Source organism: Micromonospora sp. RHAY321, assembly GCF_023896955.1.
Classification (GTDB): Bacteria; Actinomycetota; Actinomycetes; order Mycobacteriales; family Micromonosporaceae; genus Micromonospora.
The window spans coordinates 168,546-281,651 of the sequence record NZ_JAMHIW010000008.1; the positions used below are offsets into that span (position 1 = coordinate 168,546).

The 113,106-nt window shown below is 72.3% G+C and carries 113 protein-coding genes, 1 pseudogene and 1 riboswitch (2 of these 115 running past the window's edge); of the genes and pseudogenes, 36 read left to right on the forward strand and 78 right to left on the reverse strand.

What is annotated here, in order from left to right:
- From M8C17_RS19175 to M8C17_RS19270, 20 genes are all read right to left on the reverse strand, one after another.
- Nucleotides 1-814 carry the start of a ThuA domain-containing protein gene (locus tag M8C17_RS19175; RefSeq protein ID WP_252417872.1) on the reverse strand. 1,301 nt of this gene lie to the left of the window's left edge, so 814 of the gene's 2,115 nt are visible here — the first part of the coding sequence; its start codon is at nt 812-814; its stop codon lies beyond the left edge, outside the window.
- A gap of 76 nt (nt 815-890) precedes the next feature.
- Nucleotides 891-3,764: a PQQ-dependent sugar dehydrogenase gene (locus M8C17_RS19180; RefSeq protein ID WP_252417873.1), complete on the reverse strand. Its 2,874-nt coding sequence runs from the start codon at nt 3,762-3,764 to the stop codon at nt 891-893.
- A 364-nt stretch (nt 3,765-4,128) separates the two neighbouring features.
- Nucleotides 4,129-5,196 (reverse strand): polyprenyl synthetase family protein, encoded by a 1,068-nt coding sequence (locus M8C17_RS19185; protein WP_252417874.1) that lies wholly within the window; start codon nt 5,194-5,196, stop codon nt 4,129-4,131.
- Entirely contained in the window at nt 5,193-6,614 is a 1,422-nt protein-coding gene (locus M8C17_RS19190; protein ID WP_252417875.1) for an alkaline phosphatase family protein, read from the reverse strand. Before M8C17_RS19190 ends, M8C17_RS19185 begins: the two co-directional genes overlap by 4 nt.
- Nucleotides 6,611-7,810 (reverse strand): metabolite traffic protein EboE, encoded by a 1,200-nt coding sequence (eboE, locus tag M8C17_RS19195; protein WP_252417876.1) that lies wholly within the window; start codon nt 7,808-7,810, stop codon nt 6,611-6,613. The genes M8C17_RS19190 and eboE overlap by 4 nt, the downstream gene beginning before the upstream one ends.
- Nucleotides 7,810-8,664 carry a TatD family hydrolase gene (locus M8C17_RS19200; RefSeq protein ID WP_252417877.1) on the reverse strand — a complete coding sequence of 285 codons (855 nt, stop codon included), beginning with the start codon at nt 8,662-8,664 and terminating at the stop codon, nt 7,810-7,812. The genes eboE and M8C17_RS19200 overlap by 1 nt, the downstream gene beginning before the upstream one ends.
- Nucleotides 8,664-9,302 (reverse strand): EboA domain-containing protein, encoded by a 639-nt coding sequence (locus M8C17_RS19205; protein ID WP_252417878.1) that lies wholly within the window; start codon nt 9,300-9,302, stop codon nt 8,664-8,666. Before M8C17_RS19205 ends, M8C17_RS19200 begins: the two co-directional genes overlap by 1 nt.
- Nucleotides 9,303-9,361: 59 nt before the next feature.
- Nucleotides 9,362-10,378 carry a sugar phosphate isomerase/epimerase gene (locus tag M8C17_RS19210; RefSeq protein WP_252417879.1) on the reverse strand — a complete coding sequence of 339 codons (1,017 nt, stop codon included), beginning with the start codon at nt 10,376-10,378 and terminating at the stop codon, nt 9,362-9,364.
- Entirely contained in the window at nt 10,375-11,310 is a 936-nt protein-coding gene (locus M8C17_RS19215) for an SCO3242 family prenyltransferase (RefSeq protein WP_252417880.1), read from the reverse strand. The genes M8C17_RS19210 and M8C17_RS19215 overlap by 4 nt, the downstream gene beginning before the upstream one ends.
- Nucleotides 11,294-12,460 carry an inositol-3-phosphate synthase gene (locus M8C17_RS19220; RefSeq protein ID WP_252417881.1) on the reverse strand — a complete coding sequence of 389 codons (1,167 nt, stop codon included), beginning with the start codon at nt 12,458-12,460 and terminating at the stop codon, nt 11,294-11,296. The genes M8C17_RS19215 and M8C17_RS19220 overlap by 17 nt, the downstream gene beginning before the upstream one ends.
- A gap of 622 nt (nt 12,461-13,082) precedes the next feature.
- The gene (locus M8C17_RS19225) at nt 13,083-14,276 is read right to left on the reverse strand and encodes a Gfo/Idh/MocA family protein (RefSeq protein ID WP_374558677.1); all 1,194 of its coding nucleotides are present in this window, start codon (nt 14,274-14,276) and stop codon (nt 13,083-13,085) included.
- A gap of 53 nt (nt 14,277-14,329) precedes the next feature.
- On the reverse strand, nt 14,330-15,382 hold the full coding sequence (locus M8C17_RS19230) for a substrate-binding domain-containing protein (protein ID WP_252417883.1): 1,053 nt from the start codon (nt 15,380-15,382) through the stop codon (nt 14,330-14,332).
- A 95-nt stretch (nt 15,383-15,477) separates the two neighbouring features.
- On the reverse strand, nt 15,478-16,605 hold the full coding sequence (locus M8C17_RS19235; protein WP_252417884.1) for an ABC transporter permease: 1,128 nt from the start codon (nt 16,603-16,605) through the stop codon (nt 15,478-15,480).
- Nucleotides 16,602-18,113: a sugar ABC transporter ATP-binding protein gene (locus tag M8C17_RS19240; RefSeq protein ID WP_252417979.1), complete on the reverse strand. Its 1,512-nt coding sequence runs from the start codon at nt 18,111-18,113 to the stop codon at nt 16,602-16,604. The genes M8C17_RS19235 and M8C17_RS19240 overlap by 4 nt, the downstream gene beginning before the upstream one ends.
- Before the next feature lie 175 nt (nt 18,114-18,288).
- The gene (locus tag M8C17_RS19245) at nt 18,289-19,467 is read right to left on the reverse strand and encodes an ROK family protein (RefSeq protein WP_252417885.1); all 1,179 of its coding nucleotides are present in this window, start codon (nt 19,465-19,467) and stop codon (nt 18,289-18,291) included.
- 261 nt (nt 19,468-19,728) lie between these two features.
- Complete coding sequence (locus tag M8C17_RS19250) at nt 19,729-20,754, reverse strand: YihY/virulence factor BrkB family protein (protein ID WP_252417886.1); 1,026 nt, start codon at nt 20,752-20,754, stop codon at nt 19,729-19,731.
- 62 nt (nt 20,755-20,816) lie between these two features.
- The gene (locus M8C17_RS19255; RefSeq protein WP_252417887.1) at nt 20,817-21,626 is read right to left on the reverse strand and encodes an ABC transporter permease; all 810 of its coding nucleotides are present in this window, start codon (nt 21,624-21,626) and stop codon (nt 20,817-20,819) included.
- 10 nt (nt 21,627-21,636) lie between these two features.
- Nucleotides 21,637-22,437 (reverse strand): ABC transporter permease, encoded by an 801-nt coding sequence (locus M8C17_RS19260; RefSeq protein ID WP_252417980.1) that lies wholly within the window; start codon nt 22,435-22,437, stop codon nt 21,637-21,639.
- A gap of 273 nt (nt 22,438-22,710) precedes the next feature.
- The gene (locus M8C17_RS19265) at nt 22,711-23,181 is read right to left on the reverse strand and encodes a hypothetical protein (RefSeq protein ID WP_252417888.1); all 471 of its coding nucleotides are present in this window, start codon (nt 23,179-23,181) and stop codon (nt 22,711-22,713) included.
- A 39-nt stretch (nt 23,182-23,220) separates the two neighbouring features.
- Nucleotides 23,221-24,153 carry an ABC transporter ATP-binding protein gene (locus M8C17_RS19270; RefSeq protein ID WP_252417889.1) on the reverse strand — a complete coding sequence of 311 codons (933 nt, stop codon included), beginning with the start codon at nt 24,151-24,153 and terminating at the stop codon, nt 23,221-23,223.
- 144 nt (nt 24,154-24,297) lie between these two features.
- On the opposite strand from M8C17_RS19270, the gene M8C17_RS19275 reads away from it, so the two are divergent.
- Complete coding sequence (locus tag M8C17_RS19275) at nt 24,298-26,589, forward strand: TRAP transporter fused permease subunit (protein WP_252417890.1); 2,292 nt, start codon at nt 24,298-24,300, stop codon at nt 26,587-26,589.
- Nucleotides 26,586-27,605: a TAXI family TRAP transporter solute-binding subunit gene (locus tag M8C17_RS19280; protein ID WP_252417891.1), complete on the forward strand. Its 1,020-nt coding sequence runs from the start codon at nt 26,586-26,588 to the stop codon at nt 27,603-27,605. Before M8C17_RS19275 ends, M8C17_RS19280 begins: the two co-directional genes overlap by 4 nt.
- Before the next feature lie 28 nt (nt 27,606-27,633).
- Here the strand turns inward: M8C17_RS19280 and M8C17_RS19285 are convergent, their stop codons facing one another.
- A complete protein-coding gene (locus tag M8C17_RS19285) occupies nt 27,634-28,170 on the reverse strand; it encodes a hypothetical protein (protein WP_252417892.1) in 537 nt (178 codons plus the stop codon).
- A pseudogene (gene dnaG, locus M8C17_RS19290) lies at nt 28,171-30,073 on the reverse strand (DNA primase).
- Between the two features lie 113 nt (nt 30,074-30,186).
- On the opposite strand from dnaG, the gene M8C17_RS19295 reads away from it, so the two are divergent.
- Nucleotides 30,187-31,398, forward strand: a complete 1,212-nt coding sequence (locus M8C17_RS19295; RefSeq protein ID WP_252417893.1) for a low temperature requirement protein A — start codon at nt 30,187-30,189, stop codon at nt 31,396-31,398.
- A 7-nt stretch (nt 31,399-31,405) separates the two neighbouring features.
- On the opposite strand, the gene M8C17_RS19300 is transcribed toward M8C17_RS19295, so the two are convergent.
- The 4 genes from M8C17_RS19300 to ppdK form a co-directional block, all read right to left on the reverse strand.
- Entirely contained in the window at nt 31,406-32,236 is an 831-nt protein-coding gene (locus M8C17_RS19300; protein WP_252417894.1) for a siderophore-interacting protein, read from the reverse strand.
- Between the two features lie 15 nt (nt 32,237-32,251).
- Entirely contained in the window at nt 32,252-33,520 is a 1,269-nt protein-coding gene (locus tag M8C17_RS19305) for a deoxyguanosinetriphosphate triphosphohydrolase (protein ID WP_252417895.1), read from the reverse strand.
- Nucleotides 33,521-33,575: 55 nt separating this feature from the next.
- Nucleotides 33,576-33,929, reverse strand: a complete 354-nt coding sequence (locus tag M8C17_RS19310) for a VOC family protein (protein ID WP_252417896.1) — start codon at nt 33,927-33,929, stop codon at nt 33,576-33,578.
- 203 nt (nt 33,930-34,132) lie between these two features.
- On the reverse strand, nt 34,133-36,841 hold the full coding sequence (gene ppdK / locus M8C17_RS19315; protein WP_252417897.1) for a pyruvate, phosphate dikinase: 2,709 nt from the start codon (nt 36,839-36,841) through the stop codon (nt 34,133-34,135).
- A gap of 312 nt (nt 36,842-37,153) precedes the next feature.
- Between ppdK and M8C17_RS19320 the strand changes: the two genes are divergently transcribed.
- Nucleotides 37,154-38,836 (forward strand): beta-N-acetylhexosaminidase, encoded by a 1,683-nt coding sequence (locus tag M8C17_RS19320; protein ID WP_308209492.1) that lies wholly within the window; start codon nt 37,154-37,156, stop codon nt 38,834-38,836.
- A gap of 324 nt (nt 38,837-39,160) precedes the next feature.
- Nucleotides 39,161-39,817, forward strand: coding sequence for a C39 family peptidase (locus tag M8C17_RS19325; RefSeq protein ID WP_252417898.1), 657 nt, complete (start codon nt 39,161-39,163; stop codon nt 39,815-39,817).
- A 202-nt stretch (nt 39,818-40,019) separates the two neighbouring features.
- On the opposite strand, the gene dusB is transcribed toward M8C17_RS19325, so the two are convergent.
- From dusB to M8C17_RS19345, 4 genes are all read right to left on the reverse strand, one after another.
- The gene (gene dusB / locus M8C17_RS19330; RefSeq protein WP_308209493.1) at nt 40,020-41,192 is read right to left on the reverse strand and encodes a tRNA dihydrouridine synthase DusB; all 1,173 of its coding nucleotides are present in this window, start codon (nt 41,190-41,192) and stop codon (nt 40,020-40,022) included.
- A 64-nt stretch (nt 41,193-41,256) separates the two neighbouring features.
- The gene (locus M8C17_RS19335) at nt 41,257-42,636 is read right to left on the reverse strand and encodes a glycine--tRNA ligase (RefSeq protein WP_252417899.1); all 1,380 of its coding nucleotides are present in this window, start codon (nt 42,634-42,636) and stop codon (nt 41,257-41,259) included.
- A gap of 113 nt (nt 42,637-42,749) precedes the next feature.
- On the reverse strand, nt 42,750-43,229 hold the full coding sequence (locus M8C17_RS19340; RefSeq protein WP_252417900.1) for a hypothetical protein: 480 nt from the start codon (nt 43,227-43,229) through the stop codon (nt 42,750-42,752).
- Nucleotides 43,230-43,253: 24 nt separating this feature from the next.
- Nucleotides 43,254-43,595 carry an antibiotic biosynthesis monooxygenase gene (locus M8C17_RS19345; RefSeq protein ID WP_252417901.1) on the reverse strand — a complete coding sequence of 114 codons (342 nt, stop codon included), beginning with the start codon at nt 43,593-43,595 and terminating at the stop codon, nt 43,254-43,256.
- Nucleotides 43,596-43,624: 29 nt separating this feature from the next.
- Here M8C17_RS19345 and M8C17_RS19350 point away from each other — a divergent pair, with 29 nt between their 5' ends.
- From M8C17_RS19350 to M8C17_RS19385, 8 genes are all read left to right on the forward strand, one after another.
- Nucleotides 43,625-43,882, forward strand: a complete 258-nt coding sequence (locus M8C17_RS19350; RefSeq protein WP_252417902.1) for a hypothetical protein — start codon at nt 43,625-43,627, stop codon at nt 43,880-43,882.
- Between the two features lie 54 nt (nt 43,883-43,936).
- A complete protein-coding gene (locus M8C17_RS19355) occupies nt 43,937-44,887 on the forward strand; it encodes a metal ABC transporter substrate-binding protein (RefSeq protein ID WP_252417903.1) in 951 nt (316 codons plus the stop codon).
- Nucleotides 44,884-45,645 carry a metal ABC transporter ATP-binding protein gene (locus M8C17_RS19360; protein ID WP_252417904.1) on the forward strand — a complete coding sequence of 254 codons (762 nt, stop codon included), beginning with the start codon at nt 44,884-44,886 and terminating at the stop codon, nt 45,643-45,645. The genes M8C17_RS19355 and M8C17_RS19360 overlap by 4 nt, the downstream gene beginning before the upstream one ends.
- 2 nt (nt 45,646-45,647) lie before the next feature.
- Entirely contained in the window at nt 45,648-46,514 is an 867-nt protein-coding gene (locus M8C17_RS19365; RefSeq protein ID WP_252417905.1) for a metal ABC transporter permease, read from the forward strand.
- Between the two features lie 43 nt (nt 46,515-46,557).
- Complete coding sequence (locus M8C17_RS19370) at nt 46,558-46,857, forward strand: metalloregulator ArsR/SmtB family transcription factor (RefSeq protein ID WP_252417906.1); 300 nt, start codon at nt 46,558-46,560, stop codon at nt 46,855-46,857.
- Nucleotides 46,854-47,252 carry a Fur family transcriptional regulator gene (locus M8C17_RS19375; RefSeq protein ID WP_252417907.1) on the forward strand — a complete coding sequence of 133 codons (399 nt, stop codon included), beginning with the start codon at nt 46,854-46,856 and terminating at the stop codon, nt 47,250-47,252. The genes M8C17_RS19370 and M8C17_RS19375 overlap by 4 nt, the downstream gene beginning before the upstream one ends.
- Nucleotides 47,253-47,357: 105 nt before the next feature.
- The gene (locus M8C17_RS19380) at nt 47,358-47,978 is read left to right on the forward strand and encodes a hypothetical protein (RefSeq protein WP_252417908.1); all 621 of its coding nucleotides are present in this window, start codon (nt 47,358-47,360) and stop codon (nt 47,976-47,978) included.
- Between the two features lie 10 nt (nt 47,979-47,988).
- Nucleotides 47,989-48,156, forward strand: coding sequence for a hypothetical protein (locus M8C17_RS19385; RefSeq protein WP_252417909.1), 168 nt, complete (start codon nt 47,989-47,991; stop codon nt 48,154-48,156).
- 33 nt (nt 48,157-48,189) lie between these two features.
- On the opposite strand, the gene M8C17_RS19390 is transcribed toward M8C17_RS19385, so the two are convergent.
- From M8C17_RS19390 to M8C17_RS19410, 5 genes are all read right to left on the reverse strand, one after another.
- The gene (locus M8C17_RS19390; protein WP_252417910.1) at nt 48,190-50,196 is read right to left on the reverse strand and encodes an acyl-CoA dehydrogenase family protein; all 2,007 of its coding nucleotides are present in this window, start codon (nt 50,194-50,196) and stop codon (nt 48,190-48,192) included.
- Nucleotides 50,197-50,315: 119 nt separating this feature from the next.
- Nucleotides 50,316-50,816, reverse strand: a complete 501-nt coding sequence (locus M8C17_RS19395) for a DUF6328 family protein (protein ID WP_252417911.1) — start codon at nt 50,814-50,816, stop codon at nt 50,316-50,318.
- 115 nt (nt 50,817-50,931) lie between these two features.
- On the reverse strand, nt 50,932-51,681 hold the full coding sequence (locus tag M8C17_RS19400) for a sugar isomerase domain-containing protein (protein WP_252417912.1): 750 nt from the start codon (nt 51,679-51,681) through the stop codon (nt 50,932-50,934).
- Nucleotides 51,678-52,484 (reverse strand): aminoglycoside N(3)-acetyltransferase, encoded by an 807-nt coding sequence (locus tag M8C17_RS19405; RefSeq protein ID WP_252417913.1) that lies wholly within the window; start codon nt 52,482-52,484, stop codon nt 51,678-51,680. Before M8C17_RS19405 ends, M8C17_RS19400 begins: the two co-directional genes overlap by 4 nt.
- Before the next feature lie 28 nt (nt 52,485-52,512).
- Entirely contained in the window at nt 52,513-53,343 is an 831-nt protein-coding gene (locus tag M8C17_RS19410) for an alpha/beta fold hydrolase (RefSeq protein WP_252417914.1), read from the reverse strand.
- A 105-nt stretch (nt 53,344-53,448) separates the two neighbouring features.
- Nucleotides 53,449-53,553, forward strand: a riboswitch (TPP riboswitch).
- 77 nt (nt 53,554-53,630) lie between these two features.
- Here M8C17_RS19410 and M8C17_RS19415 point away from each other — a divergent pair.
- The 3 genes from M8C17_RS19415 (at nt 53,631) to M8C17_RS19425 (ending at nt 56,594) form a co-directional block, all read left to right on the forward strand.
- A complete protein-coding gene (locus M8C17_RS19415) occupies nt 53,631-54,221 on the forward strand; it encodes an ECF transporter S component (RefSeq protein ID WP_252417915.1) in 591 nt (196 codons plus the stop codon).
- A gap of 137 nt (nt 54,222-54,358) precedes the next feature.
- Nucleotides 54,359-55,774, forward strand: a complete 1,416-nt coding sequence (locus tag M8C17_RS19420; protein ID WP_252417916.1) for an ABC transporter ATP-binding protein — start codon at nt 54,359-54,361, stop codon at nt 55,772-55,774.
- A gap of 19 nt (nt 55,775-55,793) precedes the next feature.
- On the forward strand, nt 55,794-56,594 hold the full coding sequence (locus tag M8C17_RS19425; protein ID WP_252417917.1) for an energy-coupling factor transporter transmembrane protein EcfT: 801 nt from the start codon (nt 55,794-55,796) through the stop codon (nt 56,592-56,594).
- A 182-nt stretch (nt 56,595-56,776) separates the two neighbouring features.
- Here the strand turns inward: M8C17_RS19425 and M8C17_RS19430 are convergent, their stop codons facing one another.
- Nucleotides 56,777-57,097, reverse strand: a complete 321-nt coding sequence (locus M8C17_RS19430) for a hypothetical protein (protein ID WP_252417989.1) — start codon at nt 57,095-57,097, stop codon at nt 56,777-56,779.
- Nucleotides 57,098-57,493: 396 nt separating this feature from the next.
- Between M8C17_RS19430 and M8C17_RS19435 the strand changes: the two genes are divergently transcribed.
- A complete protein-coding gene (locus M8C17_RS19435) occupies nt 57,494-57,790 on the forward strand; it encodes an MTH1187 family thiamine-binding protein (protein ID WP_252417918.1) in 297 nt (98 codons plus the stop codon).
- Between the two features lie 103 nt (nt 57,791-57,893).
- The gene (gene gndA / locus M8C17_RS19440; RefSeq protein WP_252417919.1) at nt 57,894-59,336 is read left to right on the forward strand and encodes an NADP-dependent phosphogluconate dehydrogenase; all 1,443 of its coding nucleotides are present in this window, start codon (nt 57,894-57,896) and stop codon (nt 59,334-59,336) included.
- Nucleotides 59,337-59,372: 36 nt separating this feature from the next.
- On the opposite strand, the gene M8C17_RS19445 is transcribed toward gndA, so the two are convergent.
- From M8C17_RS19445 to recO, 5 genes are all read right to left on the reverse strand, one after another.
- On the reverse strand, nt 59,373-60,134 hold the full coding sequence (locus tag M8C17_RS19445) for a pirin-like bicupin family protein (RefSeq protein WP_252417920.1): 762 nt from the start codon (nt 60,132-60,134) through the stop codon (nt 59,373-59,375).
- On the reverse strand, nt 60,131-60,331 hold the full coding sequence (locus M8C17_RS19450; RefSeq protein ID WP_252417921.1) for a thioredoxin reductase: 201 nt from the start codon (nt 60,329-60,331) through the stop codon (nt 60,131-60,133). Before M8C17_RS19450 ends, M8C17_RS19445 begins: the two co-directional genes overlap by 4 nt.
- Before the next feature lie 167 nt (nt 60,332-60,498).
- Entirely contained in the window at nt 60,499-60,684 is a 186-nt protein-coding gene (locus tag M8C17_RS19455; protein ID WP_252417922.1) for a hypothetical protein, read from the reverse strand.
- A gap of 68 nt (nt 60,685-60,752) precedes the next feature.
- Nucleotides 60,753-61,553, reverse strand: a complete 801-nt coding sequence (locus M8C17_RS19460) for an isoprenyl transferase (protein ID WP_252417982.1) — start codon at nt 61,551-61,553, stop codon at nt 60,753-60,755.
- Between the two features lie 8 nt (nt 61,554-61,561).
- Entirely contained in the window at nt 61,562-62,437 is an 876-nt protein-coding gene (gene recO, locus M8C17_RS19465) for a DNA repair protein RecO (protein WP_252417923.1), read from the reverse strand.
- 102 nt (nt 62,438-62,539) lie between these two features.
- Here recO and M8C17_RS19470 point away from each other — a divergent pair, with 102 nt between their 5' ends.
- Nucleotides 62,540-63,349 carry a DUF4097 family beta strand repeat-containing protein gene (locus tag M8C17_RS19470; RefSeq protein ID WP_252417924.1) on the forward strand — a complete coding sequence of 270 codons (810 nt, stop codon included), beginning with the start codon at nt 62,540-62,542 and terminating at the stop codon, nt 63,347-63,349.
- Here the strand turns inward: M8C17_RS19470 and M8C17_RS19475 are convergent.
- The 8 genes from M8C17_RS19475 to M8C17_RS19510 form a co-directional block, all read right to left on the reverse strand.
- Nucleotides 63,336-64,505, reverse strand: coding sequence for an acyltransferase (locus M8C17_RS19475; RefSeq protein ID WP_252417925.1), 1,170 nt, complete (start codon nt 64,503-64,505; stop codon nt 63,336-63,338). The genes M8C17_RS19470 and M8C17_RS19475 overlap by 14 nt on opposite strands.
- A gap of 189 nt (nt 64,506-64,694) precedes the next feature.
- Nucleotides 64,695-65,591 carry a GTPase Era gene (gene era / locus M8C17_RS19480; protein WP_252417983.1) on the reverse strand — a complete coding sequence of 299 codons (897 nt, stop codon included), beginning with the start codon at nt 65,589-65,591 and terminating at the stop codon, nt 64,695-64,697.
- 8 nt (nt 65,592-65,599) lie between these two features.
- Nucleotides 65,600-65,986, reverse strand: a complete 387-nt coding sequence (locus tag M8C17_RS19485) for a cytidine deaminase (protein ID WP_252417926.1) — start codon at nt 65,984-65,986, stop codon at nt 65,600-65,602.
- The gene (locus M8C17_RS19490) at nt 65,979-67,400 is read right to left on the reverse strand and encodes a hemolysin family protein (RefSeq protein ID WP_374558680.1); all 1,422 of its coding nucleotides are present in this window, start codon (nt 67,398-67,400) and stop codon (nt 65,979-65,981) included. The genes M8C17_RS19485 and M8C17_RS19490 overlap by 8 nt, the downstream gene beginning before the upstream one ends.
- Nucleotides 67,376-67,849 (reverse strand): rRNA maturation RNase YbeY, encoded by a 474-nt coding sequence (gene ybeY / locus M8C17_RS19495; protein ID WP_252417928.1) that lies wholly within the window; start codon nt 67,847-67,849, stop codon nt 67,376-67,378. Before ybeY ends, M8C17_RS19490 begins: the two co-directional genes overlap by 25 nt.
- Nucleotides 67,850-67,864: 15 nt before the next feature.
- Nucleotides 67,865-68,923, reverse strand: coding sequence for a PhoH family protein (locus M8C17_RS19500; protein ID WP_252417929.1), 1,059 nt, complete (start codon nt 68,921-68,923; stop codon nt 67,865-67,867).
- Between the two features lie 131 nt (nt 68,924-69,054).
- Nucleotides 69,055-70,452: a serine hydrolase gene (locus tag M8C17_RS19505; RefSeq protein WP_252417930.1), complete on the reverse strand. Its 1,398-nt coding sequence runs from the start codon at nt 70,450-70,452 to the stop codon at nt 69,055-69,057.
- A complete protein-coding gene (locus M8C17_RS19510; RefSeq protein ID WP_252417931.1) occupies nt 70,449-70,808 on the reverse strand; it encodes a histidine triad nucleotide-binding protein in 360 nt (119 codons plus the stop codon). The genes M8C17_RS19505 and M8C17_RS19510 overlap by 4 nt, the downstream gene beginning before the upstream one ends.
- Nucleotides 70,809-70,900: 92 nt before the next feature.
- On the opposite strand from M8C17_RS19510, the gene M8C17_RS19515 reads away from it, so the two are divergent.
- Entirely contained in the window at nt 70,901-71,662 is a 762-nt protein-coding gene (locus tag M8C17_RS19515; protein WP_252417932.1) for an SDR family NAD(P)-dependent oxidoreductase, read from the forward strand.
- Nucleotides 71,663-71,809: 147 nt separating this feature from the next.
- Here the strand turns inward: M8C17_RS19515 and M8C17_RS19520 are convergent, their stop codons facing one another.
- From M8C17_RS19520 to hrcA, 3 genes are all read right to left on the reverse strand, one after another.
- Nucleotides 71,810-72,544 (reverse strand): 16S rRNA (uracil(1498)-N(3))-methyltransferase, encoded by a 735-nt coding sequence (locus tag M8C17_RS19520; protein ID WP_252417933.1) that lies wholly within the window; start codon nt 72,542-72,544, stop codon nt 71,810-71,812.
- A gap of 23 nt (nt 72,545-72,567) precedes the next feature.
- On the reverse strand, nt 72,568-73,713 hold the full coding sequence (gene dnaJ, locus M8C17_RS19525) for a molecular chaperone DnaJ (protein ID WP_252417984.1): 1,146 nt from the start codon (nt 73,711-73,713) through the stop codon (nt 72,568-72,570).
- A gap of 73 nt (nt 73,714-73,786) precedes the next feature.
- On the reverse strand, nt 73,787-74,809 hold the full coding sequence (gene hrcA / locus M8C17_RS19530; protein WP_252417934.1) for a heat-inducible transcriptional repressor HrcA: 1,023 nt from the start codon (nt 74,807-74,809) through the stop codon (nt 73,787-73,789).
- A gap of 223 nt (nt 74,810-75,032) precedes the next feature.
- Here hrcA and M8C17_RS19535 point away from each other — a divergent pair, with 223 nt between their 5' ends.
- Nucleotides 75,033-75,674, forward strand: coding sequence for a DUF4870 domain-containing protein (locus M8C17_RS19535; RefSeq protein ID WP_252417935.1), 642 nt, complete (start codon nt 75,033-75,035; stop codon nt 75,672-75,674).
- A gap of 60 nt (nt 75,675-75,734) precedes the next feature.
- Here the strand turns inward: M8C17_RS19535 and hemW are convergent, their stop codons facing one another.
- On the reverse strand, nt 75,735-76,958 hold the full coding sequence (hemW, locus tag M8C17_RS19540) for a radical SAM family heme chaperone HemW (RefSeq protein ID WP_252417985.1): 1,224 nt from the start codon (nt 76,956-76,958) through the stop codon (nt 75,735-75,737).
- 19 nt (nt 76,959-76,977) lie between these two features.
- Between hemW and M8C17_RS19545 the strand changes: the two genes are divergently transcribed.
- A complete protein-coding gene (locus M8C17_RS19545) occupies nt 76,978-77,766 on the forward strand; it encodes an enoyl-CoA hydratase-related protein (protein ID WP_252417936.1) in 789 nt (262 codons plus the stop codon).
- A 79-nt stretch (nt 77,767-77,845) separates the two neighbouring features.
- On the opposite strand, the gene M8C17_RS19550 is transcribed toward M8C17_RS19545, so the two are convergent.
- Complete coding sequence (locus M8C17_RS19550) at nt 77,846-78,610, reverse strand: SDR family NAD(P)-dependent oxidoreductase (RefSeq protein ID WP_252417937.1); 765 nt, start codon at nt 78,608-78,610, stop codon at nt 77,846-77,848.
- Nucleotides 78,611-78,970: 360 nt separating this feature from the next.
- Here M8C17_RS19550 and M8C17_RS19555 point away from each other — a divergent pair, with 360 nt between their 5' ends.
- Both M8C17_RS19555 and M8C17_RS19560 read left to right on the forward strand, forming a co-directional pair.
- A complete protein-coding gene (locus M8C17_RS19555) occupies nt 78,971-79,825 on the forward strand; it encodes a hypothetical protein (RefSeq protein WP_374558663.1) in 855 nt (284 codons plus the stop codon).
- Between the two features lie 222 nt (nt 79,826-80,047).
- Nucleotides 80,048-80,950: a phytanoyl-CoA dioxygenase family protein gene (locus tag M8C17_RS19560; protein ID WP_252417939.1), complete on the forward strand. Its 903-nt coding sequence runs from the start codon at nt 80,048-80,050 to the stop codon at nt 80,948-80,950.
- 66 nt (nt 80,951-81,016) lie between these two features.
- Here the strand turns inward: M8C17_RS19560 and M8C17_RS19565 are convergent, their stop codons facing one another.
- From M8C17_RS19565 to M8C17_RS19600, 8 genes are all read right to left on the reverse strand, one after another.
- Nucleotides 81,017-81,658 (reverse strand): MOSC domain-containing protein, encoded by a 642-nt coding sequence (locus M8C17_RS19565; RefSeq protein WP_252417940.1) that lies wholly within the window; start codon nt 81,656-81,658, stop codon nt 81,017-81,019.
- 70 nt (nt 81,659-81,728) lie between these two features.
- Nucleotides 81,729-82,559, reverse strand: a complete 831-nt coding sequence (locus tag M8C17_RS19570) for a carbohydrate ABC transporter permease (protein ID WP_252417941.1) — start codon at nt 82,557-82,559, stop codon at nt 81,729-81,731.
- Nucleotides 82,556-83,542, reverse strand: a complete 987-nt coding sequence (locus M8C17_RS19575) for a carbohydrate ABC transporter permease (RefSeq protein WP_252417942.1) — start codon at nt 83,540-83,542, stop codon at nt 82,556-82,558. Before M8C17_RS19575 ends, M8C17_RS19570 begins: the two co-directional genes overlap by 4 nt.
- Nucleotides 83,539-84,825 (reverse strand): extracellular solute-binding protein, encoded by a 1,287-nt coding sequence (locus tag M8C17_RS19580; protein ID WP_252417943.1) that lies wholly within the window; start codon nt 84,823-84,825, stop codon nt 83,539-83,541. The genes M8C17_RS19575 and M8C17_RS19580 overlap by 4 nt, the downstream gene beginning before the upstream one ends.
- A 221-nt stretch (nt 84,826-85,046) precedes the next feature.
- The gene (locus tag M8C17_RS19585; protein ID WP_179780540.1) at nt 85,047-85,331 is read right to left on the reverse strand and encodes a GlsB/YeaQ/YmgE family stress response membrane protein; all 285 of its coding nucleotides are present in this window, start codon (nt 85,329-85,331) and stop codon (nt 85,047-85,049) included.
- 383 nt (nt 85,332-85,714) lie between these two features.
- Entirely contained in the window at nt 85,715-85,999 is a 285-nt protein-coding gene (locus tag M8C17_RS19590) for a GlsB/YeaQ/YmgE family stress response membrane protein (protein ID WP_074313648.1), read from the reverse strand.
- A 368-nt stretch (nt 86,000-86,367) separates the two neighbouring features.
- A complete protein-coding gene (gene lepA / locus M8C17_RS19595; RefSeq protein WP_252417944.1) occupies nt 86,368-88,245 on the reverse strand; it encodes a translation elongation factor 4 in 1,878 nt (625 codons plus the stop codon).
- 134 nt (nt 88,246-88,379) lie between these two features.
- Nucleotides 88,380-88,916, reverse strand: a complete 537-nt coding sequence (locus M8C17_RS19600) for a DUF4240 domain-containing protein (RefSeq protein WP_252417945.1) — start codon at nt 88,914-88,916, stop codon at nt 88,380-88,382.
- A gap of 61 nt (nt 88,917-88,977) precedes the next feature.
- Here M8C17_RS19600 and M8C17_RS19605 point away from each other — a divergent pair, with 61 nt between their 5' ends.
- Together M8C17_RS19605 and rpsT are read left to right on the forward strand one after the other, a co-directional pair.
- On the forward strand, nt 88,978-89,967 hold the full coding sequence (locus M8C17_RS19605) for a phosphotransferase (protein WP_252417946.1): 990 nt from the start codon (nt 88,978-88,980) through the stop codon (nt 89,965-89,967).
- A gap of 197 nt (nt 89,968-90,164) precedes the next feature.
- Nucleotides 90,165-90,431, forward strand: coding sequence for a 30S ribosomal protein S20 (gene rpsT, locus M8C17_RS19610; RefSeq protein WP_252417947.1), 267 nt, complete (start codon nt 90,165-90,167; stop codon nt 90,429-90,431).
- 99 nt (nt 90,432-90,530) lie between these two features.
- Here the strand turns inward: rpsT and M8C17_RS19615 are convergent, their stop codons facing one another.
- From M8C17_RS19615 to M8C17_RS19630, 4 genes are all read right to left on the reverse strand, one after another.
- The gene (locus M8C17_RS19615) at nt 90,531-90,953 is read right to left on the reverse strand and encodes a hypothetical protein (protein ID WP_252417948.1); all 423 of its coding nucleotides are present in this window, start codon (nt 90,951-90,953) and stop codon (nt 90,531-90,533) included.
- The gene (gene holA, locus M8C17_RS19620) at nt 90,950-91,930 is read right to left on the reverse strand and encodes a DNA polymerase III subunit delta (RefSeq protein WP_252417986.1); all 981 of its coding nucleotides are present in this window, start codon (nt 91,928-91,930) and stop codon (nt 90,950-90,952) included. Before holA ends, M8C17_RS19615 begins: the two co-directional genes overlap by 4 nt.
- A gap of 176 nt (nt 91,931-92,106) precedes the next feature.
- Entirely contained in the window at nt 92,107-94,500 is a 2,394-nt protein-coding gene (locus M8C17_RS19625) for a ComEC/Rec2 family competence protein (protein ID WP_252417949.1), read from the reverse strand.
- Entirely contained in the window at nt 94,497-95,333 is an 837-nt protein-coding gene (locus M8C17_RS19630) for a ComEA family DNA-binding protein (protein WP_252417950.1), read from the reverse strand. The genes M8C17_RS19625 and M8C17_RS19630 overlap by 4 nt, the downstream gene beginning before the upstream one ends.
- A gap of 198 nt (nt 95,334-95,531) precedes the next feature.
- Here M8C17_RS19630 and M8C17_RS19635 point away from each other — a divergent pair, with 198 nt between their 5' ends.
- The gene (locus M8C17_RS19635) at nt 95,532-96,662 is read left to right on the forward strand and encodes an erythromycin esterase family protein (protein WP_252417951.1); all 1,131 of its coding nucleotides are present in this window, start codon (nt 95,532-95,534) and stop codon (nt 96,660-96,662) included.
- Between the two features lie 95 nt (nt 96,663-96,757).
- Here the strand turns inward: M8C17_RS19635 and M8C17_RS19640 are convergent, their stop codons facing one another.
- Nucleotides 96,758-96,991 carry a holin gene (locus M8C17_RS19640; RefSeq protein WP_252417952.1) on the reverse strand — a complete coding sequence of 78 codons (234 nt, stop codon included), beginning with the start codon at nt 96,989-96,991 and terminating at the stop codon, nt 96,758-96,760.
- 180 nt (nt 96,992-97,171) lie between these two features.
- Here M8C17_RS19640 and M8C17_RS19645 point away from each other — a divergent pair, with 180 nt between their 5' ends.
- Nucleotides 97,172-97,933 carry an inositol monophosphatase gene (locus M8C17_RS19645; protein WP_308209505.1) on the forward strand — a complete coding sequence of 254 codons (762 nt, stop codon included), beginning with the start codon at nt 97,172-97,174 and terminating at the stop codon, nt 97,931-97,933.
- Nucleotides 97,934-98,017: 84 nt separating this feature from the next.
- Here the strand turns inward: M8C17_RS19645 and M8C17_RS19650 are convergent, their stop codons facing one another.
- On the reverse strand, nt 98,018-98,221 hold the full coding sequence (locus M8C17_RS19650; protein WP_252417953.1) for a DUF397 domain-containing protein: 204 nt from the start codon (nt 98,219-98,221) through the stop codon (nt 98,018-98,020).
- Nucleotides 98,209-98,958 (reverse strand): DUF5753 domain-containing protein, encoded by a 750-nt coding sequence (locus M8C17_RS19655; protein WP_252417954.1) that lies wholly within the window; start codon nt 98,956-98,958, stop codon nt 98,209-98,211. The genes M8C17_RS19650 and M8C17_RS19655 overlap by 13 nt, the downstream gene beginning before the upstream one ends.
- Nucleotides 98,959-99,251: 293 nt before the next feature.
- On the opposite strand from M8C17_RS19655, the gene M8C17_RS19660 reads away from it, so the two are divergent.
- Both M8C17_RS19660 and M8C17_RS19665 read left to right on the forward strand, forming a co-directional pair.
- Complete coding sequence (locus M8C17_RS19660; protein ID WP_252417988.1) at nt 99,252-99,533, forward strand: hypothetical protein; 282 nt, start codon at nt 99,252-99,254, stop codon at nt 99,531-99,533.
- Nucleotides 99,530-99,775 (forward strand): flavin reductase, encoded by a 246-nt coding sequence (locus tag M8C17_RS19665; RefSeq protein ID WP_252417955.1) that lies wholly within the window; start codon nt 99,530-99,532, stop codon nt 99,773-99,775. The genes M8C17_RS19660 and M8C17_RS19665 overlap by 4 nt, the downstream gene beginning before the upstream one ends.
- A gap of 31 nt (nt 99,776-99,806) precedes the next feature.
- Here M8C17_RS19665 and M8C17_RS19670 read toward each other — a convergent pair whose 3' ends face one another.
- The 5 genes from M8C17_RS19670 to nadD form a co-directional block, all read right to left on the reverse strand.
- Nucleotides 99,807-100,580: an SDR family NAD(P)-dependent oxidoreductase gene (locus M8C17_RS19670; RefSeq protein ID WP_252417956.1), complete on the reverse strand. Its 774-nt coding sequence runs from the start codon at nt 100,578-100,580 to the stop codon at nt 99,807-99,809.
- Between the two features lie 3 nt (nt 100,581-100,583).
- Nucleotides 100,584-101,438, reverse strand: a complete 855-nt coding sequence (locus tag M8C17_RS19675; protein WP_252417957.1) for a DegV family protein — start codon at nt 101,436-101,438, stop codon at nt 100,584-100,586.
- Between the two features lie 86 nt (nt 101,439-101,524).
- Nucleotides 101,525-102,154 carry a histidine phosphatase family protein gene (locus M8C17_RS19680; protein ID WP_252417958.1) on the reverse strand — a complete coding sequence of 210 codons (630 nt, stop codon included), beginning with the start codon at nt 102,152-102,154 and terminating at the stop codon, nt 101,525-101,527.
- A complete protein-coding gene (rsfS, locus tag M8C17_RS19685; protein WP_252417959.1) occupies nt 102,151-102,558 on the reverse strand; it encodes a ribosome silencing factor in 408 nt (135 codons plus the stop codon). The genes M8C17_RS19680 and rsfS overlap by 4 nt, the downstream gene beginning before the upstream one ends.
- A gap of 110 nt (nt 102,559-102,668) precedes the next feature.
- Nucleotides 102,669-103,265 carry a nicotinate-nucleotide adenylyltransferase gene (gene nadD / locus M8C17_RS19690; RefSeq protein WP_252417960.1) on the reverse strand — a complete coding sequence of 199 codons (597 nt, stop codon included), beginning with the start codon at nt 103,263-103,265 and terminating at the stop codon, nt 102,669-102,671.
- A 142-nt stretch (nt 103,266-103,407) separates the two neighbouring features.
- Here nadD and M8C17_RS19695 point away from each other — a divergent pair, with 142 nt between their 5' ends.
- A complete protein-coding gene (locus M8C17_RS19695) occupies nt 103,408-104,070 on the forward strand; it encodes a PadR family transcriptional regulator (protein WP_252417961.1) in 663 nt (220 codons plus the stop codon).
- Between the two features lie 159 nt (nt 104,071-104,229).
- Nucleotides 104,230-105,444 (forward strand): NAD(P)/FAD-dependent oxidoreductase, encoded by a 1,215-nt coding sequence (locus M8C17_RS19700; protein WP_252417962.1) that lies wholly within the window; start codon nt 104,230-104,232, stop codon nt 105,442-105,444.
- A 47-nt stretch (nt 105,445-105,491) separates the two neighbouring features.
- Here the strand turns inward: M8C17_RS19700 and pepN are convergent, their stop codons facing one another.
- Nucleotides 105,492-108,008 (reverse strand): aminopeptidase N, encoded by a 2,517-nt coding sequence (gene pepN, locus M8C17_RS19705; RefSeq protein WP_252417963.1) that lies wholly within the window; start codon nt 108,006-108,008, stop codon nt 105,492-105,494.
- Between the two features lie 69 nt (nt 108,009-108,077).
- Between pepN and M8C17_RS19710 the strand changes: the two genes are divergently transcribed.
- Entirely contained in the window at nt 108,078-108,296 is a 219-nt protein-coding gene (locus M8C17_RS19710; protein ID WP_030491749.1) for a DUF397 domain-containing protein, read from the forward strand.
- Between the two features lie 81 nt (nt 108,297-108,377).
- Here M8C17_RS19710 and M8C17_RS19715 read toward each other — a convergent pair whose 3' ends face one another.
- Nucleotides 108,378-108,785 carry a hypothetical protein gene (locus M8C17_RS19715; protein ID WP_252417964.1) on the reverse strand — a complete coding sequence of 136 codons (408 nt, stop codon included), beginning with the start codon at nt 108,783-108,785 and terminating at the stop codon, nt 108,378-108,380.
- A 242-nt stretch (nt 108,786-109,027) separates the two neighbouring features.
- On the opposite strand from M8C17_RS19715, the gene M8C17_RS19720 reads away from it, so the two are divergent.
- Nucleotides 109,028-110,326: a cytochrome P450 gene (locus M8C17_RS19720; RefSeq protein WP_252417965.1), complete on the forward strand. Its 1,299-nt coding sequence runs from the start codon at nt 109,028-109,030 to the stop codon at nt 110,324-110,326.
- A 47-nt stretch (nt 110,327-110,373) separates the two neighbouring features.
- Here the strand turns inward: M8C17_RS19720 and M8C17_RS19725 are convergent, their stop codons facing one another.
- Nucleotides 110,374-111,543, reverse strand: a complete 1,170-nt coding sequence (locus M8C17_RS19725) for a zinc-dependent alcohol dehydrogenase (RefSeq protein WP_252417966.1) — start codon at nt 111,541-111,543, stop codon at nt 110,374-110,376.
- Nucleotides 111,540-112,175 carry a cyclase gene (locus tag M8C17_RS19730; RefSeq protein WP_252417967.1) on the reverse strand — a complete coding sequence of 212 codons (636 nt, stop codon included), beginning with the start codon at nt 112,173-112,175 and terminating at the stop codon, nt 111,540-111,542. The genes M8C17_RS19725 and M8C17_RS19730 overlap by 4 nt, the downstream gene beginning before the upstream one ends.
- A 148-nt stretch (nt 112,176-112,323) precedes the next feature.
- Between M8C17_RS19730 and M8C17_RS19735 the strand changes: the two genes are divergently transcribed.
- Nucleotides 112,324-113,064, forward strand: coding sequence for a class I SAM-dependent methyltransferase (locus M8C17_RS19735; protein WP_252417968.1), 741 nt, complete (start codon nt 112,324-112,326; stop codon nt 113,062-113,064).
- The coding region annotated (locus tag M8C17_RS19740) for a glycosyltransferase family 2 protein (RefSeq protein ID WP_252417969.1) crosses the window boundary (this coding region is incomplete at its 3' end): on the forward strand, nt 113,061-113,106 show 46 of its 1,072 nt. Its footprint extends 1,026 nt past the window's final position. The genes M8C17_RS19735 and M8C17_RS19740, both read left to right, overlap by 4 nt.

Here is a 113,106-nt window from a genome sequence, read left to right on the forward strand (position 1 = left end):
AGCCGGCGGTCGAGCCGTTGTAGATCGGGGAGTAGCCCGTCTCGGGCCGGCAGTCGGCCTTGCTCCGACCGGCCGCGTAGCGGATGCCGCCCAGCAGGTGGGCCCGGAACGCGGGCTCGGCGTACGACGCCTGGGTGTGCCCCGCGCCGGTGTAGAAGGACCGGCCACCGCCGTAGCCCTTGCACCAGCTCAGCGGATGGTCGGCGCCCATCCCGCCACCGGAGTACGACGACTCGTCCAGGGTGGTCAGCACGTGGGCGGTCGACCGGGCGTTGGTCCGGTAGTTGTACCACTCGTCGGTGCGGGTCCAGGTCTGCGGCAGGTGCGCGGTGGCCGCGTGCCCCCGGTCCTCCACCTTGGTGTTGGCCTGCTGGATGGCCGGGTGCGAGGCGAACCACGCGCCGACGAGGTTGCCGTAGAACGGCCAGTCGTACTCGGTGTCGGCGGCGGCGTGCACGCCCACGTACCCGCGACCCGAGCCGATGTACGACTCGAAGGCCGTCTGCTGGCTGGCGTTGAGCACGTCGCCGGTGGTGTTGAGGAAGACCACCGCCTCGTACTGGTTGAGGTTGGCGGTGGTGAACGCCGCGGCGTCCTCGGTGGCGGTGACGGTGAAGCTGTTCGCCGCGCCCAGGTCGCGGATGGTCTGGATGCCGACCGGGATGGCGTCGTGGCGGAAGCCGGCGGTCTTGGAGAAGACCAGCACGTCGTAGGGGGCGTCGGCGGCGCTGGCCGGGGTGGCCGGGGTGGTGCAGGCGAGAACGGCGAGGGCGGCGGTGGCCGCGCCGAGGACGGGACGCAGGAGTCTGCGCATATCGCTCTCCTAAGAACGGTTAGGAGGGGTCCCTTGTCCAACACTAGGCGTCACACAAGGGGCCCTTCCGCTCAACTCAGGGCAGGATCCACTTCTGGTTCGCGGCGGCGGTGCAGGTCCAGAGGTGCACGACGGTGCTGTCCGCCGAGTTGTTTCCCGAGACGTCGAGGCACTTGCTCGACGCCGCGTTGCGCACCGTGCCGTCGGCCTGCGCGGCCCAGTTCTGCGCCCCGGTGCCGTTGCAGGTCCAGAGCTGGATCTTGGTGCCGTCGGCCGAACCGCCACCGGAGACGTCGAGGCACTTGCCCAACGCCCTGATGGTCGAGCCCGGCGTGACCGTCCAGGTCTGCGCCGCGCTGCCGTTGCAGGTGTAGATCTGGATCTGCGTGCCGTCGGCCGTGGCGGCGTTGCGCACGTCCAGGCACTTGCCACCCAGGCCCTTGATCGGACCGGCCCCACCGGTCGGGGGTGCACCGGTGACGAAGGTGAACGCGTCCAGGTCGTAGAGGGCACCGGTGCCCGACCCGGCGAACGTCAGGTAGAGCGTGGTGGTGCCGGTGGGCGGGTTGGTGATCGTCCCCGTCACGGTGGTGAAGGTTTCCCAGCCGCCGGTGACCGGGACCGTGGCCGAGCCGAGCACCGTGCCGGTGGCCGAGCCGGCCCGCACCTGGAGCGTGCCACCGGCACCCGCCGAGGAGACGCGGGCGGTGAACGAGGTGACGTTGCCCAGCCGGTACGGCTGGAACGCGATCCAGTCGCCGTTGTTGATGTCGCCGACGGTCTTGCCGCCCTCGGCCGGGGTCTTGCTGAACACGTTGATCCCCGACGAGGTGCCGAAGAACTCGGCCTGCCGGTGCCGCGGCGGCAGCGTGTGCTGGGTGTGCGTGGTCAGCCCACCGGCGTCGGTGTACTCGGCGTCGAAGATGGCGAAGATGTTCGCCGCGTCGTCGTGCTCACCGTCGACGGGGATGGTGATCGAGCCGGAGCAGCCGGTCTTCGAGGTGATCTGGTGGCCGTGCTGGTCGTGGCCGAGCACGTAGGTCATCTTGACCTTCGTGCAGTCGATCGTGCCGTCCTCCGGGTCGGTGACCGTGATGCTGAAGGGCACCGTGTCGCCGAAGCTGAACAGCTGCCCGTTGCCGGGGCTGTTGATCGTCACCGTCGGCGCGGTGTTGCCGACGTTGATCACCACGCTGGCGGTGCCGGTGGCGCCCTGCGGGTCCCGCACGGTCAGCGTCGCGGTGTAGGTGCCGTTGGTGGTGTACGTCTTCGTCGGGTTGGCCGCCGTGGAGGTGGTCCCGTCACCGAAGTTCCACGAGTACGTCAGCGCGCCACCCTCGGGGTCGGACGAGCCGGCCGAGGAGAACGTCACCGCCAGCGGCGCGGCGCCGGAGGTCCTGTTCGCGCTGGCCGTGGCGTTGGGGGCCCGGTTGCCGCCGGCGACGTAGTCGAAGCGGTACAGCGCCGAGTTGGCGTCACCGTTGAAGTAGCCGGTGCCGTAGTCGAGCACGTAGTAGGCGCCGTCCGGCCCAAAGGCCGAGTCCATCACCTGCTTGCCGACCCAGGGGAAGGTGTCGATGACGCCCCGGGAGCCGTCGGCGTTGACGTGGATCGGCTTGATCCAGCCGCGGCCGAACTCGGTGGCGAAGAACTGGCCGTCGAACGACTGCGGGAACTTCGTCGTCGAGGTCGACGAGGCGTTGTACCGGTAGACCGGGCCGCCCATCGGCGACTCGGAGCCGCCGCCGAACTCCGTCGGGGTGCCGGCGTCGCCGGCGTACCGGATCCAGGCCGGCTTGGCCGCCGGCAGGGTGGGCAGGCCCGTGTTGCGGAAGGAGTTGTTGGTCGGCCCGCCGGTGCAGTTGTACTTCGCCCCGCCGGTGTTGGCGGCGAAGTCCCACTCGTTGTACGTCTCGGTGGTGGTGTTGGTGCCGGTGCAGTACGGCCAGCCGTAGTTGCCCGGCGCGGCGACCCGGTTGAACTCCACCTGGCCGGACGGACCGCGGGTGGCGCTGGTGGAGCCGGCGTCCGGCCCGTAGTCACCGACGTAGACGACGCCGGTGGCCTTGTCCACGCTGATCCGGAACGGGTTGCGGAACCCCATCGCGTAGATCTCCGGCCGGGTCCTGGCCGTGCCGGGCGCGAACAGGTTGCCCGCCGGGATGGAGTACGTGCCGTTGGCGTTCACCTTGATCCGCAGGATCTTGCCGCGCAGGTCGTTGGTGTTGCCGGCGCTGCGCTGCGCGTCGTACGCGGGGTTGCGGTTGGTCCGCTCGTCCAGGGGGGCGTAGCCGGCGGACTCGAAGGGGTTGGTGTCGTCGCCGGTGGACAGGTAGAGGTTGCCGGCGGCGTCGAAGTCGATGTCACCGCCGACGTGGCAGCACAGGCCGCGATCGGCCGGCACGTCGAGCACGTCGACCTTGCTGGCCTGGTTGACCGTGAAGTCGGCGTTGAGGGTGAACCGGGAGAGCCGGTTGACGCCCTGCCAGGCCGAGAAGTCGGTGCCGGTGGCGGGCGCGTCGCCGCCGGGGGTGGACAGCGGCGGGGCGTAGTAGAGGAAGATCTGCCGGTTGCTGGCGAAGTTCGGGTCGACCCCGACGCCCTGCAGACCCTCCTCGTCGTGCGTGTAGACCGGCAGGGTGCCGATCACGGCGGTGTTGCCGTTGGCGTCGGTGCGGCGCAGCGTGCCGTTGCGGGCGGTGTGCAGGACCGAGCGGTCGGGCAGCACGGCCAGCGACATCGGTTCGCCCATGTCGGCCACGCCTCGGGCGAGCTCGACCTGCTGGAAGTCGGTGGCGTTGATCGGGTGCGCCTGGGCGGGGGTCGGGCCGCCGAGTGCGGCCGGGCCGGCGCCGAGTGCGACCGTGCCGGCCGCGGCCACCAGCAGCAGTGCCGATCCCGCGGAGAACCACCGTCGGGACCGGTGTGGGGGAGCGTCCTTCATGGACATGTGTGCTGTCCCTTCCTGACGATTGACTGCCAGGCCGGGCGCGCGCCGTCGCGCCAGATGCCGTAGCGGTGGTGGGGGATGCGGTCGGCCTGCCGGGATGCCGTCCCGGCCGGCCGTGACCACCGAGGCGGTGGGGGGTCACATGCTCGGAGGTCACCAGTCGATGGGTTACCGCGCCGCCGGTTCACCTCGACGAAACAATGTCGTGTTGGCCACGACACTAAATTGCGAGTGTCGATGTGTCCATACCTTCCGGCGGATCGCCGTGAACTTTCGTCGATTCGACTGAAAGTCGCGAGACAGCGCCGTTCCCCGGACACCGCAGACGATGCCCGGGGACCGTGTTCCGGCGATCGCCGGCGGATCAGGCGTGGCGGTCGATCGCCTGCGCGGCCAGCGCGACCAGTGCGGCGCGGGCCTCCGCGTCCACGGTCGCGCGCTCCAGCGCGGCCAGCGCGGCCTCGGTCCGGACCCGGATCATCTGCTCGATCCGCTCCCGTGCACCGGTCGCCTCGATGATGCCGCGCAGCTCGGCCGCGCCGTCCGCGTCCAGCGCGGGATTGCCGAACAACTCCCGCAGCCGGGCGGTCTGCGGTCGGTCGGCGGCGCTACGGGCCAGCGCCATCATCACCGTCGGCTTGCCCTCACGCAGGTCGTCCAGGACCGACTTGCCGGTGACCGCCGGGTCCCCGAAGACGCCCAGCACGTCGTCGCGGAGCTGGAACGCGTCGCCCAGCGGGTCACCGAACTCCCCCAGCGCGGCGATCAGCTCCGGTCCCGCACCGGCCAGGGCCGCGCCGATCTGCAACGGCCGGGTCACCGTGTACCGGGCCGCCTTCATCCGTATCACGGTGAGCGCGCTGGCCACCGAGCCGTCACCCACCCCGGACACCAGGTCCAGGTACTCCCCCGCGATGACCTCGGTGCGCATCAACGCGAACACCCCGTACCCCCGGTGCACCTGCTCGGTGCTCAGGCCGCACTCGTGGAACATCTGGTCCGACCAGGCCGCGCAGAGATCCCCGCAGAGCAGCGCGGTGTTGCGTCCGTACGTCTCGGGGTCGCCCCGCCACGACGAGCGGGCGTGCAGATCGGCGAAGAGCCGGTGCACCGACGGCTCACCCCGGCGGCGGTCGCTGCCGTCCAGGATGTCGTCGTGGATCAGCGCGAACGCGTGGAACAGCTCCAGCGCCGCCGCGGCCACCACGATCGGGGTGCCGTCGGCCGCCCCGGCACCACGCCAACCCCAGTAGCAGAAGAGCGGTCGCAGCCGCTTCCCACCGGCCAGCACGAACCGGTACAGCGCGGTGAACACGCCACGCGGCGCGCCGTCCGGCCAGTCCGGGCCCTGCCGGTCGAGGAAGCCGGCCAGCTCCGCGTCGAAACGCGCCCGCAACCCGCTGGTGTCGGTGGGCGCGACGGTGACCGTCATGACCCCTCCCCCGGCCCGCCCGGCTCCGCACCGTCGACGGTCAAGCCGGCCAGCTCCAGCAGCAGCCCCTTGACCTCGGTGGCCGCGATCCGGTCGCGGGCTGCGGCCGGGTCGGAGCAGAGCAGCACCGGGGCGTCCGCCGGGTCGTCCGGCAGCCGACCGTGCGAGCCGCGCACCGCCCGCGCCCCGGCGTCCAGGCCGACCGCGCTCATCAGGTAGCGCATGCCCAGTTTCTTGCGTGCCAGCGCCACCCCGGCGCGGCGCTTGGCCGCACCCGGCGCGGCCGGGTCGAAGAACAGCTCGGCCGGGTCGTAACCCGGCTTGCGATGGATCTCCACCAGCCGGGCGAAGTCCGGCGCGCGGGCGTCGTCCAGCCAGTAGTAGTAGGTGAACCAGGCGTCCGGCTCGGCCACCAGCACCAGCTCACCCGCGCGCGGGTGATCGAGCCCGTGCGCGGCCTTGCCCTCGGCGTCGAGCACCTCGGCCACCCCGGGCAGCCCGGCGCAGAGCTTCGCCACCGCCGGCACGTCGGCCGGGTCCTTGACGTAGACGTGCGCGACCTGGTGGTCGGCGACCGCGAACGCCCGCGACGTCCACGGGTCGAGGTACTCCATGCCGGCCTGGGTGTGCACCCGCAGCAGCCCCTCGGCGCGCAGCAACCGGTTGACGTCCACCGGCCGGGACACGTCGGTGATGCCGTACTCCGAGAGCACCACCACGGTGGCGTCGCGCGCCCGGGCGGCGTCCAGCAGCGGCCCGAGCACCGCGTCCAACTCGGCGGCCGCGGCCGCGGCCTGCGCCGAGGACGGGCCGAACCGTTGCAGGTCGTAGTCCAGGTGCGGGACGTAGACCAGGGTCAGGTCGGGTGACACGTCGGCCAGGATCTGCTCGGCCGCCTGGCAGATCCACCGTGACGAGGGCAGCCCGGCCGTCGGCCCCCAGTAGGTGAACAGCGGGAAGGTGCCCAGCCGCCCGGTGAGGGCGTCGTGCAGCTCCGGCGGGTCGGTGTAGCAGTCCGGCTCCTTGCGCCCGTCGGCGTAGTACACCGGGCGCGGGGTGACCGTCCAGTCGACGTCGGCGCCCATCGCGTACCACCAGCAGACGTTGGCGACGGTGTAGCCGGGCTCGGCCCGGCGGGCGGCCTGCCAGAGCTTCTCCCCGCCGACCAGCGCGTTGTGCTGCCGCCACAGCAGCACCTCGCCCAGCTCCCGGAAATACCAGCCGTTGCCGACGATCCCGTGCCCGCTGGGCGCCTCGCCGGTGAGGAAGGTGGACTGCACCGAGCAGGTCACCGCGGGCAGCACCGTGCCCAGCTCGGCCCGGAAGCCGCCGTCGGCGACCCCCCGCAGCCGGGGCATGTGCGCCAGCAGTCGCGGGGTCAGCCCGACAACGTCGAGCACCACCAGTCGCCGACTCATCGTGACACCCCCATGCTTACGGTTCGCTCTGCGGTCAGGCCGAGGCCGACCAGTTCGTCCCGGGCGAAGGCCAGCTCCGCGGCGATGCCGGCGGCCAGCTCCGCGTCGGTGCCGGGCCGTCGTGCGGCCGGCAGCACCCCCCAGGTGTACGTCTCGACGTCGAGGTGGTCGCAGCCGGCGGTCGGGCCGTCGAAGAGCGCTCTCAGGGCCGCGCGGAGCACCGGCAGGGTCGAGCCGAGCGGTTCCTCGGGTGGGGCGTGCAGGGGCACGTGGTAGTGCACCCGCCACGGCCCGGGTAACGCCCGGTCCAGCGCCTCGTCCAGGTCGTCGGCCGCGTACGCCGGGTCGGCCGGGTCGGCCAGGCCGGCGCAACCGGCGCCCCGGGTCTGGTGCAGGAAGCGTGGCTCCACCCAGCGGCGCAACGCGTCGGCCCCGCCCTCCGGGTCGGCGGCCTCGACGGCGGCGGAGACCTGCACCTTCACCACGGGCAGCCCGGCCGCCCGCAGTCGTTCCAGTGCCTCGGCCGGCTCCTCCCAGGCGCAGGCCAGGTGGGCCAGGTCGAGGCAGACGCCCAGCCGCTCGGTGTCCATCCCGGACAGCAGCGCGGCGGCCTGGCCGGTGCTCTCCACCACGCAACCGGGCTCCGGCTCGAAGGCGACCCGCACCTCGCGGCCGGTGTCCCGCTGCACGCCGGCCAGACCGGCGGCGAGCTGGTCCAGCCGCCGTCGGGCGGCGTCGGCCTGGTCGGCGCCCCAGGGCTCCCGCCACGCCAGCGGCAGGGTGGAGATCGAGCCGCGGGCGGCGTCGTCGGGCAGCAGATCGGCGAGCACCCGGGCCAGATCCAGGGTGTACGTCAACCGCTGCCCGGTGGTCCAGTCGGGCCGGTAGACGTCGTGCTTCACCACCGGCGCCTGGAAGGCCGCGTACGGGAAGCCGTTGAGGGTCACCACCTCCAGCCCGCGCGCGTCCAGTTCGGCGCGCAGCCGGCGGCGCAGTGCCGGGTCGGCGGCCAGCTCGGCGGCGACCGGGGCGGCCAGCCACAGCCCGAGGCCGAGCAGGTCACTGCCGAGCGCCTCGCGGACCGGTACGGCGTAGGTGTCCAGTTGGGCGAGGATGCCGGCGAGGTCCTCGGCGGGGTGCACGTTGGTGCAGTAGCCGAGGTGGACGGTGTCGCCGCCGGCGTGCCGCAGCCGCATCAGCTGCCGCCGCGCAGGATCGAGTTGCCGGTCTGCGGGTCCACGGCGGTGACCTCCACGTCGGTCAGGTCGAGGCGACCGGACTGCCCGTAGAACTCCACCGGGTTGCGCCACAGCACCCGGTCGACGTCGTCGTCGGTGAACCCGGCCAGCAGCATCGCCTCGCCGGTGGCCCGGGTCAGCAGCGGGTCCGAGCGCCCCCAGTCGGCCGCGGAGTTGACCAGCATCCGCTCGGTCCCGTACTCCCGCAGCAGCTCCACCATCCGCGGCGGCGTCATCTTGGTGTCCGGGTAGATGGAGAAGCCCAGCCAGCAGTCGCTGTCGCGGACCAGCTTGACGGTCACCTCGTTGAGGTGGTCGACCACGACCCGGCCCGGGTCGATGCCGGACTCGTTGACCACGGCGAGGGTGCGCTCGACGCCCCGCGCCTTGTCCCGGTGCGGGGTGTGCACCAGCGCCGGCAGGTCGTGCGCGACGGCCAGGGCGAGCTGCGCGGCGAACGCCTCGTCCTCCTCCGGGGTCATCGAGTCGTACCCGATCTCGCCGACCGCCACGACCGCGTCCTTGTCGAGGTAGCGCGGCAGCAGGTCGAGCACCGGGCGGCAGCGCGGGTCGTTGGCCTCCTTGGGGTTCAGCGCCACGGTGGCGTGGTGCCGCACCCCGAACTGCCCGGCCCGGAACGGCTCCCAGCCGATCAGCGAGTCGAAGTAGTCGGCGAACGAGGCGGCGCTGGTGCGCGGTTGACCCAGCCAGAACGCCGGCTCCACCACCGCCCGGACGCCGGCGGCGGCCATCCGTTCATAGTCGTCGGTGGTGCGTGAGGTCATGTGGATGTGCGGGTCGAAGATGCGCATCACGCCTCCGTGGGGGTGGTCCGGTCGACGGTGCCGGTCCCGCCGCTGTGCGCGGTGAGCCGGTGGAGCAGGTCGGTGGCGTCGGCGGGCAGCTCCCGGCCGGCGGCGTGCCGCTCGGCGGCCAGCGCGGCCAGCATCGCGGCCAACTCACCGTCGGCGCGGGTGTCCAGGTCGGCCACCGCGACCAGCGGCACGCCGGAGAACACGCACTTGAGCACCGCCTGCCGCCAGGCCGCCGGGTCGAGGTGCCGGGCGTACGGGCCGAGCGCGGCGGCGACCAGCCGGGTGTCGTTGGTCCGGATCGCGTCGTGCAGCAGCGGGACTCCGGCGGCGCCGATCGGCAGCAGCGGCAGGGCGCGCAGCACGGCCCGCCGCTCGGCGGCGTCGCCGTGCCGGTAGAGGGCGTCGGCGTACGCGACGTGCTCGGCGGGCAGTGCGGTGAGCAGGAGCACGCGGGCCGCGTCGTCGGCGGTCCAGTCGGGGGCGTCGGGCAGTGCCGCCCGGCCGCAGCGCCGGCCGGCGGCCGGGAAGAGCCGGGTGATCGCGGTGGGCTCGGTCGCGACCCGCCGCAGCGCCGTGTCCAGCCAGTCAGGATCGGGTACGCCCCGCAGTGCGGCCCGTAGTGAATCCGGTGTCATCCCGTCTCCTCCCCTTGTGCTGCTCCGCAGGCACCCCCAGGCGCGCCCTTTGCTCTGCTTCAATCCACGCGACGGCCACTGTCCGGGTATCGGACGGCCGCTGTTGCGTCCGTTGAAGCAGAGCAAAGGGCGCGTGGGGGCACCTCGTCCTCGGTGGGCTGGCCAGCCGCCGCCGTGCTCGCGGTGGTGGTCCGCGCCGCCGCCGTCGCGGCCGCGGCGCGCAGGAACTCGATCGACCGGGCGGCCACGGCCGGCGCGGCGTGCGAGTCCCGGGGCAGCTCGACGGCGACCAGCCCGCGGTAGCCGGCCTGCGCGAGGGCCGCCAGCACCGGCGGGAAGTCGATCTCTCCGGTGCCGAACTCCAGGTGCTCGTGCACGCCCCGGCGCATGTCGTCGATCTGCACGTTGACCAGGTGGTCGGCCACCTCGGCGACACACTGCGGCACCGGCCACGGCTCCAGGCAGCGGCAGTGTCCGATGTCGAGGGTGATGCCGAAGGAGGCGGGGTCGCCGAGCGCGGCGCGCAGCCGGCGCCAGTCGGCGATGTCCTCGACCAGCATTCCCGGCTCCGGTTCGAAGCCGAGGGTGACACCGGCGGTGTCGGCGGCGTCCACCACGGCGGAGCAGCCGGCCACCAGCCGGTCCCACGCGCTCTGCGCCGGCACCGTGCCCGGGCGGACGCCGGCCCAGAAGGAGACCGCCTCCGCGCCGAGGTCGGCGCCGATCCGGACGGCCCGGCGCAGGAACTCGATCCGCCGCGTCGGGTCGTCGTGCAGCAGCGTCGGGGCGTGCTTGTGCCACGGGTCGAGCAGGTAGCGGGCACCCGTCTCGATCACCACGGCCAGGCCCAGCTCGTCCAGCCGGCGGCTGACGGCGGCGATCCGGCGGGTGAGCCCGGGCGCGAACGGGTCGAGGTGGTCGTGGTCCAGGGTCAGCGCCACCCCGGCGTACCCGAGGTCGGCGATGACGGCCAGCGCGTCGTCGAGCCGGTGGTTGGCGAAGCCGTTGGTCCCGTACCCGAAGCGCAGCGTCGAGGCGTCGGCCGGTGGCGCGGAGCGGGGCTGTGGAGCGGTCATGTCGGGGAGACCTTCCGGGCCAGTCGCCGACCCAGCGGCGCCGCCGCCGCGACGGCCAACCCGAGCAGGCCGGCGCCGCCGCGCGCGGTGAGCGCCCCCTGCAGGGCGGGCAGTCCCGTGATCCCGGCGCCGACCGCGGCGCGTACCCGGCCGGCCGACGGGTCCCGGACCACCTGGGCCTGGGCGGCTCCGTAGCGGGCGGCGTACCAGGCGGCCAGCACCGCGGGCAGCGCGGCGGCCAGCCCGACTCCCGGCCGGGCGGGGCGGTCACCCGCGCCGGATCGGCCGTCGGTCGGGATCGGCCCGGTGCTCCGGGCGGCGGCGCCGGGCGCGGCCACGGCGGCGCTGGCAGCGACCAGGGCGGTGCCGGCCAGCGTGCGCAGCGGCAGGGCCGCGTCGGCGCCGGTGACCTCCCGGCGGGACAGCGCGGTGACCGTCCAGGTGTGCGCGGCGACGGTCGCCGCCGCCGGCAGCGCCCGGGTCAGCCGGCCGCCGGACGCGCCGAGCAGCACGTCCAGCCCTCGGCAGGCGGCCATCACGGCCGGCCCGGCGGCGGTGTTCTTGGCCAGCAGGTCGTACCCCCAGATGGTGGCCGCCAGTGGCACGGCGAGCGCGGCGGCGCGGCGGCCGCCCACGGCGGCGGCCAGGCCCACGCCGGCGGCGGTGAGGCCGGCGGCGAGCCCGACCGCGGCGGCCGGGGCGACCCGACCGCTGGGGATCGGCCGTTCGGGCCGCTCGACCGCGTCCAGCCGCCGGTCGGCCCAGTCGTTGGCGGCCATGCCGGCCCAGTACAGCAGCACCGAGGCGCCGGCCAGGGCCGGCGTACGTCGGCTCAGCGCGCCGGCCGCCGCCGCGCCGGCGACCACGTCACCGGGCACCGAGAGCGCGGCCGGCGCCCGGACCAGCTCGGCAAGGTCAGCCAACGTTGTCATGGGAACCGTCCCGGCCGGCGTGCAGCCCACGCGTGAAGTCGGCCAGCCGGGCCCACTGGTCGGCCAGCGAGTGGGTCGGCGTGCCCAGCGGATCCTTGAAGAAGAAGCCCAGCTCGGTCAGCGGCCCGACGTGACCGGCGTCGTGCGCGGCGGCGGTGAGCCGGGCCAGGTCGAGCACCAGCGGCGCGGCCAGCGCGGAGTCGCAGCCGTGCCAGGTGAACTCCATCCGCATCCCGGTGCCGAGGAAACCGGCGAAGGTGATCAGATCCCAGGCGGTCTTGAAGTCGCCCAGCTCCTCGACGTACTCGATCCGGGTGCCGCCCTGCGGCACGTAGCCCAGCGTCTCGCCGAGCACCCGCTGCTTGCTCTGCACCTTGGCCGCGTTGGCGGCCGGATCGGCGAGGGTCGCGCCGTCACCGCCGCCGAGCAGGTTGACCCCGGACCAGGACCGCACGGCCAGGTTCCGCATCGCGAACATCGGCGCGAGCACCGACTTGACCAGGGTCTCCCCCGTCTTGCCGTCGTGCCCGGCGTACGGCAGCCGGACCTGTTCGGCCAGCGCGGTCAGCGCCGGCAGCCGCAGCCCGGTGGACGGGGTGAAGTCGACGTACGGGCAGCCGGCCAGCAGCGCCGCGTACCCGTACAGGGAGCTGGGTGGCAGCACCTCGTCCGGGCCGGTGAGGGCGGCGCGCAGGGCGTCGGGGTCGGCGTGCCCGGGGTGCGGCGCGGGGGCCGGTTCGGTGGCGGAGACGTTGACCACCACCACCCGGTCGAGCTTGTGCCGCTCGCGGAAGGCGGTGAGGTCACGGACCACGGCGGCGGCCCGGTCGGCCTGGGTGGCGCCGACCGGCGCCGGGCGCAGTTCCTGCTCGACGGCGGCCAGCTCGTCGGGGAGCGCCGCGACCAGCCGCCAGGGGATGACCCCGGTGTCGGCCAACGCCTCGGCCCGCTTGCACAGCGGAGTGGTGGCCAGGTCGTGCCCGCCGAAGACCAGGTCGGTGAAGGACGGCAGGGCGGGGCCGCGCAGCTCCGGCAGCTCGGTGACGCAGCCGGTCGGCCCGGCCAGACCGGCCCGCAGGGCGAGCCCTCCGACGATGCTGGTGGTCGCGACGGAACCGCGCGCTCCTACCAGCCAGACACCCGTTCGCATGGTGCTCCTTCCCGTCCAGGAGGAACCGTCGGTGAAACTAAATATAGGAATATCAGAATATTTCTCGAAAAGATACGGCCTTGCTGGATGGGCCCCGTCCGCCCGCCCCGCACCGGGACGGCACCGGGTTCCGACGTCGGCGTCGGCGGCGACGACGCCGGACCGGCTCCCGGTACGGGTGCGGGCAGACGGGGCTGGTAGGCAGGGTCGGTCGGCGTCTCGACCCTGCCTCCCCCGCATCCGGCCGACCGGGGCGTTGGCGTGCCCCGGCCGGACGTCTCAGGCCGCCGTGCCCACCGGATCGCCGACCGGTGTGCGGCACGCCGAACGTCGGCGGGCGGTAGCGGTACGGGTGGGGACAGCGGCGGGCGGTGCCATGTGGTCCTCCGGGTCGCCGGGGGTGGTGGCGGTCCTCCGGTGCGGCCGGGGAATCCCGGTCCGGTCGCACCGGACGACCGTCCTGCTCGTGCGCCACCGGGCCTCAGGGCCCGGCTGCACGCCCTCCGGTGCCGACCTCGTCCCGGCCGCGGGGCGCAACCGCGGCCGGTCCCTCGCCGGTCGGCTCCGGAAAGCCGGTCGGGCGATGGCGGCGCGAACACCGCCATCGCGGATGGACAAGTTGTCAGACGGCCACAGCGGCCAGCGCCGGTGCCACCTCGGTCCAGGAGGAGCCGACCTCCGCCGAACGGGTCACCGCGTCCAGCACCAGCTGGACCTGCAACGCGTCGGCGAACGACGGAGCCGGGTCGACCCCGGTGGCGATCGCCTCGATGAAGTCACGCATCTGGTGGGTGAAGGAGTGCTCGTAGCCGATGATGTGGCCGGGTGGCCACCACGCCGACATGTACGGGTGCTCACCCTCGGTCACCAGGATGCGGCTGAAACCCTGTTCCACGCTGGGCCGGGTGGCGTCGTAGAACTCCAGCTCGTTGAGGCGTTCCAGGTCGAAGACCACACTGCCCAGCGAGCCGTTGATCTCGACTCGCAGGGCGTTCTTACGGCCGGTGGCGAACCGGCTCGCCTCGTACGTGGCCAGGGCGCCACCGTCGAGCCGGGCCACGAAGACCGCGGCGTCGTCGACGGTGACCGTCCCGGTGGGCGACCCGTTCCCGTCGACCGAACCAGCGCCGTCCAGGGTGGCCGCCAACCCGCTCGACCCGGCCGGCAACGGCCGTTCCTTGACGAAGGTCTCGGTCACCGCGCTGACGCCGGTGATCCGCTGGCCGGTGACGAACTGGGTCAGGTCGATGATGTGCGCGCCGATGTCGCCGAGCGCGCCGGAGCCCGCCCTGTCCTTCTGCAACCGCCAGACCAGCGGGAACTGCGGGTCCACGATCCAGTCCTGCAGGTACGTCGCCCGGACGTGCCGGATCACCCCGAGTCGCCCGTCGGCGATCATCTGGCGCATCATCGTGACCGCAGGGACCCGCCGGTAGTTGAAACCGCACATCGACCGCGCTCCGGCGGCCCGGGCTGTCTCCGCCGCGGCGGTCATCGCCCGTGCCTCGGCCACCGTGTTGGCCAACGGCTTCTCGCACAGCACGTGCTTGCCGGCGGCCAACGCGGCTAGAGCGATCTCGGCATGGCTGTCGCCCGGGGTGCAGACGTCGACCACGTCGATGTCGTCCCGGTTGATGACGTCACGCCAGTCCGTCGTGTACGCGTCCCAACCGAGCCGGTCGGCGGCGTCGGCCACCTTCCCGGTGTCCCGGCCGCAGATCAGTGCCATCCGGGCCCGCGCCGGCAGGTCGTACACGCGGTTCACGGTGCGCCACGCCTGTGAGTGCGCGGCGCCCATGAACGCGTAGCCGACCATGCCGACCCGCAGTTCTTTGTCTGTCGTGGACAAGGTGGGTCTCCCCCCGTGTGTCAGAACCCGAGCTTCTCGTAGCTGCTCGCGTTCTCCTTGGTGATCGTCTCGGAGGCGAGGGTCACTTCCTTGGGCACCTGCAGCTCCGTGAGGTCGCCCAGGCCCCGGCCCTGCGCGATGAGCCGGGCGAGTGAGATCGCCGACGAGGCCATCGACGGGTTGTAGGTGACCGTCGCCTTGAGCACCGTGTTGTCGGCCTTGATGGCGTCGATCGCGACCTTCGCGCCCGCGCCGCCGACCATGAAGAACTCCTTGCGGCCAGCCTGGTTGATGGCGGCGAGCACGCCGATGCCCTGGTCGTCGTCGTGGTTCCAGATGGCGTCGATCTTGGGCAGCGCCTGGAGCAGCTGGGCCGCCTCGCGCTGGCCGCTGTCGGAGGTGAACTCGGCCGAGCGGCGGTTGCTCACCTTGAACCCGTACGTCGCCAGGGCCGCCGCGAAGCCGGCGCTGCGCTCGACGGTCAGCGGGATCTCCAGACCGGCGATCTCACCGATCACCGGGTTGCTGACGCCCTTGTCCTTGAGCTGCTTACCGATGAAGTGCCCGGCCGAGACGCCCATGCCGTAGTTGTCGCCCTTGATGACCAGCCGCGAGGCCAACGCGTCGGGGAAGGCCCGGTCGAGGTTCACGATCGGGATGCCCGCCTGCATCGCCTGGAGGGCAACGGCGTTGACCTCCTTGCCGTCGTGCGGCAGCACGACGATGATGTCCGGCTTCTGGGCGATCAGGGTGCCGAGAGTCGAGCGCTGGGCCTCGGAGTTCGACCCACCGTCGACCTCCTTGAACTCCACGTCGGAGTAGGCGGCCGCCTGGGCCTTGGCGTTGGCGTGGATCGCGCCCATCCAGCCGTGGTCGGCGGCGGGAGCGGAGAAGCCGATGACCACCTTCTTGCCGGGAGCGTTGTTGCCGGCGCCGTCTCCGGCGGCCTTGGTCTGGGTGCTGGCCGCCGGGGTCTCGTTGCTGGTGCAGGCGGTGAGCAGGGTGGCGGCACCGACGGCGGCACCGCCGAACAGCAACCGACGGCGCGACACGTCGCGACTGTGCTGGGTCATGACGACCTCCTGGGAGCGGGTTTCAGTTGGTGAGGGTGTGCGAGGTCCGGCCACTGTCGAATGTCTCGACGTCGCCAGGAACAACGTGCGGTGCATCAGGGTGTGGTGGTGAGCCTGTTCCGCGCGAGGAGCCGAGTGAAGGACTTGAACTGGAACTGCTGGACCAGGACGGCGGCGACGATAATGCCGCCCTTGACCATGTTCTGCGCCTCGATGGAGAGGCCGTTGATGGCGAAGAGGTTGGTGATCGTGGCGAAGATGATCACGCCGAGCAGTGAGCCGACGATCGTGCCCCGGCCGCCGCTGAGCAGAGTGCCGCCGATGATCGCCGCGGCGATCGCGTCCAGCTCGTAGAGGTTGGCCATCGCCGCCTGCGCCGAGGTGGCCTGGGAGGTCAGCATGATGGCGGCGATACCGCAGCAGAGACCGGAGAGCGCGTACAGCAGCATGGTGTGCCGGCGGACGTTGATGCCGGCCAGCCGCGCGGCCTCCGGGTTACCGCCGACGGCGATGGTGCGCCGACCGAAGGTCGTCCGGTTGAGCAGGACCCACCCGGCCAGGACCACCGCGCCGAGGATGTAGACGAGGATCGGAATCCCCAGCACCTTGCGCGCCGCGATGTCGTTGATGACCGTGCTGGTCGACACCTGGGTCTGCTTGTTGGAGATCTGCGCCGCCAGGCCACGCGCGGCCACCAGCATCGCCAGCGTCGCGATGAACGGCACCAGTCGCCCGTACGAGATGAGCACACCGTTGACCAGGCCGACGCAGATGCCGACCGCGATCGCCGCGAAGATCATGCCGCCGGCGCCGTAGCTCTGGGTGGCCACCGTGGTGCACCAGACGCCCGCCAGCGCGACGATCGCTCCGACCGACAGGTCGATCCCGCCGCCGATGATCACGAAGGTCATGCCCACGGTGACCACGCCGACGACGGAGGCGAGCTGCAGGATGGCCAGGACGTTGTTCCAGACCCAGGTGGGGTCGCCGTAGAGATCGGGCTTGGTGATCGCACCCACCGCGATGAGTGCGGCGAGCACCCCGATCAGACCGAGGTTGCGCTTGGCGCCCTCGCCGCCGTCACCCCGCCACCAGGACAGCTTTCCGGTGGAGGCCGCCTTGTCGCCGGCCACCGCCGTCTCGGCCGGGTCCACCGGCGGGGACTGCGCCGGCAACTGCGGGCGCTCCGGTGTCGCGGTGGGAGTGGGAGTCGCGTCGCTCATGCCGGTGCGCCTTCCATCAGGGACCCCGCCATCACGAGGTCGAGCACGGTGTTCTCGTCGAGTTCGCCGGCGGGGGCCTCGCGGATGACCCGCCCCTCCCGCATCACCAGCACCCGGTCGGCCAGGCCGAGCACCTCAGGCACCTCGCTGGAGACCAGCAGCACCCCGACACCGCGGGCGGCCAGCCCGCGGATGACCTGGTACAGCTCGGCCCGGGCGCCGATGTCCACGCCCCGGGTCGGCTCGTCCAGCAACAGCAGCTTGGTGTCGCCGAGCAGCCAGCGCCCGACCACCACCTTCTGCTGGTTACCGCCGGAGAGGGTGCGTACCGGCCGGCGGACGTCGCGGGGCCGCAGCTCCAGGCTCTCGGCGATCCGGTCCGCCTCGGCCTCCTCGGCGCCGGCGTTGGTGAAGCCGAACCGGGCGTACCGGCCGAAGGTCGCCAGCGTGACGTTGCGGTAGATCGGTTCGCCGAGCAGCAGCGCCTGGCTCTTGCGCTCCTCGGGCGCCATGCCCATCCCGGCCCGGACCGCCGCGCCCACGCTGCCGGCCCGCAGCGCCTTACCGGCCATCCGGACCGTGCCGGCCTCGGCCGGCCGCGCGCCGTAGATGGTCTCCAGCAGCTCGGAGCGGCCGGAGCCGACCAGCCCGGCGATGCCGACGATCTCGCCGGCCCGGACGTCGAGTGACACGTCGGCGAACTCGCCCGACCGGGTCAGCCCGTCGACCTGGAGCAGCTCCGCGCCGGCCGGGCCGGCCGCCGGGCGCTCCGGGAAGACGTACTCGATGCTCCGGCCGGTCATCCGGCTGACCAGGTCGCGGGTGGGAGTATCCCGGGCCGGCAGGTTCGCCGCCGTCGTCCGGCCGTCCTTGAGGACGGTGACCCGGTCGCCGATCTCGCGGATCTCCTCCAGCCGGTGGGAGATGTAGATGACGGCGATGCCCTGGGCGGTCAGCTCCCGGATGATCCGGAACAGGTTGCCCACCTCGTCGTGTGCCAGCACGGCGCTCGGCTCGTCCATGATGATCAGTCGTGCCTCGTGCGACAGGGCGCGGGCCATGCTGACGATCTGCTTGCCCGCCGCCGGCAGCGCCCGAACCATCCGGCCCGGTGGGATCTCGCCGTGGCCGAGCCGGCCGAGGATCTGCCGGGTCCGCCGGGCCATGTGCCCACGCCGGACGAAGCCCATCCGGCGCGGCTCGTGACCGAGGAAGGCGTTCTCCCCCACCGACAGGTCGTCGACCAGGTCCAGTTCCTGGTAGATGGTGGCGATGCCGGCGCGCATGGCGGCCTGCGGGTTGGCGAACGTGATCGGCTCGCCCCGCCACTCGACCTGCCCGGAATCCGGCTGGTGGACGCCGGCCAGCACCTTGATCAGGGTGGACTTGCCCGCGCCGTTCTGCCCGAGCAGACAGTGCACCTCGCCGGCGCGCACCTCCAGCTGAACGCCGTCGAGGGCGCGTACCCCGGGGAAGGTCTTGACCAGATCGGTGAGGCGCAGGACCACCTCGCCAGCGACGGTGTCGGCGGGAGCCTCGACCAACGGCGCCTGCGTGCCGGCGTCCGCCGGACCGGTGGCGGCGATCTCCTCGGGCTGGGCCACAGTCTCCTCCTCGCTCACGACGGTTCTTCGGTTGGCGACTGCGGGGTCGCGGACGGCGTCTCTGCTCGCGGCTGCGGGGTCATGAGGCTTCCCCGAAGGCGACGTCGCTGGCGAGCACGGCCGCACCGGCGACGCCGGCACGGCCGCCCAGCTCGGACAGCACGACGGGCAGGTTGCCGGTGGCCAGCGGCAGCGACCGGCGGTAGACCACGCTGCGGATCTCGGCGAGCAGGATGTGCCCGAGCTGGGCGAGCCCGCCGCCGATCACGATCATCGACGGGTTGGTGAAGCTGACCAGGCCGGCGAGCACCCCGCCGACGCGCCGTCCGCCGTCGCGGATCAGCTGGATGCAGGACACGTCCCCCTCGACGGCGCCCTCGGCGACGTCCAGCGCGGTCACCGCGCCGCGCAGGGCCAACCGCTCGGCCAGCGCCGGCGACGCCCCGCTGCGGGCGGCGGCGATGGCGTCCTTGGCCAACGCGGCACCGCTGAACAGCGCCTCCAGGCAGCCGACGTTGCCGCAGGAGCACATCGGACCGTGCGAGTCGACCTGGATGTGGCCGATGTCCCCGGCGCAGCCGTCGGTGCCCCGGTAGACCTCGCCGGTGAGGTAGATGCCGCACCCTATTCCGGTGCCGATCTTCACGAAGAGGAAGTCGTCCACCGAGTGGGCGACGCCTCCGTGACGCTCGCCGATCGCCATGATGTTGACGTCGTTGTCGACCACCGCCGGGCAGCCGTGCTCCCGGCTGAGCAGCTCACGCACCGGGAACCTGTCCCAGCCGGGCATGATCGGCGGCGAGACCGGAACACCGTCGCGGAAGCTGACCGGCCCGGGCACCCCGATGCCCACCGCGTCCAGCCGCTCGTACGCGCCGTCGACCCGGGCCTTGTGCAGCAGCTCGTTGACCCGCTGCAGGGTCACCTTCGGCCCGTTGCGGATGTCGGCGGCTTCGGCGTAGTGGGCCACCGGTTCGAGTCGGCCGTTGACCACCTCGACGTCCATCGAGCTGGCGCCCAGGTCGACGGCCGCGAACCGTAGCTTCGGGTTGAGCTCGACCAACGTGGAGCGGCGCCCGCCCCGGGACGCGGCGAGCCCCGCCTCTGCGACGTAGCCCAACGCGACCAGCCGGTCGAGCTCGGCCAGAAGGCGCGGGCGCGGCATCTGGAGCCGGTCACCCAGCTCGGCCCGGGACACGGCCCCCTCGTCGCGGAGCAACCGCAACAGCCGGACGTGCAGGGGGTCGACGGTCCGCACCGGGGACTCACCTCTTCACCGGACTCGTTCACATCGACGCAATGCCGATGTGTTGTGTCCGACACAGTAGGAGCGTTCCGTACCGCCTGTCCAGAGCTTCAACCGTTCTGATCCCAACTTTTGTCCGAAAGAACAAAAGCTACTAGTCGATCAAGAAAAGGATCACGCGATGACCACGTCCGCTCGCCGGCCGTGGGACCACCGGACAGGCAACCGCCCCGCCACCCGTTCTCCGGTGGCGGGGCGGTCACGGACCGCAGGTCAGCGAGGGCCGGCGGAGTTCCGCTTCTTCCTGAGCTTGCGGTCGTCGCGCAGCTCGACGTACGGCTCGTCGTCCACGGAGTGGCCGGCCGAGATGGCCCGGCTGCGCTCCAGCTCGGCGTCGAACTCGGCACCCAGCAGGATCGCGATGTTGCTCAGCCACAGCCAGACCAGGAAGATGATCACCCCGGCCAGAGCCCCGTAGGTCTTGTTGTACGAGCCGAAGTTGCTCACGTAGAAGGCGAACAGGCCGGAGATCACCAGCCAGATCACCACGGCCAGCACACCGCCCGGGCTGACCCAGCGGAACCCGCCGTGCCGCGCGTTCGGCGACGCCCAGTAGAGGATCGCGAACATCAGGCTGACCAGGAGCAGCAGCACCGGCCACTTGGCGATGTTCCAGACCGTGACCGCCGTGCCGCCCACCCCGATCGCGTCACCGACGATCTCGGCGAGACGACCGGTGAAGACCACGATGACGGCGCAGACCAGCAGCAGCACGCCGATCACCGCGGTCACGCCCACCCGGATCGGCAGCGTCTTCCAGATCGGCCGCCCCTCCGGCACGTCGTAGATGGTGTTCGAGGCGCGCATGAACGCCGCGATGTACCCGGAGGCCGACCAGAACGCGGCCAGCAGACCGATGATCGCCGCGATGCTGGCCAGCCCGCCGTTCTGATCCGCCTGGTTGATCGCGTCAGTGATGATCTTCTGGATGTTGCCCTCCGGCACCGCCTGGCTGACGGTGTCCTTGACGCCCTCGGTGGCGCCGGAGCCGAGCAGGCCGAGGAGGGAGATCAGCACCAGCAGCCCGGGGAAGATGGACAGCACCCCGTAGTACGTCAGTGCCGCCGCCCAGTCGGTCAGGCTGTCGTCCTGGAATTCGGTGACCGTCCGGCGCAGAGCCGCCTTCCAGCCACTGCCGGGCAGGTCGGCGGGGCTGTCCGGCCCCTCGTCCGGGCCGACGGGGCCACGGGCCGAGTCACGGTCACGCCCGCTGCCAACGGAAGACTGCTCGGAGGCCATCGCCCCTCCTCATCGTCGTGGTGTCACCTCCGACATGCCCCGAGGAGGGCGGCGGGTAACCCCTACCGGTAGAGCAACCTGCCCATCCGGCGTGAGGCGACCAGCAGGCCGAGGGCCATCATCGCCAGCAGGTAGAGGACGTCGAGCAGCCACGACCAACCGTCGACACCCAGCGCGACACCGCGGATCAGGTGCACCGACCGGTAGAGCGGGGTGACCTCGACCAGCCAGTGCAGCAGGGTCGGATAGGCCTGCGCCGGCACGAACGTGCCGGAGAAGAGGAAGAGCGTGAACTGGGCCGAGCCCATCAGGTCGAAGTCCTGCCAACTGCGCATGAAGGTGGAGAGCGCCATGCCGAGCGCGCCGAACGCGAAGCCGACCAGCACGGCGGCCGGGAGGGCCGTCAGCGCCCGGGGGACCGTGGTCAGGTCCAGCGCGATCATCACCCCGAGGAACGCCGCCGAGTAGGCGCTGCCGCGCAGCATCGCCCAGCCCAGCTCGCCGAGGGCGATCTCGAACGGCCGTACCGGGGTGGCGATCACCCCGTCGTACAGCTTCATGTACTTCATCTTGCCGAAGAAGTTGAAAGTGGTCTCCGCGAGAGCGCCGGTCATCGCCGAGGAGGCGAGCATCGCCGGGGCCACGAAGGCGGCGTACGACACCAGCCGCCCGTCGGGCAGCGGCAGGTCGCCGACCAGCGTGCCGACGCCCACCCCGATGGAGAACAGGTAGAGCAGCGGCTCCACGAACCCGGAGAGCAGCAGCAGCCAGTAGACGGACTTCAGCGCCGCGACGTTGCGCTCGACCACCGACGCCGACCGCCGGGACGCGGCGGAGACGTCGACCAGTCGAGGCAGGATCAGCGTGACCACGACATCCTCCCTAGACGACGAGCCTGCGACGGAACGCGCGCAGCGCCAGCAGCCAGCCCGCGAGAGCCCAGGCCGCCAGGTAGAGCAGGTGCCCCACGATCGACCACTGTGGGGCGACGCCGAGCGTCGCCGCCCGGCATACGTCGACGGCGTGCCAGAGCGGCGTCGCGTACGCCAGCCAGCGCAGCGCGTCGGGCAGCGACTCGACCGGGAAGAACACCCCGGCGAACAGCGTCATCGGGATGACCGCGAACCGGAACAGCATCGCCAGCCAACTGTCGCTGGACACCGACGCCGCGTACGCGAAGGTCGGCGCGGCGACGGCCAGCCCGAGCAGCGTCACCACCGGCAGGGTGGCCAGCGCCCACGGTGAGCGCAGAGCCCCGAACAACCCGGTGACCAGCAGGAACGCGGCGATCGTGCCGAGCACCCGGAACATCACGAAGGCCAGGTGCCCGGCCAGGATGTCGGCGACCCGCAGCGGCGCCGCGCTCTGCGCGAAATACGTCTTGATCCACTGGAAGTTGCTGAACACCGGCCAGGTCGAGTCGCCGATGGCCACCTGGAGGGCGGTCGAGGCGATCAGCCCGGGGACCAGCCAGTCGAGGTAGCGCACCCCGCCGACTCCCTGGTCGATGTACGCGCCGACGCCGAGCCCGAAGCCGAGCACGGTCAACACCGGCAGCAGGAACGAGGAGAACACCCCGGCCCGCCAGGTGCGTCGGTAACCCACCAGGAAGTAGTTGAACACGGCGAGCGCCGGCACCCGTGGCAACGCCGTGCGGCCCTGCTCCCGCGCCGATCCCGCCACGCTCACCCCGACCACCCCCGCCACACCGTGCCCGCCACGTCGACCTTCCTACCCCCGGGGTACGACAGGCCGCCGGTCACCCTACGGCGACCGCCACCGACCTGTCCCCCGGTTTCCTCCGGCCCGCGACCCATGATCGAGCGCGCGGGCGGAGGCGGACGCGGCGTTGACCGTGATACCTCCTGGGCATTTTTATGACTCAGAGGTATCAGGCTCGCGGCAGCAGCTCCGCCTCAAGGACGCCGTTCCGGGCGCTGCCAGTCGGGGCGTGCGTCAGCCCGAACGGTGGGTGCGAACCAGCGCCTGTACGGCGTAGCCGAGCAGCAGCAGCCCCGCTCCGGTGCCGACCACCAGACCGGCGGACACCGTCGAGGCGAGTGCGATGGCGAGGCCCACCGCCGCCACCACGCACAGCGCGACACCGAGCGGCCGGAGCAGCGGGTCCCGCAGCAGCGGCGCGAGCGGAAAGAAGTGCAGCCCGACCACCGCGCAGACCAGCACCGGGATGTACCCGGACCAGCCGACGGCGGCCAGCACGGCGGCACCCAACCCGGCTGCGGCGAACTCGGCGACGGCGATGAGCAGGTACCGCCGGTCGGTCGCCCGGTCCCGGACAGCGCCGCCGGCACCCCGGGTCGGAGCCACCAGCACGCCACCCGCCACGGCGGTGAGCAGGGCGGCGAGGCTGCCCACCACCAGCAGGGCGCGCAACGGCTGCTCGGCCGCCGGGACGCTGAACCACACCGTGGCGAAGATGCCCAGGTACAGGGCGGTCAGCGCGGGTCAGTCGACCAGGGTGCGGCCGGTCAGGTGCAGGAAGACGTCCTCCAGGCCGCTGCGCCGCACCAGCACGTTGGCCGGATTGAGCCCCAGCGTGGCGACCTCGGCGACCGCCGCGTCGCCGTCGGCCACGTACAGGAGGATGCGGTCGGGCAGCACCTCGACCCGCTCCCCCAGCCCGTCGAGCTTGCCGGCGAACGGCTCCTGCGACTCGGCGGCGAAGCGCAGCTCGACGACCTCGCGGGTGGAGTGCCGCTCGATCAGCGCCCGGGGCGAGCCCTCGGCGACGATCCGCCCGCCGTCCATCACCACCAGGCGGTCGCACAACTGCTCGGCCTCGTCCATGTAGTGCGTGGTCAGCACCAGGGTGACGCCCTGCTGCTTGAGCCGGAACAGCCGCTCCCACACCAGGTGCCGGGCCTGCGGGTCGAGCCCGGTGGTCGGCTCGTCGAGCAGCACGATCTCCGGCTCGTTGACCAGCGCGCGGGCGATGGTCAGCCGGCGCTTCATCCCACCGGACAGTGGCTCGACCTTGCTGTCGGCCCGCTCGGTGAGCTGGACGAAGTCGAGCAGCTCGGCGGCCCGCTCCCGGGCGGCGCGGCGCGAGATGCCGAAGTAGCGGGCGTAGACGGTGAGGTTTTCCCGGACCGTCAGCTCCGGGTCGAGATTGTCCAACTGGGGGCAGACGCCGAGCCGCGCCCGGATGACCGGCCCGTCACGGACCGGGTCCAGGTCGAGGATGCGCAGCTCGCCCCCGCTCGGCGGAGAGATGCAGCCGACCATCCGCATGGTGGAGGACTTGCCGGCGCCGTTGGGCCCGAGGAAGCCGAACGCCTCGCCCGAGCGCACCTCGACGTCGATGCCGTCCACGGCGGTGAAGTCGCCGAACCGCTTCACCAGCCCACGAGCCTGAATCAGTGGTCGCCCCGAAGTCACCGCCCGACCCTAGCGGCCAGGTCCGACAGCCCTCCAGGCAAATTCCCGCGACGGCCCGCGCGGCGTGGCCGACACCCGGTCCCGCCGCGACGAAACGCCCGTCGATGCCCCACTCGCCGCTCGATCGACGTGTATCGTCCCCTCGTGTCGCCCATCCGTTCGCCCGACGGTTCGCTGCCACCCGCCCGACCAGCCAACTCCCCCGCCGGCGAGCCCACTGCGGGCAGCGGCGGCACACCACCACGGCAGGTCGCGCCGTCCGGGGCCGAGGACACCGTCGCGGAGCGGACCGGCGGCGCCGACCAGGCCGCGCGGACCGACGACGGCGACACCCGCACCGCCGCCGAACGGGCGACCCGGGATCTGGCCGCCCAGTTCGAGGACGAGAAGCCGGGCCGGGTGTTGTCCGGGCCGGCCGGTCTGCTCCTCACGGCGGCGGCGCTGGCGGTCAGCGCCCTGGCCCTCTGGCAGGTGTTCCGCCCGCTGGCGCAGGGCAGCAAGTATTACCTGATCATCTTTCTGGCGGGCGTACTGCCGCTGGTCTTTCTGGCCTACCCGGCCGACCTGCGGTTGCGGGCCTGGCCGCGGGGCCGGCGGGGCCGCGCCGGTCAGTCGCTCGACCCGAGCCTGCCGGATCCGGTCCGGACGGGACCCACCATCGTGGACTGGGCACTGGTCGCCCTGGCGGTGGTCGGCTGCCTCTACCCCGTGCTGCCGGTGGCCATCGGTACGGGTGGTGGCGGCTACAACGCGTTCCTCGACCGCCAGGGTCTGCTCGTGCCGCTGGACCTGGTGATGGGCACCCTTCTGCTGCTTCTGCTGCTGGAGGCGTGCCGGCGGACCACCGGATGGATCCTGCCCACGGTCTGTCTGCTGTTCCTCGGCTACGGCTACTACGGTGGCCTGCTGCCGCAGTCGTGGCCGGTCGCCCATTCCGGGCTCGACTTCGGCCAGTTGGTCGACGCGTTCTACAACTCCGACAGCGGCTTCTACGGCACCCCGCTGGACGTGGCCGCCTCGTACATCGTGCTGTTCACCATCTACGGCGCGGCGCTGGAGCTCTCCGGGGCGGGGCGGTTCTTCGTCGACCTGTCGGCCGCGGCGTTCCGCCGCTCCCGCACCGCCGCCGGCCGGACGGCGGTGGCCTCCGGCTTCCTGCTCGGCACGGTGTCCGGGTCCGGGGCCGCGACGACCGTGAGCATCGGTGCGGTCACCTGGCCTCTGCTGCGCCGCGCCGGCTATCCGCCGGAACGGGCCGGCGGCATGCTGGCCGCGGCCGGGGTGGGCGCGATCCTCTCCCCACCCACGCTGGGTGCGGCGGCGTTCATCATCGCCGAGTACCTGGGCGTCTCGTACCTGCAGGTGCTCGGCTGGGCCACCGTGCCGACGGTGCTCTACTACCTCGGCATCCTGCTCGCGGTGGAGATCGACGCCCGACGCTCCGGGGTACGCCCGGTGGTGATCGACGTCGCCTCGCCGTGGCGCCTGCTGGGCCGCTTCGGCTACCACTTCGCGTCACTGATCGCCATCATCGCGCTTCTCGCCGTCGGCGTTTCCGCGACGCGAGCGGTCGTCTTCGCCACCATCCTGGCGGTCGCGCTCTCCTTCCTGGACCGCACACACCGGCTCACCCCCGCCCGGCTGGTGGCCGCCCTGGTCACCGGCGTACGCGGCGTGCTGGCGGTGACCGCCGTCTGCGCCGCCGCCGGCATCATCACGGCGACCACGACGAAGACGGGCCTCGGGCCACAGGCGGCGGCGCTGCTGGTCGGCGGGGCGAAGGCGGCCACCTCGGACCCGACCCTCGTGCTGGTGCTCACGGCGCTGCTCGCGGCCGTGGCTCTCACGCTGCTGGGCCTGGCCGTGCCGGTCACCGCGTCGTTCGTGATCGGTTGGGTGATCGTCGGGCCGGCGCTGCTGGACCTGGGCGTGACCCAGCCGGCCGCCGCGATGTTCGTCTTCTACTTCGCGGTCCTGTCCGAGGTGTCCCCACCGACCGCGCTCGCGGCGGTGGCCGCCGCGGCGGTCACCGGCGGTCGGCTGGTGCCGACCATGTGGCAGACGCTGCGCTACGCGCTGCCGGCCTACCTGACACCGATCGCCTTCGTGATCACGCCGGCCGGGCTCGGCCTGCTCGGCATCGGCGGCCCGGGACGGATCGTCTTCGCCGGCCTGGTCACCGCGCTCAGCGTGGCGGTGCTCGCCGTCGCCGCCGGTGGCTGGCTGCCCGGCGTTGGTCCCGCGGGTGCCCCGGAGCGCGTGCTCGGCGCGCTCGCCGGCGTCACCCTGCTCTGGCTCGAACCCGTACCGGTCACGATCGGCGCCGCGTTGGCCGTCCTGGCGGTGGCGGGGGTGCTCGTACGACGTGGATCCGCCGGCCGGACCGGCGGGCGGTCAGCCGGATCACCAGCGAACCTCCGGGAGGAGACACTGTGAGACGCATCGATGTACGGCTCGTGGCGGGCCTGGGCGTGGTCGCCCTCGTCGCGGTCGGCGCCGCCGGTTGCGGGGGTCAGCAGGGCGGCGCGGCCAAGGACGACGCGGCCAGCGAGGTCACCTGCGAGGTGACCCGGGAGACCCGGGTCGGCATCGCCACCGGCAACGCGACCGGCGTCTACTTCGGGGTCGGCAACGCCCTCGCCGGGCAGCTGTCCGGTGCGACCGGCGGCAAGCTCACCGGCACCGCGGCGGAGACCGGCGCCTCGGTGCAGAACGTCGAGCAGCTGGTGGGCGGCCAGTACGACGTGGCGTTCTCCCTTTTCGACACGGCGGTCAACGCGGTGCAGGGCAAGGGCAGCTTCACGGCGCCGCAGCCGGTCGAGGCACTCGCGCGCATCTACGACAACTACACCCAGGTCGTCGTCCGCAACGACTCCGGGATCACGTCGGTGGCCGACATGCGGGGCAAGCGGATCTCCACCGGTTCGCCGAAGTCCGGCACCGAGGTGATCGCCAACCGGCTGCTGGAGGCCGCCGGCCTCGACCCGGCCAAGGACATCCGGGCGCAGCGGCTCGACCTGACCAAGACGGTCGAGGGGATCAAGGACGGCAGCGTCGACGGCTTCTTCTGGTCCGGTGGGCTGCCCACCGGGGGCCTGACCGACCTGTTCACCACCGCCGGCGACACCGTGAGGTTCGTCGACATCGCGCCCCTGCTGCCGAAGATGAACGAGTTGAGCCCCGCGTACCAGGCCGGGACGATCGGCCGGGACGCGTACCGGACGGCGACGGACACGCCGACGATCGTCGTGCCGAACGTGCTGCTGGTCCGGAAGGACCTGGACGCCAACGTGGCCTGTGCGATCACCCGGACGGTCTTCGACAAGCGGGACGCCCTCGCCCAGGCGAACCCGGCGGCCCGGGGCATCTCCCTGGAGACGGCCCGCAAGACCGAGCCGGTTCCGTTGCACCGTGGTGCCGCCAAGGCGCTGGAGGATCTCGGCGCCAAGTGACCGGGGCGGCGGTGGGCCGCTCGTCGGGCTATCCGTCGACGGGTGCGGTGGCGGCTCGGGCCGCGCTGACCAGGCGGTCGGTCTCGGCGAGCAGGTCCTCCCCGTCCGGCGGGGTGCCGGGGTCGAGACGGACCGTCCAGGTCAGACCGTCCACCCCGGGTGCGCGCCGGGCCGCGACCCGGGCCCCGCCGCCGGGCACCGGGTGGTGTTCGGTGTGCGCGACCGAGCGGGTCACCCGGGCGCGCACCTGGTGCGGCAGCTCGCCCGGGTCGAGCAGCAGGTACGTCTCGGTCGGGCAGTCGGCGACCACGGTGTAGCCGTCGCGCTCGACGAGGGTCTCGGCGGGCGTGACGGTCAGCTCACGGCCTGACCAGACAGCCTTGAGGATGTCGTGCCAGCCGAGCCGGTGCCCCCGGCCGGGCAGCCACAACCCGAGGTTGCTGGCGACCACCACCCCGTCGCCCTCGCCGTTGCCCACCGCCGCCCAGGCCAGCACCCGCTCGTCGGGTGCGAGCGGCGGCCGATCGGCCGGGGGGAGCTTCGGCTTGCGGCTGAACAGTCCCATCTAGAGGCCTCCCGCGGCCTGCTCGCGCAGCGCCCGGGCGTGCTGCTCCAGTGACAGCAGCTCGCCGAAGGCGGCGAAGTACTCGTCCTTGTTGTTGACCGGGTTGATCCGCTGGATCCGTGACTTGAGGTCCCGGACCCGGGCCGTCACCGACCCGAACTGCACCCGCGCCATGGTGATCGACACGTAGCGCGGGTCCGGCTCGCCGTCGATGCGCAGCGGCTCCACCGCCAACTCGCCGACCAGCGCCGCCGACGCCAGGTCGTCGCAGGCGTCGCGGACCGACTCGATCCAGACGGCGCCACCGGTCGCCGACGCGGCCCCACCGGCCGCCGCGATGGCCGCGCGGACCGCGACGTGCACCGGGTGTCGGTACTCCGTGGCCTCGACGGCGTCGAACATCGGCCCCGCCAGCACCGGCTGTTGCAGGGCGAGCTTCAACGCCTCCCGCTCGACCATCGACTGCGGGCTGTCCACCGCCGGTTCGGGGCGGGCCGGCGCGGGCCGGGCGGCGGGTGCGGCGTCGCGGGTGCCGGACGGCGGGGTGTTGGCGGCGGCGAGCACCGCCCGCTGCACCGGTTCGATCTCCATCCCGAGGTCCATGGCGAGCTTGCGGACGTACTCGGGGCGCTTCTCCCGGTCCTTCAGTCGCGAGACCAGCGGCGCGGCGTGGCGCATCGCCTCGACCCGGCCGTCGACGGTGTCCAGGTCGAAGCGGCTGATCACGTGGCGCAGCGCGAAGTCGACCAGCGGTTCGCGGCGGGCGACGAGGTCACGCACCGCCAGGTCGCCCTTGGCCAGCCGCAGATCGCACGGGTCCATGTTGTCCGGGCTGACCGCGATGAACGTGCGCCCGACGAAGCGCTGATCATCTTCGAAGGCGCGCAGTGCGGCCTTCTGGCCGGCGGCATCACCGTCGAACGTGAAGATGATCTCGCCGGCCACCTCGTCGCTGTCGAACAGGAGCCGACGCAGAACGGAGATGTGGTCCGCGGCGAAGGCGGTGCCGCAGGTCGCCACCGCCGTGGTCACCCCGGCGAGGTGGCAGGCCATCACGTCGGTGTAACCCTCGACGATCACGGCCCGGCCCTGTTTGGCGATCTCCCGCTTGGCCTGGTCGATGCCGTAGAGCACGTGCGACTTCTTGTAGATCGGCGTCTCGGGGGTGTTCAGGTATTTCGGGCCGTCGTCGTCGTCGAAGAGCTTGCGCGCGCCGAACCCGATCACGTCGCCGGCGAGGTCACGGATCGGCCAGAGCAGCCGGCGGCGGAACCGGTCGATCAGGGAACCGGAACGGGACTCCCGGGACAATCCGGCGGTGACCAGTTCCTGGTGGGTGAAGCCCTGCTGGCGCAGGTGCTTGGTGAGCAGGTCCCAGCCCTCCGGCGCGAAGCCGCAGCCGTAGCGCTCGGCGGCGGCCCGGTCGAAGCCACGCCGGGCGAGGAACTCCCGGGCCGGGCGGGCACCGGCGGTGCTGAGCTGCGCGCGGTAGAACTCGACGGCGGCGGCGTGCGCGGCGACCAGGCGCTGCCGCTGGCCCTGCTGCGGGCGCGGGCGCGGGGTGCCCCTGTCGTCCTCGATGTAGCGCAGCTGGATGCCGGCGCGGCCGGCCAGCCGCTCGACGGACTCGACGAAGCTGAGGTGCTCGGCGTCCATCAGAAACTTGATGGCGTCGCCGCCCGCCCCGCAGCCGAAGCAGTACCAGACGTTGCGGGCCGGCGAGACGTTGAACGACGGGCTCTTCTCGTCGTGGAACGGGCACAGACCCTTGAGGTTGCCGCCTCCGGCGGACTTCAGGGTGACCGTCTCGGAGATCACGTCCCCGATCGAGGTGCGTTCCCGGACCAGTGCGATGTCCTCGTCCCGGATCCGCCCAGCCATGCGCCACCCCCTCGCCGTACATCCTGCCCTGCGGGACCGACGGCACGCCGGCCGGGGCACGCGCGTGTGGCGACCGCCGCTGCCGGCTCGCCGGTTCCCACCCGGGAGCCGGGGCCGCGCGGGGACCATGACCAGATGCGGAGGGTACGGACCGTGGGCGCCAGCCTGCCGGGATGGCTGGCCGGTCGGCTGGGTGTGCGCGGGCCGGCACCGCTGGAGGACGAGGCCGGGCACCGCCACGCCACCTGGCTGGAACTCTTCCTGGACGTCATCTTCGTGTACGCCCTGGCGGCGGTGGCGGCCCGGCTGGGCACCGAGCCGACCCCGTCACCGTCGGCCATACTGGCCGTGATCGGGCTCTTCCTGGTGATCCAGTGGGCGTGGCTGGGGCAGGTCTACTACGACACCCGGTTCGACCCGGACGACCTGCCGCACCGGCTGCTGGTGCTGATCGCTCTGGTCGGCGCCGGTGCCATGACGCTCGGCGTGGACGAGGTGCCGGAGAGCCCGCTGCTCCCGATCGGGTACCTGATCGTGCGGGGCGTGCTGCTCCTGCTCTACCTGCGGGCCCGGCCCACCAGCCCGAGGGCGCGCACGGTGACCTCGGTCTACCTGGTCGGCTTCGGGCTGGGCTGGCTGATCTGGTTTGTCTCGCTGACCGTGCCGACCGCGCTGCGCCCGGCGCTGTGGATCGTCGCGATGACCATCGAGCTGGCCACGCCGTGGATCGGCCGACGTCGGCTCGAACAGTGGCCGGTGGACAGCCGGCACCTGCCGGAACGGGTCGGGCAGTTCACCATCATCGTGCTGGGCAGCGCGCTGGCCAACCTGCTCTTCGCGGTGCCCGACCACCCCCGGCCGCACATGATCCTCACCGCTGGGTTGGCCTTCGTGGTGCCGGCCGCCGTCTGGTGGGTCTACACCACCTTCGTCACCACCAACCTCGTGACGAGCCGCCTCCGTGCCGGGCAGGCGTACACCTATCTGCACATCCCGCTCGGCGGCGCGCTGCTGCTGCTCGGCTGGTCGCTCGGGCAGGCGGTCCGGCTGGTCGACGCCGGCGCGAACCGGCTGCCGCTGGAGCTGCGGCTGCTGCTGGCGGCCTCGGTGGTGGTCTGGGTGCTCTGCGGGCTGGGCCTGTACGCGCTCGCCGCCCGGCCGAGCGCGGCCCGGCTGGCGATCACCGCCTACGGGGTGATCTCGGTCAGCCTCATCGGCGCGACGGTGGGCGAGGCGCGGCTGCTGTTGTTCCTGGTCGCCGCGGCGATCGTCGGGTACGCCGTGCTGCTCAACCGGCGGCTCGCCGCGGTCCGGAAGGAGTGGGACCGGCAGCGCGACGAGCGCTGAACCGTGCTCAGGCGGCCGCGGGCTCCTCGGCCGCCACCTGCCGGTTCCAGTCGGCCTTGGTGGAGCGCCAGCCCTCGTCGTCCATGCCGCGCCGCCAGTAGCCGGAGATGGAGAGCCGGTCGGCCGGTACCCCCCGCTCGGCGCGCAGCAGCCGGCGCAACTCCCGCACGAAGGTCGCCTCGCCGTGGACGAAGGCGTGCACCTGCCCCGGCGGGAACTCCAGCTCCCGCACCGCCGCCACCAGCGCGGCGCCCACCGGACGCTCCCCACGGTGCAGCCAGGTGAGCTGGACCGCGCCGGGGCTAAGCAGCTTCTGCTCCTCGGCCGGGTCGGAGATCTCCACGAAGACGTGTGCCGGAGCGCCCAGCGGCAGCCGCTCCAGGGCCGCCCCGATCGCCGGCAGCGCGCTCTCGTCGCCGACGAGCAGGTGCCAGTCGGCGTCCGGGCTCGGGGCGTACGCCCCGCCGGGGCCGACGAAGTGCACCGGGTCGCCCGGGCGCAGCGCGGCGGCCCACGGACCGGCCAGCCCCTCGTCGCCGTGGTGCACCACGTCGACGGTCAGCTCCTCGGCCAGCGGGTCCCACCGTCGCACGGTGTACGCGCGCAGCCGGGGCCACTGCTCCCGGGGCAGGTCCCGCCGGATCGCGGCGAGGTCCAGCGGCTGCGGGTAGGCCACGCCGGGCTGCGGGAAGACCAGCTTGATGTAGTGGTCGGTGAACTCGCCCACCGGCAGGTCGGCCAGCTCCTCCCCACCGAGGACGAGCCGGATGAGGTGCGGGGTGGGCCGCTCGGTGCGCAGCACCCGGACCGAGGTGACGTTCCTGGGGCGTTCCGTCATGCCACTTAGGCTAGCCTAATCTTCGCCGGCGGCATCCGGCGGTGCACCGCCACCGACCAGGCGGGTGTGCCAGGTCACCGCCGCCGGGTCGGTGAGCGAGGCGACCTGGTCGATCACCACCCGCAGCCGGGCGGCGTCGTCCGGGGCCGCCCGCCAGAGCGGGGCGAAGACCGGGTCGAGCCCGTCGGGCGCCCGCCGGACCAGCGCGGCCACCAGCTCGGCCAGCATCACCCTCTGCCGCTCGTAGCGGCCCCGGAAGCCGGAGCGACGCATCACGTAGCGCAGCGCGATGCCCTTGAGCAGGGCGCACTGCGCCCGAACCCGGCGCGGCACCACCAGGTCCGCCGCGTAGCGACGATGCGGGCCGGCGCCGTACCGCTCCTCGGTGGCGGCCACCGCCGCCGAGACGAACCGGCCGGTCAACCCGCTCGTGGTGGCCTTCAGCGCGGCCTGGGCACGGTGGCTGCCGTCGTACCCGACGAGTGGGGCGAGCAGCGGGTCGGCCAGCAACTCGACCAGCACCTCCCCCAGGTCGTCCGGCGACTCGCCGGAGTAGGCGGCGGCCACGTCGGCGCAGAGGGCCGCCCGCTCGTCGGCGTCGTCGAGCAGCGGGCGCAGCGTGACGTACCCGCCGTGGATGCCGTCCTCGACGTCGTGCACCGAGTACGCGACGTCGTCGGCCCAGTCCATCACCTGGGCCTCCAGGCAGCGCCGATCGCCGGGCGCGCCGGCCCGGATCCAGTCGAAGACGGCCGCGTCGTCGGCGTACACCCCGAACTTGCGCTGCCCGGGACGGCGCTGCCAGGGGTACTTGCCGATCGCGTCGAGCGAGGCACGGGTCAGGTTGAGCCCGGCGGACGAGCCGTCCGGGGCGAGCACCTTCGCCTCGAGGCGGGTCAGCACCCGCAGCGTCTGCGCGTTGCCCTCGAAGCCGCCGCACGGCGTGGCGAGCAGGTCCAGCGCCGCCTCGCCGTTGTGCCCGAACGGCGGGTGCCCGAGGTCGTGGGCGAGCCCGGCGACGTCCACCACGTCCGGGTCGCAGCCCAGCCGGGCACCCATCTCCCGGGCGATCTGGGCGACCTCCAGCGAGTGGGTCAGCCGGGTGCGCAGGAAGTCGTCGGTGCCGGCGGTGTGCACCTGGGTCTTGGTGGCCAGCCGGCGGAACGCCGCGGAGTGCAGCACCCGGGCGCGGTCGCGCTCGTACGGTGACCGCCGGTGGCCGGTGTCCTTGGGCGGCTCCTCGACCAGCCGGGCGTCCGCCGCGACGGACGGCGGTGGGGTCAACCGTTCACCGGCCCAGCCCCGCCGCTGCCACGACCGCGGGGCTCGCGAGCCCGGCTCACCCCTTGCGCTCGCGGAGCACGCAGAACTCGTTGCCCTCCGGGTCGGCCAGCACCGTCCACTCCACGTCACCCTGGCCGATGTCGACGTGCCGGGCGCCCATGTCGACCAGCCGTTCGACCTCGGCCTCCTGGTCGGCGGGGCGCAGGTCGAGGTGCAGCCGGTTCTTGCGCTCCTTGCCGTCGGCCACCGGCACGAAGACCAGGCCGGGGAGCCGGTCGGGGGCTTGGCGGATCTCCACCTCGTCGAGCTTCTCGGTGATGATCTGATAGCCGAGCGCCTCGGCCCACCAGCGGGCCAGTCGGCCCGGATCGCGGGCGTCGACGGTCAGGCTCTCCCAGACGCTGGTCATGCAGTCACCCTTCCCCCTCGACGGCGTGCGCAATCGGCGGTGTGCGAGCGAGCCAAGATTACGCCCGCCGGAGTCACCCGGCCTGCCCGCGACGCCTCGCCCAGGGGTGCACAACCGCCGACTGGCCGGCAGTTGCCAGCCGATCGCCGAGGGTTACGGCGCCGGCGGCGGGCCGGAGCCCACCGCCGGCGTACGCCGGTTCGTCAGCGGCTGTCCGACCCGCCGGTCTCCACGACCGCCCGGCCGGCCTCCAGCCGGGCCACCGGCACGCGGAACGGCGAGCAGGAGACGTAGTCCAGGCCGACCTCGTGGAAGAAGTGCACCGAGTCGGGGTCGCCGCCATGCTCACCGCAGACACCGAGCTTCAACCCGGGCCGGGCCGCCCGGCCCTCCTCGGCGGCGATCCGCACCAGCCGGCCGACACCGTCGCGGTCGATCGACTCGAACGGCGAGATGCCGAAGATGCCCAACTCCAGGTAGCGCCAGAAGAACGCGCCCTCGACGTCGTCCCGGGAGAAGCCCCAGCCCATCTGGGTGAGGTCGTTGGTGCCGAAGGAGAAGAACTCCGCGGCCTCGGCGATCTGCCCGGCGGTCAGCGCCGCCCGGGGCACTTCGATCATGGTGCCGATCAGCACCTCGACCCCACTGTCGCCGACCACCTCGGCGATGATCTTCTCGGCCTCGGCGCGGACCGTCTCCAGCTCCTGCACGGCGCCGACCAACGGCACCATGATCTCCGGCTTGGCCACCCGGCCCCCGCGGGCGCAGGTGACGGCCGCCTCGGCGATGGCGCGGACCTGCATGGCGAACAGGCCGGGGATGACCAGGCCGAGGCGTACGCCCCGCAGCCCGAGCATCGGGTTCTCCTCGTGCATCCGCCGGACGGCGGCGAGCAGCGCCTCCTCCTTGGCCACGTCCTCGCCGCGCTCCTGCGCGACCGCCACGTTGACCGCGAGCTGCTCCAGCGGCGGCAGGAACTCGTGCAGCGGCGGGTCGATCAGCCGGACGGTCACCGGCAGGCCGTCCATCTCGCGGAAGATCTCCTCGAAGTCGGCCCGCTGCAACGGCAGCAGCGCCGCCAGCGCCGCCTCGCGCTCACCCTCGGCCCGGGCCAGGATGAGGCGCTCGACCAGCTCGCGCCGGTCGCCGAGGAACATGTGTTCGGTGCGGCAGAGGCCGATGCCCTCGGCGCCGAAGCGCCGCGCGCGGGCGGCGTCCGCGCCGGTGTCGGCGTTCGTGCGGACCGCGAGCCGCCGCTTGCCGTCGGCGTGCGTCATGATCCGGTGTACGGCCCGGACCAGCGCGTTGTCGATGTGCGCGGGGTCGAGACTGCCCTCGAAGTACTGCACCACCTCCGACGGCATGACCGGCACCTCGCCCAGGTAGACCTTGCCGGTGGTGCCGTCGATGGAGACGACGTCGCCCTCGGTCACGGTCTGCCCGGCCACGGTGAACCGCTTCGCCGGCACGTTCACGTCGATCTCGTCGGCGCCGGAGACGCAGGTCTTGCCCATCCCCCGGGCCACCACCGCGGCGTGGCTGGTCTTACCGCCACGCGAGGTGAGGATGCCCTGGGCGGCGATCATGCCGTTCAGGTCGTCCGGGTTGGTCTCCCGGCGTACCAGGATCACCGACTCGCCCTCGGCGGCCAGCTCGACGGCCCGGGCGGAGGTGAAGACCACCTTGCCCGACGCCGCGCCGGGTGAGGCGCCGATGCCCTTGGCGACCGGCTGGAAGTCGTGGTCGAGCTGGAAGCGGGGGAACATCAGCTGGGCGAGCTGGGCGCCGTTCACGCGGTGCAGCGCCTCGTCCAGGTCGATGAGGCCCTCGTCGACGAGCTGCCCGGCGATGACGAACGCGGCGGCGGCGGTGCGCTTGCCGACCCGCGTCTGCAACATCCAGAGCTTGCCGCGTTCGATGGTGAACTCGATGTCGCAGAGATCCTTGTAGTGCTCCTCCAGCCGGGCCATGATGCCGAGCAGTTCGTCGTAGGAGGACTTGTCGAGCTGCTCCAACTCCTGCAGCGGCACGGTGTTGCGGATGCCGGCGACGACGTCCTCGCCCTGGGCGTTGGCCAGGTAGTCGCCGTAGATGCCCTGCGCTCCGCTGGCGGGGTCGCGGGTGAACGCGACGCCGGTGCCGGAGTCCGGGCCGAGGTTGCCGAAGACCATGGTCACCACGTTGACCGCGGTGCCGAGGTCGGCCGGGATGCGCTCCTGGCGACGGTAGAGCACCGCGCGCTCGGCGTTCCACGACTCGAAGACGGCCCGGATGGCCAGGTCGAGCTGTTCGCGCGGCTGCTGCGGGAACTCCCGACCGGTGTGCTTGACGAAGATCTTCTTGTACGCGTCGACCAGCCCACGCAGGTCGTCGGCGTCCAGGTCCAGGTCGTTGTGGGTGCCCTTGGCCCGCTTGATGTCGTCGAGGGCGTGCTCGAACTCCTCGCCCGGCACCTCGCAGACGGTCTTGCCGAACATCTGGATGAGTCGGCGGTAGGAGTCCCAGGCGAATCGGTCGTTACCGCCCGCCTGGGCGGAGAGGCCGACCACGCTCTGGTCGTTGAGGCCGACGTTGAGGACGGTCTCCATCATGCCCGGCATGGAGAACTTGGCGCCGGAACGCACGGAGACCAGCAGGGGGTCCTGCGGGTCGCCGAGACGCTTGTCCATCGCGCGCTCCAGCGACTCCAGGTGCGCCTCGATCTGGCCGGCGAGCCCGTCGGGCTCCCGGCCGGTCGCGAGGTACGCCTTGCACGCCTCGGTGGTGATGGTGAAGCCGGGGGGCACCGGCAGGCCGAGGTTGGTCATCTCGGCGAGGTTCGCGCCCTTGCCGCCGAGCAGGTCCTTGAGGTCCTTGTTGCCCTCGGAGAAGTCGTAGACGTACTTGTGATCGACGGTCTCTTGCGCTGCCACCAGAGCCTCCCACGCGCGCCGGATTGACACTTAACGAAGGTTCAGTTTCCTCATACCCCGGAACGGACCACCGGTAATCCCGGGGTCGACGTCGCTCGGTGGGCGAAGGTTAAGCGAACATCGGGTGGCCTGGGACCGTTCGGTGACAATAGGCACAGCCATCACGACTATCCGCGTTCGTACCGGTTTTTGGGAACGCTTCCACGCGCACGATCACGCATCCCGACCTGTCGCCGTACCCTTGACGGCAAGGCGGTCGTGAACCTCGCTTTTGCCATAACCGACGCGAATACACCCCCCGGAGCTGCCGCCGTGCCGACCATCCCCTCCCCCGGACCCGCCGTCTCCCCCGACGCTGCGGGATCCACCGGCCCGATCCCCCTGTCGGCCCACGAACCGGACGCCGCCACGCTGGCCCGGACGGCCGAACTGGCCGCCGCCGAGCTGCTCGCCCCGCCGGCCCCGGCTCGTCTGGCCGACGTGGTGCCCGCCCCGCAGCGGGTCGTGCCGGACCCGGCCGAGGACTGGCTGCTCCCGGCCGACGCGGTCATCGTGGCCAGCGCCGACCCCGCCGCGCAGGCGGTCGCCGACCAGCTCGCCGAGCTGCTGCGACCGGCCACCGGGTACCCGCTGCCGGTGACCGACGCCGCCCGGCCGACACCGGTGGGCGGCATCGCGCTGGTGCTGACCGACGACGAGGGCCTGGGCACCGAGGGGTACCGGCTCGTCGTGACCCGGGCCGGGGTCAGCATCACCGCGTTCACCGCCACCGGCCTCTTCCACGGCGCGCAGACCCTGCGTCAGCTGCTTCCCCCGGCGATCGAGAGTCCGGTTCCGGTCGCCGGGCGCTGGGTCCTGCCCGGCGGCGTGATCGCCGACCGGCCCCGGTTCCCGTACCGGGGCGCGATGCTCGACGTGGCGCGACACTTCTTCGCCGTCGAGGACGTGCTGCGGGTCGTCGACCACCTGGCCCGCTACAAGCTCAACCACCTGCACCTGCACCTCACCGACGACCAGGGCTGGCGGATCGCCGTCGACTCGTGGCCACGGCTGGCCACCGTCGGCGGCGCGACCGAGGTCGGCGAAGGGCCTGGCGGGCACTACACCAAGGCCGACTACCGCAGGATCGTCGAGTACGCCGCCGCCCGGCACATCACGGTGGTCCCGGAGATCGACCTGCCCGGCCACACCCACGCCGCGCTGGTCGCCTACCCGCAGCTCGCGCCGGACAAGGTCGCGCCCGCGCCGTACACCGGCACCGAGGTCGGCTTCAGCTACGTCGACCCGGCCGACGAGCGGACGTACGACTTCGTCGCCGACGTGCTGGGCGAGGTGGCCGCACTCACCCCCGGCCCGTGGCTGCACATCGGCGGTGACGAGGCATTCAAGGTCAAGGGCGAGGTGTACACCGATTTCGTCGAGCGGGTGCAGCGGATCGTCGCCGACACGGGCAGGACGGTCGTCGGCTGGCACCAGCTCGCCCCCGCCGCGCACGTCGACGGGCGGGTGCTCCAGTGGTGGGGCACGAACGGCGAGGACCCGACCACGGCCGAGGCGGTACGCCGAGGCGCCCGGCTGATCGTCTCCCCCGGCAACCACGCCTACCTGGACATGAAGTACGCGCCGGACACCCCGATCGGGCAGGACTGGGCCGGCCTGATCGACGTGCGACGCGCGTACGACTGGGATCCCGGGTCACACGTGACGGACGTGCCGGAGGAGGCCGTCCTCGGCGTCGAGGCCCCGCTCTGGACCGAATCGGTCACCTCGCTGGCCGAGATCGAGTTCATGCTGCTGCCCCGGCTGCCCGCCATCGCCGAGCTGGGCTGGTCGCCCCGGGCGACACACGACTGGGACGGCTTCCGCGACCGGCTGGCCGGCCAGGGCCCCCGCTGGGCCACCGCCGGGATCTCCTTCCACCGCGCACCCGAGATCCCCTGGCCGACCATCCCGTCGCAGCGTCGCCCGGGCCAGGCCGACGCCGCGACACTCTGAGCCCTGGCCGAGTTCGCACAGGCCGGCGATAACCGGACAATTCGGGATAATCGACCGGGTCTGCACGGTGACCGGGGGCACCCCGACGGTGGAATCGGGGGGCGGCCGGGGTCGTTATACCTGGCATGCCGCCGTAGCCCCGGGCCTTGGCGCGCGGCGCCCCAGCCGGGAACACCCGGCCGACCGCCACGGTTACATCCCCCGGACACCCGAGCAGGCCCCCGAGCAGCCGGGCAGATCCCCTTTTCTGAACTTTCCCGCGCGACACACGCCCCTGGTTTCTGTGTGCCGTGCGTATCCCCCGATGCAGAGGAGCACGCCATCATGCGTACCGATCTGATCCGTAAGACCGCTCTGACCGCCGCCGGGCTCGCCTTCACCGGCGGAGCCATCGCCGGACCCGTCACCGCCGCCTACGCCGCGTCGGATGCCAAGCCGGCCAGCCAGACGCAGACCGACCGCAAGCCCTCCGGTGAGCGTCAGCTGGGTGTGCGCTACGAGGCGCAGCCGAACTTCTACTACTGCGGCCCCGCCGCCGCCCGTAACGCCCTGTCCGTGCAGGGCAAGGACATCAGCGTGGACGCCATGGCCAAGGAGATGGGCACCACCGAGGCCGGCACCAACTCCATCAACGACATCACCCCGGTGCTGAACAAGGAAACCGCCAAGGACGCCTACCACAGCGTGGAGATCAGCACCCCGAACGCTGATGACAAGCAGACCGATCGGCTGCGCGCCGACATCGTCCGCACCGTCGACGACGGCCGGGCCGTGGTCGCCAACATCGCCGGCACCACCACCGACACCGACGGCGGCGTGCACTCCTTCGAAGGCGGGCACTACATCAGCGTCGTGGGCTACCGCGACGGCGGGAACGTGGTGAAGATCGCGGACTCCGCGGACCCGAACACCGCCTCCTACGAGGTCACCGTCGAGCACCTCGCCGACTGGATCGCCACCCGCGGCTACGCCACCAGCTGACCCCGCGGAAGCACCACACGACAAGGGCCGGACCCCACCACGGGGCCCGGCCCTTTCGTCATGCCCGGGTCAGTTCCGTGCGGCCGGGACCGGATGGCCCGCTGGTCCTTTGGAGCTGATGTCGTAAGCGATTCGGGGTATCGCGGTGACTCATCTGCGGTGACTCGTCTGCGACATCAGCTCGATAGGGGCGCCAGCAGGGTCAGCCGCCGGAGTCGTCCATCTCGGCGCCCTCGGGTACGACGTCGTCGTCCCGGCTGGCCAGCCAGCCGTCGGGCAGGAAGACCTTGCCCGGGGAGTTCGTCCGCCCACGCGGCTGACCCAGGGCGGCCACCGGGAACGGCTCCGCCGGGTCGAGCTTGCCGAGCAGATCGTCGAGTTGAGCCAGGCTCTCGATCATCGCCAGCGAACGGCGCAGCTCGCCGCCGACCGGGAAGCCCTTGAGATACCAGGCGACGTGCTTGCGGAAGTCGGTGCAGCCGTCCCGCTCACCACGGGCCGGGTTGCGCGCGCCCGCGACGAACTGGTCGACCAGCAGCTCAGCGTGCCGGCGCATGGTCACCGCCACCTCGCCGAGGGTGGGCATCCGCCGCTCCGGCCGACCGTTGAAGGCGGCCTCCAGGTCGGCGAAGAGCCACGGCCGACCCAGGCAGCCCCGCCCGATCACCACGCCGTCGACCCCGGTGTGCGCGACCATCCGCAGCGCGTCGTCGGCCTCCCAGATGTCGCCGTTACCGAGCACCGGCACGTCGAGGGCCTGCTTGAGGGTGGCGATGGCGTCCCAGTCGGCGGTGCCCGAGTAGCGCTGCCCGGCCGTCCGCCCGTGCAGGGCGACCGCGGCCACCCCCGCGTCCTGCGCGGCGAGCCCGGCCTCGACGTACGTCAGGTGGTCGTCGTCGATGCCCTTGCGCATCTTCACGGTGACCGGCACCCCGGCCGGTGCCGCGGCGTCCACCGCGGCCTTCACCAGCCGGGCGAAGAGCCGGCGCCGCCACGGCAACGCCGCGCCGCCACCCCGGCGCGTCACCTTGGGCACCGGGCAGCCGAAGTTGAGGTCGATGTGGTCGGCCAGGTCGCGCTCGACCACGATCCGCACGGCGGCGGCGGTGATCTCCGGGTCCGTGCCGTAGAGCTGGAGGCTCCGCGGCTGCTCGTCCGCGCCGAACGCGATCATGCGCAGCGTCTTCGGGTTGCGCTCGACCAGCGCCCGCGTCGTGATCATCTCGCAGACGTAGATGCCGCCGCCCTGCTCCCGGCAGAGCCGACGGAACCCGACGTTGGTGATCCCGGCCATCGGCGCGAGCACCACCGGCGGCCACACCTGGTACCGCCCGAGAGTCAACGGGCGCAGCGCAGGAAGGGTCGAGGCGGTCACCGGACAAGTGTACGGGGCCCCGACCGGCGCTTTCCGCGTCGGCCGAAGCCCCGTACCCGCTGGCTCAGCAGCCGGGGAGGCGCTCGATCAGGTAGCGCTCGACCTGGTCCAGGGAGACCCGCTCCTGGGCCATGGTGTCCCGGTTGCGGACCGTCACGGCGTTGTCGTCCAGGGTGTCGAAGTCGACCGTCACACAGAACGGGGTGCCGATCTCGTCCTGCCGGCGGTAACGGCGGCCGATCGCCTGCGAGTCGTCGAACTCCACCACCCAGCGCTTGCGCAGCAGCGCGGCCAGGTCCTTCGCCTTCGGCGACAGCGCCTCGTTGCGGGACAGCGGCAGGACCGCCACCTTGACCGGGGCCAGCCGCGGGTCGAACCGCATCACCGTGCGCTTGTCCACGCCACCCTTGGTGTTGGGCGCCTCGTCCTCGTCGTACGCCTCCAGCAGGAAGGCGAGCACCGCGCGGGTCAGGCCGGCGGCCGGCTCGATGACGTACGGCATCCAGCGCTCACTCTTGGTCTGGTCGAAGTACGACAGGTCGACGCCGGAGTGCTTGCTGTGCGTGGAGAGGTCGAAGTCGGTGCGGTTGGCGACGCCCTCCAACTCGGCGAACTCGGTGCCGCCGAACTGGAAGCGGTACTCGATGTCCACGGTCCGCTTCGAGTAGTGGGAGAGCTTCTCCTTGGGGTGCTCGAACAGGCGCAGGTTGTCCGCCGACAGCCCCAGGTCGAGATACCAGTTCCAGCGCTCCTGGAGCCAGTACTCGTGCCACTGCTCGTCGGTGCCCGGCTCGACGAAGAACTCCATCTCCATCTGCTCGAACTCGCGCGTCCGGAAGATGAAGTTGCCCGGGGTGATCTCGTTGCGGAACGACTTGCCGGTCTGCGCGATGCCGAACGGCGGCTTCTTGCGGGCGACGGTCTCGACGTTCTTGTAGTTGACGAAGATGCCCTGGGCGGTCTCCGGGCGCAGGTAGTGCAGCCCCTCGTCGCTCTCCACCGGGCCCAGGTAGGTCTTCATCAGGCCGTTGAACATCTTCGGCTCGGTGAAGGTGCCCTTGTTGCCGCAGTTGGGGCAGTTGAGCTCGGCGAGCGAGACCGGAGGCTTGCCGTGCTTGGCCTCGTACGCCTCCTCCAGGTGGTCCGCCCGAAACCGCTTGTGGCAGAACTGGCACTCGGTGAGCGGGTCGACGAACTCGGCGATGTGGCCGGACGCCTCCCACACCTTGCGGGCCAGGATCACCGCGGAGTCGAGGCCGACGACGTCGTCGCGCTGCTGGACCATGGTCTTCCACCACTGCCGGCGGACGTTCTCCTTGAGTTCCACGCCGAGCGGGCCGTAGTCCCACGCCGATCGGGTGCCCCCGTAGATCTCGCTGGAGGGGAAGACGAAGCCTCGACGCTTGGCGAGGCTGACGACGGCGTCGATACGGTCTGCGGGCATGTTTCCTCCTACGCCGGCTGGCGGTCGGCGGGGGCAGATGTGGATGGATCGGTCGGTTCGGGACAACGGTACGACCACCGTCGCCCCGAGCCCAGCAGAATACCGGTGGCGGGTCAGCTCACCCCGCAGACCTCCATGCCGCCGGTCTGACCGTCCTGGCCCAGGCTCACCTGCTGCTGCTCCCGGTCGCCGCCGTCGAGTGTCACGTCCACCGGCACGGTCAGGTTGGTGGTGTCCACCTCACCGACCCGGAACGCGGCGACCTGCGGCTCGGCGGCGGCCCGCCGCTCGAACTCCGGGCGGGACTCGCGCCGTTGGGCGTCGTCGCAGAGCTGGTCGTAAGCCCGCCCGTAGTTCCGCTCGACCAGCGCCTGGTAGTAGTCGCCGGTCACGGTGCGGCCCTGCTCACGGATCGCCTGGACGCCGGTGACGGCGAGGCCGACCACGGCCGTGCCGCCTCCACCACAGCAGAGCAGCACGGCGAGCGCGCCGACGCCGAGGCCGATCCAGAGCCGGGTCCGACGGCCCTCGGTGGGCGGCGCGGCGAACGGCGGAGCCACCCCGGGACCGGGCGGTGGGGCGGGTGCGGTCATAGGAGCAGGGTAGTGCCCGACGGCTCAGCGGTAAGGACCAGCAGCCCGATCACTCTCGGCGACCACCACGGCTCCGCCGGGCGCCGCGCTGGCGAGCACCTCGTACGCGGACGGCTCGTCGACCGACTCGGCGAGCAACGGCACGGCGCTCACCTTGACCTCGAAGGCACCCAGGGCCCGCCGGTAGGTGCCGACGGATTCCCACTCGGTGACCAGGGTCCAGTACCGGGGGTCGTCGAGGGCCCGGACCAGTTGTCCGCGCAGGTAGCCGGGTCGGGCGGCCAGCGCGGTGAGGGCGGCGTGCGCCCGTTCGGTGAAGTCGTCGGCGACATCGACGTCGACCACGAACCGGTTGGTCACCAGCACCCGGGGTTCCTCCTCGTAGAGTCTGTGGGATGCAGCGTACGCAGCGCCCTCTGCTGGCCCGGTTGGCCGGGGCGAACCCGACGTCGGTGTTCCTGCTCACCCTGGTGGTGGTGCTGGTCGCGTTCTTCACGCCCGGCGTCGTCGGCGGGCTGCTGACGCTCGCGCTCGCCGCGTGCCTGGTCGCCCTGTTGGCGACCACCTGGGCGGTTCAGGCTCCACAGACCCGGGTGGTCCGGCTGCTGATGCTGACCCTGCTGGTGACGGTGGGCCTGGCGAAGCTGCTCTGACATGCAATCATGCGTTTTTGACAATCATTATCGTTACGACGGACAGTTGCCGGCATGACCAACCGCACCACATCCCGCGTCCTGGCCACCGCCACCACCGCGCTGCTCGCCCTGGGTGCCGCAGCCGGCTGCTCCACCGGCGGTGCCGCCGGCGCCGACCCGCAACGGGTCGACGTGGTGGCCGCGTTCTACCCCCTCCAGTTCCTCGCCGAGCGGATCGGCGGCGACGCCGTCCGCGTCACCAACCTCGCCAAGCCCGGCGCCGAGCCGCACGACCTGGAGCTCAGCCCCAGCCAGGTCGGCCAGGTCAGCGACGCCGAGCTGATCGTCTACCTGAAGGGCTTCCAGCCGGCGGTGGACGAGGCCGTCGCGCAGAGCGAGGGCGACCGGGTGTTCGACGTCACCGGCGTGCAGCCGTTGCTGGACGCGACCGCCAGTGGGCACAACCACGAGGGCGAGGAGGAGCACGGCAAGGAGGAGCAGGGCGCCAAGGACCCGCACGTCTGGCTCGACCCGACCCGGCTGGCCGGCATCGGCGACCAGCTCGCCCAGCGCCTCGGCAAGGCGGACCCGGACCACGCCGCCGACTACACCGCCCGCTCCGCGGCGCTGCGCGCCGACCTGACGACGCTGGACGGCGAGTTCAACCAGGGCCTGCAGACCTGCCAGCGACGTGAGATCGTGACCAGCCACGCCGCGTTCGGCTACCTGGCCGACCGGTACCGCCTCGAGCAGGTCGGCATCACCGGGCTGAGCCCGGACGTCGAGCCCTCGCCGCAGCGCCTCGCGCAGGTGATCGAGGAGGCGAAGGAGCACCGGGCCACCACGATCTTCTTCGAGACGTTGGTCAGCCCGAAGGTCGCCGAGACCATCGCCGGTCAGGTCGGCGCGAGGACCGCGGTGCTGGACCCGATCGAAGGGCTCGCCGCTGGCAGCGACGGGGACTACCTTTCGGTGATGCGTACCAACCTGCAGACCCTGCGGACGGCGTTGAGCTGCTCGTGAGCGCACCCGTCATCACCGTCGAGCACGGGGCGGTCGGCTACGACGGCCGCCCCGTGCTCCGGGACGTCTCACTCACCGTGACCGCCGGGGAGGTGGTCGCGGTGCTCGGCGCCAACGGCTCCGGCAAGTCCACGCTGATCCGCGCCGTGCTCGGGCTGGTGCCACTCAGCGCCGGCTCGGTCACCCTCTTCGACCGCCCGTTGCGCCGCTTCCGCCAGTGGGAGCGCATCGGGTACGTCCCGCAGCGCCTGGGCGCCGGCGGCGGCGTGCCGGCCACCGTCCGCGAGGTGGTGGCCTCCGGCCGGCTGGCCCGCCGTGGCGTGCTCCGCCCGCCGGGTGCGGCCGACCGGGCCGCCGTCGACGCGGCGCTGCGCTCGGTCGGGCTCGCCGACCGGGCCTCCGACCCGGTGGCCACCCTCTCCGGCGGCCAGCAGCAGCGCACCCTGATCGCCCGCGCGCTTGCCGGCCAGCCGGAGCTGCTGGTCCTCGACGAGCCCACGGCCGGGGTGGACGCCGCCAGCCAGGAGGCCTTCGCCGGTGCACTGCGCGACTTCGTCACCGACGGCGGCACGGTGCTGCTGGTGGCCCACGAGTTGGGCCCGCTGCGACCGGTGATCAGCCGGGCGATCGTCGTCCACCAGGGTGGCATCTGTCATGACGGCACGGTGCCGGACCCGGCCGGCCACCACGCGGAGCCTGACCACGACCACGTGCACCCGCACGGTCCCGACGAGCCCGCCGGGCTGTGGAGCAACTGAGCATGGAACTCTTCCAGTACCCCTATATGCAGCGTGCCCTGATCGGCGCGCTGGTGATCGGCCTGGCCGCGCCGGCGCTCGGCATCTACCTGGTGCAGCGCCGGCTGGCGTTGATCGGCGACGGCGTCGGGCACGTGGCGTTGACCGGCGTCGGCGCCGGCCTGCTGCTCAACCGCTCACCGGTGCTGGTGGCCGTCATCGTCGCCACCCTCGGCGCGATCGCCATCGAGCTGGTCCGCGCCCGCGGGCGTACCTCCGGCGACCTGGCTCTGGCTCTGCTCTTCTACGGCGGAATCGCCGGCGGCGTGCTGCTGGTCGGCCTCTCCGACGCGACCAGCACCAATCTCAACGCCTACCTGTTCGGGTCGCTGACCACCATCCAGGTCTCCGACCTGATCACCATCGCGGTGCTCGGCGCGGCCATCCTGTTCACCATGGTCGCGCTGCGGCCGGCGCTCTTCGCGGTCTCCCACGACGAGGAGTACGCGCGGGTCTCCGGCCTGCCGGTACGCACGCTGAACCTGCTGATCGCGGTCACCACGGCGGTCACCGTGACCATCGCCATGCGGGCCGTCGGGGTGCTGCTGATCAGCGCGCTGATGGTGGTGCCGGTGGCCACCGCCCAGCAGGTCACCCGGGGCTTCCGGAGCACCATGACCGCCGCGATGGCGCTCGGGTTCTTCGCCGCGGGCGCCGGCGTCTGGGTCGCGGCCACGGCGGACACCCCGCCCGGTGCCTCGGTGGTGCTGGTGGCGATCGCCTCGTTCCTGGTGGTGGCCGTTGCCGGCGGGGTCTGGCGGGCGTTGCGCCGCCGGGCGACCCCGACCGCCGCGCTGGCGCCGGAACCGCACGAGGTCGTGCTGCACTGAGCCGGATCAGCGGGATGTCGGCGGTATTGGTTACCGTTGCAGGGTGACCAGCGCAACGGGCTATGACGGGTTCGATGGGGCCAGCGAGTTGCTCCGCGCCCTGTCGGCGCCGATCCGGCTGGCCATCGTCAGTGAGCTAGCCCACGGCGAGCGGTGCGTGCACGAACTGGTGGAGAAGCTGGGCGCCGCCCAACCGCTCGTTTCCCAACACCTGCGCGTGCTGCGCGGCGCGGGCGTGGTGCGGGGTTCACGCCGGGGGCGTGAGATCGCGTACAGCCTGGTCGACGAGCACGTGGCGCACATCGTGGCGGACGCGGTCAGCCATGCCGGGGAGGGATCATGAGCGAGAGTGGCACCGCGGTGCGCAACACCCGGCAGCGTTCGGCGGTGAGCGCCCTGCTGGCCGAGATGGAGGGCTTCCACAGCGCCCAGGATCTGCACGCGATGCTCCGGCAGCGCGGCGAGCGGGTCGGCCTGACGACGGTCTACCGCACCCTGCAGGGGCTGGCCGACGCGGGTGAGATCGACGTGATGCGCCCACCGGGCGGCGAGCACCTCTACCGCCGGTGCAGCGAGGGGCACCACCACCACCTGGTCTGCCGGGCCTGCGGGAGCACGGTCGAGGTGGCCGGCCCGGCGGTGGAGAGCTGGGCCGACCGGGTCGCGGCACAACACGGCTACGCCGACGTCAGCCACACCCTGGAGATCTTCGGCACCTGCCCGGCCTGCGCCCGCTGACCGACGCCTCGGGCGCCCTCCACACCCCCTCCTTCAGCTCGGCCACCTCCGCGTCGGCTGATTCGACGAGTGCCGTGCCGGGCCGTTCGTGGCACGCTGTCCCGCGTGAAGATCTACGCCGATCGCTTTCCGGCCGCCGTCCGCCAGTTGCTCACCGACCTGCTCGTCGTCGCCTGGGTGTACGTCGCGATCCGCGGCGCGCTGTGGCTGCACGACCTGGTGCAGAAGCTCGCCGTACCGGGGCAGAAGCTGGAGGGTGCCGGCAGCGGGCTCGCCGACAACCTGGGCGACGCCGGCAGCAAGGTCGGTCGTGTGCCGCTGGTCGGCGACGAGCTGACCGCGCCCTTCCAGCGGGCCGCCGACGCCGCCCGGTCGCTCGCCGACGCGGGCCGTGACCAGCAGCAACTGGTCGACCAGCTCGCCCTCGCCCTCGCCATCGCGGTGCTGATCTTCCCGCTCGGTCTGGTGCTGTTCGGTTGGCTGCCACTGCGGGTCCGTTGGATGCGCCGGGCCTCCTCGGCCGCGAAGCTGGCCGCCGGGCCGGCCGGCCGGGACCTGCTCGCCCTGCGCGCGTTGGCCACCCAGCCGCTGGGCCGGTTGACCCGGATCGCACCCGACGTGGCGGAGGCGTGGCGGCGCGGCGACGACGACACGGTTGACGCGCTCGCCGCACTCGAACTGCGTCAGCTCGGCCTGCGTGCCAGGAACCGCCAGGTGGACCGTTAAGGTCGTCGGCGTGTTCTACTTCCTGATCGTCATCGCCGTCCTGCTGCTCGGCTACGCCGCGGTCCTGGTCTCCTTCGTCCGCCGGGGCAGGAAGATCCCACCGGCGGCGTACCTGGCCCTGGCGGGGCTCAACGGCCTGATCCTGGCGGCGGTGCTGGCCTGGGCGGTCGCCCGCTGACCGTCCGGCGGGGTGCACGCCGGGCGGCACCGGTCACGGCTTCGGCGGGATGCGGCGTCGCACATCCTCGGCGGTGGACGGGCCGGGCGACCAGCTGGCCACCCAGGGCAGCTCGTCGGACGGGGTGATGACGCCGTCCTCCAGGCCGGCGTAGCGACCGGCGAGGATCCGTTTCGCCGCGGCCGTGTCGACCGAGTCGGTGTTGTCCCAGAGGGCACCGAACAGCGCATCCACCCGCACCCGGGCCTGCCGGCAGAAGAGGTCGGCGAGTTCGACGTTCTCCGGTCGGCTGTCCCGTTCGGCGAAGGCCCGGACGCAGACCGCCGACATCGCGAACAGCTCGGCGCCGATGTCCACCACCCGGCCGAGGAACGCCTGCTTGCGCTCCATCTTTCCCTGCCAGCGGGACATCGCGTAGAACGTCGACCGCGCCAGCTTGCGCGATGACCGCTCCACCTGCCGCAGGTGCGCGGCCAGCGGCCCGAACTCGGCGTACGCCGAGGGACTCTGCCCCTTGCCGACGGCGAGGGTGGGCAGCCACCTCGCGTAGAAGGCGCCGGCCCGGGCACCAGCGCGGGCCTTGCGGCCGAGCCCCGCCTCCGGGTCGATGATGTCGCCGGCCACCGACAGGTGGGCGTCGACCGCCTCCCGGGCGATCAACAGGTGCATGATCTCGGTGGAGCCCTCGAAGATCCGGTTGATCCGCAGGTCGCGCAGCATCTGCTCGACGGCGGCCGGGCGTTCGCCGCGGGCGGCCAGCGAGTCGGCCGTCTCGTAACCGCGCCCACCCCGGATCTGGATCAGCTCGTCGGCGATCTTCCAGGCCATCTCGCTGGCGTACAGCTTGACCAGCGCCGCCTCGATCCGGATGTCGTTGCGGTCGTCGTCGGCGAGCAGGCAGCACAGGTCGAGCATGGTCTCCATGCCGTACGTCGTCGCCGCGATGAAGGAGAGCTTCTGGGCGACGGCCTCGTGCTCGCCGACCGGTCGGCCCCACTGGACCCGGTCGACGGACCACTCGCGGGCCACGTTCAGCGCCCACTTGCCGGCGCCCACGCACATCGCCGGCAGTGAGAGCCGGCCGGTGTTGAGGGTGGTCAGGGCGATCTTCAGCCCCTTGCCCTCGCCGCCGATGACGTTCTCGGCCGGCACGAACACGTCGTGGAACCGGGTGAGGCTGTTCTCCAGGCCGCGCAGGCCGACGAACTCGTTGCGCTGCTCCACGGTGATGCCGGCGCTGTCACCGTCCACCACGAACGCCGTGATGCCGCCGCGCCGACCCTCGGCGGCCGGCACCCGGGCCATCACCACCAGCAGGGTGGCCACGATGCCGTTGGTGGCCCAGAGCTTCACCCCGTTGAGGCGGTAGCCGGTGCCGTCGCCGGTCGGCTCGGCGGTGGTGGCCAGCCGGGCCGGGTCGGAGCCGACATCCGGCTCCGTGAGCAGGAACGCCGAGACCTCGCCGGCGGCGAGCCTGGGCAGGAACCGTTGCTTCTGCTCGGCGGTGCCGAACATCTTCAGCGGCTGCGGCACCCCGATCGACTGGTGGGCCGAGAGCAGCGCGCCGATCGCCGGGCTGACCGAGCCGGCCAGCATCAGCGCCCGGCAGTAGTGCAGGTTGCTCAGCCCGAGGCCGCCGTACTTCCGGTCGATCTTCATGCCGAACGCGCCGAGGTCGGCCAGCCCGTGGAACACCGCGTCCGGAATGGACCCGGCCCGCTCGATGGCCTGGCCGTCCACCTCGGACGTCAGGAAGGCGCGGAACCGGCCGAGGAAGTCCTCGGCGCGGGCCACGTCGGCCGGGTCGGAGCGGGGCCACGGATCGATCAGGTCGAGCCGGAACCGGCCGAGGAACAACTCCTTGCCGAAGCTGGGCCGGTCCCAGGCGGACTCCCGGGCGGCCTCGGCGACCTGCCGGGCCTCCTTCTCGGAGACCTGCCCGGCCTCGGCCGACAACGGGGCCGCGGCGCCCGCGGTGCTGGGGGTGGTGCCGGAGTCGGGGCCGTCCGGTGCAGGTCGGTTGTTCTGCGTCGTGGTCACGGCTGCCCCCTCGAAGATCGGTGCGGCTGCGTCGACGTGCGCGACTACCGTCACGCTACCCCCGGGTGTTACCCAGGGGTAGCGGTCCGTGAAGATCGAGTTCCATCGCTCTGGCGGTGTCAGCTGCCGAGGGTCCGTGGGTCGTCGTCCTCGTCGTCGATGTCGTCCTCACCCCAGTTGCGCCGGGCGAACGGCAGGAGGACCCAGAAGCCGAGGAACCAGAGCCCGGTCAGCCCGCTCAGCACGAACGCGATCGGCCGGTCCAGCACGAAGTCGGTGATCAGCAGCACCGCGCTGACCATCGAGATGAGCATGAAGGCGAGCCCGCCGCTGGCCATCCGGTGCGCGAACCGGACCAGCTCCGGCTTGCGCCCCTGCCGGAACAGCGCCCGGTGGAACGCCACCGGCGAGATGATCAACGCGGTGGCGGCGGCCGCGGCGAGCAGGGCGACGATGTAGACGTCCCGCTGGAACTCGGTGGTCTCGCCGAACCCGTTGCTGAACGGCAGCGTGAGCAGGAAGGCGAAGAGGATCTGTACGCCGGTCTGGGCGACCCGCAACTCCTGCAACAGGTCGGCGAAGTTGCGCTGCCAACGCTGCTTCTCGGTCTCCTTCGACACGCGCTACCTCCGGTCAGACGGTACTGCCGGCGGTCCTGGCCGCCGGCAGCAACGCCAATGCCCCACCCGGCCGAGCGCGAAACAGGTTCACGACACCGGCCGGCCGAGCGGTGACTCAGGAGCCACGCCGGATGCGGCCCGCGTACCGGGCCTCCAGCGCCGCGTTGTGCTCGTCGCCGTCCGGGATGTTCGCCGACAGGTAGACCGGGGGCCGCTCCCCCGCCGCCAGCAACCGGGCCACCACCTCCACGGTGACCTGCTGCGCCAACAGCGCCGCGGTGATCGAGGAGACCGCGCCGACGGCGCCACCACCGGGCAACGGCAGCGTCGCGTCGCCGTACGGCGCACCGTTGTCGAGCACCACGTCGGCGAGGTCGGCCAGCTTGTGCCCCGAGGGGTGCCGGGAGGTCATCCGGCCGGAGTGCTGTGCGGAGGTGATCGCGACCAGCCCGTGGCCATGCTGCTTGACCAGCGTGGCGAACTCCACCATCGCTCCGTTGACCCCGGAGTTCGAGGCGAGCACGAAGACGTCGGAGGGCCGGACCGGGGCCAGCTCGTAGAGCCGGTGCGCCACCGCCGGATCCCGTTCCAGCAGCGGGCCGAGCCGGTCGGCCGGCTCCCCGCCGAGCAGCACCAGGTCACGCAGGGCGATCCGGTTGGTCGGCACGAGGCCACCCGCCCTGCCGGCGATCTCCATGGCGAGGGCCTCCGAGTGCCCGGTGCCGAAGGCGTGCACCACCCCGTCGGCACGGACGGCGTCGGCGATCAGGTCGGCGGCCCGCCCCACCGCCTCCCGCTGGCTGGCGGCCACCCGGCCGATCGTCTCGGTCACCACGGCCAGGTAGTCCTCGGCGCTCACCGTCATGCGTCCTCCGTTGTCCGGTTGCGGGCCAGCCATTGCACCGCGAAGTCGACCGCCGCCCGCTGGCGCATCAACCTGCCGGTCGCGACGCCGACCGGTCCGGCACGGACCGCACCGGTGGCGTCCAGGTCCCGGCCCAACGCGACGAAGTCGGTCGCGTCGAGCCGTACGTCCTGCCACCACACCCAGTCGCGGCCACCGTCGGCGGTGCGCACCGCCGCCCCGACCCGCTCCCGGGGCGGGCCCGGCCGGCGGTACTCGGCCAGGTGCAGTGAGGTGTTCACCCCGTGGTCCACGCCGAGGAGCAGCACGTCGGCGTCCCGCTCGTAGAGCCGTGCCAGCGGAGAGCCCTCACCGAGCATGTCGGCCCTGGCGTGCCCACCCACCACCTGCTCGGCGGCCGGCCCGAGCGCGGCGAACGACACCTGTGGATGCGAGCTGCGCAGCGCGCCGGGCCAGCAGCGGATCGTCTCGGCGAACACCCCCATGCACCGGCTCGGCGTGACCGCCGGGTCGAAACCGGGCATCTCCGCGCGGATCAGCGGCCACCAGTCCACCGGCACCGGCGGGTTGCGCCACTCGGCGGGGTCGCTGTTGTCCGGCGTGTGGGTGGGCACCACGATCGTGCCGTCCGGGCCGAGGACGTCGCGCAGGGCGAGCGCCACCGCCTGCGGCCCGCCGCACACGTAGCCCAGCGAGCGCAGCCCGGCGTGCACCAGCAGCGTCGCCCCTGGGCGTACGCCCAGCAGCCGAAGCTGCGCGGCGAGCGTCCGTCGGGTGCCCGGCGCGCTGGCGTCCGTCGTCACGGTGGTCCTCCTCGTTGCGTGGCGCGGCTCAGGCCGAGCCGGCGACCCGGGCCAGGATCGCCTCGGCCAGCGGGCCGGGCGCCGCGTCCGGAATCCAGTGACTCACCCCGGGCAGCTGGATGAAGCGGTAATCGCCGGTGACGTTCTCGGCGCACGCCTCGGCGGCGGTCCGGCCGATGGCGATGTCGCGGTCACTCCACACGTACGTCGTCGGCACCGCGACCGGGCCGACGCCGGCCAGGTCGGCGCGGGACATCGCCCGGTACCAGTTCAGGGCGGCGGTGAGCGCCCCCGGCTCGCGCATCGGGTCGGCGTAGCGGTCCACCCGGGTCGCGTCACCCACCCCGCCGAGGAGCTTGCGCAGCGCGGTCGCGTTCCACGCCAGCAGCATCTTCTCGGCCTTCTCCTCCTTGCGGAACAGCGCGATGTACGACGAGCGGGCCTTCTGCTGCCCGTCGTTGGCGAGCGCGTGCGCCATGGCCGCCGGATGGGGTACGGACACCGCGGTCAGCGTGCGGACCCGCTCGGGGTGCCCGGCAGCCACCGCCCAGGCCACGATGGCGCCCCAGTCGTGGCCGACCAGGTGGACGGCGCCCAGGCCGAGCGCGTCGAGCACGGCCACCACGTCGGCGACCAGCTCGGGGATCCGGTACTCGGCGACCGCCGCCGGCCGGGCGCCCGGAGAGTAGCCGCGCTGGTCGAGCGCGTACGTGGCCAGGCCGGCGGTGTGCAGCGTCGGGACGACCTCGTCCCACTCCCCGGAGTGCTGGGGGAAGCCGTGCAGCAGCAGGACGGGCGCCCCGCCCGACGGACCACCGGTGTGTACCTCGAACGTGAGACCTCGCGCGTCGACCCGCATGATCGTCAGACTACCCAGCGCAGCGCCGGCTGACCGTACGCCGAGGTGGCGGTCTCCCTGCTGGGCCGGCGACCCTCGTCGGTGCTAGCGTCAGCGAGACAACTTCACATCCGACAGGGGAGCGCACAGCGCTGAGAGTGCGGGCACGCCCGCAGACCCTCGAACCTGATCTGGGTAATGCCAGCGCAGGGAGTTCGGTCGACCTCCAGCCGCGCCGCCGTCCGGTGCCAACCGGGCGTGCGGCGTGCGTCTTCTCCTGGTTCGCACTCTGGACTGGGAGCATCCACATGAACCACAGCGACACCAACCGCTGGCGCACCATCGACATCGTGGTCGCCTCGGTGATCGCGGTCGCCTTCGGCGTCATCTTCTGGGCCTGGGGCCTGGTCTGGAGCGCCACCGAGGGTGCGTTCGCCTTCTTCCCGCCGGCGCAGACCCTGCTCTACGGTGTCTGGCTGATGCCGGCCGTGCTCGGTGGGCTGGTCATCCGCAAGCCCGGCGCCGCGCTCTACTGCGAGACGGTGGCCGCGGTCCTCTCCGCCCTGCTGGGCAGCCAGTGGGCCGGCACGGTGATCCCGCAGGGCATCGTGCAGGGCATCGGCGCCGAGCTGGCCTTCGCGGCCTTCCGGTACCGGTCGTTCCGGCTGCCGACCGCGGTGCTCGCCGGCGCGCTGACCGGGCTCAGCGCCGCGCTGTTCGACTTCTTCGTCTGGAACGTCGACTACGCGCTCGGCGACTACCGCATCCCGTACGCGCTGCTCACCATCGTCAGCGCCACGCTCATCGCCGGCGCCGGCGGTTGGCTGCTCACCCGCGCCCTGGCCAACACCGGCGTCCTCGACCGCTTCCCGGTAGGCCGCGAACGCGCAGCCATCTAACCCCACCCCACACCCCTCACCCCCACTCCCGTCGTTGATCAAGAGGTTTGCGTCAACGAAGGGCGGCCAACTGACGCAGATCACTTGAACAACGACCGGAACACGGGCGGCCGGCACGGGAGGGAGGGTGGGGGTTGGTGAGCGGGGTACTGCTGCGGGGGTTCGGGTGGCGGCACGCCGGGCGGCGGGCCTGGGCGGTACGCGGTGTGGACCTGCGGGTCGAGGCGGGCGAGCGGGTGTTGCTGCTGGGGCCGTCGGGGGCTGGCAAGAGCACCCTGCTCAGCGCGCTGGCCGGGCTGCTGCCGGAGGACTCCGGCGAGCAGGAGGGCACCGTCGAGATCGACGGGCTCGACCCCCGCAAGGCCCGGGAACGCGTCGGCATCGTCTTCCAGGACCCGGAGACCCAGCTGGTGATGGCCCGCTGCGGCGACGACGTCGCGTTCGGGCTGGAGAACCGGGGGGTACCGGCCGGTGAGATCTGGCCCCGGGTGGACGAGGCGCTGCACCGGGTCGGCTTCCCGTACTCCCGGGACCGGAACACCGCCGCGCTCTCCGGCGGCGAGCAGCAACGCCTCGCCCTCGCCGGTGCGCTGGCGCTGCGCCCCGGCCTCCTGCTGCTCGACGAGCCCACCGCCAACCTCGATCCTGCCGGTGCCACCCTGGTCCGGCGCGCGGTGGCCGGCGCGCTGGACGCCGACACCACGCTGATCCTGGTCGAGCACCGGGTCGCCGAGGCGCTGCCGCTGGTCGACCGGGTCGTCGTTCTGGAACCGGGCGGCGGTGTCCGCGCGGACGGCCCGCCCGGGGAGGTCTTCGCCACGCACGGCGCCGCGCTCGCCGCCGAGGGCGTCTGGGTGCCTGGTCACCCCATCGCGCCCCGGCCGGCGACCGCCACCCCGGGGGAGTTGTTGCTCACCGCCGAGGGGCTCGGCCTGCCGCCCCGGCTGGGCGCCACCGACCTGGGGGTACGCGCCGGGGAGGCGCTCGCCGTACGCGGACCCAACGGGGCCGGCAAGTCGACCCTGGCTCTGCTGCTGGGCGGGCTGCTCCGGCCGGGCACGGGGCGGGTCACCGCGTCCGCCGAGCTGGCCGGGGCGGATCGGCGCACTCCCCCGCACCGGTGGCGGGCACCCGCGCTCGCCCGGCGGATCGGGTCGGTCTTCCAGGATCCGGAGCACCAGTTCGTCACCAGCACCGTCTTCGACGAGTTGGCCCTCGGCCCGCGCCGGACCGGCCAGCCGGAGGCGGCGGTCAACGACACCGTGGCCGGGCTGCTGGACCGGCTGCGGCTGGACCGGCTCGCCGCCGCCAACCCGTACACCCTCTCCGGTGGCGAGGCGCGGAGGCTGAGCGTGGCGACGGCCCTGGCCACGGCGCCCCGTCTGCTGATCTGCGACGAACCCACCTTCGGCCAGGACCGACGCACCTGGCGGGAGTTGGTCGACCTCTTCGCCGACCTGCGCGACGCCGGGCACGGCGTCGTGACGGTCACCCACGACGTGGACTTCGTCGCCGCGCTCGCCGACCGCACCGTCACCCTGGAGCGACCGTGACCAGCCGGGACGACATCCGATGATCAGCATCGAGCCGGTCGCCGCGCCCGGTGCGCCGCTGGCCCGCCGCAACCCGGTGGCGAAGGTGGCCGCCGCACTGGTGTTCTCGTTCACCCTGCTGGCCACCCTCGACCCGGTGGCCCCGGCGATCGCCATCGCGGTCGAGCTCGCCGTGCTGCCGCTGTTCGGCATCCGCTACCGGGTGCTGGCCCGGCGGGCCTGGCCGCTGTTGGTCAGCGCCGCCGGCATCCTGATCACGCTGGTGCTCTTCGCCGCCGACCGGTCCGGCCGGGTCCTGCTGGACGTGGGACCGGTGCTGGTGACCACCGGAGTGCTGCTCACCGCGCTCGGCCTGGTGCTGCGGGTGCTGGCGGTGGCCCTGCCCGGCGTGATCGTCTTCGCCACCACCGACCCCACCGACCTGGCCGACGCGCTGATCCAGAACGCGAAGGCACCGGCCCGGTTCGCCATCGGGGCGCTGGCCGCGTTCCGGCTGGTGCCGCTGCTCGGTCAGGAGTGGCAGATGATCAGCATGGCCCGACGGGCTCGGGGCGTCGACGCCGGCCGCAACCCGGTGGCGAAGCTGCGGCTGTTCACCTCGACCGCGTTCGCCCTGCTGGTCGGTGCGATCCGCCGGGGCACCCGGTTGGCCGTGGCCATGGACGCGCGCGGCTTCGACGCCGGCACCCCGCGCACCGTGGCCCGCCGCCAGCCCTTCACCCGCGCCGACACCCTGCTCATCGCCGCAGCCGCCGCGCTGGCCGCCACCGCCCTGACCACGAGCATCCTCGTCGGAACCTTCCGCCCCCTGATCGGCTGAGTCGCCGCTCCCCCATCGCGCCGACCGGCGTCTCTCCACGCCTCGCCTCGCCGCCGCGCCGGCATGATCCGCACACCATCAGGGATGGTGCTGCTTCGTTGGGCGGTGAGGCAGCACCATCCGTGTTGGTGCTGCCTCACCTCCGCAACCCTGGGACAGCGCCGCCGGGTGGTGCGGGTCGGTCAGCTACGGCGGAAGGCGTAGCGGCGGCTCTGGCCAGCTTGTTGGCCACGTCCGCCGGTCGAGCGCGTCCCGCCACCCTGCGGCGGTCCGGCCGTCGGTGCCTTCGGTCGCCCGGCCACCTTCGGCAGGTCTGCCACCACCGGCGCGTCGACCACTACCGGCACGTCGACGGGCGGCACCAGCTCACCCGGCACCGCCGCCGGCAGAGCCGACTGGTTCAGCACCGCCGGCAGTGGCGGCTCGACCAGCACTGCCGGCTCACCCAACGCTGCCGGAAGAGCCGGCTCGACCAGGAGCGTCGGTTCAACCGCGAGATCCACGGCGGGGCGGGTTGGTAGGAGCGCGTCATGGCCGGCCGCCGGGTCTGCGCCGGCGGGCGTGGGTGTGGTGGTACGGGACCTCTTCGGTTTGCGCCTCGCGGGCATCCGGGCCTCCTTCGGTGCCGACCGTCACTGCCGGTCCCGCGCTCCGGGGCCGGTCGGCTCGACTGGTGACCGTCGCGGCGCGACAGTCGAATCGGGAAGGGACTGCTCACCGGGATCGACAGCGCCAGCCACCGCCACACGGCGGGAGGAGAATGCGGGACGCCCGGGAGCGCACGGACCGCGGCGCGGGGCTGCGGGCCGGCTCGGAGGTGGGGCGTCACTTACGCATGCCGGCACGCTATCGCGTGGGTGGGCGGCGGCGCATCCGGTTTTCCTGGCACCATCGGCGGCATGCTGATCGCGTTCTCGATTACCCCGCTCGGTGTCGGTGAGTCCGTCGGTGACCTGGTGGCCGAGGCGGTGCGGGTGGTCCGCGAGTCGGGTCTGCCCAACCGGACGGATGCCATGTTCACCATCGTCGAGGGCGAGTGGGACGAGGTGATGGCGGTGGTGAAGCGGGCCGTCGACGTGGTGGGCGCGCAGGCACCCCGGGTGAGTGTGGTGCTCAAGGCCGACATCCGTCCGGGAGTGACCGACGCGCTCACCGCGAAGGTGGCCCACGTGGAGGATCGGCTGGCCCGGGGCTGAGCGCCACCGGTCGGTTACCGGCTGTCGACGACGCCGCCCGCACCGCCGCGCACCGCGATACGGTCGCAGCACGGCAGTGCGACGGTGAGAGGTGGCGGCACGGATGGCTGAGCAGGCGACGGCGCAGATCGGCGTGACCGGGCTGGCGGTGATGGGTCGCAACCTGGCCCGCAACCTGGCCCGCAACGGCTTCACGGTGGCGGTGCACAACCGCTCGCCCGAGCGCACGCGCAGCCTGATCGCCGAGCACGGCGACGAGGGCACGTTCGTGCCCGGTGAGTCGATGGCCGACTTCGTGGCGTCGCTGGAGCGGCCCCGCGCGGTGATCGTGATGGTCAAGGCCGGTGCGCCCACGGACGCGGTGATCGACGAACTGGTGCCGCTGCTGGAGGAGGGCGACATCGTCGTCGACTGCGGCAACGCCCACTTCGCCGACACGCGCCGCCGGGAGGAGGCGTTGCGCACGCACGGTCTGCACTTCGTCGGCACCGGCGTCTCCGGGGGCGAGGAGGGCGCACTGCTCGGGCCGAGCATCATGCCGGGCGGTTCCGCCGAGTCGTACGCGAAGCTCGGGCCGATGTTCGAGAAGATCTCCGCCCACGTGGACGGCGTCCCGTGCTGCATGCACGTCGGGCCGGACGGCGCCGGGCACTTCGTCAAGATGGTGCACAACGGCATCGAGTACGCCGACATGCAGCTGATCGCCGAGGCGTACGACCTGCTCCGGGCCGGCCTGGACGCCGAGCCGGCGGAGATCGCGGAGATCTTCCGCAACTGGAACGACGGCGAGCTGGAGTCCTTCCTCATCGAGATCACCGCGGACGTGCTGGCGCACCGCGACGCCGACTCCGGCCGGCCGTTCGTGGACGTGGTGCAGGACCGGGCCGAGCAGAAGGGCACCGGGCGGTGGACCGTGCAGAGCGCACTCGACCTCGGCATCCCGATCACCGGCATCGCCGAGGCGACCTTCGCGCGTTCGCTGTCCGGGCACGTGGACCAGCGTGCGGCGGCCCACCGGGCGTTTCCCGACGCTGGTGATAAGTGGCAGGTGGCCGACCGGGACGCGTTCATCGAGGACGTCCGCCGCGCGCTGCTCGCCTCGAAGATCGTCGCGTACGCGCAGGGCTTCGACCACATCCGCGCGGGCAGCCAGGAGTACGACTGGAACATCGACCTCGGCGGCACGGCAACCATCTGGCGGGGCGGCTGCATCATCCGGGCCCGGTTCCTGAACCGGATCCGGGAGGCGTACGACGAGCAGCCCGACCTGCCGACGCTGCTGGTGGCGCCGTACTTCGCCGACGCGGTCGGTGCCGGTGTGCCGAGCTGGCGGCGCGTCGTGGCCGACGCGGTCCGGGCGGGGGTGCCGACGCCGGCGTTCTCGTCGTCGCTGGCGTACTTCGACGCGCTGCGCGCCGAACGGCTGCCCGCCGCGCTGATCCAGGGCCTGCGGGACAACTTCGGCGCGCACACCTACCAGCGCGTCGACCGCGAGGGCTCGTTCCACACCACCTGGGCGGCTGACCGCACCGAATCGCCGGCCTGACGGCGGACGCCTGGCCTCGCCCCACCCGGGGTGGGGTCAGGCGATGGTGGCGTGCATCTCCCAGACCAGGATCTCGGCCGGCTCGTCCGCGGTGACCCGCCGCCCGCCCGTGCTGGTGAGCCGGGCCGCGTCGCCGGTGCCGAGGGGGCCGCTGCCCTCCAGGGTCACCGTGCCGTTGGGCACGTACAGGTGCACGTAGGGCGCGTCGGGCAGGGTGACCTCGTCGCCGGAGCCGAGCCGCGCGGCGTGCAGCGTGGCGTAGCGGTTGCGGATCCGGATGGCGGACGCGCCGTCGTAGCGGTCCATCCCGGAGGCGATCGGCACGAGGCCCCCGCGCAGCAGCTCGTCCTCGATCTCCAGCTGCTCGTAGCCGGGGTCGACGCCCTCCTCGTCGGGGAGCACCCACATCTGCACGAAGTGCACCGGATCGCTGTGCGGTTCCAGGTTGCTGAGCCGCCAGGCGTCGTTCTTCTCCGAGTGCAGGATGCCGGTGCCGGCGCTCATCCGCTGGGCGAGGCCCGGGTAGATGACCCCGGAGTGGCCGGTGGAGTCCTGGTGTACGAGGGACCCGCGCAGCACCCAGGTGACGATCTCCATGTCCTGGTGCGGGTGGGTCTCGAAGCCGGCACCCGGGCGGACCACGTCGTCGTTGTTGACCAGCAGCAGACCGTGGTGGGTGTTGGCCGGGTCGTAGTGCCGGGAGAACGAGAAGGAGTGCTTCGAGTCCAGCCAGGAGATCCGGGTGGCGAAGCGATCCTCGGCCCGGCGCAGGTCGACCGAGGGGGCGGACGCGGTCACCAGGCACGCTGCCCGGTGTCGGAGGGCGTCGGCGCCCAGGTCAGCGCCGGCTCCCCGGTGGCCAGCTCGGCGATCTCACCGCTGCGCAGTTGCGGCGTGTGACCGAACTCGGCGCAGTGCTGCTCGGCGATCTCCGCGCAGATGTCGGCCACCTGCTCGCAGATCGGGTCGCCCAGGTCGGCCGCGTTCAATGCCATGATCATCTTGTACCGGAGATCCCGCATGTCCACCCCCGACCGCCGTGGTCCCGCCACCTTCGGACCCTACCCGCCCCCACCCGTCGCCACCCCGAAACGACCAGGTGGGGACACGCGGCGGCGCCGCCCCCGGGAAGATCTGGGGGCGGCGCCGAGGGTCACGCGGGTTACCAGAACCGCCGGCGCTTGGCCTTCTGCGGGCGGATCATGTCGGCACCCTTGGTCAGCAACCGGCTCACCCCGGAGGGACCACGCCGGGCCTCCAGGGTGTGGCTGAGACGGCGGGCACCGGCCGCGGCCAGTGGCACCGCGACCGCCATCACCGCCCACTGTGCGATGCGCTTCTGGATCATGTGGGTTCACCTCCGTCAGTGGCTCCTGACGTCACTGATACCCACCGTGAGGTGCTGCCAAGCCTCCGTCAGACCACCGGGGCGACGGGGTTGGGCAACGCGCCGCCGAACCGCCGGTCCCGCTGGGCGTACAGCTCGCAGGCGTACCAGAGGTGGCGACGGTCGAAATCCGGCCAGAGCGTGTCCAGGAAGACCAGCTCGGCGTACGCGGTCTGCCAGAGCAGGAAGTTGGAGATCCGTTCCTCCCCGGAGGGCCGCAGGAACAGGTCCACCTCCGGAATCTCCGGGTGGTAGAGGTACTTCGCCACGGTCTTCTCGGTGACCTTCGCCGGATCCAGCCGGCCGGCCGCCACGTCGCGGGCGATCGCGGCGGCAGCGTCGCCGATCTCGGCCTGCCCGCCGTAGTTGACGCAGAACTGCAGCGTCAGCGTGGAGTTGCCGCGCGACATCTCCTCGGCGGTCTGCAACTCGGAGATGACGCTCTTCCACAGGCGCCCCGGCCGGCCCGACCAGACCACCCGGACGCCCAGGTCGACCAACTGGTCGCGGCGGCGGCGGATCACGTCCCGGTTGAAGCCCATCAGGAACCGGACCTCGTCCGGCGAGCGCCGCCAGTTCTCGGTCGAGAACGCGTACGCCGACAGATAGGGGATGCCCATCTCGATGGCGCCCTCGATGGTGTCGAAGAGGCTGTGCTCCCCCGCCTCGTGCCCCTTGGTGCGCGCCAACCCGCGCTCCTTGGCCCACCGGCCGTTGCCGTCCATCACCACCGCGACGTGCTTCGGCACCGCCTCGGTGGGCAGCGCCGGCGGGCGGGCGCCCGACGGGTGCGGTGTCGGCGGCACCGGCTCACGCCGGCCGGCCCTCATCGATCGGATCACTCGGCTCTCTCCCTGCTCGCACCGTCCGCCCCGGCCGCGACGTCGCCGCCCGGCTGGAGCATCGTGGCCCCGGCGCCCCCCGGCGGCGGGATCGTGCCGGCCACCGAGGGACCCCGGTCGACCAGCGGCAGCGAGCGTAGCGCGCGTTCCAGATGCCACTGCAGGTGCGCCGCGACCAGCCCACTGCACTCCCGGCGTACGCCGCTCTCGGTGGCGTCGGCGACCACCCAGTCGCCGGTGGTCAGCGCGGACATCAGATCGATGGTCGCCGGCGCGGGATGGGCCGCGCCGGGCGGCCGGCAGTCCGGGCAGACCGCGCCGCCGGCCGGCACGGAGAACGCCCGGTGCCGCCCGGGGGTGCCGCAGACCGCGCACGCGATCAGCGCCGGCGCCCACCCGGCGAGGGCCATCCCGCGCAGCAGGTACGCGTCGAGCACCAGCGTGGTGGCGTGCTCACCACGCGACAGTGCCTTCAACGCGCCCACGGTGAGCTGGAACAGCCGCAGCGACGGCTCCCGCTCCACCGGGGTCAGCCGCTCGGCGGTCTCGGCGATCGCGCTGGCCGCCGTGTAGCGGGGATAGTCACCCAGGAACCGCTTGCCGTACAGGTCGATGCCCTCGACCTGGCTGACGGTGTGCAGCGAGCTGCCGTGGTTGCCCTTCGGGTCGCCGGCGAGCTGGAGGTCGACGTGGCCGAACGGCTCCAGGCGGGCGCCGAACTTGCTGGTGGTGCGGCGGATGCCCCGGGCCACCGCGCGCAGCCGGCCGTGCCGGCGGGTGAGCAGGGTGATGATCCGGTCGGACTCGCCGAGCTTCTGCACACGCAGCACCACCGCGTCGTCGCGGTAGAGCTGTCGGCGGTACCCGGCCATCGGACCATTCTCCCTCGGGGTGTGAAATCAGGGTCGGTTCGGGGTGGATGCGCGGACGAACCCCGATGCGCCGGACTCGTGACCGGTCGTAGCGTGCTGGACATGGCACTGCACCGGATCTCCGCCCCGCGCCGTCGTCGCGCCGCCACCCCCGTCGCGTTGGGGCTGGCCACCACCCTCATCGTGCTCGCCGGGTGCGACAACCTGTCCTTCCGCCGGCTCGACTACGACGACACCGAGCCGGTCCGGGTCACCGCGATCCAGGTGCGGGGTGGCTCGGGCGACGTGGTCGTCCGCGGCACCGGCCCGGCGTCCGAGGCGCGGATCAAGCGGGTCGTGCGCTACCAGGGCGGGGAACCGGACAACGCCCGGTACGAGATCGAGGGCGGCGAGCTGGTGCTGGACACCGACTGCGGCTCGCGGTGCACCGTCTCCTACGAGGTGATTGTGCCGGAGGGCGTGGCCGTGCGGGGCGAGGTCGGCTCCGGCAACATCGAGCTGAGCCGCGTCGGCACGGTGGAGCTGCAGCTCGGCTCGGGTGACGTGCGGATCGCCGGAGCCTCCGGCGCGCTCGGGGTGGAGACCCGGTCGGGCAACATCGAGGTGAGCGAGGCCAGCGCGGCGGTACGGCTGCGCGCCTCGTCCGGGGACATCACCGCCCGCCGGCTGGCCGGCGCGGTCGACGCCGAGGCCAGCTCGGGCAACGTCACCGTCGAGCTGGACAAGCCGGCCTCCGCCCGTGCCCACGCCTCCAGCGGGGACGTCACGCTGCTGGTGCCGGCCGGCAGCTACCGGGTCCAGTCCAACGCCGGCTCCGGCGACGAGCGGGTGACCGTCGCCGACGACCCGGCCGCGTCCCTGGTGCTCGACGGCTCGGCCGGCAGCGGCAACGTCACGATCAGCCAGCGCTGATCTCGACGGTGGCCGCCTCCATGGGCACCCGCTGCGCCGGCACCACCGCTCGCCCGACCGTCGCCTCCGCCGGGCGGGCACCGGGTACGGCCGCCGGATCGGTGCCGGCTCGGGCCGCCGGTGTGGCAGCGGCCCGGGCCGGCGGTCCGGCGTTGCCCGACTGGCCCGCGGGCACCAGCTCCGGGACCCGGCGGGCTGCGACGTCCTCGACCCAGCCGACGGCCAGGGTGACCACCCCGACGAGCGCGAAGACCAGCAGCACCCGGATGGCCAGCCCCAGCGGATCCTGGTGGGACCAGCCGACCACGTCCACCAGCGGGGTGAGCGCCACCACGAACGGCATGTGCCAGAGATAGATGGTGAGCGCCCGTCGATTGACCACGGTCACCACCCGGTCGGCCAACCGGCTGCGCGCCAACCACGAGATCCCCGCCGGTGCCCGACCGAGGGCGATCAGGATGAACGCGGCGGACCAGAGGGCGTTGCCGAGGTGGTTGTCGTTGAGGTCGTACCCTCGCGGGCCGGGATGGGCGACGATCCAGGCCCCGCCGGCCACCGCGAGCACCAGCGCCGCCGGGTAGAGCACCCAACCGGCGAGCCGGCGCAGCATCCCCGCGTGGTGGGCGAAGCCGAGCAGCCACGCGCCGAAGTACAGCCCGAACTCGCGCAGCACCGGTGGCGCCGGGTAGATCCCCGCCTCGATCGCCACCAGCAGCAGGTACGGGGCGAGCAGGGTGGGCAGCGGAGCCCGCCGGAACAGCCAGAACGCGATCGGCGAGGCGAGCACGAACCACAGGTAGTCGCGCAGGTACCAGATGACGCTCAGCGCCAGGGCACCCCAGTGGTTGGCCGGCGGGTCGGCGACCGGGAACAGCCACAGCAGCAGCCGCGGTGTCACCGGTAACCCGGTGAACAGCATGGCCGGCACGAAGACCGCCGCCATGACCCACAGCGAGGGCAGCAGCCGGCGCAGCCGGCGACCGACCGCGGCCGGCCCGACGCGGGTCAGCGTGGCGGCCATCAGCGAGCCGGCCAGCGCGAACATCACCGACATGGCAGGGAAGACGAGCGTGAGGGTCGCCCACCCGGTGACGTGGTAGACGACCACTCGGACGATGGCCAGGAAACGGAGGACATCGAGGTACCTGTTGCGCATCAGCCTGCATCTCGGTCGGGGACACCGGATGTACGTCCCCTACCCTGCGCGGCGGCGGCACCAAACGGCCGGGACCCCGGGCAAACGTGAATCTTGCCATCGGCCCGACCGAAGATGATCACGCCCGAGGGGTACGCCGCACCCCGCGCCGGACCGACCGGGAGTGCCCGGCCGGACCGGTGGGATGCGTCAGAAACCGAGTTTGCGCAGCTGCTTCGGGTCGCGCTGCCAGTCCTTCGCCACCCGCACGTGCAGATCCAGGTAGACCCGAGTGCCGAGCAGTTCCTCGATCTGCCGGCGGGCGTTGGTGCCGACCTCCTTGAGGCGGCTCGCCCGGTGACCGAGCACGATCGCCTTCTGGCTGGGCCGCTCCACGTACAGGTCGGCGTAGATCTTCATGACCTGACCCTCGGGGATCATCTCCTCCACCACCACGGCGATGGAGTGCGGCAGCTCGTCGCGGACCCCCTCCAGGGCAGCCTCCCGGATCAGCTCCGCGACCAGCACCTGCTCCGGGTCGTCGGTCAGCATGTCGTCCGGGTAGAGCTGCGGGGACGCCGGCAGGTAGTCGGTCATCACGTCGACCAGGGTGTCGACCTGGTGCCCGGAGATCGCGCTCACCGGCACGATCGCCGCGAAGTCGCCCATCTCGCTGACCGCGAGGAGCTGCTCGGCCAGCCGGCGCTTGTCCACCAGGTCGGTCTTGGTGACCACCGCCAGCACGGTCGCCTTCAGCTCGGCCAGCTCGCCGGAGATGAACCGGTCACCGCGCCCGACCGGCTCGTCGGCCGGGATGCACAGGCCGATCACGTCGACCTCGGTCCACGTCGACCGGACCAGGTCGTTGAGGCGCTCGCCGAGCAGCGTACGCGGACGGTGCAGGCCCGGCGTGTCGACGAGGACCAGCTGCGACTCCGGCCGGTGCAGCACGGCCCGGATGACGTGCCGGGTCGTCTGCGGCTTGTTCGAGGTGATCGCGATCTTGGTGCCGACGATGGCGTTGGTCAACGTGGACTTGCCCGCGTTGGGCCGGCCGACGAAACAGCCGAACCCGGCCCGATAGGGGCGGGGCTGCGGGTCCTTCACGCCGCCGGTCACTGGGTCACCGTGCCGAGCACCGTGCCGTCCGGCGCGGCCACGTGGATCGGCGCGTCCACGGCGAGGTCGCGTACCGCTGCGTGCCCGGCGCCGTCCAGCGTCGACGCCTCGGTCACCACCGCCGCCGCCTCCAGCCGGCTCGCCCCGGCCGCCACGGCCGAGGCCACCGCCAACTGCAACGCCGTGAGCGTCAGCGAGGGCAGCGCGACGCTGGCCGCCGCGTACGTCCGGCCGTCCTGGTCCCGGACCGCGGCGCCCTCCACGGCGCCGACCCGCCCGCGGGCGCCCCGGGCCAGGACGACGAGCTTGCCGTCCTCGGCACTCAGCGGGGCCGGCGCGGTGGGGGTGGGCCGGGCGGCGGGCGCGGCGGGTGTCTCAGGCATCGGCGGGTTGCCTCTCCTCGTCTCGATTGTGACCTTGGTCGTCTCCGGGGCCGGCGTGCTCGCCGCGCCCCGCGTTGTCCTGCTCGTCGCCCGGCTCCACCTTGCTGACCAGGACGGTGTCGATCCGGTTGCGCCGGCCGGTGGTGCCCTCGGCGACCAGCCGCAGGCCGGCCACCTCGACCTCCGCCCCCGGGATCGGCACCCGCCCGAGCGACTGGGCGAGCAGACCACCGACCGTCTCCACCTCGTCGGTGGGCAGGTCGGTGTGGAACAGCTCGCCCAGATTCTCCACCGGCAGGCGGGCGGTGACCCGCACCGAGAAGTCGGTCAGGCGTTCGACCGGCGGGCGTTCGACATCGTACTCGTCGGTGATCTCGCCGACGATCTCCTCCAGGATGTCCTCGATCGTGACCAGGCCGCCGGTGCCGCCGTACTCGTCGACGACGATGACCAGGTGGTTGCGGGCGGCCTGCATCTCCGACAGCAGGTCGTCGACCGGCTTGGACTCCGGCACGAAGGTGGCCGGGCGCATCAGCTCGGCCACCGGCAGCTGCTCGGCCGCCGGGTCACCGCCGCGGGAGCGCCGGATCAGGTCCTTGAGGTAGAGGACGCCCAGCACGTCGTCGACGCTCTCGCCGATCACGGGGATGCGGGAGAAGCCGGAACGCAGGAAGAGCACCAGCGCCTGCGAGAGGGTCTTGCCCTCCTCGATCCACACCATCTCGGTACGCGGCACCATCACCTCGCGGGCGATGGTGTCGCCGAGCGCGAAGACCGAGTGGATCATCTGTCGCTCGCCGTGCTCCACCACGCCGCGCTGCTCGGCCAGGTCGACCAGCTCACGCAGCTCCACCTGCGTGGCGAACGGCCCCTCCCGGAAGCCGCGCCCCGGGGTGACCGCGTTGCCGATCAGGATGAGCAGCGACGCGAGTGGGTTGAGCGCCCGGCCCAGCCAGCGGACCAGCGGCGCCACCGCCCGCCCCACGGCGTACGCGTGCTGCCGGCCGATGGTGCGCGGGGCGACCCCGACCACCACGAAGCTGACGACGGTCATCGCGCCGGCGGTGACCAGCGCGGCCCGCCAGCCGGCGCCGAACGTGTCCACCGCGACCAGCGCCACCAGCGTGGTGGCGGTCAGCTCGGCGAGCAGCCGCAACAGCAGGAGCAGATTGAGGTGCCGGACCACGTCGCCGGCCACGGCCTGGAGGGTGCGGGCGCCGCGTACGCCGTCCCGGGCCAACTCGGCGGCTCGAGCCGGTGACACCGCGGCGAGCGCCGCCTCGGTCATCGCGATCACGCCGGCGAGCACGACCAGGCCGGCCGCGAAGACGATCAGTTGCAGGTCGGGCAGGCCGGCCGTGGGGCCGGCCGCCAGTAGTGGAGTGGGCATCACTGGGTGCGGGTCGACCGCCAGCTCGCCAGCAGTCGGGCCTGGAGCGCGAACATCTCCCGCTCCTCCTCCGGCTCGGCATGGTCGTAGCCGAGCAGGTGCAGCACCCCGTGCACGGTGAGCAGGTGCAGTTCGTCGGCCGGGGCGTGCCCGGCCGTCGCCGCCTGCTTGGCCGCCACCTCGGGGCAGAGCACGATGTCACCGAGCAGGGCGGGCTCGCCGCCGCTCGGGGCGGTCTCGCCCGGGCCGTGGTCGACGCTGCCCTCGTCCATGGGGAAGGCGAGCACGTCGGTCGGGCCGTCGCCACCCATCCAGCGATGGTTCAGCTCGGTCATGTAGTCGATGTCGACCAGCAGCACGGACAGCTCGGCGAGGGGGTTGACCCCCATCTCGTCGAGGGCGTGCCGGGCGACGGCGAGCACGGCGTCGGTGTCGACGTCGACACCGGACTCATTGGCGATCTCGATGGACAACAGCTTTCCTCTGCTTTAGCGGCGTCGGCCGGCCCGGCCGCCCTGGGCGGGTCGCCCGGGCACGGCGTGGACGCCCTGCGCCTGCTGGTTCTCCCGCTCGGCGTCCCAGCGGGCGTACGCGTCGACGATCTGCCCGACCAGCTGGTGGCGGACCACGTCGGAGCTGGACAACTGGGCGAAGTGCACGTCCTCGACGTTCTCCAGGATGTCCCGCACGACCCGCAGACCGCTGGTCGTCCCGCCGGGAAGGTCCACCTGGGTGACGTCACCGGTGACGACGATCTTGGAATTGAAGCCGAGCCGGGTGAGGAACATCTTCATCTGCTCGGGCGTGGTGTTCTGCGCCTCGTCCAGGATGATGAACGCGTCGTTGAGGGTCCGGCCACGCATGTACGCCAGCGGGGCGACCTCGATGGTGCCCGCCGCCATCAGCTTCGGGATCGACTCCGGGTCGAGCATGTCGTGCAGCGCGTCGTAGAGCGGGCGCAGGTACGGGTCGATCTTCTCGTTCAGCGTGCCGGGCAGGAAGCCCAGCCGCTCACCCGCCTCGACCGCCGGCCGGGTCAGGATGATCCGGTTGACCTGCTTGGCCTGCAACGCCTGGACGGCCTTCGCCATCGCCAGGTAGGTCTTGCCGGTGCCGGCCGGGCCGATGCCGAAGACGATGGTGTGCGAGTCGATCGCGTCGACATACCGCTTCTGCCCGAGGGTCTTGGGACGGATGGTGCGCCCGCGCCGGGAGAGGATGTTGAGCGTCAGGACCTCGGCCGGCCGCTCGGCGCTGCCCTGCTCGAGCATGCCGACGGTACGTTTCACCGCGTCAGTGGTCAGGGTCTCGCCTTTCTCGATGAGTTCGAGCAGCTCACTGAAAACCCGCTCGGCGAGGGCGTTGTCCGCGGGGGCACCGGTGATGGTGATCTCGTTGCCCCGGACGTGCACGTCACTGGTGACCGAGCGTTCGACGAGTCGTAGGATCTCGTCACCCGCGCCGAGGAGATTGACCATGATCTTCGAGTCGGGCACGGTGATCCTGGTCTGCACCCGGGGCGGGCCGGGAGGTGGGGTGCCGGTCATAAGTTGGGCCGAAGGGCCCTGCGCACCTGCTCTCGATCTCAGCGCCGGCCCTGCTGGCACGGCGTGCGGACGTTACACCCATCGTATCCGTTCAACGCGGCCCGCATCGCTCCCATTTCCGCTGGCCGCGATCAACTCCCGGCCCGGAAGTCGTACCGGTCGAAGCTCTCCTGGTGGCGGGTGAACCGGTACGTCGCCCAGTGCATCCGGACCACCGTGCCGGCCTCGTCCCGGGTCAGCCGCAGCAGCTCCCCGGTCTCCCGCCCGGAGACCGTGCGGAACACGTCCGGGCGGTCCGGCAGGGGGGTGAAGACCGCCGGCGGGCGTCCCGCCGGGTCGCCGGCCCCACGTGCCCGCAGCGTGCCGTCGTGCCAGGAGAAGACGTACTCGAAACCCTCACCCCACCAGCGGCCCAGCACGCCCCGCAGGGCCGCCGGAGCGGGCGGGCCGGGCCGCCAGGGCTCGATCTCGGCCGGGTCGTGCTCGACCGCCGCGGCGAGCAGTTGGTGCGGCAGGTCGAACAGCTCGGCCGCCGTGCCGGACGAGCCGAGCACGGCCGCGCCCATCGCGCCCGCCGTGCCGTCGCCACCCCGGCGGCCGTAGACCGCCGCCAGGAAACCGGGCATCGCCCCGTCGTGCCCCACGTGCACCACCCGTTCGCCCTGCGGGACCAGGATCAGCCCCAGCCCGAAGCCGGCACCCCAGAGCGTCTCGTCGGTGGTGGTCACCGGCCAGCGCATCTCGTCCAGGGTGGTGGGGGCGAGCACCGCGCCGGTCGGGTCCAGCGCCGCCGGGTCGGCGAGGAACGCCGCCCAGCGGGCCATGTCGGTGGCGGTGCTCCAGAGCTGGGCTGCCGGGCCGACCCCGCCGAAGTCGGTCGGCGGCTCCGGGTGAGCCTCGTCGGAGTACGCGTCGACCAGGAACCCGGTGGCCGCGGCCGGCCCGGGAGTCACGGTGGTGTCGGTCAGCCCCAGTGGCGTCAGGACCAGCTCGCCGAGCACCTCCGCCCAGCTGCCGCCGCGCAGCCGGGCGACGAGCTGCCCGAGCACGGCCACGCCGAGGTTGGAGTAGTGGAAGCGGCGGGCCGGCGGCAACACCCGCTCGGCCCGGGCCAGCTCGGCGACCAGTTCGTCGGCGTCCGGCGCGCGCAGGGTGTCCCACACGTCGCCGAACGGCTCACGCTGCAGGCCGCCCGTGTGCGACAGCAGCCGGCGGACGGTCAGCTCCCCGTGCGCCGGCAGGTCCAGGTGCCGGCCCACCGGGTCGTCCAGGTCGAGCAGTCCGTCGTCGCGGCACTGCAGGGTGAGCGCCGCGGTGAACGTCTTGGTGACCGAGCCGATCCGGAACTGGGTACGCGGCCCCAGCGCGTCGTCGGTGCCGGTGCCGCCGACGGCGCACTGCCACAGCGGCCGGTCCGCCCGGTGCAGCGCCGCCGACACCGCCGGTACGCGCGCGTCGGCCTGCACCCGCCGGACCAGTCGTCCCAACCGCTCGTCCACGCGGCTGTCCGGCGCCGGCCCCGCGTTCACGCCAGGTCCCGGGCGAGCATCGGCCCGAGCGGAGCGCCACCGAGCAGGTGCGCGTGCGCGTGGAACACCTCCTGCCCGCCGTACGCGCCGGTGTTGAACATCAACCGGAAACCGTCGCCGAGCAACCCCTCGTCGTCGGCAACGGCGGCGGCCGTGGCCAGCACCTCACCGGCCAGTGCCGGGTCACCCTCGGCGAGGGTGGCCACGTCGGCGTAGTGCTCCTTCGGAATGATCAGCACGTGCACCGGCGCCTTCGGGCCGATGTCCCGGAAGGCGAGCGTCGTGGCGGTCTCCCGGACCACGGTGGCCGGGATCTCCCCGGCGACGATGCGGCAGAACAGGCAGTCGGATCCCATCGGGGCAGTCTAAGGAAGGTGCCCCGGGCGACGCCGCCGGTGGCGGAAGGGTCCCTTCCCGACGTTCGCGCCCCTACGGCAGGATGCCGTGCATGACGGATCGAGCGGTACTGGTGACCGGGGCCTCGCGCGGGATCGGACGGGCGGTGGCGGCGGCTTTCGCAGCCGGCGGCGACCGGGTGGCGATCCACCACCGGGACTCGGCGGACGCCGCCGAGGAGGTGCGTGCGCACCTGCCCGGAACGGGGCACGTCGTGGTCCGCGCGGACCTCACCGACCCGGAGGCGGTACGGGCCATGGTCGACCGGGCCGCCGAACTGCTCGGCGGGATCGACGTGCTGGTCAACAACGCCGGGATGTACGGCGGCCGGGACGATCCGCACCCGGTCTTCGGCGCCTCCTACGAAGAGTGGCAGCGGCGCTGGCGGCAGGTGCTGGAGACCAACCTGACCGGCGCCGGCAACGTCACCTGGTGCGCCGCCCAGCACATGCGGGAGCGCGGCGGCCGGATCGTCAACGTCTCGTCCCGGGGCGCGTTCCGCGGTGAGCCGCAGCAGCCGGCGTACGGCGCCAGCAAGGCAGGGCTGAACGCCCTGGGCCAGTCCCTGGCCGTGGCACTCGCGCCGTACGGCATCGCGGTGGCCACCGTCGCGCCGGGTTACGTGGCCACCGACATGACCACCGATCACCTGAGCGGTGAGGGCGGCGCGGCGATCCGCGCGCAGAGCCCGTTCGACCGGGTCGCCCAGCCGGAGGAGATCGCCGCCGCGGTGCACTGGCTGGCCTCGCCCCAGGCCGAGTGGGCCTCCGGCACCATCGTCGACCTCAACGGCGCCTCCTACCTCCGCAGCTGACCCCCGGCCTCCGCGACCCCCGGGTCGACCGAGGCTTTGTCGTCTCGCGGGACCACGCCGCCGAGAGCCGTCCGGCCGACCACCGGTCAGCGCGGCGACAGCGGTCAACCCGGCTACGCCGGCGACCGGGCCGGTTCGGAGGCCGGACTACCAGCGGTTGAGGCGGGTGGCCAGCACGCTGAGTGCCGCCACGCCCGCCGTGGAGGTGCGGAGCACCGTCGGGCCGAGTCGTACGGGCCGGGCTCCGGCCTCGCGGAACGCGGTCAACTCGGCCGTGTCGATGCCGCCCTCGGGGCCGACCACCAGGACGATCTCCCCGGTCGAGGGCAGGTCGGCGGTGGTCAGCCGCTCCTCGGCCTCCTCGTGCAGCACGAACCCGGCGGCGGCGCCGGCGATGCGGCGGGCCACCGTCGCGGTGGACTCGTCCGGTGCGCCGGCAACCACCGGCAGCCAGGGCCGGCGGGCCTGCTTGGCGGCCTCCCGGGCGGTGGCCACCCACTTCTCCCGGGCCCGTACGCCCCGGTCGCCACGCCACTGCGTCACCGAACGGGCCGCCGCCCAGGGCACGATCTCGTCGACGCCCACCTCGGTCATCGCCTGCACGGCCAGCTCACCCCGGTCGCCCTTGGCGATGCCCTGCACGCTCACCAGTCGGGGTACGGGCGCGTCCGCGTACCCCCGCGAGGTGACGGTGAGTTCCAGGCTGCCCCGGCCGACGGCGGTGACCACCGCGGCCGCCGTGCCGCCCCGGCCGTCGGAGAGCAGCAACTCCTCGCCGACCCGCAACCGTTGCACGGTGGCGGCGTGGTGCCCCTCGGGACCGTCGAGGGTCAACGCGTCGGCGGTGGGCAGGGACTCGACCAGGAACAGCGGCGCGGACACGATGATCAGGCTAGCCGCGCCGGTCAGGCGTGGCCGTTGAACGCGTCGCGCATCCGCGAGAAGAAGCCGCCCTGCTTGCTCAGCTCGGCGACCTCCTCGCCGCGGGTCTTGGCGAAGTCGCGCAGCATCCGCTCCTGGTCCGGGTCGAGCTTCGTCGGCGTCCGGACGTCCAGGTGGACGTAGAGGTCGCCCCGGCCGGTGCCGCGCAGGTGCGGCACGCCGCGGGCACGCAGCCGCAGGGTACTGGCCGGCTGGGTGCCGGCCTTGACGTCGACCGTCTCCTCGCTGTCCAGCGTCTTGATGGTCAGCCGGGTGCCCAGTGCCGCCGCGGTCATCGGCACGGTGACCCGGCAGTGCAGGTCGTCGCCCTTGCGGGAGTACACGTCGTGCGGCCGCTCGTGGATCTCCACGTAGAGGTCACCGGCGGTGCCGCCACCCGGGCCCACCTCGCCCTGCTGGGCCAGCCGGATCCGCATGCCGTCCTCGACGCCGGCCGGGATCTTGACAGTCAGCGAGCGGCGGGTCCGCACCCGGCCGTCGCCGGCACAGGTGGGGCAGGGGTGCGGGATGGTGGTGCCGTAGCCCTGGCAGACGGTGCACGGCCGGGCGGAGACGACCTGGCCGAGGAAGGTGCGCTGCACCGACTGCACCTCGCCCCGACCCCCGCACGCCTCACAGGTGGCCAGGTGGGTGCCGGCGGCCGTGCCGGCGCCGGAACAGGTGGTGCAGAGCACCGCGGTGTCGACGGTGATCGGGGCCTCGACGCCGAACGCCGTCTCGTGCAGGTCCAGCTCCAGCCGCAGGATCGCGTCGGCGCCCGGACGGGTGCGCGGGCGCGGACCACGCGCGCCGCCCCCCGCGCCGCCGAAGAACGCGTCCATGATGTCCTGGAAACCGACGAACGGGCCGGCGCCGCCGGGACCGCCCGGACCACCGGCGCCGCCGCCACCCGGGGCGAGCGGGTCGCCACCCAGGTCGACGATCTGCCGCTTCCGGTCGTCCGAGAGGACCTCGTACGCGGCGTTGATGTCCTTGAACTTCTCCTGTGCCTCCGGGTCCGGATTGACGTCCGGGTGGAACTGGCGCGCCAGCTTGCGGTAGGCGCGCTTGATCTCGTCGTCGGAGGCTTCCCGGCTCACACCGAGGATGCCGTAGTAGTCCCTGGCCACTGCGTTCCGTGTCCTCATGTTCGTCTCGCGTTGCGCCGGTCGGCGGCCGCAGCCGGCCGTCGGCCCTGACTGGTCAGTTCTGGGCCAGCAGCTCGCCCACGTAGCGTGCCACGGCGCGCACCGTGGCGATGGTGCCGGGGTAGTCCATGCGGGTGGGCCCCAGCACCCCCAGGCCGCCCACGATGGTGGCGCCCGGGCCGTACCCGGTGCTGACCACCGAGGCGGCGCGCAGGTTGTCGAACTCGTTCTCGTCGCCGATGAGCACCCGGGTGGTGCTCGGCTCCGTCTCGCCGATGAGCTTGAGCAGCACGACCTCCTCCTCGAGCGCCTCGAGGATCGGCCGCAGGGAGCCCTGGAAGTCGAGCAGGCCGCCGCGTGTGAGGTTGGCGGTGCCGGCCAGCGCGATCCGCTCCTCGTGCCGCTCGACCAGCGTCTCCAGCAGCACCGTGGCGAGGGTGGTCATCGTCGGGCGCAGCTCGGGCGGCGCCTCGTCGACCAGCGTCTGCACCAGCGGCGGCGTGTCGGACAGCCGGGCGCCGGCGAGCTTCTCGTTGACCAGCCGGCGCAGGTCGGTGACGTCGTCGGCGGGCACCGGCCCGGGCAGCTCCACGAGCCGCTGCTCCACCCGCCCGGTGTCGGCGATCATGACGAGCATCAGCCGGGTGGTGGAGATCGGCACCAGCTCCAGGTGCCGCACCGAGGAGCGGGCCAGGCTCGGGTACTGCACGACTGCCACCTGCCGGGTCAGCTGCGCGAGCAGCCGCACCGTGCGGTGCACCACGTCGTCGAGGTCGACCGCGCCGACCAGGAAGCGCTCGATGGCCCGGCGCTCGGCCGGGCTGAGCGGCTTGACCCGGGACAGCCGGTCGACGAAGAGCCGGTAGCCGCGGTCGGTGGGCACCCGCCCCGCACTGGTGTGCGGCTGCCGGATGTAGCCCTCCTCCTCCAGCACGGCCATGTCGTTGCGGACCGTGGCCGGGGACACACCAAGCTGGTGCCGCTCGACCAGCGCCTTGCTGCCGACGGGCTCCTGGGTGGAGACGTAGTCCTCGACGATGGCGCGGAGCACGGCGAGCTTGCGGTCGTCGAGACCCATCCTCCGCACCTCCTGTCGCACGTCGGCCGCCGCCCACGGTGGGGTCGGCGGGCCGTCCTGGCACTCGACTGTAACGAGTGCCAGTCTACGTCGGCGTGCCCGCCAGCGCGATGATCAACGACGCACCGTCGGTGCGGTCCGGGACGCCGGGTGGCCGAGCGGCCTGCCGGGCCGGCGGTGTCGCTCTGGTGCGCCGTTGCCGTGGACCCCTACCGTGACATCCATGACTGAACCTCCTCGCCCTCCCGGAGCGGGTGACCCCGGCAACTACCCGCCGGAGCCGACCTCCCCGGGCTCGTCCCCCTCGGCCGAGCCACCCACCGCACCACTGTCCGGGGCACCCGCACCGGGCGGCTATCCCCCGGCCGGTGGCTATCCGCCGCCCACCGGTGACCAACCGCCGTCAGGCGGCTACCCTCCGCCCGGTGGCTACCCTCCGCCCGGTGGCTACCCTCCGCCCGGTGGCTTTCCTCCCGGCGGTTATCCGACCGGTGGCGCGTACGGGCCGCCCGCCGGTGGCTTCGCCAACAACGAGGACAAGACCTGGGCCCTGGTCGCGCACTTCGGCGGCGCCCTCGGCGCCCTGATCAGCTTCGGCCCGCTGGGCTTCGTCGCCCCGCTGGTGGCCTACCTGGCCCGTGGCCAGCAGTCGCCGACCGTCCGGGCGCACGCCCTGGCCGCGCTGAACTTCCAGATCCTCTGGTCGATCATCGCGTTCGTGCTGCTCTTCGTGAGCTGGTGCCTGCTCTTCCTGCCCAGCATCGCGGTGGTGGTGATCCAGATCCTGTTCGGCATCATCGCCGGGATCAAGGCCAACGAGGGCACGCCTTACCGCTACCCGATGTCCGCCAACTTCATCAAGTGACCGGGTCGGCCGCTCCCCCGGCCGGCCCGGCGCACCGTCACCCGCGGCGGTGCGACCGGGTCAGGGGAGCAGGTCGCGGACCACGGCGTCGGCGAGGAGCCGGCCCCGCAGGGTGAGCACCGCCCGGCCGGCCGCGTACTCCGGGCCGGCCAGCAGGCCGTCGGCCAGCGCCCGCTCGGCGCCGGCCCGACCGGTGGCGTCGAGCACCGCCAGCGGCAGGCCGCTGGCCAGCCGCAGCCGCAGCATCACGTCCTCCATGTGCGCCTCGTCGACCGTGAGCACCTCCCGGGCGAGGCCGGGAGACGTGCCGGCGGCCAGCCGCTGGGCGTACGCCGACGGGTGCTTCACGTTCCACCAGCGCACCCCGCCGACGTGGCTGTGCGCCCCCGGCCCGAGGCCCCACCAGTCCGCGCCGGTCCAGTAGAGCAGGTTGTGTCGGCACCGGGCCTCGTCGGTGCGGGCCCAGTTGGAGACCTCGTACCAGGACAGGCCGGCCGCGCCGAGGGCGGCCTCCGCGGCCAGGTAGCGGTCCGCGGCGACGTCGTCACTGGGGTACGGCAGCTCGCCGCGACGCATCCGCGCGGCCAGCCGGGTGCCGTCCTCCACGATCAGGGCGTACGCGCTGACGTGGTCCACCCCGGCGGCGACCACCTGCTCCAGCGAGGCGGCGAAGTCCTCGGCCCGCTCCCCCGGAGTGCCGTAGATCAGGTCGAGGTTGACGTGCTCGAACCCGGCGTCACGCGCCTCCAGGGCGGCGGCGGTGGCCCGACCCGCGCTGTGCTTGCGGTCGAGGATCGCCAGCACACCGGGTGCGGCGGACTGCATGCCCAGCGAGATCCGGGTGTAGCCGGCGGCCCGCAGCAGCTTCAGCGATTCCGGGGTGACCGACTCCGGGTTGGCCTCGGTGGTCACCTCGACGTCGGCGGCCAGCCCCCAGGTGCGGTCGATGCCGTCGAGGATGCGGGCAAGATCGTCGGCAGGGAGCAGCGTGGGCGTGCCGCCGCCGACGAAGACCGTGTCGACACGGGGCGGTGGGCTGTCGCCGAGCACCCGGGCGGCGAGGGCCAGCTCGGCCAGCACGGTGTCGGCGTACCCCTCGCGGCTGGCGCCACCGCCGAGCTCGGCGGCCGTGTAGGTGTTGAAGTCGCAGTAGCCGCAGCGGCTGGCGCAGAAGGGCACGTGCACGTACACGCCGAAGCCGCGCTCGCCGACCGCGGCGGTGGCGGTGGCGGGCAGCGATCCGTCGACGGGGACGGTCTCACCATCTGGAAGGACGCCGGGCATGGCCACTAGTGTGCCCGGCATGACCTCTCCCGACGTCCTCGTGCGGGTCGCCACGGCCCGTGGGGTGACCACCCTCACCCTGGACAGCCCGCACAACCGCAATGCGCTCTCCACCGGTCTGATGACCCAGTTGCTGGCCGGGCTGGCCGACGCGGTGGCCGACGACGCGGTCCGGGTGATCGTGCTCGACCACACCGGCCCGGTCTTCTGCTCGGGTGCCGACCTGAAGGAGACCGCTGCGGCGTACGCCAGCGGGACGGTGCCGGCCGGGATGCTGGGCGACGTGCTCGCGGCGCTCTGGGAGTGCCCGAAGCCGGTGCTGGCCCGGGTGGCCGGGCCGGCGCGGGCCGGCGGGCTGGGCCTGATCGCCGCCGCGGACCTGGCGGTCTGCGCCGAGGAGGCGACGTTCGCCTTCACCGAGGTGCGGATCGGGGTGATCCCGGCGGTGATCTCGGCGACCGTGCTCCCCCGGCTGCACCCGCGTGCCGCCGCCGAGCTGTACCTGACCGGGGACACCTTCGACGGCCGGCGGGCGGCCGAGATCGGTCTGGTCACCGCGGCGGTGCCGGCGGACGGGCTGGACGCGGCGGTACACCGGTACTGCGACTCGTTGGTGCGGGGCGCGCCGGGTGCGCTGGCCGGCGCGAAGGAGTTGCTGCGCCAACCGGGCACGGCCGAGCTGCGCGCTGAGCTGGCCCGGCTGTCCGCTCTGTCGACGGGCTACTTCCTCTCCGACGAGGGACGCGAGGGCGTCACCGCGTTCCGGGAGAAACGACCGGCGCGCTGGGTGCCCGCTCTCGACGTCTGAGCGCTCCGGGCGGCGTTGCTGTGTGCGTCCTCGATGAGGGTCGGGGTGCCACCCGGGAACGGCGGCATCCCGGAGCCCGTCACCACGCGGTAGCGCCGCCGTCGACCGGGTAGTTCGCCCCGGTGATGTACGACGCCCGGTCGGACGCGAGGAAGACCACCAGTTCGGCGACCTCCTCGGGTTGGGCGAAGCGCTTGACGAGCGTCTTGCCGGTGATCGCGTCCCGGGCCGCCTGGTTGTCGCCGAGGTCGCGTTCGCTGGCCGGGCTCACGATGGGCCCGGGACTGATCGCCACCGCGCGGATCCCGTGGGGCGCGCCTTCGAGCGCGAGTTGCCGGGTCATGCCGATGATGCCGGCGTTCGCGGCGGCGTGCCCCACCATCGGGGGGACATGGCCACCGATCATTCCGGCCATGGAAGCGGCGCTGATGATGACGCCGCCACCGCGCCGGACCAGGTGCGGCCACGCGAACTTCGACACGAAGAAGGGAATGTCGAGTTCGCCGGTGATGGTGAACCGCCAGTCCTCGACGGAGAAGTCGGGCATCGGACCGAAGCGGAGGGCGGCCGCGTTGTTGTAGACCACGTCGAGCCCGCCGTAGGCCGCCACGGCGTCCTCGACGAGCTTGCGCACCTGCTCCGGGTCGGTGAGATCGACCGGGGCGATGCCCGTCATCTCACCTCCGGCGTTCCGGACGAGTTCGACCGTCTCGTTGTTGCCGTCGATCTGGATGTCGGCCCCGACGACCCGTGCGCCTTCTCGCGCGAAGGCCAGCGCCGCGACGCGGCCCAGACCTCCTCCGGTGCCGGTGATGAGCACTACCTTGCCATCCATCGTTCCCATGGAACCTTCTCCTTGGCGTGTGGCCTGTCGGTGATTGACATGTCAATCGGAGATAAGCCCTTGACTGGTCAATCACTTCCCAGCGACAGGGCCGCGGTGACGCGCGAGACAGGCCAGGACCGGGCGGGCGTCAGACGGCTGCCACGGATCGGTGCAGGCAGCACGAATGCGGTGAGAACGCCCAGGCCCCGATTGTCGGCGAATTCAGCCGGACGGGAGGCGATATGGCAGGTGAGACCGGTGTCGAAGCGGGAACCTCGGGGTGAGCTGCGCCGGGCGGCCAGGGTCGAAACCGGTCGGACGACCCGGACCGGTCGCGGAGGGACGTACGCTTGTCGGACTGTCGATGTGGGGGTGTGGGTGCGAACTCGGGCAGCCGTGGCGGGTGGAGTGGTTCTCATCCTCGTCGCCGTGATCGCAGTCTGGCTCGTCGTGCGGCAGGTGGGGGACCGTCTGCAGCTGCCACTGTCGGCGCGGAAGTGCACCGTCCAGGCCGACGGCCGGGTCGCCCTGGACGCCGACCAGATGGCCAACGCGGCGACCATCGCGGCGATCGGTGCGCAGCGTGGGATGCCGGAGCGGGCCGTGGTGGTCGCGCTGGCCACCGCGTACCAGGAGTCGGGGCTGCGCAACCTCGCCGACGGCGACCGGGACTCGGTCGGCCTGTTCCAGCAGCGCCCGAGCCAGGGCTGGGGCACCCCGACGCAGATCCGCGACCCGCGCTACGCGGCGAACCGCTTCTATGCGGCACTGAAGAAGGTGCGCGGCTGGGAGAAGATGCGGGTCACCGACGCCGCCCAGCGGGTGCAGCGCTCAGCCTTCCCCGAGGCGTACCAGAAGTGGGCCGACGACTCCGAGGTGCTCAGCCGGGCGCTGCTGGGCGACGCCACCGGCGCGGTCGCCTGCACGGTGGGGCGTACCCCGGTGATGCGCGGTGCGGCGGCGGCCGCGCAGCTGACCCGCAACCTGATGCTGGACTGGGGGTTGTCCGGCACGGACACGGCCGGGCAGACCGGGCTGGCGGTGACCGCGGGCGACCAGCGCGACGGCTGGCGGTACGCGCACTGGCTGGTGTCGCACGCCCAGGACCACGGTGTGAAGCGGGTTCGCTTCGGCGACCTGGAATGGACCGCCCGGGACGGCACCTGGGGCCAGGTGACCGGCGAGCAGGGTGCGACCGGCCAGGTGGTGGCCGAGGTGTTCGCCGAGGGGTGAGCGGGCCCGGATCTCTTAACCGGCAGTCATCGCACAATCGGACAAAATCCCCTATAACGCCTTATTGATTGTCGAAATCTCACTCTGCGGAGCGGTTTCGCTGCGCATGGTCCGGCAGCGGTTCTTTCCTGCCGCGCGCCCTCCCCGACGCCGAGGTGATCGCGTTACGATCGGCGGCCTGTGCCAGAAATGGTTCCACCTCATGGGGAGGGGTACGACACGGTGTTCGATTACGGCGACCGGACCGGCTACGAACCGATCAGCGACACTGACCGCAAGGAGTTCCACGAGCAGGGCTTCCTCCTGCTGCGCAACGTCCTGACGGAGGACCACCGGGCGGCGCTGGAGGCGGCCGTGGACCGCGTCTACGCGGAGGAGCAGGCCAAGGGCAACACCAAGAAGGACGGCACGCTGCACCTGCTGGGCTTCCTGGAGCGCGACGAGCTCTTCGGCGAGCTGCTCACCCACCCGATCGCCTTCCCGTACATGTGGGGGCTGGCCGGCTGGAACATCTACACCCACCACAACCACCTGGACGTCACTCCCCCGGCCCTGGAGCCGGAGAAGCCGTACTGGGGTTGGCACCAGGACGGGTACCGCCAGAACTCCGACCCGGAGACCATGGACCCGAACCTGCCCCGCCCGATGTTCTCGCTCAAGGTCGCGTACGTGCTCTCCGACCTCTCCGAGACCGGTCGCGGCGCCACGAAGGTCATCCCGGGCAGCCACCTGTGGAACTCGCTGCCCCGGCCCGCCGACCTGAGCGTGCACAACCCCGACCCGGAGGGCACGGTGGAGATCACCGCCAACCCGGGCGACGCCTTCATCTTCGACCGCCGGCAGTGGCACTCCCGGTCGACGAACCTGTCGACCATCACCCGCAAGATGCTGTTCGTCGGCTACACCTACCGGTGGATCCGCCCGCTCGACGAGCTGCACCCCGACCTGGACGGCGAGTGGTACCGCAACCGCACGCCGGTGCAGCGCCAGCTGATCGGTGAGGGCACCCACACCGCGAACTACTGGGGCATCAACTGGGACGGGTACGTCGACGACGAGATCCCGCTGCGCAAGGAGCTCAAGGAGCGCGGTCTGCTGGACCGCAACATCCCCTGGCTCCGCTGACCCACCGACCGGGAGCCCCTGTCATCCGACGATGACAGGGGCTCCCGCGCGTCCGGCGGTTGTCCGTCAGCCGCGGCTGGCGAGTCGACGGCGGGCCTTCTCCCGGATCGGCTCCGGCAGGTCCTCCGCGTCGAGCAGCCGGGGCAGCAACTCCGGTTCCAGGCTGGTTGCCCGGAACACCTCGCCGATGGTCACCCCGTGCGCGGGCCGGTCGACGACCTCGACCGGGTCGCCGGCACCCACCTCACCCTCGCGCAGCACCCGCAGGTAGGCCCCCGGGGTGGCACGCACGGTGAAGCGCCGGATCAGATCGGGCATCCCCCAGAAGCCGGCGAACGTCGTGCAGGGGGTACGCGGCATGGTCACCTGGAGCACCGCCGTGCCGATCGCCCACTGCTCGCCGATCACCGCCCCGGTCACGTCGATCGCATAGGTGGTCAGGTTCTCGCCGAACCCGCCGGGCCGGACGCCGCGGCCGATCTCCGTGGACCACCAGGCGGCGTCCTCCTCGGCGTACGCGTAGACGGCCTTGTCCGGCCCGCCGTGGTGGGCCCGCTCGCCGATGAAGTCGCCGGCCAGACCACCGGCGAGCACCGGCACCGGCCCGTCGACGGGTCGCTTGTCGATGCCGCTGCGACCGCTCGCGTCGCCGGCCCACTCCGCCTCGGTCACCACGCCGAGGTTCACCGATGCCACCCTGCCCGTCATGGCGATCAGCCTAGTGGCGACCCGGCGCCGGCCGCGTCCGCCGATCACCGCGCTCCGGCGTGCCGGCCGGTCAGCCCTTGACGGCGCCGGCGACCAGGCCGGAGACCATCCGCCGCTGCACCAGCAGGAAGAAGATGATGACCGGCAGGGTGAACAGGGTGGAGGCGGCCATCACGGGCCCCCAGTTGGTGTCGTCGCGGCCGAAGAAGAAGGTCATCGCCACCGGCAGGGTGTAGCGGCCCTGGTCGTTGATGAACGTCAGCGCGAAGATCAGCTCGTTCCACGCCGTGATGAAGGAGAAGATGCTCGTGGCGACCAGGCCGGGGGCCACCAGCGGGAAGAGGATCCGGCGGAACGTCTGGGCCCGGCTGGCGCCGTCGATGGCCGCCGCCTCCTCCAACTCCTTGGGTACGGCGGCGACGAAGCCGCGCAGCATCCAGACCGCGAACGGCAGCGAGAAGCCGAGGTACGTGAGGATCAGGCTGGGCAGGGTGTTGTAGAGCCCGAGCCGCTGGATCATCAGGAACAGCGGGATGACCAGCGCCTCCAGGGGGATCATCTGCACCACCAGCAGCATGATCAGGAAACTGGTCCGCAGCTTGAACCGGAACCGGGCCACCGCCGTCGCGGCGAGCAGGGCGACCAGGCCGCTGAGCACCACCGTCGAGACGGCGACCAGGGCGCTGTTGAGGAAGAAGTCGAAGAAGCTCACGCCGGGGATCAGGTTGCCGGTCAGGATCTCCCGGTAGTGCGTCAGCGTCGGGTGGGTCGGCACCGGCTGCGGAGTGGACGAGAAGATCTCGCTGCTCGGCTTCAACGAGGTGGAGATCATCCAGTAGACCGGGAACGCCGCGAAGAGCGCGACCAGCAGCCCGGCGGCGTTGAGGGCCACCTTCCTCACGACTCGTCCTCCTGCCTGAGCACCATCCGTACGTAGAAGCCGGTGACCACGAGCAGGATCAGCGTGAGGATCACCGCGATGGCCGCACCGAGCCCGTACTTCGGCGGCGGCGAGAACGCCTCCGCGTAGGAGTAGATGGAGAGCATGAACGTCGGCCGGTCCTGGGTGCCGCCGGCCAGCACGAACTGCTGGGTGAAGACCTTGAAGTCCCAGATGGTGGAGAGCACGATCAGGATCCCGAAGACGGGGCGCAGCAGCGGGAAGGTGATCCGCCAGAACACCCGCCACGCGCTGGCGCCGTCCACCCGTGCCGCCTCGTGCAGCTCGCTCGGCACGCTCTTCAGGCCGGCGAGCACACTCACCGCGATGAACGGGAACGAGTGCCAGACCACCACCAGGGTGAGGATGGCGAAGAAGAGCAGCGGGGAGTTGAACCACCCGTAGCCGGTCCAGTCGCTGCGGCCGAACAGGCCGTTGGACAGGCCGTCGGGCAGCGCGTTGAACAGCCAGGTGACCAGGCCGCTCGTGTCGTCGAAAATCCACTTCCACACGATCGTGCCGGTCAGTGCCGGGGTGGCCCAGGCGAGCATCACGCAACTCGCCACGAAGGTGGCCATCTTGCGGCCGAGCCGGTTGAGCAGCAACCCGACCAGGGTGCCGAGGACCATCGTGAGCAGCACGTTGGCCACGGCGAACAGGACCGTGTTGCGCAGCACGGTCAGGAAGAACGGATCGGAGAGGATCTGGGTGTAGTTGCCGAGCCCCACCCACGGCCACTCCCGGTCGCCGCGCAGTTGCCGGACGCTGTTGAGCCGGTAGAAGGACATCGCCACCACCTGGCCGAGCGGCCAGAGCAGCAGCACCCCGATGATCACCAGTGCGGGCAGGAGCAGCAGGTAGGGCAGGCGGTCCACCCGGCGACGCCGCCGCGCGGGGGTCTCCCGCGCGGCGGCCGTCTCCGGCACCTCGGTCAGCGTGGTCACTTGGCGTTGAGGATGCTTTCCATCTCACCGGCCGCGTCAGCGGTAGCCTTCTCGACCGTCTTCTGACCCTTCATGACCGAGCTGTTCATCGCCTGGGTCACCGTCTTCGTCCGGCTGACCTCCACCCACTTCGGGGTGAGCGGCGTGAGCTTGGTGTTCTGCATGGTCGTGGCGAACGCCGCCATGACCTTGTCGTTGGCGTACGCGTCACCGGCGACCAGGTCCTGGTAGACCGGGAAGAAGCCGAGGCTGCTCGCGAAGCTCTGCGAGTTCTTCTTGTTCAGCAGCACGGTCAGGTAGTCCCAGGCGAGGTCCTGGCGCTCGCTGTCCTTCCAGATCGCCACGTCCGAACCACCGGCGAAACCGGGTGCGGCCTTGCCGTCCGGGCCGGGGATCGGGAACGTACCCCAGACCTTCTCGATCTCGGGGTTGTCCTTCTTGATGGCGCCCTGCTGCCAACTGCCGGCGAAGGCCATGGCCGCCTTGCCGGTGGCGAACTGGGTGCGGGCGTCGATCTCGTTCCAGCCCGCGGCGGCCGGCGGGGCCACCTTGTGCACGGTCACCAGGTCGGTCCAGAACTTGACCGCCCGCTGCGCCTCCGGCGTGGTGTAGCCGGACTTCCAGGTGCCGCCCTGGTTGGTGGCGATCTCGCCGCCGGCACCCCAGAGGAAGGAGTAGAAGGGCAGCTCGGAGTTGCCGGGCAGCGCGATGCCGTAGGTGCCCGGCTTCTTCGCCTGCACGGTCTTGGCCGCGGTGACCAGCTCGTCCCAGGTCTTCGGCGGCTGCACGCCCGCCTCGGCGAACCAGTCGGTGCGGTAGTAGATGGCCCGGACGCCGGCGTACCAGGGCACGCCGTACTGCTTGCCGTCGAGCTGCGCGTTGCGCACCAGGTCGGGCAGCAGGTCCTTGCCGTCGGTCCAGCCGCCCATCCGGCCGCTCACGTCGGCGAGCGCCTCCTGGGCGGCCCAGCCCTGGGTCTCGGTGTTGCCCAGCTCGGTGATGTCCGGCCCCTCACCGCCGGCCAGCGCGGCCTGGAACTTCTTGGGCGCCTCCAGCCAGGGGATGTACTGCACCACCACGTCCGTGTCGGGGTGCTTCTGCCGGAACTCGGCCTCGACGCCGTCCAGGAACGTGTTCTGGGCGTCGCCGCCCTCGCCCATCATCCAGACCGTGAGCTTGCTGTTGTCGGCCGCGTCCTCATCGGAGCCCCCGCAGCCGGTCAGCACCATCGCGGCCGAGGCCACCACGGCGGTGACCGGGGCCAGCCGCTTCCACCTGTTCACGCCACTTCTCCCCTCGCGCCGCCTGGAACTAACCTTCCACGCCGCACCTTAGTACGAAGATTTCCTTTACGACAGTGGGCGCGGAGGCGGAGGCGAGGCGACCGTACCGCAGGGGGTCGGCGAGAGGGGCTGGGGCATCGGGCCGAACTCGGGCATCGCAGCACGAAAGAGCGCCCGGCCGATGGCCGGGCGCTCTTTGGTAGTGCGGTGATGCCGGGTTGTTACCGCGTGACGCTGCGGCGGCGACCCACGCCGGCCACCAGCGCGACCGCGATCGCGGCCACCACGACCTGCACCAGCAGCTCGCCCCAGTCGACACCGTTCGTCTCGGTCGCGATGCCGATGGCCCGCGCCAGCACGGTGCCCAGCAGAGCGGCACCGACGCCGATCAGCAGGTGCAGCCAGATCGGCATGTTCTGGCGGCCCGGGACGACCAGGCGGCCCAGCGCGCCGACGATGAGACCAACAACGATGGCGGTGATGATGCCCCACACGGTGAGCTCCACGGTCGCCCTCCTTCAAAGAATGTCTGACACACAATGTGTGCTTCCTGTCGTGACCGCTAAGTTCCCGACCCGTCGAAATCCCAAACCGACTTCGCTCACCAGACGATCACGATCGGGCATACAAGGGCGGGTTCCACCGCCACCAGCCCACCTCCGGTGGCCGGCCTTCGGCTGCTCAACGCCACGATCCCCGCACCATCGCTGAAAGTGCCGCCTCCCAACGGGTTGAGGCAGCACTTTCGGCGAAACTGCGCGGATCTTGGGGCCGGCGGGCGGCCGGACGCGAGACGTCTTCGGGAGAGGGGTGGACGCCGATGGGCGCCCGACCTGTCGGCCGGGCGCCCATCGAAGTGTCGCGGTGGTACGGAGTGCTGTTGCGCGGGTTATCGGGTGACGCTGCGGCGGCGACCCACGCCGGCCACCAGCGCGACCGCGATGGCCGCCACGACGACCTGCACCAGCAGCTCGCCCCAGTCGATGCCGTTCGTCTCGGTCGCGATGCCGATGGCCCGCGCCAGCACGGTGCCCAGCAGGGCCGCGCCGACACCGATCAGCATGTGCAGCCACATGGGCATGTTCTGCCGGCCCGGGACGACCAGGCGGCCCAGCGCGCCGACGATGAGACCAACAACAAGCGCAGTGATGATGCCCCACACGGTGAGCTCCACGATCGCCCTCCTTCAAAGAATGTCTGACACACAATGTGTGCTTCCTGTCGTGACCGCTAAGTTCCCGACCCGCCAAAAATCCAAACCGACTCACCTCGGGCAGCAGCGGCACACGTCAATGCCGGATCGGGTGCGTCGATTGGCGTGGGAGCGCGTCCATCCAGGTAGGAGGCCATGTCGTCGGGTCGTCCACCACGCGCCGGGCGCAGAAAAATTTCTCCGCGGGACGCCGGACGCCGGACGCGAACCGCCAGACGGACGCCCGGACGCCGGACGGCCGGTGCCCCGCCGGACCGGTCGTCAGGACCAGGCCCGGCCGTGGACACCGGCCGTCTTCGTCGATCAGCGCCGGCGCAGCGGCGTCAGGGTCACTTCTTGCCGGCGGACTTGCCGTCGCCGGAGTCGGAGGAGAGGGCGGCGATGAAGGCCTCCTGCGGCACCTCGACCCGGCCGACCATCTTCATCCGCTTCTTGCCCTCCTTCTGCTTCTCCAGCAGCTTGCGCTTACGGCTGATGTCACCGCCGTAGCACTTGGCGAGCACGTCCTTGCGGATCGCCCGGATGGTCTCCCGGGCGATGACCCGGCTGCCGATGGCCGCCTGGATCGGCACCTCGAACTGCTGACGCGGGATCAGGGTGCGCAGCTTGGCGGCGATCGTGACGCCGTAGTTGTACGCCTTGTCCTTGTGCACGATGGCGCTGAACGCGTCCACCGGCTCGCCGTGCAGCAGGATGTCCACCTTCACCAGGTCCGACGCCTGCTCGCCGGAGGGCTCGTAGTCGAGCGAGGCGTAGCCCTTGGTGCGACTCTTCAACTGGTCGAAGAAGTCGTAGATGATCTCCGCGAGCGGCAGCGTGTAGCGCAGCTCGACCCGGTCGGCGGAGAGGTAGTCCATGCCGAGCAGGCTGCCCCGCCGGCCCTGGCACAGCTCCATCACGGCGCCCACGTAGTCGTTGGGCGTCAGAACCGTGGCCCGCACCACCGGCTCGTACACCTCGGCGATCTTGCCGGTCGGGTACTCGCTGGGGTTGGTGACGACGATCTCCTCGCCGTCGTCGGTGATCGCCCGGTACACCACGTTGGGCGCGGTGGAGATCAGGTCGAGGTTGTACTCGCGCTCCAGCCGCTCCCGGATGATCTCCAGGTGGAGCAGGCCGAGGAAGCCGCAGCGGAAGCCGAAGCCGAGCGCGCCGGAGGTCTCGGGCTCGTAGTCCAGCGCGGCGTCGTTGAGCTTGAGCTTGTCCAGCGCCTCACGCAGGTTGGGGTAGTCGGACCCGTCGATCGGGTAGAGGCCGGAGTAGACCATCGGCTTCGGGTCCTTGTAGCCACCCAGCGCCTCTTTCGCCGGCCGGCTGTTGATGGTGACCGTGTCACCGACCCGGGACTGCCGGACGTCCTTCACACCGGTGATCAGGTAGCCGACCTCGCCGACACCGAGCGCCTCGGCCTTCACCATCTCCGGAGAGATGACGCCGATCTCCAGCAGCTCGTGCACCGCACCGGTGGACATCATCTTGATCCGGTCGCGGGCGCTGATCCGGCCGTCGATGACCCGGACGTAGGTGACCACGCCGCGGTAGACGTCGTACACCGAGTCGAAGATCATCGCCCGGGCGGGCGCCTCGGCGTCGCCGGTCGGCGGGATGAACTGCCGGACGATCTCGTCGAGCAGGTGCGGCACGCCCTCCCCGGTCTTGCCGGAGACCCGGATGCAGTCGGCGGGGTCGCCGCCGATCAGGTGGGCCAGCTCCTCCGCGTACTTCTCGGGCTGGGCGGCCGGCAGGTCGATCTTGTTGAGCACCGGGATGATGCGCAGGTCGTTCTCAAGGGCCAGGTAGAGGTTGGCCAGGGTCTGCGCCTCGATGCCCTGCGCGGCGTCGACCAGCAGCACGGCACCCTCGCAGGCGGCCAGCGACCGGGACACCTCGTAGGTGAAGTCGACGTGCCCCGGGGTGTCGATCATGTTGAGGACCGCGTGCTCGCCGGCCCGCTCGCCCTCGCGGATGGTCCACGGCATGCGGACGGCCTGGCTCTTGATGGTGATGCCACGCTCGCGCTCGATGTCCATCCGGTCCAGGTACTGGGCGCGCATCTGCCGGGGGTCGACCACACCGGTGAGCTGCAACATCCGGTCGGCCAGGGTCGACTTTCCGTGGTCGATGTGGGCGATGATGCCGAAGTTCCGGATAACAGCCGGCTCGGTGGCACCGGGAGCGTTCCGGGCGGAATCGGGCGTCGGTGGCACAGCGGTCCGTTCTGATCGGCTGACGTGAGCGGGCCGGCGCGACGCCGACCCCTTCTATGATCCCACGCCGCCGGGGCGCGTCCGCTGCGCGGGCGATCCTCCCCGCCCCGACCCGCGCCGCACCGCCCGGACCGTCACTCCATCGGCGGCTCCACGAAGAGCGCCGCCAGCCGGGGCAACCGCCGGCGGGCCTCCTCCTCGTCGTCGAAGTCCCAGAAGTCGTTGAGGTCCGGCGCACGCACCGGCTCCCGGTCCGCCGGTAGCTCCGCCGCGGTGGCCCTGCGGTACGCGTCCCACGGGACCGCCAGCATCTGCTCGGCGGAGAACTCCTCACCGGTGAGCGAGGCGGCCCGCACCTGGGGCAGCTCGGCCAGCGAGTCCGGGTCGGCGACGGCGCGGGCGAAGACCGCCCGGCCCTGGGTCATCAGCCAGCCCCGGAAGTGCTCGAAGCCGTCCGCCGAGGCGCCCCCGTTGATCAGGTACGCCGCTCCCCAGAGATCCGCCTTGTGCGAGGCGGCCAGCACCCGCGCCTGGTGCCGCGCGTACCCGACGATGTCCTCCGGATCGCGCTCGGCGAGCAGGGCGACGGCCCGCGCGGCGACCGGCCCCGGCTCTCCCCCGCCACCGGCGCGGGCCTGGTCGATCAGCTCCCAGAAGTCCTCGGTCCTCATGGCTTGGCAGTCTCGCAGTGTCGCCGCGCACCGCGCACGTACCCCGGGGCAGCATGGTGGGGTGTCGTCGCCCACGTCGTTGCCTCCGGTGCCGTACCACGCCAGCGCGCTGCGCCCGTCCTGGTCGGCGCTGCCGGCGGCGCTGCGGGACGCGCTGGCCGACCGCCTCGGCGCGCCGGTGGTCACCGTCCGGGTCGCGGGCGCGGGCTTCACCCGGGGCTTCGCGGCCGTGCTCGACACCGCCGACGGCGGCCGGGCCTTCGTGAAGGCCGCACCCGCCGCCGAGCAACCGCATCTGGTCGACTGGTACGCCCGGGAGGCCGCGATCCTCGACCGGTTGCCGGCCGGCCTGCCGGCGCCCCGCCCCCGGTGGACGCTGTCCGAGGCCGGCTGGTTCGTGCTCTGCACCGACGCCGTCGACGGCCACACGCCGCAGTTGCCCTGGGTGCCGGCCGAGCTGGACGCCACCCTGGCCGGGTACGCCGGGGTCGCCGCCGCGCTGGCCGACCCGCCGGCCGGGCTCACCGCGCTCGGCCTGCCGCATCTGGCGGACCTGGCCCGGTCGGACATCCTGTGGTGGGAGGAGGTAGCCGCCGGCCGGGAGCCGTCACCGGCGCTGCCCGAGCCCGTGCGGGGCCGGCTGCCCGAGCTGGTGGCGTTGGAGTCGCGCCTCCCCCGGTACGCCGCCGGGGCGACCGGTCTGATCCACGGCGACCTGCGGGTGGACAACGTGCTCATCGGTGCGGACGGCCGGGCCTGGTTCTGCGACTGGACCTGGGTGTGCCACGGGCCGGCCTGGTTCGATCTGGCCGGCCTGCTGATCACCGCGTACGCCGGCGGCCTGGACGCCGACCGGCTCTTCGCCACGCACCCGGCGACCGCGGACGCACCCCCCGACGCGCTGGACGCCAGCCTGGCCGCGCTGGCCGGCTACTACCTCACCGGCGCCGAGGCGGCACCGGTGACGGCCTCGCCTCACCTGCCCGCCCACCAGCGGTGGAGCGGCGGACACGCTCTCGACTGGCTCGCCCACCGCCAGGGCTGGCGGTGACGGGCCGGCTCGGCTGAGTGTCGGGCGTAGTGTGGTCCCGACGGGCCGGGTGACCGGCGCGTTCGGCCGCGCGAGGGCCGAGCCGTTTTGGCTCGTCCCGGGCGACCTGGTAACCTGGCTCTTCGCGCAGCGATGACGCATGTTCGTCATGCCGCGCACAAGCTGACCAACCCGAGCTATCAAGACGAGGCTGTCGCGTGGCGAACATCAAGTCCCAGATCAAGCGCAACCGGCAGAACGAGAAGGCCCGGCTGCGCAACAAGTCGGTCAAGTCGTCGCTGAAGACCGCCGTCCGGAAGTTCAACGAGGCTGCTGAGGCCGGTGACGTCGAGAAGGCCACCGCGCTGATGCAGGAGGCCTCGCGCAAGCTGGACAAGGCCGTCAGCAAGGGCGTGATCCACTCCAACCAGGCCGCGAACCGCAAGTCCGCGATCGCCAAGCGCGTGGGTGCACTCTCCGCCTGACGACTGCCGTCAGACTGATTCGGAAAGCCCCGGACTCCGGTCCGGGGCTTCCGCATGTCCAGCCACCGTCGCTGGCGGCCGTGCCGGCGGCGGCGGCGGTCAGTCCGACCGGTCCGAGCGATGGGTGGGCCGCACCGGATCGGCGTCGACCACCACGCCGGTGACGCTGTGCGAGATCCACTCGACCCGGGCCCGGCCGACCACCGGCTCCATCTGCCGGCGGAAGCGGTCCCGTTCCTGCTCGGGCACCAGCGCGGCGGAGCGGACCACCATCGCGGCCACCATGTCGTTGAGTTTGACCATCGCCGCCACCACGGCCGGCAGCACCAGCACGGCCCACCAGGTGACCAGTTCGGCGAGCGCGAGCAGCACGGCCAGCGCGATGGTGCCCTCGAAGAAGAGGAAGCAGAGCACCCCACCGGGGTTGACGAACCGCAGGCCGAGGAGCCGGGCGTAGAGCGGCCGGTAGCGCTCCTCGTCGGCCGGGATGGTGGCCCACGCCGTACGGTTCGGCCCGGTCACCGGCTGCTGCCCTGCCGGGCCGCCGCCACCGAGAAGACCGCGCGTTCCAGGGCGTACGCCCGGTCGTCCGAGCCGCCCTTGACGGCCGCGTTGCATTCGGCGGCGACCTGCATGGCCCGTACCAGGCCCTCCGGCGTCCAGCCGCGCCCCTGCCGCTGTGCGCGCTCGATCTTCCACGCCGGCATTCCGAGGCTGCTGGCGAGCTGGTACGGGTTGCCCCGCCCGGCCGAAGCCACCCGGGCCACCGTACGCACCCCGTCGGCCAGGGCGTCGGCGATGGGCACCGGGTCGACCCCGACGTGCAGAGCCCAGCGCAGCGCCTCCAGAGCCCCCGGCACGTCGCCGACCATCGTGGCGTCCGCCACCGTGAAGCCGGTCACCTCGACCCGGCCCCGGTAGTAGCGGGCTACCGTGTCGGCGCCGATCCGCCCGTCGGTGTCGGCGATCAGTTGGGAGCAGGCGGCGGCCAGCTCGCGCAGGTCGTTGCCGACGGCCGCGATCAGCGCCTCGGCGGCGTCGTCGGTGCACTTGCCGCCGAGCCGGCGGATCTCGTCGCGGACGAAGGCCACCCGGTCGCGGTGTCCCTTGAGCTTGGCCGCCGGGACCACCGTCGCGCCCGCCGACCGCAGCCCGTCGGCGAACGCCTTGCCCTTGGCGCCGCCCAGGTGCAGCACCAGGAGCTGGACCTCGGGGTCGGGGTTCTTCGCGTACGCCAGCAGCGCGGCGACCAGGTCCTTGCGGGCGTCCTGGCCGGAGCGCAGGATGAGCAGCCGCCGCCCGCCGAACAGCGACGGGCTGAGCATCTCGGCGATCTCGCCGACGGTGAGCGCACCGGCCTGGTACTCGCGGACGTCCACCTCGGGATCGACGCTGCGGACCCGTGCGACAGCTTCGGTCACGGCGCGCGTGGCGAGCAGTTCCTCGTCACCGAGGACGAGCAGAATGGGGGCGAGGTCGGCGGGGGTCACGCCGCCCATATTCGCACGGCCCACGGCGGGATCGTGCCTGGTCATTGGCTGCTCAGTCGGCGCAGCCCGCACTCAGTGCAAATCCCGACATTCATCGTAATCCACCGCACAATCCTCAATACACCCACCATTTCGTCGGTGATGCTGCAATTTCCACGAACCTCTGTTGCCCGTCGTGGGCCGGTTCAGGGTTGCCGGCCCGGTGGCACGCCTCGGCGGACCACCGCCAGGCCGGCGCCCGTCCGGATCGCCGCCACGTCACCGTCGGTGTCGGTGCGGAGCACCCGGGCGCCACCCCTGCTCAGCCGAGCGAGCAGCCCCGGGTTGGGGTGCCCGTAGGTGTTGCCGGTGCCCACGGTCACCAGCGCGACGGCTGGCCGTATCGCGTCGAGGAACTGCGGGTCCTGGTACGCCGAGCCGTGGTGGGCGACCTTCAACACGTCGGCGCGCAGGTGGCCCGGCGCGACCCGCGCCAGCACCGCGTGCTGCTCCTCGGTCTCGGCGTCGCCGGGCAGCAGGATCCGCACCCCGGCAACGGTGGCGCGCAGCATCAGTGAGTTGTTGTTCGGGTCGGATCTGGTGCCGGCCAGCGGGTACGGCGGGCCGAGCACGAGCAGGTCGACCCCGCCGACCGGATGGCGGGCACCGGCCACGGTGGTCAGCAGTGGGGCCCGCCCGGCGGTCGCCACCGAATGGACCAGATCCCGGCCGCCCGCCGGATCCGTCGACGGTGGCGTCAACACGGCCATCACCCGGCGGCCCCGGAACACCCCGGCCACCCCGCCCACGTGGTCGGCGTGGAAGTGGCTGACCACCAGCAGCGGCACTTCCCGCACGCCGAGCCGCCGCAGGCAGCCGTCCACGGCCGCCGGCTCCGGCCCGGCGTCCACCACGACAGCCCGACCGGGGGCGACCGGCAGCACCAGCGCGTCGCCCTGACCGACCGCGCAGGCCACCACCACCCAGCCGGGCGGCGGCCAACCGGAGGCCACCAACCGGACCGGGAGGGCACCGAGCAGCGCGGCGACAGCCACCACCGCCACCAGCCGGCGCACCAACGGCCGGCGAACCGCGACCAGCAGCGCCACGGTCAACGCGGCCAGCAGCAGGGCACCGGACACCCCGCCCGGCCACGGCAGGGTGCCGGCCGGCAGTCGGGCGCCCTGTCTGGCGATGACCACCAGCCACCAGGCCGGCCAGCTCGCCAGCCATGCGGCGAACTCGGCGCCGGCGGGCCAGACGGGCGACACGGTGGCCGCCACCACGCCCAGCACGGTCGCCGGCGCGATGGCCGGCACCGCCAGCAGGTTCGCCGGCACCGCCACCAGGCTGACCGTGCCGGAGAGACCGGCGACGACCGGCCCGCAGGCCAGTTGCGCGGCCGCCGGGACGGCCAGCGCCTCGGCCAGCCCGGCCGGAACGCCCCGTCGGCGCAGCCCGTCCCGCCAGCGGGGGGCGAGCAGCAGCAGACCACCGGTGGCGAGCACGGACAGCGCGAACCCGGCATCGCCGGCCAGCTCCGGGTCGGCCAGCACCAGCACGGTGATGGCGGCGGCCAACGCGGGCAGCGCGGCCCGGGGTCTGCCGGCGGCCAGCGCGGCGAGCCCGATCGCTCCCATCGTGGCGGCCCGGACGACACTCGGCGACGGGCGCACCAGGATGACGAAACCCACCAGTGCCACCCCGCAGAGCCCGGCGGCGAGCCACGGGCCGGCCCGCGCCCACCGGGCCAGCAACAGCACCGCCCCCACCACGATCGCCACGTTGCTCCCGGAAACGGCGTTCAGATGCGTCATGCCGGTGGCCTGGAAGTCCTCCTCGACGCCGGGCGGCAGCCGGCTGGTGTCGCCCACCACCAGCCCTGGCAGCAGGCCGCCCGGTTCGTCGGGGAGCGGTTCGCAGGCCCGTTGCAGGCCGGCGCGCAGCGTCCCGGCGGCGCGCTGGGCCCAGGACGACGCACCGCGCCGCTCGGGAGGACCGTTGGTGCTGAGCACCGCTGCGGTGAGGTCACCGCCGCGTGGAACGCCGAGCCGGCCGTCGGCGGTGAGGCGCTGCCCGGGCAGCAGGCCCCGCCAGGCCGGATCGGTGGCCAGAACCAGCAGCCGCACCGACGCTCGGACCCGTCGGCCGTCCGGACCGGTGAGCCGGACCAGCTCGGTCGGCACCAGCAGCATGCCCGGCCGCCCGGCGGACCGGATCGGGCGTGGATCGTCCCGGACGACCAGGTCCGCGGTGACCGGGGCGCGCTGCTCAGCCAGGAGGCGGATCGGCGGTGCGTCCCGGACGGCGAGCCGGGCGGCGGTGGCCGTCGCGCCGCAGACCACTCCGAGGCCGACCGCGACGGCGATCCAGCCGTAGCGGCGGACGGTCGCCCCGGGGCGGCCGAGGCGGCCGAGCAGGTGCAGGGCGCCGACCACCGTGGTGGTGGCCGCAACCGCGGCCACCACCAGGAGCGGGCGGGCGCCGAGGTGCAGGCCGGCAAGCGCGGTGAGCCAGGCGGCCACGGCGAGCCCGGCCAGCCGCAGGTCCGGCGGCGAGGGATCCGGCGGCTGCGCACGGGCGGCGGGTGGGGCGTTCACACCGTCACCAGGTCCTTGAGCTGCTCGTAGCGTGCGTCGCCGATCCCGTCGACCTGGCGCAGGTCACCGACGGACTTGAAGCCGCCGTGCTGGTCCCGGTGGGTGAGGATGCGCTGGGCGAGCACCGGCCCGACCCCGGGCAGCGCGTCGAGCTGCGCCAGCGTGGCGGTGTTGAGGTTCAGTGGCCCGGCGGCGGGTACCGCCCCGCCCGCCGCCGGGCCGGCCGGACCATCCGGCACCGGCGGTGGTGTCACCCCGACCACGATCAGTTCCCCGTCGGTGACCTTGCGGGCGGGGTTGAGCAGCGCCACGTCGACACCGGGCAGCGCCCCACCGGCCGCCTGCACGGCGTCGGCGAGCCGGGCGCCCGCCGGCAACCGCACCAACCCGGGCCGGCGAACCTTGCCGGCGACCGCCACCACCAGCTCGCCCGAGCCGGACACGCCGGGGTCGCCAGCCGCCGAGGTGGCCGGAGCGGCCTCGCTGGCCAGCGGGGCCACCGCCTCCTGCTGCGGCCTGGACCGCCAGGCCCACCCGGCGGCGGCCAGCACCACCACGGCGGCGACGACGGCCAGCGCCCGCACGCCACGCCGCCCGGGGTCGAACGCCCGAGGCCCGGGAAGCCGCGACCCCGCCGAAGCCGTCAGGCCGTCCGGAGTCGGAGGTAGGCCGGCCTCCAGCTCCGCGAGCGGCGGCATCTCGACGAGGGGTGACGGCATGCCCCTGGGAGGTACGCCCGACAGTGGTGCCCCCTCGGGCGGCTGTCCCCCGGCCGGCGGGTAGGCCAACCGGCGCAGGCGCTGGCGTACCTCTGTCTCCTCGTCGTGCGACACGACGCGACGCTATGGCGGCGGACGCGGGCAGCGGGCGGGCTGTGGTCGTCCTGTGGACAAGCGGCGCCACTGTGGACAACCGCCTGATCATGCCTCCGTCGTGCTAGCGGTCGTCGGGGTTTGAGGGTTCACCGCGAGGCCATGCGCTGCTGATCGGGAAAAGTCTCAACCGATGTTTCAAGGGTACGTTTGAGCCACATGAGCCAGGACATTCGAGACTTCGTACCCGAGCCATGTGACCTTCTCGCCCTCGGCGAGCCGACCCACCAGGAGCCCGCGTTCGGCGCGGTCCGCAACGAGCTCTTCGCCCAACTGGTCGAGCTCGGCTTCCGTTCGATCGCCCTGGAGACCGATCGCGTCGCGGCGCTCGCGGTCAACGACTATGTCCTGCACGGCACCGGAGACCTCGACTCGGTGATGACCGAGGGGTTCTCCCACGACTTCGGCGCCCTGGACGCCAATCGGCGGCTGGTCGCCTGGATGCGGGAGTACAACGAGGATCGACAAGCTCAGGAGCGCCTGACCTTCCACGGTTTCGACGCCCCGACCGAGAACACCAGCGCACCCAGCCCGAGAAGCTACTTCGAGTACGCACGCGACTATCTCCACGTCGAAAACCTCGACATCGCCGGCATCGCCGGAGACGACCTTCGCTGGAGCCGCGATGAGGCGATCCTCGACTTCGCCCTGTCCATGGGCACCAGTCCCGAGGCAGAGCGGCTGCGAAAGATCGGCGAGGATCTGCTCACGAAGCTGTACGCCCGCGCACCGGAGCTGATCGCGAGGACCTCACGCGCCGAGTGGCTCCGGGCCAAGACGCACCTCGATGCCGGCCTCGGGCTGCTGCACTACCACTGGCAGGCGGCGCAGCCCCTCGCCCAGAGCGATCGGATCTGCCTCCTGCTGACCACGCGGGACACGCTGATGGCGCGCAATCTGCTCGACATCCGCAGCGTCGAGGCGGGGCGCGGCCGGACGATGGTCTTCGCCCACAACACGCACCTGCAACGAAACGGAAGCACCTGGAGCGTGGGCGACACGAGCGCCAACTGGTTCGGTGCCGGGGCCATCGTCGACTCCCTGCGGATCGGGAGCTACCACTTCATCGCGGCCAGCCTCGGACGCAGTGAGGCCCTCAAGCTGGGCGAGCCCGAGCCGGACACCTTCGAGGGTTTCCTGCAACACCGCATCACCGGCTGGGGCCTGATCCCGGCCACCGAGGTCTCCCCCGCTCGCACCCGCACGGACACCCTCCCGCAGCAGGGCTATTTCCCGCTCGTCCAGGCGACCGTCGACGGAGCAGACGCGATCCTGCACATCACCGGCTGAGGGACGGCATTCACCAGGCAGGCACCTGCCGATGCCGGCGGGATCCAGCGAGCTGCGCCCCGGCCGTCCGAATCATTGTGACTACAGCCATGCGGCTACTGCTCGCTCCTGACCAGGCTCGGCGAGTCCGACTCTCCCGACAGCTTCGCGCTGACCAGCGAGGTGAGCACCGACAGCACAGCGGCGCCGGACGCGATGCCACCAGCCGCCGCCCAGTCCGCCTGCCACGCGTTGAACGCGACGTCGGCGCCCCAGTAGAGCAGCAGACCCTGCGCGGCGCTCTTCACCGCCCGCTCGGCGGTGGCCTTCCAGAACTTCGTGGTGAACATGGTGATGCCTCCGGGGATAGGTTCGCGGAACGGCCCATGTGCCAAGAATGCCTGGTCAGGAGCGGTTGGTGCTTGTCGCGTTGTTCGGGGTTGGCCGGTCGCCCCACCTTCGAACCAACCGGGAGCCCCACGCCCATCAACACTCTGAGGCGGGCCGCTGGGCTGATAGCGTCGCCGGTCGTGGACAGCGCTGCTGACTTACAACTCGCGTTCGACACGTCGGATCTGGCGGCGGATCTCGCGCTCGCCTACTTCGAGTCCGGTGTCTCCGCAACGCTGAAGGCCGACGGCACACCAGTCACGGAAGCCGACCGGGCAGTCGAGCGGCTGTTTCGCGAGATGTTGTCTGCGGCGAGGCCAGAAGATGCCCTTCTCGGCGAGGAATTTGGTCGCCTCGGCCAGTCCGATCGGGTCTGGATCATCGACCCGGTTGACGGCACGTCGTTCTTCAGCCGGGGAGATCCGAACTGGCGAGTGCACATCGCGCTGGAGGTTGCCGGGAGCACCGAGCTCGCGGCCGTCACCGCTCCTGCGTTGCGACGCTGCTGGTGGGCGATCCGGGGCGGCGGCTCTTTCGAATCATCCTGGCCCCGTGAGGAGGCCGAACCGAAACGCCTCGAAGTCAGCGCCACGTCGATGTTGGCTGAGGCTCGGTTCGATGCTCTGGACAATGCGTCCAGATCCATTCTCCCACCGAGTGCCCGCCCACCAGCGAGCCCTCTCCCGCTCGTCGAGCTTGTTCGTGGCGAGATCGATGCTTTCCTGGTCGAGCGCTACCACATCTGGGATCACGCGCCATGGATCCTTCTCGTCGAGGAAGCAGGCGGCCGTTTCACCGATCGAACCGGAGGACGTGCGGGCGATCAGGGCGGTGGCCTGTACTCCAACGCCAACCTGCACAGTCAGTTGCTCACCGCGCTCCAATACCCGGCGCGCCCCTGACCGTCAGGACCAGGCGGCCTCCGGCGGTGACAGATAAGCCCCGGCACACCCGTCACGGGTGACCGGGGCTCTCCTTGCCTCTGGTCAGCTTGCGGTGCCGATCCCCTTGGCCAGGTTCACGAAGCTCCGCCAGGCCGCCGGCCCGAAGGTCAACGTTCCGCCGTCCCGGTCCTTCGTGTCGCGGACGAGGACGACGCCGGGAAGGTTGTCGGCGACCTCGACGCACGCCCCACCGTTCGAGCTGCTGCGGGTGCTGGTGCGCCAGCGGGCGCTGGTCAGGTCATCCATGCTCGCGCTCTCATCAGATCGATGGTCAGGTCTCGCGGTAGCGCTACCGATCTCACGGTATCCCACACCGCCCACAACGGAGCAACGTCATTACTGATGCGCCCCGATGCCTGGTCGTCGAGGTAGCCGACATCGTCACCTGCGGGTGTGCTGGCGATGACGAACGGTCCTGCTTGCCCGGGATGGAATCCAGCCGTCAGCGGGACTACGTGAACCATGATGGCTGGCCGCTCGGCGAGCGCTATCAGGTGATCTATCTGCTCGATCATGATGTGGGGTTGCCCCCGGCGTAGTGCGGCCTCGTCGATGACGAAGACGGTGAGCGGCGGACGAGGCCGATTGAACACAGCAGCCTGACGGCGGAGGCGGGTCTCGACGTGCCCTTGGATATCGTCGCCGGCCCAGTGCCCACTGCTCAGCACTGCTCGCGCGTACGCCTCGGTCTGAAGGAGGCCGGGTAACACAGCGGACTCGTACCACCGCAATGCGACAGCCTCGCGCTCGATGTCGGTCCACGGCCGGAACCATGCTGGTTCTCGCCGCTTGAACAGGTCGGGCCAAAGGTCCGTCTCTTCGCGGCCGAGGATCGCCGCCACCTTTGCCCGATGGCGAGTCTGCGGAATACGTCCCGGGTTGGCCCACTTGGCTGCCGTCTTCGGGTCGACGCCTATCTGACCTGCCAGGCTGTCCGCCGTCTCGCCCGATGCCGACATCGCTTCGATGACCGCGTGGTTCATCTGAATCCTCCCCGGAACGTTCTGCACGTCCACAGGAGATATTGCTACGCAGTGTGTTGGTTCGGCAACAGTTGGCAGGGTGCTTCGTAGACGGCGTGGCCGGCAGGGACCCGAACCCGGCGGACGCGTTCGTAGCGGGGCCGCCCTGCGGGCGAGCACTCACCGGGGCGGCCCCTCCCAACGAGTTCGAGGGGCGCACTGTGCCGAATGACAAGCCGCAGCCGAAGCCCACTGGACCGCCACTGACGCCACCGCCAACGTCGCCGCCCGCCCGCCCCGTCGTGCCGGGCCGCATCGCGCGCAGCGTTCGGTCCGGCGACGTCCTGCTGCTAACCCGTGCGGCGAGCCCGCAGTTCTTCCGACCCATCACGGTCCGGGTCATCCGGGTGCTGGACTGGATCGCGTACGACGGCTGGCTGTGGATCGACGCCTACCAGCTCCGGCCTGACGGCATGGCGCTGGCCCGACGGTCCCTGTACGTCATGCCCGGGGGTGCGCAGTTCGTGGTCGCCCCTGCGGTCGTTCCGGGACGCCGCCGCTCGGTTGGCCGGACCACGGTGAGGGTCGGCGGATGACCGGGCGCTCGGAACACCCCGTGCTCAAGCCATCCTGGCGCTGCCGAACCTGCGGGATCGCCTGGCCCTGCTCGGCCGCGAAGCTGCGTCTCCTCGGCGAGTACCGCGATGACCGTCCGGCCCTGCTGGTGCATCTGGCGTCCCTTCAGGAGGAAGCCGCCCGCGACCTCACCGCGCTGAACCCGAGCAACCCGCCCGTCAACCTCACGGACCGCTTCGTCGACTGGGCTCGCGCCCGCTGACGGGAGAAACGACCCGACCGTGACAACGGGCTCAGCGGGCCTCCGGGTCGAGGCCGAGCACGGCCCGTCCCCCGTCCACCGGCAGGGTGACCCCGTTGATGAAGCTCGCCGCGGGCGACAGCAGGTACGCGACGGCCTCCGCCACCTCGTCGGCCCTCCCGATCCGGCCGACGGGATGCAACCGGGCCAACTCGGCGTCGATCCACTCGGCCTGGGTGGGCTCCTGCGCGGCCAGGAAATCGGTGTGGCGTTCGGTGGCGATCGAGCCGAGCGCGACCGCGTTGGCGCGGATGCCGTGCCGTCCGTACTCGACGGCCAGCGCCCGGGTCAGCCCCTCCACCGCGGCCTTCGCCGTCGAGTACGGCAGGGCGCCTGACACCGGTCGGTGGGCCTGGTGCGACGAGACGTTCACGATGGCTCCACCCGCGCCGGCGGCCAGGAACCGGCGGACCGCCACGGCGGCGCCCACCACGGCCGGGCGCAGGTTCTGCCCGATGAGGTCCAGCACCGCGTCGGCCGACGTCGAGTGCAGGGAGGCGTCCCGGAACACCGCCGCGTTGTTCACCCAGCCGGTCAGCGGCGCGGCCCGCTCCGCCAGTTCGGCGGCGCGCTCGGCCACCCGCTCGTCGCCCGCGTCGCCGACCACCGCGATCAACCGGTCGGCGGCACGGTGCCCGGCCAGCCAGTCCAGCGCTTCGGCGTCGTGCTCGATGACGACGACGATGCCGTCGGTCGCCGCCAGCCGTTCCACCACGGCACGGCCCACACCACGGCCACCCCCGGTCACCACGCACGACGTGGGCACGGCTCAGCCCTTCGGTCGGCGGTGGACGACGACGCAGGCCAACCCCGGACCGGCGTGCGCGGCGACCACGGCGCCCGCCTCGGAGACGTACGTGTCGTGCAGCCGCTCACCCAGCCGTTGGGTCAGCGCGGCGAGCAGCGCCTCGGCCCGTTGCGGCGCCGCCAGGTGGTGCACTCCGAGGTCCACCTCGTCGTCGCCGGCCGCCTCGACGGCCAGGTCGACCAGTCGGGCGACTCCCCTGCTGGCGGTGCGCACCTTCTCCCGCAGCACGATCGCGCCGTCCGGCATGTGCATGATCGGCTTGACGGACAGGGCGGTGCCGAGCAGCGCCTCGGCCGCGTTGATCCGGCCGCCCCGGCGGAGGAACTCCAGCGTGTCGACGTAGAACCAGACGGTGGTCCGGGCGACGGCGGCGAGCGCCGCGTCGCGTACCCCGGTCAGGTCGGCGCCGGCCTCGGCGGCCCTGGCGGCCGCGATGGCCGGGAAGCCGAGGCCCATGCCGGCCGAGCGGCTGTCGACCACCTCGACGCGGCCGTCCAGGTCGGCGGCGGCCAGCCGGGCCGCCTCCACCGTGCCGGAGAGGCCGGCGGAGAGGTGCACCGAGACGACTCCGTCGGCGCCGGCGTCGAGCAGCCGGCGGTACGTCTGCGCGAACTGTTCGGGTGCCGGCCGCGAGGTGCTGGCCGTGACCCGCCGGCCGCTGAGCGCCCGGGTGGCGTCGGCGGGCTGGGTCTCCACCCCCTCCAGCCCTTCGGCTCCGTTGAGCACGACGGTCAACGGGACGACGGTCAGTCGGTGCGCCTGCACCAGGTCAGGCGGAAGGTAGGCGGTGGAGTCGATGACGACCGCGACGGGCATGCCCGGCACGCTAGCCGATCGGGGCGCCGAACGCCGAGGCGCGGGCGGACGCCGGTCAGCGGAAGCCGGCCCGCGCGCGACGGCGGTCAGAGCGCGTCGACGACGGCCGGCGCGCTGACCACGCCGACGTTGTGTGCCCGCAGTTGCCAGCCCCGGACGTCGTCGTGCCGCAGCTCGGTCCAGTGGCAGTTGGCCAGTGAACCGATGGTGCGCAGCACACGGTGGTCCCAGCCGAGCAGGTGACCGACGCCCTGCCGGGAGCCGCCACCGTGGGTGGCGATCACCACGGTGCCGCCGGGCGCCGTGTCGGCCGCCTCCCGCAGCGCCGCGGAGACCCGCTCGCCGAGGTCGCGCAGGGGTTCCAGGTCGGCGCCGGGGGCCGGGTCACCGGCGCGCCAACGGGCGTACTCGTCGGGGAAGCGCTCGGCGACCTCGGTGAGGTGCAGGCCCTGCCACTGGCCGAAGTGCCGCTCGCGCAGCCGGGCGTCGCTGCGGACCGGCAGCCCGGTCAGCGCGGCCAACGCGGCGGCGGTCTCCGCGGCGCGGCTCAGGTCGCTGGACACGATGGCGTCGGGATGCAGCGACGCGAGCAGCGGCGCGGCGGCGCGGGCCTGGTCGCGCCCCAGCTCGTTGAGGGGTACGTCGGTCTGCCCCTGCACGCGGTTGGCGGCGTTCCAGTCGGTGTTGCCGTGCCGCCAGACGATCAGACGGGTCATTCGGCTGCGGTCGACCCGCCGGCCTCGGCCTCGACCAGGTCGCGGTCGACGAACGGGATGGTGGGGCAGTCCTTCCAGAGCCGGTCGAGCGCGTAGAACTCGCGCTCCTCGGTGTGCTGGACGTGCACCACGATGTCGACGTAGTCGAGCAGCACCCAGCGGCCGCCACGCTCACCCTCGCGCCGGATCGGCTTGGCCTTCTCGGGAAGCTCCAGCAGGCGCTCCTCGATGGCATCGACGATGGCGAGCACCTGACGCTCGTTGGGGGCGGCGGCGAGCAGGAACGCGTCGGTGATGGCGAGCTGGTCGCCGACGTCGATGATCGCGATGTCCTGCGCCTTCTTGTCGGCGGCGGCCTGGGCGGCAGCCATTGCCAGCTCGTGAGCGCGTTCGGAAACTGTCACCGTTCTCCTTCGATCAACCGTGCAATCCACCAAGCGTCTCACACCCGGCGACGCCCCGACTTGTCAGTTCTGGCCGTTTACGCGGATGAAATGGGCCATACCGGGCGTCATCAGCGCTGATAAAGGCGCCGCTTGGCGATGTACTGCACCACACCGTCGGGCACGAGATACCAGACCGGCTCGCCCCGGGCCACCCGCGCACGGCAGTCGGTCGACGAGATGGCCATCGCCGGCACCTGGATCAGGCTGACGGTGTCCGCCGGCAGATGCTTGTCGCTGAGCGCGAAACCCGGCCGGGTCACCCCGATGAAGTGGGCCAGCTCGAAGATCTCGTCCAGATCCTTCCAGGACAGGATGCGTTGCAGCGCGTCCGCGCCGGTGATGAAGAACAGCTGCACCTTGGGGCCGTACTCGGCCTGGAGATCGCGCAGCGTGTCGACGGTGTAGGTCGGCCCGCTCCGGTCGATGTCGACCCGGCTGACCTGGAAGCGGGGGTTGGACGCGGTGGCGATGACGGTCATCAGGTACCGATCCTCGGCGGGACTGACCGGCTCGTCGGCCTTCTGCCACGGCTGCCCGGTGGGGACGAAGACGACCTCGTCCAGGCCGAACCGGTCGGCCACCTCGCTGGCCGCAACGAGGTGCCCGTGGTGGATCGGGTCGAAGGTGCCACCCATGATCCCGATCCGCCGGATATCTTCCTCCACCCCGTGATCGTAGGCCGGGCGTCTCGGCGGACCGTTCCGGCCCGTCCGGGAAGCGAGTGGGTCACGGCCGAGGGTCGCGGCGCGATGTTCCGCGCGCCTATACTCGTAGACGAGTAATCGGAAGCGAGGACAGGAGGGTGTCGTGCCGAAGCGGCGCAAGGTCGGCAACCTGCTGGCGCTGGCCGTGCTGTCCGCGCTGGTCCAGCGGCCGATGCACCCGTACGAGATCGCCACCGCACTCCGCGCCTGGGGCAAGGACCAGGACATGGACTTCAAGTGGGGATCCTTCTACACGGTGATCCGCAACATGGACAAACACGACATGATCGAGGCCGTGGAGAGCCTCCGCGAAGGCCGGCGACCGGAACGCACCGTCTACCGGATTACCGACGCGGGGCGGGCGGAGCTGGTCGACTGGGCCCGCGAGCTGGTCTCCACCCCGATGCCGGAGCATCCCCGTTTCCGCGCCGGCCTGTCCGTGCTCGCCGCACTACACCCCGACGAGGCCACCGACCTGCTGCGGCAGCGCCTCGACCGTCTGGAGGACACGATCCGCCAGGAGCGGGAAACGCTCGCCGCGCACCTGCGGGAGATCCCCCGCCTGTTCCTGGTGGAGGCCGAGTACGACCTGGCCATGCGGGGCGCGGAAGCGTCCTGGCTGCGGGCACTGCTCGCCGAGCTGACCTCGGGCAGCTATCCGGGGCTGGCCACCTGGCGGGCCTTCCACGAGACCGGCGCGATGCCGGCCGAGCTGACCGCGCTGGCAGAGAGGACCAGCAACGGAAACGTCGACACCCCCGACTGACGGACGGCTCCGGCGGGGTGCGCCAACACCCCGCCGGAGCCCATACCTCGAACCGACACCTGGGAAGGCATCCGGCCCGAAGCGGCAACCAGAGGATAGCCGGGGTCCCTCCCAGGTCGGTTCGTTCGCGCACACACCGACGAACCCCAGGGAGAGAGCATGACCACGGTACGAACCGCGATCGTCGTCGGCGGCGGCATCGCCGGCCCGGTGACCGCACTCGCGCTGCACCGCGCCGGCATCACCGCCACCGTCCACGAGGCGTACCCCGCCACCGCCAGCGGGGTCGGCGGCATCGGCGGCACCCTCGCGCTCGCGCCCAACGGCGTGGCCGCGCTGCGCACGGTCGGCGCGGACCAGGCGGTGACCGCCATCGCCACGCCGATCGAACGCAGCGTCATGGCCGTCGGTCGCCGCCGCATCGACCTGCCCATGCTGGCCGGGGTGCCGCCTCTGCGCGTGGTGCACCGGGCCGAGCTGCACCGGGTGCTGCACGACCGGGCGGTCGCCGAGGGCGTCCCCTTCGTCTACGGCAAGCGGCTCGTCGACGCCGAGCAGACGCGGAACGGCGTGACCGCCCGCTTCGAGGACGGCAGCACCGCCACCGCCGACATCCTGGTCGGTGCCGACGGCATCCGGTCCACGGTGCGTGGTCTCATCGACCCGGCCGCGCCCGGCCCGAGGTTCACCGGGCTACTCGGCTTCGAGGCGGTGGCCCGGCACGAGATGGAAGTCGAGCCCGGCACGATGACCTTCGCGTTCGGGCGACGCGGCTACTACCTCTACTGGCCGGAGCCCGGGGGCGGCACCCGATGGGGGGCCAACCTGCCACACCAGCGGCCGTTGAGCCTGGTCGAGGCCCGCACGGTGCCGTCGGCGGAGTGGCTGTCCACGCTGCGCACCGCCTACGGCGACGACGATCCGGGCCGGGAGCTGACGGCCACCAGCAGCGCCGACGAGCTCCAGGTGGTCGGCGCGCTCCAGATCATGCCGCCCGTGCCGCACTGGCACCGGGGGCGGATGGTGCTGGCCGGCGACGCGGCGCACGCGCCGTCGAACAGCTCCGGGCAGGGGGCGTCACTGGCCATCGAGAGCGCGGTGCAGCTCGCCCGCTGCCTGCGTGACCTGCCGGACGTGGCGTCGGCGTTCGCCGCGTTCGAGCGGCTGCGCCGCGCCCGCGTCGAGAAGGTGGCGGCCCGCGCGGCCCGCATCAACCAGGCCAAGGCGCCGGGACCGGTCGCCCGGACGCTCATGCCGCTGCTGATGCCCCTGCTGGTGCGCACCGCCATGGACCCGGAGAAGACGGTCGCCCACGAGCAGCGCTACGTCATCGACTGGGACGCCCCGGTCACGGCGGAGCCCGCGCTGCGCTGAACGCCGGTGCGGGGTGGCCTCTCCGGCCACCCCGCACCCGAGGCGTCTCAGGCCGTCGCGGCAGCCACCGCGGTCCGGGCGACCAGCGCGCGGCGCAGGTCATCGTCGGCGTCGGTGACCACCCGACGCAGGCCCGGCGTCAGGTCGTCTCGGGCCAGCAGCGCCGCGGCCGCCTCCCGGGTCGGCTGCGCGACCGCGTAGCGGGGGAACGCGAGGGAGGCCACCCGGTCGGCCGTCCACGCGGTACGCCGATGCGCGGCGGCCGGCATGTCCGCGAAATACCGCTGCACGTACGCGGCGGTCAGCTCGGGCTGCTCGGGTTGCCAGAACCCCTCGGCGGTCGCCTCCAACAGTCGGTTGGACAGCTCAGTATCCCGCACGATGATGTCCCATGCCGCCTGCTTGGCGACCGGGTCGGGCAGGGCGGCCCGGCAGCGGGCGGCCCGCTCCGCGCCGGTGGCGCTGGGGTCGGCGGCCGCCTCGGCGGCGATCTCCGCCTCGCCGGCGGCGCCCAGCACCACCAGCCGGCGCAGCACGGACCAGCGCAGCTCGGCGTCGACCTTCAGCCCCGCCGGCACGGCCCGGCCAGCGAGCCAGCCGGTGAGCAGGTCCGCGTCCGTGGTCGCGGCGATCCAGGCCCGCGCGGCGGCGAGTTGCAACGACTCCCCCGCCGGTGCGCCGTCGAGAAGCTGCCAGCACGCCCCGGCGACCCGGGCCAGCGCCGCGGACCGGGTCAGCGGGTCGAGGTAGCGGTCGACCAGCGAGCGGCTGAGAGTGAGCACGTCCTCCGCGATGATCACCTCGGTCTCGGCGGGCAGCGCCGCGACCATCAGGTCGACCAGGCCGGTGACCGGCCGCTCCCCGTCGGTCGCCGCGTCCAGCGCCTCGCTCCAGAGCACCGCCCGCGCCAGCGGATCGGCCAGCCCTGGCAGCACCAGCGGCACGGCGTCCGCCGACGCCGGGTCGAGGCGCACCTTCGCGAACGTGAGGTCGCCGTCGTTGGGCAGCAGCAGCCGGGCCGCCGGCTGCCCGGCCAGCTCGCCGAGCACCGTCCGGCCGCCGTCGGTGACCGGGTCGAGGTCCACCTCGTCGCGTCGCACGGTGCCGTCCGCCGAGTAGCGGCCCACACCGATCCGGTGCGGGCGCAGCACCGGGTACGACTCGGGCGCGGTCTGCACCACGGCCACCTCGGTGTAGCGGCCGTCGGCGTCGACGGAGACCTCGGCGCGCAGCGTGTTGACCTGCGGCCGGCGCAACCACACGTCGGCCCAGCCGGACAGGTCCCGGCCGCTCGCGGCGGTGAGACTGGCCAGCAGGTCGGCGAGGGTGGCGTTGCCGAAGCGGTGCGCGGCGAAGTGCGCGTTCAGCCCGGCGAGGAACGCCTCGTCACCGAGCCACGCGACCAGTTGCCGCAGCACGCCGGCGCCCTTGGCGTACGAGATGCCGTCGAAGTTGAGCAGGCCCTCGTCGGTGTCGGCCACCTCCTCCGGGGCGACCGGGTGGGTGGAGGGACGCTGGTCGGCGGCGTACCCCCAGGCCTTGCGGCGCATGGCGAAGGTGGTCCACGCCTGGTCGAACCGGGTCGCCTCGGCGGTGACCCGGGTGCCCAGGTATTCCGCGAAGGACTCGTTGAGCCACAGGTCGTCCCACCAGCGCATGGTGACCAGGTCGCCGAACCACATGTGTGCCATCTCGTGGGCGATGGTGGTGGCCCGCAGCTCGCGCTGGGTGTCGGTGACCGCCGAGCGGAACACGTAGTCGTCGCGGAACGTGACGATGCCCGGGTTCTCCATGGCGCCGGCGTTGAACTCCGGCACGAACGCCTGGTCGTACTTGCCGAACGGGTAGCGCTCGGTGAAGAGCTGGTGGAACCGGTCCAGGCACTGCCGGGTGATGGTGAAGATCTCCTCGGCGTCGGCGTCCAGGTGCTCGGCGAGCGACCGGCGGCAGTAGATGCCCAACGGGACACCGTCGTGCTCGGCCCGCCGCACGTGGTACGGCCCGGCGATCAGCGAGAAGAAGTAGGTGGCCAGCGGCGCGGTCGGGGCGAACTCCCAGCGACCGGGCGAGGGGTTGGCGGCCAGCTCGGCGTTGCTGGCGACCGTCCACTCCGGAGGGGCGGTCACCGCGAGGGTGAACGACGCCTTGAGGTCGGGCTGGTCGAAGGCGGCGAAGACGCGCTGCACGTTGTCGAGGAACGTCACCGCATAGAGGTAGGTCTCACCGTCGGCCGGGTCGACGAAGCGGTGCATCCCCTCCCCGCTGTTGGAGTACGCCATCTCCGCCTCGACGACCAGGGTGTTCTCCGCGTCGAGGCCGCTCAGCGGCAGCCGGTTGTCGGTCAGCACGCCGGGGTCGACGTCGCGGTCGTTGAGGCGTACCGCCAGGAGTGTGGCGGGTTTGATCTCGGCGAAGGTCGCGGTGCCGGGGGTCGCCCGGAACCGGATCTCGACACACGAGCGGAACAGGTCGGCGCCGCCGGTCAGGTCGAGGTCCACCTGATAAGACTCGACAGTAATCGCCGCGCCACGCGCGGTCGCCTCTACACGGGTCAGGCTGGGCATCCGCTTATCCTGCCCGATGGGGATCCGCACACGGTCACCACACGACCCTCGGCACTGGAGGAAAGAACCATGGCGCAGCACCCCAAGGGCGACTTCGACCTCTCTCGGGCGGTCTGGCAGCGGGCCGAGGGGGACACCTCCGACAGCGCCGTCGAGGTCGCGTTCGTCGACGACCTGATCGGCATGCGCAACTCCGCCGAGCCGGAGGGGCCGGTGCTGGTCTTCACCCAGGCCGAGTGGGACGCGTTCGTCGCCGGCGCGCAGGACGGCGAGTTCGACCTGGACTGACGGTCGGCCCGGTTCGTTGACCGCCGTGCCGGTGCCCCGCCTCGGGACACCGGCACGGCGACGCTGGTGGTCGACCGGCGGTCACCCATCGCCGGGGCCGTCACCGTCGCCCCAGCCCAGGCCGCCGGGGCCCGGGGCGTGGTGGAAACCTGGATGGTCGGCCACGTCGACGCAGCGCTCCCCGTCCGGCCCGACCGCCCCGCAGAACAGCCGCTCGGCCCGGTGCCAGGCGTCCGCCGGTGACAGGGCCGCCGCACCGAGCGCCAACTCCGGGCGGAGCAGGCTCAGCGACTCGGCGTACGCCACGGCCACCTCACGCGCGTCGGCCGCGCCCGGCGCGGTGAAGCCCAGATGCACGGTGAAGAACCGGTGCGGCCGGGTCGGTCGCCCGGGCGGACGGATCAGCCCTGCGCCGTCCCGCCTCCGGCCGATGCCGAGCGCCCCGACCGCCCGCCGCTGCCGCCAGTACGGCGACCTGTTGTCCCGCATCCACCCTCCCCGTGATCCGTGGTCGCGGCCACGCCGCCGGCCACCCGGCCCCGGCCCCCGTTTCCGGCCGGCCACCCACCGAGTAGCCAACCAGTTTTCCGCGCCGGTGGGAGGGGCCAGCGGACGCCGATCCGGTGGCCGTCGCGAACCGGGCGGACGGCTCCCACCGCGTCGGGCCGCGGCGGGGTTCAGGAGCGCCGACCTGGGTAGACGCACCGGGCACCCGCGCGTGAGGAGACCCGATGGCGACCATGCCAGTCGACCGCAGCCCCGAAAGCACGCTCGCGTTCCTCCGCGCCGGCTACCGGTTCGTCAGCGACCGCTGTGACCGGTACGGCAGCGACATCTTCCAGACCCGGATCCTGCTGACCCGGACGATCTGCATGCGCGGCCGGCCGGCGGCGGAGCTGTTCTACGACACCGAGCGCTTCCAGCGGCGCACGGCGATGCCGCTGCGGGTGCAGCGGACCCTCACCGGCCGGGGCGGGGTGCAGGGGCTGGACGGCCCGGAGCACCGGGACCGCAAGGCGATGCTCATGTCGATCATGACCCCGACCGCGATCCGTCGGTTGGGTCAGCTCTTCGACGACGGGTGGCAGGCCCGCCTCCCCGCGTGGGAGGCCGCCGCGCCGGTGGTCCTCTACGACGAGTTGGGCCGGCTGCTCACCCGGACGGTCTGCGCCTGGGCCGGGGTGCCGCTGGCCCCGTCGCAGGTCGACCGCCGTACCGTCGACCTGCACGCCATGATCGAAGCCCCGGCGATGGTCGGCCCCCGGCACTGGCGGGGTCTGCTCGCCCGTGGCCGCGCCGAACGCTGGCTCGCCGACGTCATCGAACGCACCCGGGTCGGCACGCTCTCCGTGCCGGACGGCAGCGCCCTGCGGGTGATCGCCGAGCACCGCGACTCCCGGGGCCGGCTGCTCCCCCGGCGGATCGCCGCCGTCGAGCTGCTGAACGTGCTGCGGCCGACGGTCGCCGTGGACCGGTTCATCGTCTTCGCCGCCCTCGCCCTGCACGACCACCCCGCGTGGCGGGACCGGGTCCGCGACGACGACGAGACCACCGGGCAGTTCGTCCAGGAGGTACGCCGCTACTACCCGTTCTTCCCGCTCGCCGCGGCCCGGGTCCAACACTCCTTCGACTGGCAGGGCCACCACTTCCCACAGGGCCGGCGGGTGCTGCTCGACCTGTACGGCACCAACCACCACCCGGCCCTCTGGCCGCAGCCCGAGCTGTTCCGCCCGGAGCGGTTCGCCGGCCGCCGCGTGGACCCGTTCGAGCTGGTCCCGCAGGGCGGCGCCGACCCCGACACCGGGCACCGCTGCGCGGGTGAGTGGATCACCATTGACCTGATGAAGCGGGCGGTCACCAACCTGACCAGCACCATGCGCTACGAGGTGCCCCCGCAGAACCTGGCCCTGGACCTGCACCGGATGCCCGCCCTGCCACCGACCGGCCTCATCCTCACCAACATCCGCCGCACCGCCGGAGCCGAGCGCACCACCGCGTCGACCTCACAGGCGCCGCACCGACAGGACTGACCCGGCGGGTCACGGCGACGGCACCTGCGAGACCAGCGCGTAGCGGCTCAGGGGTGCAGGACCGAGCGGAGGCAGCCGTCCTGCTTCTTCTCGAACAGCTCGTAGCCCTCGGCGCCCTGCTCCAACGGGAGCGGGTGGGTCGCCAGATAGCCAGGGTCGATCTCGCCGGCGGCGAGCCGGTCGAGCAGCATCGGGATGTAGCGCTGCGCGTGCATCTGCCCCATCCGCAGGACGAGCGCTTTGTTCATCGCCGCGCCGAGCGGGAACTTGTCGATCAGACCCGCGTACACGCCGACGATGCTCACCGTGCCGCCCTTGCGACAGGCCATGATCGCCTGCCGGACCGAGGTGGGCCGGTCGGTCTGCAACCGCGCCGACTGCTTCACCCGGTCGTACCCGTACGCCGCTCCGACGTCGTGCGACTCCATGCCGACCGCCTCGATGCAGGCGTCCGGCCCACGGCCGGCGGTCAACTCCCGCAACGCCTCCAGCACGTCGGTCTCCGCGTAGTTGATCGTCTCGACGCCGACCCGGTCGGCGGCCGTCGCCAGCCGGTCAGGGAACCGGTCGATCATGATGACCCGCTCGGCGCCGAGGAGTTGCGCCGACCGGGCCGCCATCTGACCGACCCCGCCCGCACCCCAGACCGCGACCACCTCGCCGCCGGTCAACCCGCAGAAGTCCGCGGCCATCCAGCCGGTCGGCATCGCGTCGGACGCGAAGACCACCGAGTCGTCCGGCACCCCGTCGGGCACCGGGAACGCGCCGACGTCGCCGAACGGCACCCGGATGTACTCGGCGTGCGAACCGGAGTAGCCGCCCGCCGCGTGCGAGTAGCCCAGGATCCCGGCCGGCGAGTGCCCCCACAGCTTCTCCGTGAACACGGGCTGCGGGTTGGAGTTGTCACAGAGGGAGTACTGCTCCGTCCGGCAGTACCAGCAGCCGCCACAGGCGACCACCGACCCGACCACCACCCGGTCGCCGACCCGGTGCCGCCGTACGCCCGGCCCGGTCTCCACCACCTCGCCCATGAACTCGTGGCCGAGGATGTCGCCCTCCCGCATCGCCGGCAGGTACCCGTTGATCAGGTGCAGGTCCGAGCCGCAGACGCTGCTGGCCCGCACCCGGACGATGATGTCCCCGTCGGCACGGACCTGGGGCTCCGGCACGTCGCGTACCGCCAGCTTGCCGACGCCTTCCCAGCAGAGCGCCCTCACGCCCGTCCTCCCGTCATCAGCTTCTCCCGGACCTTGTCGGTCGCCTTCTCCTGCGCCGGGCTCCGGCCGGACGGGTCGCGCCGCGTGTCGATCACCTGGCCGCACTCGATGAGCGCCTTCACCCGGCGCAGGGTGTCCCGCAACGCCAGGTCCGGCTCGTGGCTGGTGACCAGGCCGAACGCTCGGCGCAGCGGGCCGGAGCGGTACCGCAGCTCGGCCCGGATCTCGGTGCCCCGACCCTGCGGGGCGTCGGCCAGTTCGACCCGCCCCTCCTGCGGCACCGGACCGTCCTCCACCCGCCAGCGCAGCGTCCCCGGCCCGTCGACGGTGATCTCCGCCCGCCACTCGGTGCCCCCGTCGGACGGGTCGCGTGCCACACAGCGCCAACGCTGGTCGTCGAGCTGCTCCAGGACCGCCCACCCGACCAGCGCCTGGTCCAACCGTTCCCGGTCGGTCCAGAAGCCGATCACCGCGTCCCGGGGCCGGTCCACGGTCACCCCGCGGCGCACGACGTACCAGCCGTTCTGCCGCTCGGGCTGGTGCCGGTGGCGGCGGCGCGCCACCGTCCGCCCCACGCCGACCGCGGTCGCCGCGGTGACGCCGAGCAGCGCCCACCTCGTTCCGTTGGTCATGTCGTCTCCTCCACCCGGGGGCCCGGGAATGGACCGCCCGCACCCGCAGCGCTACCCGACGTCGACCTGTCGAAACGACATACCGGTTTGATCGGCCGGAATGCGGGCACCTGCTGCGGACGTCCCATCCCACGTCCGGGAGGAAGCGGTGCCCTTCGACGCCAGCGAGTACGGCCGACACATACCCGCCGACGTCTACGACGACGCCTTCGCGCACCTGGACCCGACCGAGGCGGTCGACCGGCTGGCGGCGCTCGCCGAGGGCGGGCCGGTCTGCGAGTTCGGGATCGGGACCGGCCGGCTGGCGCTGCCGTTGCAGGAGCGCGGGCTCACCGTGGCCGGTGTCGAGGGATCGTCGGAAATGGCGGGGCAGCTGCACAAGAAGACCGGCGGCGACCGCATCCAGGTGGCCATCGGCGACTTCGCCTCGACCCGGGTGCCGGGCGAGTTCAGCCTGGTCCTGCTGGCGTTCAACACGATCTTCGCCCTGCCCGACCAGGCCGCCCAGGTGGCCTGCTTCCGCAACGCCGCCGCCCACCTGCGACCCGGTGGCCGGTTCGTCGTCGAGGCGTGGGTGCCCGACCCGGGCGCTTTCCGGGCCGGCGCGGCGCTGCGGCCGGTCCGGGTGGCGCAGGACGAGGTGCTGCTGGAGGCGGCCCTGCTGCACCCGGCCGAGCAGCGGATGACCACCACGAAGGTCCGGCTGACCGGCACGGGAGTGGACCTGCTGCCCGCCAACCACCGTTACGCCTGGCCCGCCGAGCTGGACCTGATGGCCCAGCTCGGCGGGCTCGTCCGTGAACACCGGTGGGCGGACTGGACCGGCCGGCCCTTCGCCGACGACAGCCGCGACCACGTGTCGGTCTACCGCCGGCCGGTGTCGGCATGAGCGCCCCGACCCGTCCTGCCGGCCCGCCCGGCGGCCCCGGGG

Excerpts from the sequence above, each read along its gene's own strand:
- M8C17_RS19210 (WP_252417879.1), bottom strand. The coding sequence starts at position 10,378 with ATGACCGCTCCACAGCCCCGCTCCGCGCCACCGGCCGACGCCTCGACG.
- M8C17_RS19375 (WP_252417907.1), top strand. The coding sequence starts at position 46,854 with ATGAGCGAGAGTGGCACCGCGGTGCGCAACACCCGGCAGCGTTCGGCG.
- M8C17_RS19425 (WP_252417917.1), top strand. The coding sequence starts at position 55,794 with ATGATCAGCATCGAGCCGGTCGCCGCGCCCGGTGCGCCGCTGGCCCGC.
- M8C17_RS19515 (WP_252417932.1), top strand. The coding sequence starts at position 70,901 with ATGACGGATCGAGCGGTACTGGTGACCGGGGCCTCGCGCGGGATCGGA.
- M8C17_RS19410 (WP_252417914.1), bottom strand. The coding sequence starts at position 53,343 with ATGCGGGTCGACGCGCGAGGTCTCACGTTCGAGGTACACACCGGTGGT.
- M8C17_RS19715 (WP_252417964.1), bottom strand. The coding sequence starts at position 108,785 with ATGCGGGACAACAGGTCGCCGTACTGGCGGCAGCGGCGGGCGGTCGGG.
- holA (WP_252417986.1), bottom strand. The coding sequence starts at position 91,930 with ATGGGCGGCGTGACCCCCGCCGACCTCGCCCCCATTCTGCTCGTCCTC.
- M8C17_RS19600 (WP_252417945.1), bottom strand. The coding sequence starts at position 88,916 with ATGAGGACCGAGGACTTCTGGGAGCTGATCGACCAGGCCCGCGCCGGT.
- M8C17_RS19675 (WP_252417957.1), bottom strand. The coding sequence starts at position 101,438 with ATGCCCGTCGCGGTCGTCATCGACTCCACCGCCTACCTTCCGCCTGAC.
- M8C17_RS19300 (WP_252417894.1), bottom strand. The coding sequence starts at position 32,236 with ATGACGGAACGCCCCAGGAACGTCACCTCGGTCCGGGTGCTGCGCACC.
- hemW (WP_252417985.1), bottom strand. The coding sequence starts at position 76,958 with ATGCCCGGCGTCCTTCCAGATGGTGAGACCGTCCCCGTCGACGGATCG.
- M8C17_RS19180 (WP_252417873.1), bottom strand. The coding sequence starts at position 3,764 with ATGTCCATGAAGGACGCTCCCCCACACCGGTCCCGACGGTGGTTCTCC.
- M8C17_RS19415 (WP_252417915.1), top strand. The coding sequence starts at position 53,631 with ATGAACCACAGCGACACCAACCGCTGGCGCACCATCGACATCGTGGTC.
- M8C17_RS19485 (WP_252417926.1), bottom strand. The coding sequence starts at position 65,986 with ATGCCTGAGACACCCGCCGCGCCCGCCGCCCGGCCCACCCCCACCGCG.
- M8C17_RS19340 (WP_252417900.1), bottom strand. The coding sequence starts at position 43,229 with ATGACCGCACCCGCCCCACCGCCCGGTCCCGGGGTGGCTCCGCCGTTC.
- M8C17_RS19325 (WP_252417898.1), top strand. The coding sequence starts at position 39,161 with ATGCGTACCGATCTGATCCGTAAGACCGCTCTGACCGCCGCCGGGCTC.
- M8C17_RS19250 (WP_252417886.1), bottom strand. The coding sequence starts at position 20,754 with ATGGCCTCCGAGCAGTCTTCCGTTGGCAGCGGGCGTGACCGTGACTCG.
- M8C17_RS19200 (WP_252417877.1), bottom strand. The coding sequence starts at position 8,664 with ATGCGCATCTTCGACCCGCACATCCACATGACCTCACGCACCACCGAC.
- M8C17_RS19295 (WP_252417893.1), top strand. The coding sequence starts at position 30,187 with ATGCGGAGGGTACGGACCGTGGGCGCCAGCCTGCCGGGATGGCTGGCC.
- M8C17_RS19475 (WP_252417925.1), bottom strand. The coding sequence starts at position 64,505 with ATGCGCAACAGGTACCTCGATGTCCTCCGTTTCCTGGCCATCGTCCGA.
- M8C17_RS19550 (WP_252417937.1), bottom strand. The coding sequence starts at position 78,610 with ATGGGAACGATGGATGGCAAGGTAGTGCTCATCACCGGCACCGGAGGA.
- M8C17_RS19205 (WP_252417878.1), bottom strand. The coding sequence starts at position 9,302 with ATGACACCGGATTCACTACGGGCCGCACTGCGGGGCGTACCCGATCCT.
- M8C17_RS19545 (WP_252417936.1), top strand. The coding sequence starts at position 76,978 with ATGACCTCTCCCGACGTCCTCGTGCGGGTCGCCACGGCCCGTGGGGTG.
- M8C17_RS19470 (WP_252417924.1), top strand. The coding sequence starts at position 62,540 with ATGGCACTGCACCGGATCTCCGCCCCGCGCCGTCGTCGCGCCGCCACC.
- M8C17_RS19720 (WP_252417965.1), top strand. The coding sequence starts at position 109,028 with ATGGCGACCATGCCAGTCGACCGCAGCCCCGAAAGCACGCTCGCGTTC.
- eboE (WP_252417876.1), bottom strand. The coding sequence starts at position 7,810 with ATGCGGCTGCGGCACGCCGGCGGCGACACCGTCCACCTCGGCTACTGC.
- M8C17_RS19220 (WP_252417881.1), bottom strand. The coding sequence starts at position 12,460 with ATGCGAACGGGTGTCTGGCTGGTAGGAGCGCGCGGTTCCGTCGCGACC.
- M8C17_RS19365 (WP_252417905.1), top strand. The coding sequence starts at position 45,648 with ATGGAACTCTTCCAGTACCCCTATATGCAGCGTGCCCTGATCGGCGCG.
- M8C17_RS19400 (WP_252417912.1), bottom strand. The coding sequence starts at position 51,681 with ATGACGGTGAGCGCCGAGGACTACCTGGCCGTGGTGACCGAGACGATC.
- recO (WP_252417923.1), bottom strand. The coding sequence starts at position 62,437 with ATGGCCGGGTACCGCCGACAGCTCTACCGCGACGACGCGGTGGTGCTG.
- M8C17_RS19635 (WP_252417951.1), top strand. The coding sequence starts at position 95,532 with ATGAGCCAGGACATTCGAGACTTCGTACCCGAGCCATGTGACCTTCTC.
- M8C17_RS19450 (WP_252417921.1), bottom strand. The coding sequence starts at position 60,331 with ATGGCATTGAACGCGGCCGACCTGGGCGACCCGATCTGCGAGCAGGTG.
- M8C17_RS19455 (WP_252417922.1), bottom strand. The coding sequence starts at position 60,684 with ATGATCCAGAAGCGCATCGCACAGTGGGCGGTGATGGCGGTCGCGGTG.
- M8C17_RS19700 (WP_252417962.1), top strand. The coding sequence starts at position 104,230 with ATGACCACGGTACGAACCGCGATCGTCGTCGGCGGCGGCATCGCCGGC.
- M8C17_RS19665 (WP_252417955.1), top strand. The coding sequence starts at position 99,530 with ATGACCGGGCGCTCGGAACACCCCGTGCTCAAGCCATCCTGGCGCTGC.
- M8C17_RS19355 (WP_252417903.1), top strand. The coding sequence starts at position 43,937 with ATGACCAACCGCACCACATCCCGCGTCCTGGCCACCGCCACCACCGCG.
- M8C17_RS19185 (WP_252417874.1), bottom strand. The coding sequence starts at position 5,196 with ATGACGGTCACCGTCGCGCCCACCGACACCAGCGGGTTGCGGGCGCGT.
- M8C17_RS19655 (WP_252417954.1), bottom strand. The coding sequence starts at position 98,958 with ATGAACCACGCGGTCATCGAAGCGATGTCGGCATCGGGCGAGACGGCG.
- M8C17_RS19310 (WP_252417896.1), bottom strand. The coding sequence starts at position 33,929 with ATGACCAGCGTCTGGGAGAGCCTGACCGTCGACGCCCGCGATCCGGGC.
- M8C17_RS19435 (WP_252417918.1), top strand. The coding sequence starts at position 57,494 with ATGCTGATCGCGTTCTCGATTACCCCGCTCGGTGTCGGTGAGTCCGTC.
- M8C17_RS19460 (WP_252417982.1), bottom strand. The coding sequence starts at position 61,553 with ATGAGGGCCGGCCGGCGTGAGCCGGTGCCGCCGACACCGCACCCGTCG.
- hrcA (WP_252417934.1), bottom strand. The coding sequence starts at position 74,809 with ATGGGTCTCGACGACCGCAAGCTCGCCGTGCTCCGCGCCATCGTCGAG.
- pepN (WP_252417963.1), bottom strand. The coding sequence starts at position 108,008 with ATGCCCAGCCTGACCCGTGTAGAGGCGACCGCGCGTGGCGCGGCGATT.
- M8C17_RS19565 (WP_252417940.1), bottom strand. The coding sequence starts at position 81,658 with ATGACGGGCAGGGTGGCATCGGTGAACCTCGGCGTGGTGACCGAGGCG.
- M8C17_RS19225 (WP_374558677.1), bottom strand. The coding sequence starts at position 14,276 with ATGGTCGGCTACGCGTTCATGGGCGCCGCGCACTCACAGGCGTGGCGC.
- M8C17_RS19335 (WP_252417899.1), bottom strand. The coding sequence starts at position 42,636 with ATGCCCGCAGACCGTATCGACGCCGTCGTCAGCCTCGCCAAGCGTCGA.
- M8C17_RS19535 (WP_252417935.1), top strand. The coding sequence starts at position 75,033 with ATGACTGAACCTCCTCGCCCTCCCGGAGCGGGTGACCCCGGCAACTAC.
- M8C17_RS19730 (WP_252417967.1), bottom strand. The coding sequence starts at position 112,175 with ATGACCAACGGAACGAGGTGGGCGCTGCTCGGCGTCACCGCGGCGACC.
- M8C17_RS19350 (WP_252417902.1), top strand. The coding sequence starts at position 43,625 with ATGCAGCGTACGCAGCGCCCTCTGCTGGCCCGGTTGGCCGGGGCGAAC.
- M8C17_RS19510 (WP_252417931.1), bottom strand. The coding sequence starts at position 70,808 with ATGGGATCCGACTGCCTGTTCTGCCGCATCGTCGCCGGGGAGATCCCG.
- M8C17_RS19235 (WP_252417884.1), bottom strand. The coding sequence starts at position 16,605 with ATGAGCGACGCGACTCCCACTCCCACCGCGACACCGGAGCGCCCGCAG.
- M8C17_RS19680 (WP_252417958.1), bottom strand. The coding sequence starts at position 102,154 with ATGACCCGTCTGATCGTCTGGCGGCACGGCAACACCGACTGGAACGCC.
- M8C17_RS19710 (WP_030491749.1), top strand. The coding sequence starts at position 108,078 with ATGGCGCAGCACCCCAAGGGCGACTTCGACCTCTCTCGGGCGGTCTGG.
- M8C17_RS19500 (WP_252417929.1), bottom strand. The coding sequence starts at position 68,923 with ATGACCGGCACCCCACCTCCCGGCCCGCCCCGGGTGCAGACCAGGATC.
- M8C17_RS19230 (WP_252417883.1), bottom strand. The coding sequence starts at position 15,382 with ATGACCCAGCACAGTCGCGACGTGTCGCGCCGTCGGTTGCTGTTCGGC.
- M8C17_RS19215 (WP_252417880.1), bottom strand. The coding sequence starts at position 11,310 with ATGACAACGTTGGCTGACCTTGCCGAGCTGGTCCGGGCGCCGGCCGCG.
- M8C17_RS19285 (WP_252417892.1), bottom strand. The coding sequence starts at position 28,170 with ATGGGACTGTTCAGCCGCAAGCCGAAGCTCCCCCCGGCCGATCGGCCG.
- M8C17_RS19650 (WP_252417953.1), bottom strand. The coding sequence starts at position 98,221 with ATGGATGACCTGACCAGCGCCCGCTGGCGCACCAGCACCCGCAGCAGC.
- M8C17_RS19190 (WP_252417875.1), bottom strand. The coding sequence starts at position 6,614 with ATGAGTCGGCGACTGGTGGTGCTCGACGTTGTCGGGCTGACCCCGCGA.
- M8C17_RS19640 (WP_252417952.1), bottom strand. The coding sequence starts at position 96,991 with ATGTTCACCACGAAGTTCTGGAAGGCCACCGCCGAGCGGGCGGTGAAG.
- gndA (WP_252417919.1), top strand. The coding sequence starts at position 57,894 with ATGGCTGAGCAGGCGACGGCGCAGATCGGCGTGACCGGGCTGGCGGTG.